The organism is Kocuria salsicia (assembly GCF_039532055.1).
In the GTDB taxonomy this organism is placed as follows: domain Bacteria; phylum Actinomycetota; class Actinomycetes; order Actinomycetales; family Micrococcaceae; genus Kocuria; species Kocuria salsicia.
The window spans coordinates 1-87,615 of sequence record NZ_BAAARF010000013.1; the positions used below are offsets into that span (position 1 = coordinate 1).

The 87,615-nt window shown below is 70.4% G+C and carries 79 protein-coding genes and 1 pseudogene; 39 read left to right on the forward strand and 41 right to left on the reverse strand.

Translation table 11 applies throughout. The features are described 5' to 3' along the window. Positions 1–426 precede the first annotated feature (426 nt). Genes ABD264_RS11065 through ABD264_RS11075 form a run of 3 tightly spaced genes read right to left on the reverse strand, consistent with a single transcriptional unit; the run spans position 427 to position 5,836 of the window. On the reverse strand, positions 427–2,382 hold the full coding sequence (locus ABD264_RS11065) for an AMP-binding protein (protein WP_344206061.1): 1,956 nt from the start codon (positions 2,380–2,382) through the stop codon (positions 427–429). 60 nt (positions 2,383–2,442) lie between these two features. Then, positions 2,443–3,684 carry an acyl-CoA dehydrogenase family protein gene (locus ABD264_RS11070; RefSeq protein WP_290498908.1) on the reverse strand — a complete coding sequence of 414 codons (1,242 nt, stop codon included), beginning with the start codon at positions 3,682–3,684 and terminating at the stop codon, positions 2,443–2,445. Between the two features lie 52 nt (positions 3,685–3,736). Further along, positions 3,737–5,836 (reverse strand): 3-hydroxyacyl-CoA dehydrogenase NAD-binding domain-containing protein, encoded by a 2,100-nt coding sequence (locus tag ABD264_RS11075; RefSeq protein WP_344206063.1) that lies wholly within the window; start codon positions 5,834–5,836, stop codon positions 3,737–3,739. Between the two features lie 141 nt (positions 5,837–5,977). On the opposite strand from ABD264_RS11075, the gene ABD264_RS11080 reads away from it, so the two are divergent. Continuing rightward, positions 5,978–6,550: a GNAT family N-acetyltransferase gene (locus ABD264_RS11080; protein WP_303106604.1), complete on the forward strand. Its 573-nt coding sequence runs from the start codon at positions 5,978–5,980 to the stop codon at positions 6,548–6,550. Here the strand turns inward: ABD264_RS11080 and ABD264_RS11085 are convergent. Continuing rightward, a complete protein-coding gene (locus ABD264_RS11085; protein ID WP_295108169.1) occupies positions 6,547–7,320 on the reverse strand; it encodes a TetR/AcrR family transcriptional regulator in 774 nt (257 codons plus the stop codon). The genes ABD264_RS11080 and ABD264_RS11085 overlap by 4 nt on opposite strands. 275 nt (positions 7,321–7,595) lie before the next feature. Between ABD264_RS11085 and ABD264_RS11090 the strand changes: the two genes are divergently transcribed. The 4 genes from ABD264_RS11090 to ABD264_RS11105 all read left to right on the forward strand — a co-directional run bounded on the left by ABD264_RS11090 (position 7,596) and on the right by ABD264_RS11105 (position 13,033). Then, on the forward strand, positions 7,596–9,230 hold the full coding sequence (locus tag ABD264_RS11090) for a peptide ABC transporter substrate-binding protein (protein ID WP_344206067.1): 1,635 nt from the start codon (positions 7,596–7,598) through the stop codon (positions 9,228–9,230). Between the two features lie 89 nt (positions 9,231–9,319). Continuing rightward, positions 9,320–10,246, forward strand: coding sequence for an ABC transporter permease (locus tag ABD264_RS11095; RefSeq protein ID WP_145011786.1), 927 nt, complete (start codon positions 9,320–9,322; stop codon positions 10,244–10,246). Beyond that, the gene (locus tag ABD264_RS11100; RefSeq protein WP_145011783.1) at positions 10,239–11,339 is read left to right on the forward strand and encodes an ABC transporter permease; all 1,101 of its coding nucleotides are present in this window, start codon (positions 10,239–10,241) and stop codon (positions 11,337–11,339) included. Before ABD264_RS11095 ends, ABD264_RS11100 begins: the two co-directional genes overlap by 8 nt. Continuing rightward, entirely contained in the window at positions 11,339–13,033 is a 1,695-nt protein-coding gene (locus tag ABD264_RS11105; RefSeq protein WP_144943245.1) for a dipeptide ABC transporter ATP-binding protein, read from the forward strand. The genes ABD264_RS11100 and ABD264_RS11105 overlap by 1 nt, the downstream gene beginning before the upstream one ends. A gap of 219 nt (positions 13,034–13,252) precedes the next feature. On the opposite strand, the gene ABD264_RS11110 is transcribed toward ABD264_RS11105, so the two are convergent. Continuing rightward, a complete protein-coding gene (locus ABD264_RS11110; protein WP_145011781.1) occupies positions 13,253–14,167 on the reverse strand; it encodes an SMP-30/gluconolactonase/LRE family protein in 915 nt (304 codons plus the stop codon). Continuing rightward, complete coding sequence (locus ABD264_RS11115) at positions 14,164–14,598, reverse strand: acyl-CoA thioesterase (RefSeq protein WP_144943243.1); 435 nt, start codon at positions 14,596–14,598, stop codon at positions 14,164–14,166. The genes ABD264_RS11110 and ABD264_RS11115 overlap by 4 nt, the downstream gene beginning before the upstream one ends. A 220-nt stretch (positions 14,599–14,818) precedes the next feature. On the opposite strand from ABD264_RS11115, the gene ABD264_RS11120 reads away from it, so the two are divergent. After that, entirely contained in the window at positions 14,819–15,145 is a 327-nt protein-coding gene (locus tag ABD264_RS11120; protein WP_344206072.1) for a hypothetical protein, read from the forward strand. A gap of 72 nt (positions 15,146–15,217) precedes the next feature. Here ABD264_RS11120 and ABD264_RS11125 read toward each other — a convergent pair whose 3' ends face one another. Then, on the reverse strand, positions 15,218–16,783 hold the full coding sequence (locus ABD264_RS11125) for an amino acid permease (RefSeq protein WP_260983418.1): 1,566 nt from the start codon (positions 16,781–16,783) through the stop codon (positions 15,218–15,220). A gap of 221 nt (positions 16,784–17,004) precedes the next feature. Further along, on the reverse strand, positions 17,005–17,340 hold the full coding sequence (locus tag ABD264_RS11130; protein WP_344206076.1) for a YdeI/OmpD-associated family protein: 336 nt from the start codon (positions 17,338–17,340) through the stop codon (positions 17,005–17,007). Between the two features lie 104 nt (positions 17,341–17,444). Here ABD264_RS11130 and ABD264_RS11135 point away from each other — a divergent pair, with 104 nt between their 5' ends. Next, positions 17,445–17,942, forward strand: a complete 498-nt coding sequence (locus ABD264_RS11135) for a GNAT family N-acetyltransferase (RefSeq protein WP_303106596.1) — start codon at positions 17,445–17,447, stop codon at positions 17,940–17,942. 118 nt (positions 17,943–18,060) lie between these two features. Here ABD264_RS11135 and ABD264_RS11140 read toward each other — a convergent pair whose 3' ends face one another. The 3 genes from ABD264_RS11140 to ABD264_RS11150 are packed head-to-tail and all read right to left on the reverse strand — an operon-like array spanning position 18,061 to position 20,537. Then, on the reverse strand, positions 18,061–18,567 hold the full coding sequence (locus ABD264_RS11140) for a MarR family winged helix-turn-helix transcriptional regulator (RefSeq protein ID WP_244944888.1): 507 nt from the start codon (positions 18,565–18,567) through the stop codon (positions 18,061–18,063). A gap of 5 nt (positions 18,568–18,572) precedes the next feature. Then, positions 18,573–19,319 carry a CE1759 family FMN reductase gene (locus ABD264_RS11145; RefSeq protein WP_144943239.1) on the reverse strand — a complete coding sequence of 249 codons (747 nt, stop codon included), beginning with the start codon at positions 19,317–19,319 and terminating at the stop codon, positions 18,573–18,575. A 36-nt stretch (positions 19,320–19,355) separates the two neighbouring features. Beyond that, positions 19,356–20,537 carry an LLM class flavin-dependent oxidoreductase gene (locus ABD264_RS11150; protein WP_126874595.1) on the reverse strand — a complete coding sequence of 394 codons (1,182 nt, stop codon included), beginning with the start codon at positions 20,535–20,537 and terminating at the stop codon, positions 19,356–19,358. A gap of 159 nt (positions 20,538–20,696) precedes the next feature. Here ABD264_RS11150 and ABD264_RS11155 point away from each other — a divergent pair, with 159 nt between their 5' ends. The 4 genes from ABD264_RS11155 (at position 20,697) to ABD264_RS11170 (ending at position 25,694) form a co-directional block, all read left to right on the forward strand. Continuing rightward, complete coding sequence (locus tag ABD264_RS11155) at positions 20,697–21,455, forward strand: LamB/YcsF family protein (protein ID WP_344206080.1); 759 nt, start codon at positions 20,697–20,699, stop codon at positions 21,453–21,455. Beyond that, positions 21,452–23,251, forward strand: coding sequence for a 5-oxoprolinase subunit B/C family protein (locus ABD264_RS11160; protein WP_344206082.1), 1,800 nt, complete (start codon positions 21,452–21,454; stop codon positions 23,249–23,251). The genes ABD264_RS11155 and ABD264_RS11160 overlap by 4 nt, the downstream gene beginning before the upstream one ends. After that, positions 23,248–24,993 carry an acetyl/propionyl/methylcrotonyl-CoA carboxylase subunit alpha gene (locus tag ABD264_RS11165; RefSeq protein WP_344206084.1) on the forward strand — a complete coding sequence of 582 codons (1,746 nt, stop codon included), beginning with the start codon at positions 23,248–23,250 and terminating at the stop codon, positions 24,991–24,993. The genes ABD264_RS11160 and ABD264_RS11165 overlap by 4 nt, the downstream gene beginning before the upstream one ends. A 77-nt stretch (positions 24,994–25,070) precedes the next feature. Beyond that, complete coding sequence (locus ABD264_RS11170) at positions 25,071–25,694, forward strand: GntR family transcriptional regulator (protein ID WP_303106587.1); 624 nt, start codon at positions 25,071–25,073, stop codon at positions 25,692–25,694. A gap of 20 nt (positions 25,695–25,714) precedes the next feature. Here ABD264_RS11170 and ABD264_RS11175 read toward each other — a convergent pair whose 3' ends face one another. The 4 genes from ABD264_RS11175 to ABD264_RS11190 form a co-directional block, all read right to left on the reverse strand. Beyond that, positions 25,715–26,527: a putative hydro-lyase gene (locus ABD264_RS11175; protein WP_425554329.1), complete on the reverse strand. Its 813-nt coding sequence runs from the start codon at positions 26,525–26,527 to the stop codon at positions 25,715–25,717. Beyond that, the gene (locus ABD264_RS11180; RefSeq protein ID WP_425554331.1) at positions 26,518–27,669 is read right to left on the reverse strand and encodes an NRAMP family divalent metal transporter; all 1,152 of its coding nucleotides are present in this window, start codon (positions 27,667–27,669) and stop codon (positions 26,518–26,520) included. Before ABD264_RS11180 ends, ABD264_RS11175 begins: the two co-directional genes overlap by 10 nt. 367 nt (positions 27,670–28,036) lie before the next feature. After that, positions 28,037–28,513 carry a DUF4870 domain-containing protein gene (locus ABD264_RS11185; RefSeq protein WP_144943233.1) on the reverse strand — a complete coding sequence of 159 codons (477 nt, stop codon included), beginning with the start codon at positions 28,511–28,513 and terminating at the stop codon, positions 28,037–28,039. Positions 28,514–28,583: 70 nt separating this feature from the next. Next, positions 28,584–30,164 (reverse strand): DUF3533 domain-containing protein, encoded by a 1,581-nt coding sequence (locus tag ABD264_RS11190; protein ID WP_344206091.1) that lies wholly within the window; start codon positions 30,162–30,164, stop codon positions 28,584–28,586. 94 nt (positions 30,165–30,258) lie between these two features. Here ABD264_RS11190 and ABD264_RS11195 point away from each other — a divergent pair, with 94 nt between their 5' ends. Further along, positions 30,259–30,939, forward strand: a complete 681-nt coding sequence (locus ABD264_RS11195; protein ID WP_344206093.1) for a TetR/AcrR family transcriptional regulator — start codon at positions 30,259–30,261, stop codon at positions 30,937–30,939. 16 nt (positions 30,940–30,955) lie between these two features. Here ABD264_RS11195 and ABD264_RS11200 read toward each other — a convergent pair whose 3' ends face one another. Next, complete coding sequence (locus ABD264_RS11200; RefSeq protein WP_238693968.1) at positions 30,956–31,549, reverse strand: CPBP family intramembrane glutamic endopeptidase; 594 nt, start codon at positions 31,547–31,549, stop codon at positions 30,956–30,958. Between the two features lie 34 nt (positions 31,550–31,583). Between ABD264_RS11200 and ABD264_RS11205 the strand changes: the two genes are divergently transcribed. From ABD264_RS11205 to ABD264_RS11215, 3 genes are all read left to right on the forward strand, one after another. After that, positions 31,584–31,712: a TMEM175 family protein gene (locus ABD264_RS11205; protein ID WP_186366759.1), complete on the forward strand. Its 129-nt coding sequence runs from the start codon at positions 31,584–31,586 to the stop codon at positions 31,710–31,712. 30 nt (positions 31,713–31,742) lie between these two features. Continuing rightward, on the forward strand, positions 31,743–32,072 hold the full coding sequence (locus ABD264_RS11210; protein ID WP_344206096.1) for a hypothetical protein: 330 nt from the start codon (positions 31,743–31,745) through the stop codon (positions 32,070–32,072). Positions 32,073–32,307: 235 nt separating this feature from the next. Continuing rightward, positions 32,308–34,239 carry a potassium transporter Kup gene (locus ABD264_RS11215; protein WP_344206098.1) on the forward strand — a complete coding sequence of 644 codons (1,932 nt, stop codon included), beginning with the start codon at positions 32,308–32,310 and terminating at the stop codon, positions 34,237–34,239. 153 nt (positions 34,240–34,392) lie between these two features. Here the strand turns inward: ABD264_RS11215 and ABD264_RS11220 are convergent, their stop codons facing one another. The 3 genes from ABD264_RS11220 to ABD264_RS11230 form a co-directional block, all read right to left on the reverse strand. Continuing rightward, positions 34,393–35,055 (reverse strand): CPBP family intramembrane glutamic endopeptidase, encoded by a 663-nt coding sequence (locus ABD264_RS11220; RefSeq protein ID WP_144943228.1) that lies wholly within the window; start codon positions 35,053–35,055, stop codon positions 34,393–34,395. 4 nt (positions 35,056–35,059) lie between these two features. Next, positions 35,060–36,517 (reverse strand): tryptophan-rich sensory protein, encoded by a 1,458-nt coding sequence (locus ABD264_RS11225; protein WP_145011759.1) that lies wholly within the window; start codon positions 36,515–36,517, stop codon positions 35,060–35,062. 364 nt (positions 36,518–36,881) lie between these two features. Next, complete coding sequence (locus ABD264_RS11230; protein ID WP_344206102.1) at positions 36,882–37,337, reverse strand: Lrp/AsnC family transcriptional regulator; 456 nt, start codon at positions 37,335–37,337, stop codon at positions 36,882–36,884. Between the two features lie 357 nt (positions 37,338–37,694). Between ABD264_RS11230 and ABD264_RS11235 the strand changes: the two genes are divergently transcribed. The 3 genes from ABD264_RS11235 to ABD264_RS11245 are packed head-to-tail and all read left to right on the forward strand — an operon-like array spanning position 37,695 to position 41,500. Continuing rightward, a complete protein-coding gene (locus ABD264_RS11235) occupies positions 37,695–38,891 on the forward strand; it encodes a thiamine pyrophosphate-dependent dehydrogenase E1 component subunit alpha (protein WP_144943225.1) in 1,197 nt (398 codons plus the stop codon). Further along, complete coding sequence (locus tag ABD264_RS11240; protein ID WP_344206105.1) at positions 38,891–39,901, forward strand: alpha-ketoacid dehydrogenase subunit beta; 1,011 nt, start codon at positions 38,891–38,893, stop codon at positions 39,899–39,901. The genes ABD264_RS11235 and ABD264_RS11240 overlap by 1 nt, the downstream gene beginning before the upstream one ends. A 3-nt stretch (positions 39,902–39,904) precedes the next feature. Then, entirely contained in the window at positions 39,905–41,500 is a 1,596-nt protein-coding gene (locus ABD264_RS11245; RefSeq protein ID WP_290498930.1) for a dihydrolipoamide acetyltransferase family protein, read from the forward strand. Between the two features lie 1,232 nt (positions 41,501–42,732). On the opposite strand, the gene ABD264_RS11255 is transcribed toward ABD264_RS11245, so the two are convergent. Then, positions 42,733–43,344 carry a LysE/ArgO family amino acid transporter gene (locus ABD264_RS11255; RefSeq protein ID WP_486327058.1) on the reverse strand — a complete coding sequence of 204 codons (612 nt, stop codon included), beginning with the start codon at positions 43,342–43,344 and terminating at the stop codon, positions 42,733–42,735. Between the two features lie 121 nt (positions 43,345–43,465). On the opposite strand from ABD264_RS11255, the gene ABD264_RS11260 reads away from it, so the two are divergent. Next, positions 43,466–44,080 (forward strand): malonic semialdehyde reductase, encoded by a 615-nt coding sequence (locus ABD264_RS11260; protein ID WP_094393379.1) that lies wholly within the window; start codon positions 43,466–43,468, stop codon positions 44,078–44,080. 135 nt (positions 44,081–44,215) lie between these two features. Here ABD264_RS11260 and ABD264_RS11265 read toward each other — a convergent pair whose 3' ends face one another. After that, a complete protein-coding gene (locus ABD264_RS11265; protein ID WP_344206113.1) occupies positions 44,216–44,698 on the reverse strand; it encodes a MarR family winged helix-turn-helix transcriptional regulator in 483 nt (160 codons plus the stop codon). 65 nt (positions 44,699–44,763) lie between these two features. Here ABD264_RS11265 and ABD264_RS11270 point away from each other — a divergent pair, with 65 nt between their 5' ends. Then, a complete protein-coding gene (locus ABD264_RS11270; protein WP_344206115.1) occupies positions 44,764–46,128 on the forward strand; it encodes a CoA transferase in 1,365 nt (454 codons plus the stop codon). Positions 46,129–46,138: 10 nt separating this feature from the next. Here ABD264_RS11270 and ABD264_RS11275 read toward each other — a convergent pair whose 3' ends face one another. Together ABD264_RS11275 and speB are read right to left on the reverse strand one after the other, a co-directional pair. Next, entirely contained in the window at positions 46,139–47,323 is a 1,185-nt protein-coding gene (locus tag ABD264_RS11275; RefSeq protein ID WP_144943219.1) for an aminotransferase-like domain-containing protein, read from the reverse strand. Next, complete coding sequence (gene speB / locus ABD264_RS11280; protein WP_144943218.1) at positions 47,320–48,357, reverse strand: agmatinase; 1,038 nt, start codon at positions 48,355–48,357, stop codon at positions 47,320–47,322. Before speB ends, ABD264_RS11275 begins: the two co-directional genes overlap by 4 nt. 212 nt (positions 48,358–48,569) lie before the next feature. Here speB and ABD264_RS11285 point away from each other — a divergent pair, with 212 nt between their 5' ends. Together ABD264_RS11285 and ABD264_RS11290 are read left to right on the forward strand one after the other, a co-directional pair. After that, the gene (locus ABD264_RS11285) at positions 48,570–50,015 is read left to right on the forward strand and encodes a sodium:solute symporter family protein (protein WP_145011743.1); all 1,446 of its coding nucleotides are present in this window, start codon (positions 48,570–48,572) and stop codon (positions 50,013–50,015) included. Beyond that, complete coding sequence (locus tag ABD264_RS11290) at positions 50,012–51,667, forward strand: thiamine pyrophosphate-binding protein (RefSeq protein WP_144943216.1); 1,656 nt, start codon at positions 50,012–50,014, stop codon at positions 51,665–51,667. Before ABD264_RS11285 ends, ABD264_RS11290 begins: the two co-directional genes overlap by 4 nt. 113 nt (positions 51,668–51,780) lie before the next feature. Here ABD264_RS11290 and ABD264_RS11295 read toward each other — a convergent pair whose 3' ends face one another. After that, positions 51,781–52,356 (reverse strand): P-loop NTPase family protein, encoded by a 576-nt coding sequence (locus ABD264_RS11295; RefSeq protein WP_344206117.1) that lies wholly within the window; start codon positions 52,354–52,356, stop codon positions 51,781–51,783. A 9-nt stretch (positions 52,357–52,365) separates the two neighbouring features. Beyond that, positions 52,366–52,668 carry a hypothetical protein gene (locus ABD264_RS11300; protein ID WP_186366758.1) on the reverse strand — a complete coding sequence of 101 codons (303 nt, stop codon included), beginning with the start codon at positions 52,666–52,668 and terminating at the stop codon, positions 52,366–52,368. Positions 52,669–53,150: 482 nt separating this feature from the next. Between ABD264_RS11300 and ABD264_RS11305 the strand changes: the two genes are divergently transcribed. The 10 genes and pseudogenes from ABD264_RS11305 (at position 53,151) to ABD264_RS11350 (ending at position 63,023) form a co-directional block, all read left to right on the forward strand. Continuing rightward, positions 53,151–54,275 carry a YkvI family membrane protein gene (locus tag ABD264_RS11305; RefSeq protein ID WP_144943213.1) on the forward strand — a complete coding sequence of 375 codons (1,125 nt, stop codon included), beginning with the start codon at positions 53,151–53,153 and terminating at the stop codon, positions 54,273–54,275. Positions 54,276–54,358: 83 nt separating this feature from the next. Continuing rightward, positions 54,359–55,576 carry a sarcosine oxidase subunit beta family protein gene (locus ABD264_RS11310; RefSeq protein ID WP_144943212.1) on the forward strand — a complete coding sequence of 406 codons (1,218 nt, stop codon included), beginning with the start codon at positions 54,359–54,361 and terminating at the stop codon, positions 55,574–55,576. Between the two features lie 40 nt (positions 55,577–55,616). Beyond that, positions 55,617–55,898 carry a sarcosine oxidase subunit delta gene (locus ABD264_RS11315; RefSeq protein ID WP_055085251.1) on the forward strand — a complete coding sequence of 94 codons (282 nt, stop codon included), beginning with the start codon at positions 55,617–55,619 and terminating at the stop codon, positions 55,896–55,898. Beyond that, positions 55,895–58,807, forward strand: coding sequence for a sarcosine oxidase subunit alpha family protein (locus ABD264_RS11320; protein ID WP_344206121.1), 2,913 nt, complete (start codon positions 55,895–55,897; stop codon positions 58,805–58,807). Before ABD264_RS11315 ends, ABD264_RS11320 begins: the two co-directional genes overlap by 4 nt. Beyond that, the gene (locus ABD264_RS11325; RefSeq protein ID WP_303106558.1) at positions 58,800–59,543 is read left to right on the forward strand and encodes a sarcosine oxidase subunit gamma; all 744 of its coding nucleotides are present in this window, start codon (positions 58,800–58,802) and stop codon (positions 59,541–59,543) included. Before ABD264_RS11320 ends, ABD264_RS11325 begins: the two co-directional genes overlap by 8 nt. Positions 59,544–59,770: 227 nt before the next feature. Beyond that, positions 59,771–60,697 (forward strand): formyltetrahydrofolate deformylase, encoded by a 927-nt coding sequence (gene purU, locus ABD264_RS11330; RefSeq protein WP_344206124.1) that lies wholly within the window; start codon positions 59,771–59,773, stop codon positions 60,695–60,697. 262 nt (positions 60,698–60,959) lie between these two features. Then, a complete protein-coding gene (locus ABD264_RS11335) occupies positions 60,960–61,634 on the forward strand; it encodes a GntR family transcriptional regulator (protein ID WP_094393366.1) in 675 nt (224 codons plus the stop codon). Positions 61,635–61,682: 48 nt separating this feature from the next. Then, positions 61,683–62,624, forward strand: coding sequence for an alpha/beta fold hydrolase (locus ABD264_RS11340; RefSeq protein WP_344206126.1), 942 nt, complete (start codon positions 61,683–61,685; stop codon positions 62,622–62,624). 65 nt (positions 62,625–62,689) lie between these two features. Continuing rightward, a pseudogene (locus tag ABD264_RS11345) lies at positions 62,690–62,737 on the forward strand (hypothetical protein); the annotation flags it as partial. Positions 62,738–62,849: 112 nt separating this feature from the next. After that, a complete protein-coding gene (locus ABD264_RS11350) occupies positions 62,850–63,023 on the forward strand; it encodes a hypothetical protein (protein ID WP_232300159.1) in 174 nt (57 codons plus the stop codon). A gap of 45 nt (positions 63,024–63,068) precedes the next feature. On the opposite strand, the gene hchA is transcribed toward ABD264_RS11350, so the two are convergent. Continuing rightward, the gene (gene hchA, locus ABD264_RS11355; protein ID WP_094393364.1) at positions 63,069–63,929 is read right to left on the reverse strand and encodes a glyoxalase III HchA; all 861 of its coding nucleotides are present in this window, start codon (positions 63,927–63,929) and stop codon (positions 63,069–63,071) included. Positions 63,930–64,033: 104 nt separating this feature from the next. Next, positions 64,034–65,392 carry an acyltransferase family protein gene (locus ABD264_RS11360; protein WP_344206129.1) on the reverse strand — a complete coding sequence of 453 codons (1,359 nt, stop codon included), beginning with the start codon at positions 65,390–65,392 and terminating at the stop codon, positions 64,034–64,036. 148 nt (positions 65,393–65,540) lie between these two features. On the opposite strand from ABD264_RS11360, the gene ABD264_RS11365 reads away from it, so the two are divergent. The 3 genes from ABD264_RS11365 to ABD264_RS11375 are packed head-to-tail and all read left to right on the forward strand — an operon-like array spanning position 65,541 to position 69,263. After that, on the forward strand, positions 65,541–67,283 hold the full coding sequence (locus tag ABD264_RS11365) for a sensor histidine kinase (RefSeq protein ID WP_344206131.1): 1,743 nt from the start codon (positions 65,541–65,543) through the stop codon (positions 67,281–67,283). A gap of 1 nt (position 67,284) precedes the next feature. After that, on the forward strand, positions 67,285–67,941 hold the full coding sequence (locus ABD264_RS11370) for a LuxR C-terminal-related transcriptional regulator (RefSeq protein WP_055082016.1): 657 nt from the start codon (positions 67,285–67,287) through the stop codon (positions 67,939–67,941). A gap of 8 nt (positions 67,942–67,949) precedes the next feature. Then, positions 67,950–69,263, forward strand: coding sequence for a DUF4097 family beta strand repeat-containing protein (locus ABD264_RS11375; RefSeq protein ID WP_344206135.1), 1,314 nt, complete (start codon positions 67,950–67,952; stop codon positions 69,261–69,263). A 347-nt stretch (positions 69,264–69,610) separates the two neighbouring features. Here ABD264_RS11375 and ABD264_RS11380 read toward each other — a convergent pair whose 3' ends face one another. Next, positions 69,611–69,796: a hypothetical protein gene (locus tag ABD264_RS11380; RefSeq protein WP_290498950.1), complete on the reverse strand. Its 186-nt coding sequence runs from the start codon at positions 69,794–69,796 to the stop codon at positions 69,611–69,613. Between the two features lie 90 nt (positions 69,797–69,886). Here ABD264_RS11380 and ABD264_RS11385 point away from each other — a divergent pair, with 90 nt between their 5' ends. Both ABD264_RS11385 and ABD264_RS11390 read left to right on the forward strand, forming a co-directional pair. Next, on the forward strand, positions 69,887–71,110 hold the full coding sequence (locus tag ABD264_RS11385) for an MFS transporter (RefSeq protein ID WP_344206138.1): 1,224 nt from the start codon (positions 69,887–69,889) through the stop codon (positions 71,108–71,110). Between the two features lie 35 nt (positions 71,111–71,145). Further along, complete coding sequence (locus ABD264_RS11390) at positions 71,146–72,429, forward strand: cytochrome P450 (protein WP_344206140.1); 1,284 nt, start codon at positions 71,146–71,148, stop codon at positions 72,427–72,429. A 97-nt stretch (positions 72,430–72,526) separates the two neighbouring features. On the opposite strand, the gene ABD264_RS11395 is transcribed toward ABD264_RS11390, so the two are convergent. The 12 genes from ABD264_RS11395 to ABD264_RS11450 all read right to left on the reverse strand — a co-directional run bounded on the left by ABD264_RS11395 (position 72,527) and on the right by ABD264_RS11450 (position 85,454). Continuing rightward, positions 72,527–74,332 (reverse strand): peptidoglycan DD-metalloendopeptidase family protein, encoded by a 1,806-nt coding sequence (locus ABD264_RS11395; protein WP_344206142.1) that lies wholly within the window; start codon positions 74,330–74,332, stop codon positions 72,527–72,529. A 168-nt stretch (positions 74,333–74,500) separates the two neighbouring features. Then, positions 74,501–75,025 (reverse strand): mycothiol transferase, encoded by a 525-nt coding sequence (locus ABD264_RS11400; RefSeq protein ID WP_144943202.1) that lies wholly within the window; start codon positions 75,023–75,025, stop codon positions 74,501–74,503. 223 nt (positions 75,026–75,248) lie between these two features. Then, positions 75,249–76,619, reverse strand: a complete 1,371-nt coding sequence (locus ABD264_RS11405; RefSeq protein WP_055084029.1) for an NAD-dependent succinate-semialdehyde dehydrogenase — start codon at positions 76,617–76,619, stop codon at positions 75,249–75,251. 229 nt (positions 76,620–76,848) lie between these two features. Beyond that, positions 76,849–77,928 carry a HoxN/HupN/NixA family nickel/cobalt transporter gene (locus ABD264_RS11410; RefSeq protein ID WP_344206144.1) on the reverse strand — a complete coding sequence of 360 codons (1,080 nt, stop codon included), beginning with the start codon at positions 77,926–77,928 and terminating at the stop codon, positions 76,849–76,851. Between the two features lie 25 nt (positions 77,929–77,953). After that, positions 77,954–78,829: an urease accessory protein UreD gene (locus ABD264_RS11415; RefSeq protein ID WP_425554332.1), complete on the reverse strand. Its 876-nt coding sequence runs from the start codon at positions 78,827–78,829 to the stop codon at positions 77,954–77,956. A gap of 97 nt (positions 78,830–78,926) precedes the next feature. Continuing rightward, complete coding sequence (gene ureG / locus ABD264_RS11420) at positions 78,927–79,538, reverse strand: urease accessory protein UreG (RefSeq protein ID WP_055084033.1); 612 nt, start codon at positions 79,536–79,538, stop codon at positions 78,927–78,929. Between the two features lie 149 nt (positions 79,539–79,687). Beyond that, entirely contained in the window at positions 79,688–80,392 is a 705-nt protein-coding gene (locus ABD264_RS11425; protein WP_295108213.1) for an urease accessory protein UreF, read from the reverse strand. 4 nt (positions 80,393–80,396) lie between these two features. Next, the gene (ureE, locus tag ABD264_RS11430) at positions 80,397–81,011 is read right to left on the reverse strand and encodes an urease accessory protein UreE (protein WP_303106545.1); all 615 of its coding nucleotides are present in this window, start codon (positions 81,009–81,011) and stop codon (positions 80,397–80,399) included. 146 nt (positions 81,012–81,157) lie between these two features. Then, positions 81,158–82,873, reverse strand: coding sequence for an urease subunit alpha (ureC, locus tag ABD264_RS11435; protein WP_055084038.1), 1,716 nt, complete (start codon positions 82,871–82,873; stop codon positions 81,158–81,160). A gap of 153 nt (positions 82,874–83,026) precedes the next feature. Further along, positions 83,027–83,458 (reverse strand): urease subunit beta, encoded by a 432-nt coding sequence (locus ABD264_RS11440; protein WP_055084040.1) that lies wholly within the window; start codon positions 83,456–83,458, stop codon positions 83,027–83,029. Positions 83,459–83,521: 63 nt separating this feature from the next. Then, complete coding sequence (locus tag ABD264_RS11445) at positions 83,522–83,824, reverse strand: urease subunit gamma (RefSeq protein WP_094393355.1); 303 nt, start codon at positions 83,822–83,824, stop codon at positions 83,522–83,524. A gap of 115 nt (positions 83,825–83,939) precedes the next feature. After that, positions 83,940–85,454, reverse strand: a complete 1,515-nt coding sequence (locus ABD264_RS11450) for an MFS transporter (RefSeq protein ID WP_055084052.1) — start codon at positions 85,452–85,454, stop codon at positions 83,940–83,942. Between the two features lie 176 nt (positions 85,455–85,630). Between ABD264_RS11450 and ABD264_RS11455 the strand changes: the two genes are divergently transcribed. Continuing rightward, positions 85,631–86,170 (forward strand): TetR/AcrR family transcriptional regulator, encoded by a 540-nt coding sequence (locus tag ABD264_RS11455; protein ID WP_055084044.1) that lies wholly within the window; start codon positions 85,631–85,633, stop codon positions 86,168–86,170. An 868-nt stretch (positions 86,171–87,038) separates the two neighbouring features. Continuing rightward, positions 87,039–87,452, forward strand: a complete 414-nt coding sequence (locus ABD264_RS11460; RefSeq protein WP_179229834.1) for a hypothetical protein — start codon at positions 87,039–87,041, stop codon at positions 87,450–87,452. Here the strand turns inward: ABD264_RS11460 and ABD264_RS11465 are convergent. Then, the coding region (locus ABD264_RS11465; protein ID WP_344206150.1) for a transposase at positions 87,435–87,615 on the reverse strand (181 nt) is incomplete at its 5' end. The genes ABD264_RS11460 and ABD264_RS11465 overlap by 18 nt on opposite strands.

Below are 87,615 nucleotides of genomic sequence, written 5' to 3' on the forward strand. Positions count from 1 at the left end.
CCAGCTGACACCCAACACCCCCAGGAAACGGGAAAACACCCAGAGGACATCAGGCCATCAACCAAAAACAAAAAATTTGGTATCAACAAACTAGACACACTATTGAGTTGACAAACAACACACCACATCAAAGCCTCTGTCGAGGCCATCGATTGGAAGTTTGTGTGCCGCATGCTTGGAAGCGCTTCGCTGTCCTCGCGGCAACTCGACCAGCTTATCCGTTCCTCGTCCGGTTCGCAACCCGGCGTTCACTCGCCGTTTGCGTTCCGTTCTGGAACAGGAAGCTTGTCGACCTGCCCGGCCAGCTCTCGGCTGTCCGTCCTTGCGGCGACTCGGAATACATTACACACGGCTTCAGGCCTGTGCAAAACGGGCGCTCCCGGTCTCCTGGGCCCCCGACCAGCCCCACCCCGGGTCAGCCCTGGATCAGCCCCGGAGGAGGTTCTTCCGCACCTTGCCCGTGGCCGTGCGGGGCAGTTCATCGCTGAAAGTGATGGTGTCCGGGACCTTGAACCCACTGAGCTGTCCTCGGACGTGCTCCCGAAGCTCGTCCTCACTCACCGCGGAACCGCTGGCGCGCACCACATGGGCGACCGGTCGCTCGCCCCACTTCTCGTGGGCGACCCCCACCACGGCGACGTCGATGACGTCCGGGTGCGAGTAGAGCGCCTGCTCCACCTCGATGGAGGAGATGTTCTCACCACCGGAGATGATGATGTCCTTCGCACGGTCCCGCAGCTGGATGTACCCGTTGGGGTGCATCACGCCCAGGTCCCCGGTGTGGAACCAGCCGCCGTCGAAGGCCTTGCGGGTGGCGGGCAGGTCCTTGTAGTAGCCAATCATCACGTTGTTGCCCCGCAGCACGACCTCCCCCAGCATCTCGCCGTCCGCGGGCACGTCTGCGCCCTCCGGGTCGACGACGCGCGCGGACTCCGCCTGGATCATCGCCACGCCCTGCCAGGACATCTGCTGTGCCCGTTCGGCCGGGGCGAGATCCGCCCACTGCTCCTGCGGCTCGCAAATGGTGATGGGACCGAAGACCTCCGTGAGGCCGTACACGTGCACGATGTCGAACCCCGCCGTCTCCAGCCGTTCAATGATGCTGGGGGCGGGAGGGGCACCGGCGGTCGTGATGCGGATGGGTTTCTCCAGGGGGTGTGCCTGTTGCGCGTCCACGATCACCGAGCACACGGCGGGCGCCCCGCACAGGTGCGTGATGCCCTGCTCGTCGAACGCGCGCCAGATCTCGTCCGCCCGCACCGCGCGCAGGCACACGTGAGTGCCGCCCGCCGCGGTGACCGCCCACGTGGTGCACCACCCGTTGCAGTGGAACATGGGCAGCGTCCACAGGTAGCGGGTGTCTCCGCCGAAGCCGTTGTGGAAGACCTCACCCAGGCTGTTGAGGTAGGCCCCGCGGTGCGCGTAGAGCACACCCTTGGGACGCCCCGTGGTCCCGGAGGTGTAGTTCAGCGTGATGGGCGCGTTCTCGTCCGCCACGCCGTAGCCGACGACGCCGCGCGCCGCGTCCCCCACGCCCGCCGCCTCGAGCGGTTCCACGTCCAGGAACTCCTCGAACGTGGGCACCGCGCCCCCCGCGCCCTCGCGGACCGCGGGAAGATCCGCCTGCTCGTCGGGGATCTGGACGAGGGTGACGCCGGGACGGTCACCGAGGGCCTCGGCCACGACGTCGAGCACGGAGACGTCCGCGAGGACCACCCGCGCCTCGCAGTGCCCCAGGATGTAGCCCAGCTCCCGGGCACTCAGGCGGGGGTTCAGCGGAACGAGCACGGCACCCGCGGCGGGCACCGCGTAGTGCGCCATCAGCGCGGCGGGAACATTCGGGGCTATCACGGCCACCGTGGGCCAGGAACGGTCCAGCAGCTCCGCGCCCTGGAATTCCTCGCCCGCTGTGCCGCCGCCGCGTCCACTGCGAGTGCTGGTATCCGTCCCTCCCGATGCCGATGAGGGATCGGACAATGCGGCCGCGCCCGGTGAGTCAGGAGCTGCGACCCCGCTGCTGGAGGCCGCCTGGTCCGTGCCCCGCCCGGGCGCCGAGGTCGAGGAGGGTTCGGCACCCGGGCGCCCGGCGTCGTCGCCGTGACCCGGGGTGGAGGCCGGGACCAGGCCCGACGCTCCGGTCCCCCGGTGGGCGTGCGCCACCCCCGGGCCCGAGGCCTGCGCCTCCTGCTCGCCCTTCGCCGTGGCGGCCACGCCGTCCCGCAGGTGGGGCAGCAGCGCCGTGGCAAAACGCCGGACGTCCCACTCGAACTGCTCCCAGGTCCACTCCTGCGTGCCGTGCACCACGGCGCGACGGCGGGGGAAGACCTCCGCGCTGCGCTCCAGGAAGCGAAGCGGGGTCAGCGGCTCGGAATTGGCAAACATGGTGCTCCCTGCGGGTCGGGCCCCGGAGGGCGCGGTGCTGGCCGCTCAGGTGTAGGCGACTCAGTTGTAGGCGGAGATCCCGGTGATCGACTTGCCGATGATCAGCGCCTGGACCGTCTCGGTCCCCTCGTAGGTGTGGATGGCCTCCACGTCCGCGAAGTGACGTGCGACACGGTTCTCCAACAGAATGCCATTGCCGCCCAGCAGATCACGAGCGTTCGCGGCGATCTGACGCGCCGTGCGCGTGGCCGTGAACTTGGCGAGGGAGGCCTGCGGGCCCGTGAGGGAGCCCGCCTCCTCCTTGCGCGCCATGGCCATCACGAGCGTCTGGATCTGCGTGAGCTCGCTCAGCATCCGGGCCAGGCGCTCCTGCACGATCTGCGAGGCTGCCAGCTGACGGCCGAACTGCTTGCGCTGAGCGGCGTACTGCACGGCGCTCTCGTAGCAGGCCTGGGCGTGACCCACGGCGGCCCAGGCCACGCCGATGCGCGTGGCGAAGAGCACCGCGGAGGTGTCCTTGAAGGACTGCGCCTTGGGCAGCACGTTCTCCGTGGGCACGAAGACGTTCTCCATGCGGATGTGCGCCTGGTGGATGGCGCGCAGGGAGAGCTTGCCGGTGATGGTGGTGGCGGTGTAGCCATCGGAGTCCTGGGGGACCACGAAGCCGAGAACCTTGCCGTCCTGGCTGCTGCGCGCCCACACCACGGTGATCCCACCCATGGACCCGTTGCCGATCCACTTTTTCTCGCCGTTGAGGACGTAGCCGCCCTCCACGGGGACCGCGGAGGTCTCCAGGCCGATGGAGTCCGAGCCGTGCGCGGGCTCGGTCAGTGCGAACGAGCCCAGCAGCTTGCCCGCCGCCATGTCCGGGAGCCAGCGCTGCTTCTGCTCGTCGCTGCCGCACATGGCGATCGAGCGCATGGCCAGACCGCCCTGCACCCCCGCCACCGTGGAGATCGAGCCGTCACCGCGGGAGAGCTCCATGCTGATCAGCCCCGCCGCCATCTTGGACATGGGCGGGTAGCCGGGAACGTCCACGCCGTCGCGCAGCAGGTCCAGCTCACCCATGCGCGCCACCAGGTCCAGGTTGTACTCGCTGTTGTCCCAGTACTCGCCGATCACCGGGAGGACGTCCTCCTGGACGAACGCGCGGGCGCGCATCCAGTGGGCGCGGTCCTCGTCCGAGATCTCGGCGAACGTGCCGGCCTCGTCCGTGTCCAGCGCCTCGTTCAGCGTGTACTCCGGCTCCATGGTGCCCACGGGGAACGTCTGCGTGGCGGATGCCGTGTTGTCGATGGTCATGATCACTCCTTGGTGCTCGAACCAGTGCTCGATGCTCGGTGGTGGAAGGGGACTACTGCTGGGCGGCGTCGAAGCGCTGCCCGCGGACGCGCTCGGAGGCACCCGTGTAGTCGAGGTAGGGCGTAATGCCGCCCATGTGGAACGGGTAGTTGGCACCCAGGATCATGCAGAGGTCCACGTCCCGGGCTGTCGCCACGACGCCCTCGTCCAGCATGTGGCCGATCTCCTCCGCGAGCGCGTCCTGGACGTCGGTCAGCAGGTGGCCATCCGCGCCGTCGTCCGAACGGTCCGGCACCCCCCTCTCCTGGCGGGTGCGCTCCAATGCCTGCTGGGCACCCTCCGCGAGATAGGTCTCAGAGGTCTCCCCGCGCGGCGGCAGGGTGTTGCGCAGGCCGGCGTCCGCGACGGCGTCGAGCCACGGCGAGAGCGTGAAACGGTCCGGGTACGCCGCATTCATGGTGTGCGTGATGTGGACCAGGACCGCAGGGCCCACGAAGTCGAGCAGCTGCAGCGGGGTCATGGGCAGACCCATGGGGTCCAGCGCGTGGTCCACGGCGTGGGGATCCCCGCCGGCGTCCACGGCGCGGCCAATCGAGTCGAACATGCGGGTCAGCACGCGGTTCACCACGAAGCTCGGGGCGTCCTGCACGCGGACGGCAATGCGGCGCATCTTGGCGGCGAGGTCGAACGCGGTGGCCAGGGTGGAGTCGTCCGTCTTCTCGCCCGCGATGATCTCGAGCAGCGGGGTGACCTCCACCGGGTTGAAAACGTGGAAGCCCACGAGGCGCTCCGGGTGCTTGAGATCCCGGCCCATCTCCGTGATGGACAGTGAGGAGGTGTTGGTGGCGAGGATCGCGTCCTCACGGATCACCGGCTCCCACTGGGCGAAGACCTGGCGCTTGACGTCCATCTCCTCGAAGACGGCCTCGATCACGAAGTCCGCGTCCGCGAGGTCCTCAGGGCTCTTCGCGCCGGTGATCAGCGCACCGAGCTGCTGCGCCTTCTCCTCGCTCATGCGCCCCTTCTGGGCCTGGGCGAGGAAACGCTCGCGGGTGCGCTGCACACCGGCCTCGAGACGCTCGTCGTCGAGGTCCGTCATCACCACGGGGATGCCGGCGCCCTGCGCGAGCAGGGACGCGAGCTGGCCCGCCATCAGGCCCGCGCCGATCACGGCGGCCTTCCGAATCTCGCGGACCGGGGCGTCCGGGACGTTGGCGGCCTGCTTGCTGCGGGCGCTCACGAGCTCGAACGCGTACAGGGACGCGCGGGCGGGCTCCGACTGCACGATCTCCTTGAACACCTCGACGGCGGCGGCGCCGTTGGCCTCGCGGGACTCGGTGCGCGCACGGCCCACGAGCTCGATGGCGGCCACCGGCCCGGGAGCCGCACCGTGCCAGGCCTTCTCAGCCTTCGCGGCGGCCTTCTCCACGGCGGCGTCCCAGGTCTGGGCGTCCTCCGCGGTGCGGCGGGGCTCGTGCTTGCCCTCCAGGGCCTCCACGACCCAGTTCTGCCAGGACGTCTCCCACTCCTCGGTGCCGGGAGCGCCGTCCAGCACCGCGTCCACAAGCCCGATCTCCGCGGCCTTGGCGGGGTTGAGGTTCTTGCCCCTCATGGAGTCCGTGACGATCACGTTCAGCGCGGCCTCCGCTCCCACGAGGTGCGGCAGCAGGTAGACGCCACCCCAGCCCGGGAAGAAGCCCAGGTGGCACTCCGGCAGGCCCATGGGGGCCTTGCCCGCGGTGGAGAGGCGGTAGTCCGTGTGCAGCGCCAGCTCCATGCCCCCGCCCAAGGCCACGCCCGTGATGAGCGAGAACGTGGGGACGTCCATCTCCGCGAGGACACCGAAGGCGTCGTGGCCCGAGCCCACGTACTCGTCCGAGGTGCCGCTGAGCTGCGCCGCGCGGATCTCCTTGAGGTTGGCGCCCGCGCCGAAGGACTTGGTGTTGCCCGTGACGACCACGGCCTCCACCTCGGAGGTGTCGATCGCCGAGAGTTCACGCTGCAGGTCCCGCATGGCTGCGGAGCCCCAGATCACGAGGCCGTTGGGGGCGGTGGAGTCCAGGGACACCAGCGCAATGGGCTTCTCCCGGCCGGGCAGCACCGGCCGGGTCACGGTGATGGTCACGGTGGACGGGAAGGACTGTTCGCTCACGCTTGCGCTCCTGTGTCTCAGCAAGGGGGTGGTGTGGACCACATCACTGCGGCTCAGTCTGCCCTGAGACGCAGTCTCACGTCAAGACATGCGGTGTCACCGCGTACCGTCCCCGCAAGGGCCCTGGATAGGCTGGGCGCGATGACTCTCCAGCTGCCGTTGCGTTCCGGCCGCCTGCAGTTGCGGTGGCCCACAGAAGCCGACATCGAACCCATGCACTCCTACCAGTCCCGCGAGGACTACGCGGTCTTCGCCTGGCGAGCGCCGCGGGACCTCGACCACGTGGTGCGCACCGTCGAGGCCCACCGGGGGCCGCGGGACTGGGCCCACGACGGGGACAGCCTGCGGCTCGCGCTCTCACCCCGGGATTCCGAGGAGCTGGTGGGGGAGATCGCGCTGACGCTCGTGGACGCGCAGTCCGCCCAGGTGGAGATCGGCTGGGCCCTGCACCCGGACCACACCGGCCGGGGATACGCGAGCGAGGCGGCCGGCACTGCCGTGGACCTGGCCTTCGAGCAGCTCGGTGCCCACCGCGTCTTCGCCCGCCTGGACAGTCTCAACACGGCCTCGGCCAGGGTCTGCGAACGTCTGGGCATGCGCCACGAGGCCACCCTGCACGAGAGCCACCGGCAGCTGGGCGAGTGGCGCGACGAGCTGCTCTACGCCGTCCTGGAGTCGGAACGGCGCGCGAGCCGTGAGAGGCGCGCGGACTAGGAGCGCAACGCCTCGTACACGGACCGCGCGGCGCGCTCCGCGGCGACCTGCGGGTCCGTGCCCTGCGGGACCACGACGACGATCGGCGCGGGCCCCTCCGAGGCGGCGGCGACGTCGTCACCCCCGGCCTCCCGGGAGATCGTGCCCGACGCGGGCACCGGGCCCACCGGGCCGAGAGCACCTCTCGCCGGTGACCCGACGCCGAAGACCGAGCACAGCCACGCCACCCGCTGGCTGAGCGAGGCAGCGAGCTGCTCACCGCCGGCCGGGCTCGGATCCCGCAGCCACGTGCGCAGGAAGGCATTGTGCACCGCCACCGTGGCCGCCGCGAGCGCGACCGCCGTGACCCTGCGGTCCTCGGAGGGGGCCAGCGCGTCCCGCAGGAACGCCTGGAACACACGCTCGTAGCGCGAGGACATGGCGATCTCGCGGTCCCGCAGCGACTCCACGCCCTGCAGCAGGTCGTGCCGGGCGACGGCACGTTCCGTGTGGTCGAGGTGGTGGCGGAACACGAGCTGCGCGCCCTCCACGAGTCCCCTGCGCGGGGAGAGGCCGGACCGGTGCAGCAGCACCTCGAGGCGCTCCAGCGTGGCGGCGTGGTCCGCGAAGACCATGTCCTCCTTGCTGCCGTACTTGCGGAAGAAGGTGGCGCGGCTGATCCCGGCGGCCTGGGCCAGCTGCTCCACCGTGGTCTCCAGGTACCCGTGGTCGGCGAGCATGCGGACGGAACGCGTCACCACGTCCTCGGACTCGCCGTGCGACTGTCTCACCTGGACCTCCTCGGACCGGCAGCGGGCTCTTGCACCGAGAGTAGCGGCAATGAGACGCAGTCGCACGCGGGTGGAGTTCCGCGCCGGGAGAGGCCCCGCGGTCGACGCGGCGAACACGCCCGATAGCAGTGCCACACGACACATGAGCTGGGATACACTCACGTGTGTTCTGGGCCATAAGCCCAGCACCGATCCCAGGATGTCGTCATATCCATTCGAATTCCCGGACGCTGGCCTCAAGAGCCGCCGGTCCACTTCGCTTTTGAGGAGGCGAGATGCGACTTTCCCGCATTTCCAAGACTCTGGGCATCGCCGCTGTGGCGAGCCTTTCCCTGACCGCCTGCGGTGGCGGCGGTTCCGACGAGGCGGCCGACGGCAGCGCCGTCATCACCGCGGACAGCGTGGAGCCCCAGAACCCACTGGTGCCCACCAACACCACCGAGACCGGTGGCGGCGTGGTCATCCAGCAGATCTTCAACGGCCTGGTGACCTACGACTCCGAGGGCAAGACCCAGAACGACCTCGCGGAGTCCATCGAGTCCAAGGACAAGCAGACCTGGACCATCAAGATCAAGCCGGACATGAAGTTCACCAACGGCGAGGTGATCACCGCCCAGAGTTTCGTGGACTCCTGGAACTACGGCGCCGCAGCCAAGAACGCCCAGGGCGCCGCGAGCTTCTTCGAGCCCATCGAGGGCTACGAGACGGTCTCCGCCGAGGGCAGCACCGAGGACAAGATGTCCGGGCTGAAGGCCGTGGACGACACCACCTTCACCGTCAAGCTGGTCGCCCCGCAGTCGGACTTCGAGCAGCGCCTGGGCTACACCGCGTTCGCGCCGATGCCCTCCTCCGCGTTCAAGGACATGAAGGCGTTCGGCGAGAACCCCGTGGGCTACGGCCCCTACAAGATGGCCAAGGAAGGTGCCTGGCAGCACAACTCCGCCATCGACCTCGTCAAGAACGACGACTACAAGGGCCCGGAGGAAGCCAAGAACGGCGGCATCACCTTCAAGCTGTACCAGAACCCGGACACCGCCTACCAGGATCTGATCTCCAACAACCTGGACGTCCTGCAGCAGGTCCCCACCGGCGCGCTCGGCAACTACAAGTCCGACCTCGGCGACCGCTACTCGGACAAGCCCTACGCCGGCATCCAGACGCTCGCCGTCCCGGAGTACCAGGACAACTGGAAGGGCGAGGCCGGCAAGCTGCGCCGCCAGGCCCTGTCCATGGCCATCGACCGCCAGGAGATCACCAAGGTGATCTTCAATGAGACGCGCTCCCCGGCCACCGACTTCACCGCCCCCACCATCGAGGGCTACGACGAGAACCTCCCGAACTCCGAGAACACAAAGTTCAACAAGGACAAGGCCAAGGAGCTGTGGGACAAGGCTGAGAAGATCCAGCCCTACGACAAGTCCCAGACGCTGACCATCGCCTTCAACGCGGACGCCGGCGGCCACAAGAAGTGGGTGGACGCCGTCGCCAACCAGATCAAGAACAACCTGGGCATCGAGGTCGAGGGCAAGTCCTACTCCACCTTCAAGGAGCTGCGCAGCGAGGCCAAGGCCGGCAAGCTGACCGGCGCCACCCGCTCCGGCTGGCAGGCCGACTACCCCTCCATGTACAACTTCATGGGCCCCACCTTCACCAAGGGCGCCGCCTCCAACGACTCGCGGTACGACAACCCGAAGTTCGAGGACACCCTGAACTCCGGCCTCGAGGCCAAGACCACCGAGGACGGTGTGAAGAAGTTCCAGGAGGCCGACTCCATGCTCCTGGAGGACCTGCCCTCGATCCCGCTCTGGTACAACCAGGCCAACACGGCGTGGTCCGAGAACGTCTCCGGCGTGGACACCGGCTGGGACGGCGTTCCCGAGTACTACAAGGTCGAGAAGACCAAGAGCTGATCCGCTGACCTCCTGACGCACACCACGCAGCGGGGAGACACCGCAACCCGGTGTCTCCCCGTTGCCACTTCTCCCGATAGGAGCGCCCCTTGGCCTGGTACCTGGTCAAAAGACTCCTGCAGCTGATCCCCGTGTTCTTGGGCGCCACGCTGCTGGTCTACTTCCTGGTCTTCATGACCCCCGGTGATCCGCTGGACGCGCTGTGCGGGGACAAGGGCTGCACGCCCGGTGTCGCCGCCGCGCTCACCAAGCAGTACCACCTGGACGACCCCTTCTTCATGCAGTACTTCCACTACATCGGCAACCTGCTCACCGGCGACCTCGGAGTGAACTTCTCTGGGCGCGAGGTCAGCAGCGTCCTCGCGGACGCCTTCCCCGCCACCATCCGCCTCGCAATCATCGCGCTGATCTTCGAGGCGATCTTCGGCATCACCTTCGGCCTGTACGCCGGGCTGAAGAAGGGCGGCTGGTTCGACTCGACCGTCCTGGTGCTGTCCCTGGTGGTCATCGCCGTGCCGATCTTCGTGCTCGGCTTCGTGATGCAGTACTTCGTGGGCGTCAAGTGGGGCCTCGCGAAGCCCACCGTCTCCGGCGCCGCGGACTGGAGCGACCTGATCCTGCCCGGCATCGTGCTGGGACTCGTCTCCTTCGCCCAGGTGCTGCGCCTGACCCGCACCGCCGTGTCGGAGAACGCCAGCGCGGACTACGTCCGCACCGCCACCGCCAAGGGCCTGACCCGTGGACGCGTGGTGCGGGTGCACATCCTGCGCAACTCCATGATCCCCGTGGCGACCTTCCTGGGCATGGACCTGGGCGCCCTGATGGGCGGAGCGATCGTCACCGAGGGCATCTTCAACGTCCCGGGCATCGGCAACCAGCTGTACAAAGCACTGACCCTCGGCGACGCACCCATGGTGGTCTCCGTGGTGTCCGTGATGGTCATCATCTTCTGTGTGGCCAACCTGGTCGTCGATCTCCTGTACGCCTGGCTCGACCCGAGGATCCGTTATGCGTGAGGCCAACATGGAAAACAACGACGCCGCGGACCGGGACCTGGATCCCGAGGCCCGCGCCCACGAAGCGGCCATGCGAGAGATCGCGGACACCGCCGACACCCCGGCCGGATCCCATCAGAAGGACCTGGGCGGGCTGAGCACCGGCATCATGATGGAGCACTTCGTCGCAGACGTGGGGAGCACTCCCGTCACCGCCACGGACTCCCGCTCTGCCGAGGGTGCCCCTGTGAGCCTGTGGCGCGACGCCTGGCGGCAGCTGCGCAAGAAGCCCACGTTCGTCATTGCCGCGCTGCTGATCGTCCTGGTGATCGTGGTGGCGCTGTTCCCGCAGCTGTTCTGGACGGAGAACCCGTCCGCGGCCGCCACCCAGTGCCTGCTGGAGAACTCCAACGGCAAGGCCTCCGCGGGTCACCCCATGGGCTTCACCGCCCAGGGTTGCGATGTGTACTCGCGCGTGATCGCCGGGACCCGGGCCTCGCTGATGGTGGGCCTGTTCACCACCATCGGCGTGGTGGTCATCGGCGGGATCATCGGTGCGCTCGCCGGCTACTTCGGCGGCTGGATCGACGGCGTGCTCGCCCGCCTGGGCGACGTCTTCTTCGCGCTGCCCCTGATCCTGGGCGCCCTAGTGGTCATGCAGCTGCCGTTCTTCAAGGCCCACCGAGGGGTCTGGACCCTGGTGGTGGTGCTCGTGCTCTTCGGCTGGCCACAGATCGCGCGCATCATGCGAGGTGCCGTGGTCGAGGTGCGCAACGCGGACTACGTGGTCAGCGCCCGCTCCCTGGGGGTCTCCTCCCTGGGGATCCTGATGCGCCACATCATCCCCAACGCGATGGCCCCGGTGATCGTGATCGCCACGATCTCCCTGGGCACGTTCATCGTCGCCGAGTCCACTCTGTCCTACCTCGGCATCGGACTGCCGCCCGGCATGATGAGCTGGGGCAACGACATCTCGGACGCGAAGGACGCCTTCCGCTCCAACCCGATGCCCGTATTTTGGCCCGGCCTGGCACTGTCGTTGACCGTCCTGAGCTTCATCATGCTCGGTGACGCGCTGCGTGATGCCCTGGATCCGAAGGCCCGGAAGAAGTGATGAGCATGTCGCAGGAGACCCAGGATAAGAACCGCCCCCTGCTGGAGGTGCGCGATCTCGGGATCGCCTTCACCACCGCCACGGGCGAGGTCCAGGCCGTCAAGAACTCGAACTTCACCGTGATGCCCGGTGAGACCGTGGCGATCGTGGGCGAGTCCGGTTCGGGCAAGTCCACCTCGGCGCTGGCCGCGATCGGGCTGCTGCCCGCCAACGGCCGTGTGAACTCGGGGCAGATCATCTTCGACGGCGAGGACATCACCCACGCCAGCGAGAAGCGCAAGGTGGGGCTGCGCGGCAGCCAGATCGGCATGGTGCCCCAGGACCCGATGTCCAACCTGAACCCGGTGTGGAAGGTGGGCTTCCAGGTTCGGGAGACCCTCAAGGCCAACGGTCTGCCGTCCTCTGACGCGGACGTGGCCCGGGTGCTCAGCCAAGCCGGCCTGCCAGACGCGGAGAAGCGCGCCAAGCAGTACCCGCACGAGTTCTCCGGCGGCATGCGCCAGCGCGCGCTGATCTCCATCGGGCTCTCGTGCCAGCCGCGGCTGCTGATCGCGGACGAGCCCACGTCAGCTCTGGACGTGACCGTGCAGCGCACCATCCTGGACCACCTCCGGAAGATGACCGACGAGCTGGGCACCGCCGTGCTGCTCATCACGCACGACCTCGGTCTGGCGGCCGAGCGGGCCCAGAAGGTCGTGGTGATGTACAAGGGCGAGGTCGTGGAGGCGGGACCGGCGCTGCAGCTGCTGCGCAACCCGCGCCACCCCTACACCCAAAAGCTCGTGGAGTCGGCGCCCTCGCTGGCCTCCCGGCGCATCCAGGTGGCCCGCAGCCGCGGCCAGGAGGCGGAAGACCTCCTGGCCGAGCGCCCCAGGACCTCGATGCAGGCCACACTGAAGCAGGACTTCGTGCGGGTCGAGGACCTCACCAAGGTGTACAAGCTGCGCGGCTCGTGGGGCCGTTCCGAGGACTTCACCGCGGTGGACCACGTGTCCTTCTCCATCCCGCGCGGCACGACCACCGCGGTGGTCGGGGAGTCCGGCTCCGGCAAGTCCACCGTGGCCAAGATGATGCTCGGGCTGGAACCCATCACCTCCGGCACGATCAACTTCGACGGCCAGGACGTGGCCCAGCTGCGTGGGCGCAAGCTGTTCGCGTTCCGCCGGCGGGTGCAGCCCATCTTCCAGGACCCGTACGGCTCCCTGGACCCGATGTACAACATCTACCGCACCATCGAGGAACCGCTGAGGGTCCACGGAGTCGGCTCGGGCAAAGAGCGGGAGAAGAAGGTCCGCGAGCTGATGGACCAGGTCTCCCTGCCCCAGTCGATGCTCGCACGCTACCCGAACGAGCTCTCCGGCGGGCAGCGTCAGCGCGTGGCGATCGCCCGCGCCCTGGCCCTGAACCCGGAGCTCGTGGTGTGCGACGAGGCGGTCTCCGCGCTGGACGTGCTCGTGCAGGCGCAGATCCTCAACCTGCTGGCCGAGCTGCAGCACGAGCTGGGTCTGACGTACCTGTTCATCACCCACGACCTCGCGGTGGTCCGTCAGATAGCGGACAACGTGTGCGTCATGGAGCGGGGCAAGCTGCTCGAGACCGGTTCCACGGACGCCGTGTTCGAGAACCCGCAGACCGAGTACACGCAGAAGCTGCTGGCCGCGATCCCCGGGGCGGGACTGATGAACGCCGTCTGAGCAGGTTCTGCTCCCCGCCGTCGCCCTCCGTGGCACAGCGGGGAGCACGCAGCGCCCGGCGCCACGATCCACGTGGCACCGGGCGCTGCGCTCGTCTGGCTTCGGTGTCTGCCTCGCGGCCGAGGCCCCCACGGGATCTCGACGCCGGGCACACCGCATGCGCGCTTCGTCCATCCCACCGCCGGCCCCCACCCAGAGGCCAGCCCGGGCCTCGAGAGGTCAGCCCGCGAACGCCCTCGTGACCTGCCCGGGCACCGCCACGCGCACCGAGTAGAGGGACCCCGCCGTGGGCTGGACGTCCGCGGGGAGGTTCTCGCGCGACGTCGTGATGTAGAGCGTGCGCAGGTCCTCCCCGCCCAGGGTGCAGGCCGTGACCTGCTTGGCACCCACCGAGACCACCGTGTCCAGGGTGCCGTCCGGCAGGTACCGGTGCACCTGGCCGGAGCCGTTGAGCGCGGTCCACACCGCGCCCTCCGAGTCCACGGTCAGGCCGTCCGGGTTGGCTGTGACGCTGCCCGGCTCGTACTGTTCGCCAGGATCCGTGGCGGCCGCAGCGGCGTCGTCGTCCACCACGGGGCGCACGAAGCTGCGCCGGTTCTGCAGCCCCGCCTCCGGGAACCAGTCGAAGACCACGACCTCGTGCGAGGGTGTGTCGTTGTAGTAGGCGAGTGCGCCGTCCGGGGACCACGCGATGCCGTTGGAGATGGTGACGTTCTCGAGCACCGGCTCCCAGTCCAGGTCCGGGGCCACCCGGTAGAGGGTTGCCTCACCCTCGGCCTGGTCGTAGGCCATGGACCCCACGTAGAACGAGCCGTCCGGGGCCACACCGCCCTCGTTCATCCGCACGTCCGGGGTGTCCCACAGGGTCACCTCGCGCTGGAACGTGCCCTCGCGGTCCGTGAGGACGACGCCGCGCTCCACGGCGATGATCTGGCCTCCGGTCTCGCGCGGGCGCACGCACGCGGCCACCGCCCCGACGTCCTGCCGGCGCGGCTCGTCCAGCGGGCCGAACGTCATGACGTCCCCGGCGAGCATGTCCACCCAGGCCAGTCCGCCCCACTCGGCGCTCCAGCACGGGCCCTCTCCGTGGTAGGTCCAGGACGGTGTGATCCTCTGCGCGGTCAGCTTCTTCACTGCTGTGGCCTCCTCAGGCTGCTGGGGGTGGGAATCCGGTCCCGGTCGTACGTGATCTCCGTGTAACCGTGCGGGGTGGGCTGGCCGTCCTCCCCCAGGTTCACGAACACGATCTTGTCGATGCTCAGGATCAGCTCACCCGTGATGACGTTGCGGACCTGCGCCCGCATGGTCAGGGATGTGCGTCCGAACGCGGTGGCGGTCAGGCCCATCTCGATGATGTCGCCCTGCACCGCGGAGGCCACGAACTCGATCTCCGACATGTACTTGGTGACCGCCCGCCGGTTGCCCAGCTGCACGATCGCGTAGATCGCGGCCTCCTCGTCGATCCACCGCAGCAGCGACCCCCCGAAGAGGGTGCCGTTCGCGTTGAGGTCCTCGGGCTTCACCCATTTGCGGGTCCGGAATGTGATGTCCCCTGGCTGCTCCATGGCTCAACCCTATGCGGGAGCGGGCAGGCGCGGGGAACGACCCGCACGACGTCGTGCGCCATCATGGACGCAAGACCGTCACCTCCCGGGCCGCGTCCGGCGGCCTCCCGGGCCGCGTCCGGCGGCCTCCCGGGCCAGGACGCCGCTGAGCGCCGGCGCGTTCGTCGCGATCCTCAGCGCCGCCGGGATCCTGCTCGGAGCCACCACGAGCATCTTTCCGATGCTGCTCACCGGCATGGGCCTGCTCGGCCAGGGGCTGCTCGCCGCAGCACTGCTGCTCACCGGGTTCGGCGCGGAGCACCACGGCCTCGTGCTGACCGCGCTGGTCCTGCTGGGGCTGGGCTGGTCCGCGTCCAGGGTCTCCAGGACCACCATGGTCACCGAAACCGTGCAGACCCAGGAGCGCCCCGCACTGCAGGGCACCTCCGACCTGGCCATGAACCTGTGCGGGGGCGGCGGGCGGAGCCCTCGCTGGCCCGGTGCTCTCCCTGGTGGGGGTTCGCGGGGCTGGGCGCCGCGGCGCTCGACTTCGTCCCCGTCCTCGTGATCACTACGACGACGCTGCGCGCCCGCTGAGCGCGCAGGCCGGCTCGGTGGGGCCGCCCAGGCAGCGCACGGACTACGGCAGCTCCAGGTCGTCCACGCGCCCGCTGCTGCCGGGGCGCTCGTCGCGACGTCGCCCGCGCTCGGCCACGGACGAGCTCACGACCACGGGGAAAGCACCCGTGAAGCCCTCGCGCTCGGCGGCGATCGCGTGAACGCGGTCCCGCACCAGGAACCAGCCGACGATCAGCACGGGGACCACCACGGCCATCGAGGCCACGGTGAGGGTGCCGAGCGGGTAGTCCAGCGCCACGAGGATCATCACGCCCACCAGGAACGCCATGGTGAGCCAGTTGGTGTACGGCGCGAACGGCGCACGGTACGCGGGGCGCTGGCAGAGGCCCTGTTTGGACAGCCGCACGAACTTCTGGTGCGGCAGGGTGATGGCCGCCCAGCCCACCAGGATGCCGATCGCGGAGATGTTCAGGACAATGCTGAACGCCTCCTCGGGAACGTAGTAGTTGAGCACCACGCCCAGGGCGCCCACGCCCACGGTGAGCACGATACCGCCCGCGGGAACGCCCGAGCGCGTCATCTTCCCGGTGAATCTGGGGGCGGAACCGGCCATGGCCATGGAGTGCACGATCCGGCCCGTGGAGTACAGGCCCGCGTTGAGCGAGGACAGCGCCGCGGTGATCACCACGAGCTGCATGATGGGCCCGATGCCGTCGATCCCGATGGAGCTGAAGAACGTGACGAACGGGGACTCGTCCGCGGAGTACGCCGTGTACGGCAGCAGCAGCGTGAGCAGCAGGATGGAGCCCACGTAGAACAGCGCGATACGCAGGATCACCGTGTTGATGGCCTTGGGGATGGTCTTGCGGGGGTTCTCCGTCTCCCCCGCGGTGATGCCTACGAGCTCGATGCCGGAGTAGGCGAAAACCACGCCCTGGGAGACCACGAGCGCGGGGAGCAGGCCATGGGGCAGGATGCCGCCGTTCTCACTGATCAGGGAGAACCCGGTGGGCGCACCCGTGGGGGTCCCGAAGACCACGAAGAGGATGCCCACGACCAGGAAGACCACGAGCGCGGAGACCTTGACCACGGCGAACCAGAACTCCATCTCCCCGAAGACCTTCACGGAGATGAGGTTGGTGATCATCACGACCACCAGCACCACCGCGGCCAGCAGCCACTGGGGCAGGTCCGCGACGAACTGGCTGTACTGCCCGAACCACTTGACGTAGATGGCCATGGCGGTGGCGTCCACCACCGTGGTGGACGCCCACGAGAGCCAGTACATCCAGCCCACGAAGTACGCGCTCTTCTCGCCGTAGAACTCGCGCGTGTAGGAGACGAAGGAGCCTGAGGACGGCCGGTGCATCACCAGCTCCCCGAGCTGGCGCAGGATCAGGTAGCCGAAGAACCCAGCCACCGCGTACAGCAGGAACAGGGCGGGCCCGGCGTCCGCCAGACCACCACCGGCCCCCAGGAACAGACCCGTGCCGATGGAGCTGCCGATCGCGATCATGTTGATCTGGCGCGCGGTGAGTCCCTTGCTGTACCCCTCCTGCTCGGCGACGTACTGGTTGTTCGACTCGGCGCGGCTCGTGGGCGTCGTGTCGGAGGAGCTCGAGTCCATGCGAGTACACCTTCGGTCGAGACGGGCATCGCGCACCCGCCGTTGACCGGCAGTGTGCACAGAGGAAGCCTAAGCGCTCAGTCAGCTGTTCATCGCCTGCGGCACACCCGCTCTTCGCCCGGACGCGGCTGCCGTGCGGCCCGCTGCCCCCGAGCGGTCCCCCGGGAACCCGTGCGAAGGGACTCCTGGGCACCGCGAGGACGGCGACAGTCCGGTCGGGCTCAGCGGCCCGTGCGCTCGCGGTGTTTGCAGCCGGGCCAGCAGCACGGGCGGCGCTTGCCCTCGTGCATCTCCTCACCCGTGCGGCGGATGCGCCGGGCGCGGGTCTCGGGCTTCTTGGCGTCCTCCACCCAGCACACGAACTCGTTGCGCCCCAGCGGGGTGAGTCCGCGCCACAGCTGCGCGGTCTCCGGCTCGGCCAGCAGCGCGCTCGCGAGGTCGGCGGGCAGCTCGTGGACCACGCCGCCGGGGAGGGCGGGGGCCTGCTCGGGGGACGACGCCGCGGCGCTGGGCGCGCTGCCGGGCGCGGGCGTCGTCGTCTGTGGGGTGCCGCTCACGGTGCTCTCCCTGCCGTGGTGGGGACTGTCGGGGGGATCTCGACACCGGAAGTGTGCCACGTGACGGGGTGAGGCACCACGTGCGAACGTGCCACCATGGGGCCATGACGCTCACGCTGCGACGCCCCACGGCCGAGGACGAGACGGCGGTCCGCGCGCTGCACGAGCAGCTGCTGGCCGACGACTTCTCCTTCGTGCTGGACGAGGGCACGTGGTCCGACGTGCTGGACGCCGTGGAGCACGCGTCCCGGGGAGAGAACCTGGCACCGGGGTTCGTCCGGGCGGACTACCTGCTCGCGGAGGTGGCCGGTGAGGTGGTGGGCAGAAGCTCCATCCGGTACGCCCTCACCGACTACCTCCTCCGCGTGGGCGGCCACGTGGGCTACGCCGTGGGCCCTGCGTTCCGGCGCCGCGGCTACGCCACGGAGATCCTGCGGCAGTCCGTGGCGCGGCTCAACGCAGCGGGGGTCGACCGCGTGCTGGTCGTGTGCGCGGACGACAACGCCGCCTCCGCCGCGACGATCGAGGCCTGTGGCGGGGTGCTGGAGAACGTGGTCCCGGACAGGGACGGCCGCCCGGTCCGCCGCTACTGGATCGGCTGAGGGAACGAGCCCGCGGCGGGCACCCTCCCGCTTCTGCGCGCCACCACCCCGACGGCTGCTGGCGTGCATTCCACCAGCGGCATGGGCTCCCCTGGGCTGCTCGGGCTCCCCCGAGCGGTCAGGCCTCCCCCAGCCCCCGCGCGACCCGGCCCATGAGATCACCGAGCCGGGCGACGTCGTCGTCCGTCAGCGACGCGAAGAACAGCTCCTCCACGTCCCGCGCGTGGGCGGGGCGCAGCCGCCGGAACGCCTGCACTCCCTCCGCGGTGAGCACCGCCTCCCAGCCGCGGCCGTCGCCCTCGGCACGACGCCGCTGCACCCAGCCCCGCTCGCACAGCACCCTGACCTGGTAGTTCAGCCGCGACGGCGAGAAGACCAGGCGCCGCGCCAGCTCGCCCAGGCGCATGCGGCGCCCGGGGGCCTCGTAGAGCAGCAGGAGCAGCTGGTACTCCATGGTCGAGCAGCCCTGCGCCTTGAGCCGCTCCTCGATCCTGGCGGTCAGCCGCGCCGTGGTCTCGAAGTAGAGCCGCCACGTTTCCCAGCGATCGGGCCTCTCCGCGCCGGTGGTCGTCCCCGCGGCGGCCGGCTCAAAACGGTCCTCGGGATGGCGTGCTTCTGTGGGCATGGAGCTCATCCTCGCACCGCCGCCAGCAGGTCCTCGAAGTTCGGCACCGCGGCGAACTCGTCCCGCACGGAGCGATCCGGGCGCGGCGGCGCGTTCCGCCGGGCCCCCACGGGCTCGGTGGAGGCACCGTCCGCGGCGGAGGCGCCGTCCTCCGTGGCCCCCGAACCGGCCCCTGCCGCGTGGCCCGGCCCGGCGACGTCGTGGCCGGGAGTCCCGACCCCGAGCATCCCGGCGAGCGCGGCACCGGACCGCTCGATGCGGGACTGCAGGGAGGCGTCAGCCCAGTCCTCCGTGGCGGCGTACACGCCGATGGGCAGCGTGAGCGCCTTGAGGTAGCTGAACAGCGGGCGCAGGGCGGTGTCCAGGACCAGCGAGTGCCGCGGGGACCCTCCGGTCGCGGCCACGACCGTGGGCAGGTTCTCCAGGGCGCCCTCGTCGAAGAGGTCGAAGAACGCCTTGAACAGCCCCGAGTAGCTCGCCTTGTAGGTGGGCGTGGCCGCCACCAGGGCGTCCGCGGTGAGCACGGCGTCCAGCGCGTCCTGCACGGGGGCCGGAGCCATGCCCGTGAGCATGGCGTCCGTGATCCCGTGGGCGACGTCCCGCAGGTTGACCAGGCGCACCTCGGGCTCGGGGGCGCCGTCACGGCTGACGACGTCGCTCGCGGCCTGCGCGATCGCCCGCGCCAGGCGCGTGGTGGACGCGTCCTCCGACAGTCCCGCGGTCACCACCGCGATGCTCCGACGATCAGTCATGGTGCGCTCTCCTCGTGTCCTGCGTGTCTCGTTCTTCTACTTGCTGCTGTCCTGCTGCGCGTTCGCCGCGGCCTCGGCCTTGGCGGCGCGGTCCTTCGCGGCCTGCGAGTCCGGGCCGCCACCGGGGATCGGGTCCTTGCCCGCCGCGTGCCGCGCAACCAGGGACTCGTGGGTGGGGGCCTCCGGCACGTGCGCGGGACGCAGGGAGTCGAACTCCTTGCGCAGCACCGGGAAGACCTCTTCCCCGAGCATGTCCATCTGCTCCAGGACCATCTTCAGCGGCAGACCGGCGTGGTCCACCAGGAACAGCTGGCGCTGGTAGTCACCGGCGTAGTCCCGGAAGGACAGCGTGCGCTCGATGACCTGCTGGGGCGAGCCCACGGTCAACGGAGTCTGCTCCATGAAGCTCTCGAGCGACGGACCGTGACCGTACACCGGCGCGTTGTCGAAGTACGGGCGGAACTGCCGCACGGCGTCCTGCGAGTTCTTGGCCATGAACGTCTGACCGCCCAGGCCCACGATCGCCTGGTCCGCGGAGCCGTGGCCGTAGTACTCGTAGCGCTGACGGTAGAACGCCACCATCCGCTCGGTGTGCTCCTTGTTCCAGAAGATGTTGTTGTGGAAGAAGCCGTCACCGTAGAACGCGGCCTGCTCCGGGATCTCCGGGGAGCGGATGGAGCCGTGCCACACGAACGGCGGGACGTCGTCCATCGGCCGGGGCGTGGAGGTGAACCCCTGCAGCGGCGTGCGGAAGCGCCCGGAGAAGTTCACGTTCTCCTCGCGCCACAGCTTGTGCAGCAGCTGGTAGTTCTCCACGGCCAGCGGGATGCCCTGGCGGATGTCCTTGCCGAACCACGGGTACACGGGCCCGGTGTTGCCACGGCCCAGGGTCAGGTCCACGCGGCCGTCCGCGAGATGCTGCGCGTAGGCGTAGTCCTCCGCGATCCGCACGGGGTCCGTGGTGGTGATCAGCGTGGTGGCAGTGCTCAGCTGGATCTTCTCCGTCTGGGCGGCGACCGCTCCCATGAGCACCGGCGGGTTGGCGGGAGCGGCGAAGGGCGGGTTGTGGTGCTGGCCCGTGGCGAACACGTCCATGCCCAGCTCCTCGGCCTTCCTGGCCATGGCCACCGTGGCCTTGATGCGCTCGTGCTCCGTGGGGGTCTTGCCCGTGGTGGGGTCGGTGGTCACGTCACCGATGGTGAAAATACCGAGTTGCATTGCCTTCTCCTCCTCGTGACGAGGCCCTCGTCCGTCTACTTCAAATTTGAAGTACCTGTGTAAGGACGGGGCGCGGGGAAATATTCCCCGATGGATTGTTGAACAATTTGTCCTCGGTCAGGCATGCTGGTGGGACACGCAGTGAGACGGAGGTCACGCATGACGGTCATGGATCTGAACAGCGACGTGGGCGAGTCGTTCGGCAGCTGGAGGATGGGGGACGACGCCGCGGTCTTCCGCTCGGTCTCCAGCGCCAACGTAGCGTGCGGCTTCCACGCCGGGGACCCGTCCGTGATGGCGCAGACGTGCCGGGACGCCGTCGCCGCCGGAGTCACCGTGGGCGCGCACGTGGCCTACCGGGACCTCGCGGGCTTCGGCCGTCGCTTCCTGGACTGCTCCCCCACGGAGCTCGCCGACGACGTCCTCTACCAGATGGGCGCGCTGGAGGCCGTGGCCCGCGCCGCGGGGGCCCGCGTGAGCTACGTGAAGCCCCACGGGGCCCTCTACAACACGATCGCCCACCACGAGGTCCACGCCCAGGCCGTGGTCGACGCCGTCCGGGCCTTCGGCGGAGACCTCCCCCTGCTCCTGCTGCCCGGCTCCGTTGCCCTGGCGAAAGCGGAGCGCGCGGGACTGCGCGCGGTCACGGAGGCCTTCGCGGACCGCGGCTACACCCCGGACGGGCGACTGGTCTCCCGGCGCGAGGAGGGTGCAGTGCTGCACGACGCCGCCGAGGTCACCGAGCACATGGTCCGCCTGGCCCAGGACGGCACCCTCACCGCCGTGGACGGCTCCACCGTGCGGATCCACGCCGAGAGCATCTGCGTGCACGGGGACACCCCCGGCGCCGCCGCGATGGCGGCCGAGGTCCGCCGCGGGCTCGAGGACGCCGGCATCACCATCCGGTCCTTCGCATGAGCACCGGGTCGTCGCCGTCGCAGGACCGCCCCGTGCCCGCCGTACGGTGGGCAGGAACCGAGGCGTTCCTGCTGGACTGCGGGAGCCTGCCTGAGGTGGTGCGCTGGCACGCCCACCTCGCGGCCCACCCGTTTCCCGGCCAGGTGGACGTGCTCGCAGCGGCCACCACCGTGCTGGTCTCCTTTGCCTCGGCCCGCACCGCGCGGGCGGGTGCTAGCGCCGTCGGTTCCGTGACCCCCGCCGAGTCCGCCGGGGAGCAGGGCAGGACCGTGGAGATCCCGGTGGTCTACGACGGCGAGGACCTGGCAGAGGTCGCCCGGCTCACCGGACTCGGCGAGCGCGGCGTGGTCGAGGCGCACACCGGCGCGCTGTGGACCGCCGCGTTCGGGGGCTTCGCTCCGGGCTTCGCGTACCTCGTGGCAGACGGCGACCCGCTGGACGTTCCCCGCCGGGACAGCCCGCGCACCGCGGTGCCCGCGGGATCGGTGGCGCTCGCCGGAACCTTCTCCGCCGTCTACCCGCGCAGCTCCCCGGGAGGCTGGCAGCTGATCGGCCGCACGAACGCGGTGCTGTGGGACGAGAAGCGCGAGCCACCCGCGCTGATCCGCCCCGGTGACACGGTGCGCTACCGGGCCGTGCGCGAACTGGTCACGGTGGCCGATGACGACGCCGTCGCCCCGGCCCGACCCTCACCCGCGGTGCACGCCCTGGTGGTCGAGGAGCCCGGGATGCAGACGCTCGTCCAGGACCTCGGCCGCCCCGGGCTCGGGGACCTGGGCGTTCCCTCCTCCGGTGCGGCGGATCGCGCCAGTGCGGCGCAGGCGAACCGGCTCGTGGGCAACGAGGCCTCCGCCGCGGTCCTGGAGGTCACGCTCGGCGGACTCTCCGTCACGGCACGCGGCCACCATGTGCTCGCGCTCGCCGGGGCACCCGTGACGGGAACGATCACCCGGTCGGAGGAGGCTTCCCCGGCACGACCCGGCCCGTCGACGACCGCCGCCGGCACGGCGGGGCCGGGCACCGCTGCGGACGGTGGCCCCGCAACGGTGGAGGAGGCGGCGCAGGAAACCGCGTCGGTCGCGGAGACCGAGCCGACCGGCCACGTCCGGAGCGTCCCGTTCTGTGCACCCTTCGCGCTGTACGACGGTGAACGACTCCGCCTGGACTCCGCATCCCGCGGGCTGCGCTGCTGCGTGGCCGTGCGCGGCGGCCTGGACCTCCCGGAGGTGCTGGGCAGCCGCTCCACAGACGTGCTCTCCGGAACCGGCCCGGACCCCGTGGCCACCGGGGACGTGCTGCCCGTGCGCCCCGCCCCGGAGGGACGCGCCGTCGGCGAGCCCGAGCCACCCGAGGTGGACGTCCCGGCCCGGGGCGAGACGGTCACCCTGCGCGTTGCCCCCGGGCCACGAGACGACTGGTTCACCCCGGAGTCCCTTACCACCCTCACCGCCCGGACGTGGCGCGTGGCCACCAACTCCAACCGCGTGGGCGTGCGCTTCGAAGAGCCGCGGGACGGCCCGGTCCTCGAACGGGCCCGCACCGAGGAGCTGGCGAGCGAGGGCGTGGTCACGGGTTCCTTGCAGGTGCCCCACTCAGGGGTTCCCGTCTTGTTCCTCGCAGACCACCCAGTGACCGGGGGCTACCCGGTGATCGGCGTCGTCGTCCCCCGGGACCTCGCGCTCGCCGCGCAGCTCGCCCCCGGGACGGACGTCCGCTTCGACGTAGCGGGTGCGGGCCGCACCCCACGGTCCCAGGCCACCCCGGACCAGACCACCTCGACAGGAGAATCCGTATGAAAAAGGTTCTGATCGCCAACCGCGGGGAGATCGCCGTGCGGATCGCGCGGGCGTGCGCGGACGAAGGGCTGACGTCCGTGGCCGTCTACTCGGAGCCGGACGCGGAGTCCTTCCACGTGCGCATGGCCGACGAGGCATATGCCCTGCCGGGGTCCTCCTCCGCAGAGACCTACCTGGACATCCCCACCGTGCTCGCGGTCGCGGAGCGCTCCGGGGCGGACGCCGTGCACCCGGGCTACGGGTTCCTGTCCGAGAACGCGGAGTTCGCGCGCGCCGTGGTGGCGGCAGGCCTCACGTGGATCGGCCCGGACGCGGACGTCATCGAGGCCCTCGGCAACAAGGTCACCGCTCGGGAGATCGCCGTGCGCGCGGGGGCCCCCCTCGTCCCGGGCACGGACGGACCCGTCCCGGACGCCGCCGAGGCGCGGGCCTTCGCCGAGGAGCACGGCCTGCCCATCGCCATCAAGGCCGCGTTCGGGGGCGGTGGCCGCGGCATGCGGATCGCCCGCGAGCTGGACGAGGTGGAGGGCGCGTTCGACGCCGCCGTGCGGGAGGCCACCGCCGCGTTCGGCCGGGGCGAGTGCTTCGTGGAGCGGTTCCTGGATCGCCCGCGGCACGTGGAGGCCCAGGTGGTCGCGGACACCCACGGCACCGTGACCGTGGTGGGCACCCGGGACTGCTCCCTGCAGCGCAGGCACCAGAAGCTCGTGGAGGAGGCCCCGGCGCCCTTCCTCACGGACGAGCAGCGCGCCACACTGCACGAGTCCGCCCGCGCGATCTGCCGCGAGGCGGGGTACACCGGCGCCGGAACGGTCGAGTACCTGGTGGCTCCGGACGGGCTGATCTCCTTCCTGGAGGTCAACACCCGCCTGCAGGTGGAGCACCCCGTGAGCGAGCAGACCTCCGGGGTGGACCTCGTGCGCGAACAGTTCCGCGTGGCGCGGGGCCTCCCCCTGAGCATCCCCGAGGACCCGGCGGCGCACGGCCACGCGTTCGAGTTCCGGCTCAACGCGGAGGACCCGGCCCTCGGATTCCTGCCCACCCCGGGCACCGTGGAGGCATTCGAGGCCCCCACGGGTGCGGGCGTGCGCGTGGACACCGGGGTGCGCTCCGGCTCCGTGGTGCCCGCCCAGTACGACTCTCTGCTGGCCAAGCTGATCGTGTGGGGCGAGGACCGTCAGCAGGCCCTCCTCCGCTCCCGCGCGGCGCTGCGCGAGCTCGTGGTCCGCGGGCTGCCCACCGTGATCCCGTTCCACCAGGCCGTGCTGGAGGAGGACGCCTTCACCTCTCAGGAGCGGCTGGGCGTCCACACCACGTGGATCGAGGACGAGTTCGCCCGGGATCTCGCGGCCTCCCCCTACCTGGCGCCGGCGGCCGGGCAGCGCAGCACATTCACCCTCGAGATCGACGGGCGCGCCGTGCGGGTGGGGCTTCCGGAGGAACTCGCGGACGCCCTGCTGCGCTGCGGCGCGAGCCCGGCGGTCGTGGGGCAGGCGGGGGCGGCGGCGTCCCCCGGCACAGGCGAGGACGATGCCGCGCTCACCGCCCCCATGAATGGCACCGTGGTCACGTGGCTGGTTTCCGACGGCGCGCAGGTGGACACCGGGCAGCCCGTGCTGGTGGTGGAGGCGATGAAGATGGAGACCCCGGTGCGCGCCCACCGCGGCGGCACGCTCTCACGCGCCGACGTGGCCGAGGGCGCCTCCGTGACCGCGGGGCAGACGCTCGCAGAGATCTCGTGAACGGCGCCGCGGGGGCCCACGAGGGCGTGGGCGGCACGGGCGGGAAGGGTGGGAGTGCCCCAGCACACTCTGGCGCAGTGCAGGCGAGCGCGCACGCCGCGGACCGGCTGCGCACCATGATCGCGGACGGCGCCCTGGCCCCGGGCGCGAAGCTCTCGGAACAGGCGCTGAGTGGAGAGCTGGGGATCTCGCGCAACACGCTGCGGGAGGCGTTCGCGATGCTGGCCGCGGAGAACCTCGTGGCGCGCCTGCCGAACAGGGGGGGCTTCGTGACCGATCCCACCGCCGACGACGTCCTCGATCTCTACGCCGCACGGCTCGTCCTCGAAACCGGCGCAGTGCTGTGGGGCGAGCTGGACGGGCCCGCCGTGGCAAGGCTGCGCGAGATCGTGGCAGCTGCGCTGACCGCCGAGGAGGCGGGGGACGCCCCCACCATGGCGGACGCGAATCAGCGTTTCCACCGGGAGATCGTGGCGGCGGCCGGCTCCCGCGCGCTGCTCGCGGAGATGGACAGGGCGCTGGCGCGGATGCGACTCGTGTTCCACGCGATGACGGACGAGCCCGGCTTTCACGCGGGCTACGCGCACCGCAACTCGGAGGTCCTCGCGGCACTGGAGGCCGGGGACCGTGCCCGTGCGGTCGAGCTGCTGCGGGACTCCCTGTCTGCGGCGCGGGACGAGATCCTCGCCCGCGTGGGTTGAGAGCCCGTCGTCAGAGCTGCTCAGGGCACCTGGTAGCTGCTGTCCCGGGCGTCCGTGACGAGCATGTGGCCGGGGGCGTGAGAGATCGCGAACGGCGGCCGGGACTCCACCACCGCGGCCTGCGGCGTGACCCCGCACGCCCAGAACACGGGGATCTCGCCGGGAGCGATCCGCACGGCGTCGCCGTAGTCCGGGGCGGTCAGGTCCGCGATGCCGAGCCCCGCCGGGTCCCCCACGTGCACCGGGGCACCGTGGACCACCGGGTAGCGCGAGGTGATGCGCACGGCGTCCGCCACGCGGTCCGCGGGCACCGGGCGCATCGAGACCACCAGCGGCCCCGAGAGCCGTCCGGCAGGTTCGCAGCGCCGGGACGTGCGGTACATGGGGACGTTCACGCCCTGGTCGATGTGCGCCATGCGGATCCCCTCGGCCATCAGGGCGTCCTCGAACGTGAACGAGCAGCCCAGCAGGAACGTCACCAGGTCCTCGCGCCAGTACGGCCTCGCATCCGCAGGCCGGGCCACCTCGCGGCCGTGCTCGTAGACCACGTACTGCGGCACGTCGGTACGGATGTCCCCACCCGGCACCAGCGGACCGGCGGTCTCCCCCGCGTCCAGCACACCGAGCACCGGGCAGGGCTTGGGGTTGCGCTGCGCGAAGAGCAGGACCTCGAAGGCCCAGTCCCGCGGCACGGCGAGCAGGTTGGCCTGCGCACACCCCGCCGCCCACCCGGCTGTGGGGCGCACGACGCCGCCGCGGAACCGCTCACGCGCCTGGGCCGGCGTGAGCGAGGAAACGGACAGTGCGGCGTCGTCCACGGTGATCACGCCCACAGCTTCGCGAGACCGGCCAGCGAGTTCCACGCGAGGTAGACCGTGAGCAGCCACGCGAGCACCCCCACGACCAGCAGCCACACGGGGTAGCGGTAGCCGTGCAGCAGGTCCCGTCGCCGCCAGCCCACCCACAGCAGGATCGCGAAGCCGAACGGGAGGATCAGCCCGTTGAACGCCCCTGCGAAGACGAGCAGGGTCTGCGGCGCCTTGCCGAGCACCAGGTAGAGCACCGCGCAGACCAGGATGAAGCCCACAGTGAGCAGGCTGCGGGTGCGCGTGCTGCCGGTGGAGGAGGTCACAAACGAGATGGACGTGAACGCCGCCCCGATCACGGAGGTCAGCGCGGCGGCCCACAGCACCACCCCGAAGATCCGCACGCCAATCTCCCCGGCGGCCGCGCCAAAAGCCTCGGCGGCCATGTTGTCCCCGGCCAGGGTCACGCCGCCGGCAACCACTCCGAAGATCGCGAGGAACAGCAGCACACGCATCACGCACGTGACCAGAATGCCCAGCACGGAGCTGCGGCTGACGGCGTTGACGTTCTCCACACCGCTCACGCCCGAGTCGATCATCCGGTGCGCACCCGAGTAGGTGATGTAGCCACCCACGGTGCCACCGATCAGTGTGGTGACCACCAGGAAGTCGACCTTCTCCGGCAGCACGGTGTTCTTCAGCGCCTCCCCCACGGGAGGTGCCGCCACGACCGCGACGTAGAGCATGAGCAGGATCATCACCGCGCCCAGCAGCACCACCATCCGGTCCAGCGCCAGGCCCGCGCGCTTGGACAGGAAGATGAGGATGGCCAGCACCACGGACACCGCGCCTCCGATCTTGGGGTCCAGCCCGAGCATTGCGTTCAGACCCAGGCCGGTGCCCGCGATGTTGCCGATGTTGAACACCGCACCGCCCAGGAACACGAGCGCGGCGAGCACGTATCCGGCACCGGGTAGGACGCTGTTGGCAAGCTCCTGCGCGCGAAGGCCCGAGACCCCGATGACCCGCCACACGTTCAGCTGGACCGCGATGTCCACCAGGATGGACAGCAGGATGGCGAATGCAAAGGCTGCACCCAGCTGCACCGTGAACACCGTGGTCTGGGTGATGAAGCCGGGGCCGATGGCGCTCGTGGCCATGAGGAACATCGCGCCCAGGAGCGCGCTGCGGTGGCCCTTAGCTCTCGGCCCAGCGGGCGCGGGCTGCCCCTGGGAGTCTCGGGAGTTCGCGACGTCGCGTGGCTGCCCGACGTCGTTCGGTTGAGGAGCGCCGTGGTGCTGCGGCTGGGACGCGGACGAGGACATCGATCCCTCCAGGGATTCACGTGAGCGGAGTCACACGGCTGCTGACATCAGCACTCTACAGGTTGTTCAACAATCAGCCAATAGATTGTTGAACAATGTCCCCAGCACGAAGAACGCCACCCCGGCGCGGAGGGTTCCGTGCCGGGGTGGCGTTGTCTAGCGCACCGCAGCCGGCGCGCGAGGGCGGCCGGACGGCGTCGTCGTCGTCGGATCAGTGCAGGATGGGCAGCTGCATCGGGTAGCGGTAGACCTCACCGCGGCTGGCCTTCACGGCCGCCATGATGTGACACACGAGCAGCATGATCCAGTACGCGGCGATCAGCACGATGCCCACCGGGATCAGGATGAACGTGAGGATGCAGATCCAGCCCACCACGTTGAGGAGCCAGAGCGTCACGTTGAAGTTGAACGCCCCGGCGGAGGCCGCACGCAGGAACGGGCTCTTGTCCTTGTAGATGAACCACACGATCAGCGGCCCCAGAAAACCGAGCCATCCCACGGACACGATCGCCGCGATGGGCCCCGAGAGGTGGGTCAGGATGGCGACGGTCTTCTCGTCGTCCTGCGGACCCGATGAACCCGTGCGGGGATCCCCCTGGTACTGCGCCGAGCGGGGATCCGGGCGCCCGGACCCATACCCGCCGTCGGAACGGTAGTCGGGGCGCGGTTGCTGCGGTTCGTAGCTCATCTTCTTCTCCCTGGGATCTTCCGCCCCGTCGTGACGTGCCCCGGGGCGGGGTTCGGTGCGTGCCTCCAGCCTAGGCGTGCGCGCCCTTGTGGGCAGGGGGGTTATCCGCACTCTTGCGGTGGTGCCGCTCCCCGGAAGCAGCGTGCGCGTCCTCCTCTGCGCTGTGCTTGCCCGGGCCGTCGCCGCCGCGCAGTCCGGCGAAACGGTCGTACAGCCACCCCCCGAGCAGACCCACCACGAGCGCGACCACCAGCATCACGAACAGGCCCACCAGGCCGGAGGTCAGACCCGCCTGGGGATCGGCGTCGAAGTACAGGGACGCGCGGATCGAGGTGAAGATGTGGTGCAGCGGCTCGACGGGGGCGATGCCGCGGAAGAATTCCGGGACCGCCTGCAGCGGCACCACGGCGCCGGCCGAGGGCAGACCCATGAACACCAGGTAGATCAGGCACAGCAGCATGCCCACGCTGCCGCCCACCGAGATCAGCGCCAGCACGATGGCCGAGACCACAGACATCGCCAGCCACCCGAGCAGGAACACCAGGAAACCGTTCGGAACCGGCATGCCGACCCCGGACGCCACCGTCATCATCAGCGCGGAGGTCGGGGCTGCGGCGACCACGAACGTCAGCCACTTCATGAGGAAGCCCACGGGGCGAGGCAGCACGGCGCGGGGGTAGTCCTTGAAGAAGGGGCCCATCTCGAACGGGGACATGCCCATGCGGCCGTCCATCAGCAGGTTCAGTGCCACGGAGCCGGAGAAGCCGACGACGAGAAGGAGGATCGAGTAGTAGAACGCACCCATACCCAGGGCCGTGCCCTCCTCGAGGTCGTGGTAGGGCTCGGAGACCATCTGCACGGGATCCGCGAGGGTGTCCTTCGCCACCGAGCTGACCGTGGGGGAGAGTTCCTTGGCGATCTGCTCCACGGAAGCCTGCTGGGCCTGCTGGACCTGCTGAGCGAACTGCTGCACGGCGGGACCACCCTGCGCGGCGGAGCGCGAGAGCTGCTGCTGCTGGGCCTGCTGGCTCTCCTGCAGCTGCTGCAGCACCTTGTTGTAGGCCTGCTGCTCGGCGGGTTCGATGGAGGCGGTGAGCTGCTCTCCCACCTTCTTGCTGGCCTGCTGCACCCCGGGCTCGACGGCGCTCGTCGCCAGGCGGGTGCCCAGCGAACCCGCCTGCGGGTCCGTGTAGACGGTGACCTGAGGACGGGCGGCGTTGCCGTTGGTCAGCGAGCCCTCGACCAGTCCCACGGTGTCCTCGGAGAAGCTGTCCGGAATGACGACGGCGGCGTAGAGCTCGCCGCGGCCCAGCTGCTCCTGAGCTTCGTCCCAGGTGAGCTGGCGCAGGTCGATCTTGTCGTCCTCGGCCGCCTTGTCCGCGAACTCGCTGACGAGGTCGGTGCCGAGGTTCTGCTCCTTGGTCTTGCCGTCCGCCTGCGCGACCTCTGCCCCCTTGTCCTGGTTGATGACCGCGATCGGGAAGTCCTTGAAGTGCTTCTCGGGGTTCGACAGACCACCCAGGTACAGGGCGGTGCCGACAACCCCCACCGCGAGGATCGCGAGCATGGGGAGCAGCCAGAAGAGGGGTTGAGCGAAGGGCTTGCCGAGCCGGGCCCGGAAGCTGTTGGCGGGTGCGTGCTTGGGTGACACAGTTTCTCCTGTAAGCGAGGAATGCACGAGTGCATAGAGTTCTGGAGACACGATACACTCATGTATCCAGTAGTCACGACGAGGCGATGGAACCGTGAGCAATCAGACAGAAGCAGAATACGTGGCCGGTGCCGAACCCGGGAGGGGCACCACGCCGCCCGGAGAGGCGTCCTCCCCCGACAGGCGCTCCCGCTCCGCAACCCGCCTGAAACTGATCCGCTCTGCCCCCGCGGTCTTCGCGGAGCAGGGGATCGACGGCGCCTCGATCAGCGACCTGTGCGCCGCTGCCGGTTTCACCCGGGGCGCCTTCTACTCGAACTTCGAGACCAAGCACGAACTCGCCGTCCTCGCGTTCGACGACCTCGCCACTCAGCTGATCGAGACGCTCGACTCCGAACTGGATCAGTGGCTGGACTCCGGTCTGGAGGTGGGTGAGGTGGTCACGCGCATCATCGAGGGCGTCACGGACTCGGTGGCCAACGTGCAGCAGCAGGCCCTGCGCATGGAGCTGTTCCTCGCGGCGTTCCGCTCCCCCGAAGCCCGCGCGGCGGTCGCACCCGTCCGGGAGCGTATCTACGCGGCCATCGAGAACGCGCTGGGCCGCGTAGCGCGCAGCCAGCACCTCACCCTCATGGTCCCGGCCGCCGAGATGGCCCGGATCCTGGTCACCAGCTACTCGGGGCAGCTCACGGACCAGATGGCCATGGGCACCACCGGGCGCGGGGCGCAGCGGGTGATCCCCACCATCTGGCTCGCCTTCACGCGCCCGGCCTGAGCCCGAACGCCCGGGGTCATACCACGGACGGCAGGACGAAGAGCATGGTCAGGGACCAGATCAGGTGCGCGACGACGCACGGCAGGAGTGAGCGCGTTCGCTCGCGCAGCCAGCCCACGAGCGCGCCGAGCGCGGCAGCGGCGAGAGCGAGCAGCAGGATGCCCGCGAGCGAGGTCACGAGGGTGTAGGCCACGGTGGTCACGAGGATCCGCCGACCGCGGGGCAGCACCCGCCACAGGGCGCCGCGGTAGTAGGTCTCCTCCGCCACCCCGTTCACGGTGGTCGTCAGCGCCGTCACCACCAGACTCCCCACGCGGGCGTGGTCGAGCAGCTCGTGCACCGACCCTGCCAGCGTCGGCAGGAAACGGACCATGAACCCGCCCGCCACGAAGAGGACGGCAAGGCCGAGCCCGCCGAGCACGGCGTAGCACAGGCCGCGGGGCGTCACCGCCCAGGGAAGGCGCTCACCGGTCATGCGCACCGCTGTGGAGCTGCCGATGATGTATACCGCGGCGAGTATGAACGTGGCGGGGTAGAACCACTGGTCCCCCGCGGGAATACGCAGGGACCACGCGAGGCATGCGGCGGCCACGACACCGGTGGCCACCACCACCCACACGGTGCGCAGGCGGGTGGCGGCGGTGGTGTCCCCGACTTACGTGCTGAGCTTCGTGTACATCGGGATCTACTGGAACAACCATCACCACATTTTCCAGGCCACCGAAAACATCAACGACGCGGTGCTCTGGGCGAACTTCCACCCGTTGTTCTGACTGTCCCTGCTGCCGTTCAGTACCGCGTGGATGGACGACAGCAGCTTGGCGCGCACTCCCGTAGTGGTCTACGGGATCACTCTGCTGGGCGCGGCGCTCGCGTACGTCGTCGTGCCGGCCGCCATCATCCGGGCCCAGGGGCCGGACTCGACCCTGAAACGGGTGCTGGGCAAGGATCGGAAGGGGAGGATCTCCCTGGTCCTCCATTTCGCCGGGGTGGCCTGCGCACTGCTGGGAGAGAATCACGGCGGGATCCTGATCGACGTGGGTGTCGCGTTCTACGTGATCGTGGCGGTCCTCTGGTTGATCCCCGACCGGCGGATCGAACACGACCTGAACGCCTCGGCTCACGGGAGGTAGGGGCCGTGATCCGGCCGCGGGTCCGGCGCCGCAGGCACCCCTTCATGGTTAGCAGCGCGGCCCGAACCGACCGCATGCACCCCTCGACCACCGCCAGGAATCACACAGGTTCCCACCCTTGACCCCCACCCGGGGCGGGAGCATCATGTACACACCCGCAGCACGGAGTGCGCAGCTCGGTTCCGAGGCGCGCCCGTGCACCCGGACCGGGAACTCGGGATCGAAGGACAGCAGCGTGTCTGGTACGGCAACCACCTCCGTCGCGGAAGCCACGAAGACAGAGACGCAAACCCCGCACAAACGCGGTGCCCTCACACTGGGCGCGTTGGGAGTGGTGTTCGGTGACATCGGCACGAGTCCCCTGTACTCCGTCAAGACCGTGTTCACGGTGGACGGCGGGGTGGTCCAGGCCAATCCCGTGGATGTCTACGGTGTGACTTCGTGCTTCTTCTGGGTGCTCGCCCTGATCGTGACCCTCAAGTACGTCATGGTGGTCATGCAGGCGGACAACGACGGCGAGGGCGGTGTGCTCTCCCTGGCCGCACTGACCCGCAAGGGAGTCCCCACCCGGGCCAAGCGGTGGGGCCTCATCATGATGCTGGGAGTGATCGGTGCAGCCCTGTTCTTCGGGGACAGTGTGATCACCCCGGCGGTGTCCGTGATGTCCGCGGTGGAGGGTCTGGAACTGGTGCATCCCGGCCTGGCAGCGTACGTGGTGCCGCTGGGCGCGGTGATCATCACCACATTGTTCTTGACCCAGCACAAGGGCACGGACCTGGTGGGCAAGGCGTTCGGCCCGGTCATGGTCGTGTGGTTCGTGATGATCGCGGTATTGGGCGCGATCCAGGTGGTGCGGGATCCCCACATCCTCAAGGCGGTGTCCCCCACATACGCCGTGGCGTTCATCGTGGAACACCCCGGGATCGCGTTCGTGGCCGGCGGCGCGGTGGTCCTGTGCGTGACCGGTGCGGAAGCGCTCTACGCGGATATGGGCCACTTCGGCCGCAAACCCATCAACCAGGCGTGGTTCTTCCTGGTCTTCCCGAGCCTGCTGCTCAACTACATGGGTCAGGGCTCGCTCATCCTGGGCCACCCCGAGACGGTGAACGACTCCTTCTACCTGCTGGCCCCGGGGTGGGCGCGCCTGCCCCTGGTCATACTGGCCACCATGGCCACCGTGATCGCCTCCCAGTCCGTGATCTCCGGGGCGTTCTCCGCCGCACGGCAGGCCGAGCGGCTGGGCTACCTCCCCCACATGACCGTGCGTCACACGGGTCAGCACGAGGAAGGGCAGATCTACATCCCCAGCGTGAACTGGGCCCTGTTCATCGGGGTGCTCGTCCTGCTGGTGGTCTTCCGCAGCTCCGAGCGGCTTGCGATCGCCTACGGGTTGGCCGTGACGGGCACGTTCTTGCTGACCACCACGCTGTTCCTGGTCTATGCACACACCAAACTGCGCTGGCCCCTGTGGCGGCTGATCGCGCTCGGCACGGTGCTCTACGTGGTCGAGGGGCTGCTCTTCGCCGCCAACACCGTGAAGCTCTTCCACGGCGGCTGGCTCCCCCTTGCGATCGCGGGGATCATGGGCGCGAGCATGCTCACGTGGCGCAAGGGCCGCCGGATCGTGATGGCCTACCAGAGTGACGTGGAAGGCCCGCTCACCGACTTCATCCGCCGCGCCCGCAACGGCCACCTCAACGAGGTCCCCGGGACCGCGGTCTACCTGCACCCCAACACGGTCTCCACCCCCCTCGCGCTGAGCGAGAACGCGCGGTTCAACCGGGTCATCCACGAAAAGGTGTTCATCGTGCGCACGGTTCCCGCCTACGTCCCGCACGTGGCACCGCAGGACACGGTCACGGTGGACCGTACGGGCGCGGACTCCGATCACATCACCCAGTTGACCCTGCACTTCGGATTCCTGGACGACCCGGACGTCCCCGCCGGCCTGCGGATCGCCCGCGATCACGGGGTGGACATCGACCCGGACACCGCCCGCTACTTCGTCTCCGAGCTCACCCTCCTGGACGCGGGCCGCTACCGGGGCATGCGCAAACCGTTCAAGCTGCTGTTCATGGCCATGAGCCACAACGCCGCGGTCCCCGCCGACTACTACCGCCTCCCGCGCGAGCGCACGGTGATGATCGGGGCGCAGTTGGAGCTATGAGACGGACGGCGACGCTGCAGGCCCGCAGCGTCGTCGTCACGTGGTTGCCGCGCACGCGCCGTCGACCGCGAGAGCCCCACAGCGACGTCGCCCCCGCAAGCTCCGCAGCAGCGGGACGACCGTGGGCGAGCGAACGCGAGACGGACGGACCGGTCACACCACGAACGGCAACACGAACAACATGGTGAGCGACCAGATCAGGTGGGTCACGATCCCGGGGACCAGGGAGCGCGTGCGCTCGCGCAGGTACCCCACGAATGCTCCGAGCGCGGCGGCCGCGAGCGCAAGCAGGGGGATGCCGGCCAGGGAGGTGACCGCGGTGTAGGCGATCGTGGTCACAAGGATCCGGCAGCCCCGCGGGAGCACGCGCCACAGCGCGCCGCGGTAGTAGGTCTCCTCCGCGACGCCGTTGACGGCGGTGGTCAGGGCCACCATGAACAAGCTCCCCACGCGGGCGTGGTTGAGCAGTTCGTGGACGGGCCCGGCCAGGAACGGCACGAACCGCACCATGAAACCGCCCGCGATGAAAAGGGCGGCCAGCAGCAGACCTCCGATCACCGCGTCCCGCAAACCGTTGGGGGTGACCTTCCAGGGCAGGCGCTCCCCCGTCATCCGCACGGCGATCGAACTGCCCATGATGTACACCCCCGCGAGGATGAAGGTCGCGGGGGTGAACCACGGGTCCCCGGCGGGGATGCGCAGGGACCACGCGAGACCCGCGGCGGCCAGGAGGCCCGTGATGATCACGACCCACACGGTGCGCTTACGCGTGGCCTGGGTGGCGTCCCCGTAGGGGCTGACCCGGTACTCGCTCACATCATCACTTCCTGCGCCGATTGAGTGCTCGGAGGGTGTTGGTCAGGACGGCGGCGAACGCGGTCCAGCCCGCGTACGGGCTGAGCACAGCGCCCTTCTCGGGGGACACCTTTGCACTACGGCGCACGAGGTCCGCGCTGCTGAGTGTCAACAGGACAGACTCCACGGAGGACGCGGTGAGCTGCTTGCGGTGGAAGAATAGGATGCTCCACCCGGCGTTGAGCACCAGGTTGGTCGCGAGCGCGGCGATGTAGGCGCGCTTCTTCTTCTCCTCCTTCCTCTCCCCGAGGTCCGCGATGGACAGGGCCCCCACCGCGGCGATGTCCGCGTACAGAACCGTCCATGCCACGGGGAACAGCCAGGCCGGGGGCTGGAACGAGGGCTTGCGCAGCGTCTTGTACCAGCGCGAATTGGGATCGGTCGCCAGGGAACCGACCACCGCCGTGGCCGTCACGGCCCCCGCCGTGGTCAGGAAGACGCGGCGCCACCGGCCGAGGTCCTCGTTCTTCACGGCGGTGCGCACGGCATCCGCGAAGGGGGTGTGACCACCCTTCGGGGCGCCGATGTAGTCGTCCAGGTCCCGTTCGTGCAGCACTGTGTCGTGCTGGAGGCTGCCGATCAGCGGCCGCACGAGCTTGGTCTTGACGGGGGTCATGAGCCCGATCCAGCGCGCCGCGAGGTTCGCGGTGGTTACGGGCGCGGTGAGCATGAACCGCCCACCCTTGCCCACGGCCCGGGCGTACTGGTCCAGCATGTCCGCGTACTCGATGGCGTCCGGACCGCCCACGTCGAACGTGCGGTTCACGTCCGACGGCAGGTCCGCCGCCCCCGCGAGGTAGTGCACCACATCCGCCACGGCGATCGGCTGGATCCGGTTGCGCACCCACTTGGGGGCGATCGCACCCGGCAGTCGCTCGGAGAGGTGACGGATCATGATGAAGGACGAGGACTCGTCCCCGATCACCACACCCGTCTGCAGCGCCGCAGTGGGCACCCCGGAGTCCATGAGCGCCTGCCCCACCTCCACGCGCGAACGCAGGTGATCGGACAGTTGCTCGACCGGCTCGTCCGTGGGGTGCAGTCCCCCCAGGTAGACGATCCGCTGCACATGGGCGTCGTGGGCGGCCCGCGCGAACGTCTCCGCCATCTCCACTTCTTCCTGTACGAAGTTCTCGGAGTCGCCCATGGAGTGCAGCAGGTACCACGCAACGTCCACGTCCTTCAGTGCGCGGGCGACGTCGCTCGCGTCCGAGGCGTCCCCCTCCACCACTTCCGCGCGGCCGGGTTCGGCGCTCTGCCCATCGGGGACAACGGCGTCCCCCCAGGGGAGGTCTCGCACCTTCTCCGCGCTGCGGCTGAGCAGGCGCACCCGCCACCCCCGCTGCAACAGTTCCTGGGCCACCTGGCCGCCGATGTATCCCGTGGCTCCCGTGACCAGGGCGAGCCGTGCGATCTCAGTCATGCGAACTCCCAACCGTGAACGATCCGTGGATGACCGCGGCGGCCACCCCATCCATGTCGATCGTATGCTGAGCATCCGACGCCGCGAGAGGGGTGGGCGCGGACCGCGACGAGTCCGGACCGCGCAGCCTGCGGTGGGGTGAGTTCCGGTCACCCGGTCGGTGCAGGCTCGGGCGACTTCAGTCCACCGGCTACGCATTGAGGCACGTTCCGGCCACCGGATGCATTCCGAGGCACGCGGAAGCCACACATCACCCCTGAAAGTGGCTCGGAGATGACTCAGAGTGCGCCGTGTGGCTTCACCGTGCCTCGATGTTCAGCACACGGCCGGAACTCACCACCCCGGACACCCAGTGCCGGGCCCGTCACCCGCGGACGTCCACGTCCTCGAAGATCAGGAACGTCTGGGTGTCGACGACTTCCGGCATGGGTTGGATCCGCTCGAAGATCACGTCCCGCAGCTCCGCGTTGCCGCGAGCCCGCACGAGCAGCATCACGTCGAATGTCCCGCCCACCAGGGCGATGTGCTGGACTTGGGGGATCTCGCGCAGCTTGGCCTCCAGGGTGGCCCACGTGTTCTGCTTCAGTCGCAGGGTCACGTACGCGGACGCCTCAAGCCCCGCCCTGGCCGGGTCGATCACGGCGGTGTAGCGCAGAATCACACCCTGCTCGTGGAGCCGGCGGATCCGGTCGTAGGCGTGCGCGCGGGAGATGTGGACGGTCGCGGCGAGCGCCGTGACGGACTGCCGGGCGTCCCGGGTCAGCTCACCCAGGATCCGTCGGTCCGTCTCGTCCAGCACCGGGCGCCTGGTCTCGGGCATGTGGACTCCTCCTGGCTGTGGGGTCGGGCAGGGACGACGACGCCACGGCGCCCGTTCGTGCCGCCGCGTGCAGGGTTTCGGGACGCCGGATCGCCCCTCCCCCGCCACAGTGCTGTGATGTACCGGACAAAGCAGCATGACGTGGCTCACGTCACCACACATTGTCCACGATTGAGGCTCGACGGAGCAATTTGTCCACAGTTTCCCCCTGCCGTGGAGACGGAGCGCTCCGATTGCCCATACTGGCCGGACGACGTGCCCGGCCCGAACCCGGTACCGCCGCCCCACCAGAGCCCTGCGGTGCCCGGTCCGCCGTGGACACCACCGAGTTCCAGCCAGAGAAGAAAGGGACGCACCATGAGCGAGCCCACCCCCGCCGGCGAACCCGCCGTCCGGGAGAAGTCCCCCGTGAACCCCGCGGTGGAGGCCTCGAAGAACTTCGGGATCACCCCCGAGCAGTACATGCTCCCCGCGAGCAGCGAGATCCGGCTGCTGAACCCCGACGGCAGCGCGGTCCCGGAGTCCGAGCAGGGTCAGGAGCCCGGCCACGAGTACCCCATGCCGGAGGACTCCCGCCTGCTGGACGCCTACGAGAAGCTCGTGGTGGGCCGGCGCATCAACGACCAGAACATGGCGCTCGTACGCCAGGGCCGCATGGCGGTCTACCCGTCCAGCCACGGCCAGGAGGCGTGCCAGGTGGCCGCTGCCCTGTGCCTCGAGGACGACGATTGGCTGTTCCCCACCTACCGCGACTCCGTGGCTGTGATGTCCCGCGGTGTGGATCCACTGGAGGTCATGAGCACCTACCGCGGGGACTGGCACGGCGGTTACGACCCCCGCAAGTACAAGGTCTCCGTCCAGGCCACTCCGCTGACCACACAGCTGCTGCATGCGGTGGGCGTGGCCCACGCCGCCAAGCTGCGCGGTGAAGACACGGTGGCCCTGGCCATGTGCGGTGACGGGGCGACGTCGGAGGGGGACTTCCACGAGGCCCTGAACTTCGCGGCGGTCTTCCAGCTGCCCGTGCTCTTCCTGGTGCAGAACAACGGCTACGCGATCTCCGTACCCCTGTCCTCGCAGACCCGCGCGCCGTCCCTGGCACACAAGGGCGTGGGCTACGGCATGGCGAGCGAGCGCGTGGACGGCAACGACCTCGCCGCGCTGCTCTCCGTGCTGGGACGCGGCATCGAGCTGTGCCGCCAGGGCGGTGGGCCGCTGCTGGTGGAGGCCATGACCTACCGCATGCAGGCGCACACCAACGCGGACGACGACACGCGCTACCGCGAGCGCGACGAGGTCGCCGAGTGGGTGGCCAAGGACCCGATCACCCGCATGCAGCACTACCTCACGGGCCAGGGCGCACTGGACGATGCCGCCTCCGAGCGGATCTCCGAGCACGCCGAGGCGATGGCCAAGCGGCTGCGCGAGGCCATGGCCCACAAACCGGAGCTGGACCCCCAGGACCTGTTCCGTTTCGTCTACCACGAGCCCACGCCGCAGCTGCGTGAGCAGGCTGAGCAGCTCGCGGACGAGCTCTCGCGAGAGGAGGCGTGATGAGCGCTTCGAAGGTCAGTTTCGCCAAGGCCCTGAACACCGCACTCGCGGACGCCATGGAGGCCTCTCGTGAGGTCGTGGTCTTCGGTGAGGACGTGGGGACGCTTGGCGGCGTCTTCCGCATCACCGACGGCCTGACCGCCCGCTTCGGCCGTGAGCGGTGCTTCGACACACCCCTCGCGGAGTCCGGGATCATCGGCACCGCGGTGGGCATGGCCATGAACGGCATGCGCACGGTCGCGGAGATGCAGTTCGACGCGTTCGCGTACCCCGCGTTCGAGCAGGTGGCCTCCCACGTGGCCAAGATGCACAACCGTACCCGTGGCAGGCTCACCATGCCCCTGGTCATCCGCATCCCCTACGGAGGCGGCGTGGGCGGCGTGGAGCACCACTGCGACTCCTCCGAGTCCTACTACGCGCACACCCCGGGCCTGAAGGTTTTCACCCCCGCCTCCGTGCGGGACGCCTACGTGATGCTGCGCGAGGCCATCGACTCCCCGGATCCCGTGGTGTTCTTCGAGCCCAAGCGGTTGTACTGGTCCACCGCGCAGGTGGACCTGGACGAGCTGCGCGAGCAGTACGAGAACGGGAGCCTGCCGCGGCGCGAGGGCCACGCCGTCGTCGCCCGTGAGGGATCCGACGCGACCCTGATTTCTTACGGCCCGTCCGTGCCGGTGTGCCTGGCCGCGGCCGAGGAGGCCGCGAAGGACGGCATGTCCGTGGAGGTCATCGACCTCGGTTCCGTGGTTCCCTACGACGACGGGACCGTGGCCGCGTCCGTGCGCCGCACCGGGCGGGCCGTGGTGGTGGCCGAGTCCCAGGGCTTCGCATCCGTGGCGTCGGAGATCGCCGCGCGCACCCAGGAGCGCTGCTTCCACTCGCTCGCCGCGCCGGTGCTGCGGGTGACGGGATTCGACATCCCCTACCCCTCGCCGTCCTTCGAGCACCACCACATCCCGAGTTCCGAGCGCATCCTGGATGCCCTGGACGACCTGCAGTGGGAGGACTGACCCGTGAGCATCAATGTGTTCAACCTGCCCGATCTGGGCGAAGGGCTCACCGAGGCGGACATTCTCCGCTGGCTCGTGGCCGAGGGTGACACCGTCACCATGGACCAGCCCATCGTGGAGGTGGAGACCGCCAAGTCCGCCGTGGAGGTGCCCACCCCGTTCGAGGGCGTGGTCCACACGCTGCACGGCGCCGAGGGCGACACCATGCTCGTGGGTCAGCCGCTGATCTCCGTCTCCGACGGCGTGGAGGCCCCCGATTCCTCCGCCGGGACCGGATCCGACGCGGATGCCCCGGGTGCCGAGCACGCCGCGAGCTACCGCGAGGAAGAGCTCGCCGGAACCACACCCTCCGCCGAGGAGGCCGTGGACGAGGCCGAGGAGTCCTCCGGGAACGTGCTGATCGGCTACGGCACCTCCGCAGCGTCCGCATCCCGACGACGCCGCCGCAGGCACGGTGCCGTCGCCGGGACCACCGGCGCCGCTCCCACGGGGGCCGCCGCGCACACCCACGACACGCTCACCGAGTCCCGCCGGCTCGCGCCGTCCGTGATCTCGCCGCTCGTGCGCAAGCTCGCGCGCGAGCACGGCGTGGACGTCGCCACCGTCCAGGGCAGCGGCCCGGGTGGGCTCATCATGCGCCGGGACGTCCTCGCCGCGATCGAGCAGGTTGAGGACCAGCGGATGCGCGCCGACGCCGCCGGGCCGGCTCCCACGGGTCTGGCTACCCCCGGCCCGGTAGCCCCGGGCCCCGCCGCAACGGGTGCGCCCGTGCTGCCTATGCAGGGTGCTCCGGGCCAGGGTGGCCCCGCGCAGGATGGACCCACCCGCGGTGGGTCGAGCGCGGGAGCCGGTGCCGCGGCGTCATCCCAGGGTGTGGACGCACGCACCGGGCTGCCTCTGGCCGCCCGCGAACCTGTCAAGGGCGTGCGCAAGCACATCGCGGATGCCATGACCCGCTCGCGCACGGAGATCCCCGAGGCCACCGTGTGGGTGGACGTGGACGCCACCGAGCTGCTGAGCCTGCGCGCGGAGCTGAAGGCGAAGGATCCGCAGAACACGCCGAGCTTGCTAGCGCTGATCGCCCGGTTCACCCTCGCCGGGCTGCGCAAGTACCCGCAGCTGAACACCCGCCTGGACACCGCCGAGGACGGCTCGCGGAGCATCGCGCGCTTCGACGGCGTGAACCTGGGGCTCGCGGTGGAGTCCGAGCGTGGGCTCATGGTTCCCAACCTGCGCAACGCGGACCGGCTCAGCGCCGTGGAGCTCACCACCGCCATGCGCGAAGTGATCGACGTGGCCCGCTGCGGAAAGGCCAGTCCGGCCCAGCTGAGCGGTTCCACGTTCACGCTGAACAACTACGGCGTCTTCGGCACGGACGGGGCCACCCCGATCATCAACCACCCGGAGTCCGCGATCCTTGGCATCGGGCGGATCATCGACAAGCCATGGGTCGTGAACGGTGAACTCGCGGTCCGCAAGGTCACGACCATCACCATCGCGTTCGACCACCGCGTGTGCGACGGCGGCGCGGCTGGCGGCTTCATCCGCTTCGTGGCCGACTGCATCGAGAACCCCGTGGGGGCGCTCACGCAGATTTGACGCCCTTACGGTGTTTGCCGGTGAGAATCACGACGGAGGCCGGGCTTCGGCCCGGGCNCTCTGCGCCAGGGCGGGCGGCAGGTCCGTGGCGGCCATGGTGTCCTTTGCACGGCGGACGGCGGTGTCCACCATGCGGGCCACCGAGCGGGCCGCACCGGAGCGGTCGAGGAGGTCGCGGGCATGGGCGACGTCGTCGTCCCCCAGCGGCTGCCGCACCGCCCGCTCTCGCAGCGCCTGCCACTCCGCAGCATAGTCACCCGCCTCCACGAGGACCCCCGCAACCGTGCAGCGGTCCGGGGTCAGCACGGGGGACGCGCCCGCGGAGCCCGCTTCACCCGCAGCGTCAGGGGAGCCGGCGGCCGCGCGCAGCTCACCGGTGAGCTGGTGGGCCACACCCAGGGAGCGCCCGATGGTCGCCAGGGCGGTGACGTGCGCGGTGGGGGCCCCACCCAGGACGGCGCCCGCGCGGAGGGGCGCCTCGTAGCAGGGCACCGCGATGGCCAGCCGGATGGCGTCCAGGGCCTTGTCGTGCGGAACGGGCTGGGTGCGCCGGGCCACCTGAGCCACGAGCCGCTCGCCCGCCGCGGCGTGGAACACGGACTCGTCGAGGATTTCGAGCAGACGCAGCATGCGCGTCTCCGGCGCCCGGGAGGTGGCGATGAGCCGGTAGGCGCCCGTGAGCGCGAGGTCACCGGCCGCCGATGTGAGGTCCGCGCGGGAACCGTCACGGTCTGCCCACCCAGCAGGGTCGCTCCCGGCGGCCCCCTCCGCGGCCCCCAGGGCGGAGTTCGTGTGCCCCTGCGCCGCGGCGTCGTCGTCCTGCCACGCGGAGCCCGACGTCGCGCCGTCGGCTGCCTGCGCCGCGCGGGCCATTCCGCGAAGGCCGCCAGCGTCGGCGCGCAGCACGATGGCGGTGTGCAGCAGCTCGAAGGAGGCGGCCACGGCGTTGAGCACGGGGCGGGTGGGGCGCGCGGGGTAGGCCTCCACAGAGGTCATGACCAGCTCCTGCTGCAGCCCCCGGCCCGCATCCGTGATCTGGGCGATGTGCTCCCACACGCGCTCATAGCCGGGGCTCAGCTCGGCGGCCTTGCGGCCCGAGTGCGAGAGGAACCCTCGCAGGGCCGTGGCCGGTGTGAACTCCTGGGACCTGCGCCCGGTGCCGCTGCTGGTGTAGGAGGAGGTGGGAGTCATGCCTCCATTCCAGCACACCAGCCGCCGGGGCGGTGCCCGGATCAGACGGCGGGCATCAGCGCCAGCTGGATCGCGATGAACACCATCACCACGCCCACCAGGGCGTCCACGATGCGCCAGGTGAGCGGGGTGTTCAGCACGTGCGACAGCGCCCGGGCCCCCGCGCCCAGTGCGGTGAACCAGATGACCGAGCCGGCGAACGCGCCCCCGGCGAAGATCCAGCGCTGCTCACCGTGCTGGTTGGCCAGGTTCCCCAGGATCAGCACCGCGTCCAGGTAGGCGTGCGGGTTGAGCCACGTGAACGCCAGGGTGGCGAGGACTGCGCGACGCAACGACCCGGCGTCGTCGCCCGAGACGTCCATGGCCTGCGGCTTGAGAGCCGAGCGGAAGGAGGTGACCGCGAAGACCAGGAGGTAGACCACCCCGGCCCAGCGGAAGATGTTCAGCAGCCAGGGCACGCGGTCGATGAGGAAGCCGATCCCGGCGGTCCCCAGACCGATCAGGAAGATGTCCGAGACGATGCAGATGCCCACCACCACGCCCAGGTGCTCGCGGCGGATCCCCTGGCGCAGCACGAACGCGTTCTGGGCGCCGATCGCCACGATGAGGGCGAGCCCGGTCACCAGTCCGGGAAGGAACGCAGAAGTCACCAGAGCAATGTACAGGTGGGCGTGACATTGCCGACATTCGGCCCCTCACATGGCGCGACGTGGGTATAGTTTCCGGCGAAATGATTTCGGGTGGCCTGTCCACCCGCCTGATGGAAGGACCCCCATGACGACCGTGACCACCGAGGAACTGCCCCTCGCCATCTCCTCCGAGGACGCCGAGCGCCTGTTCATCGACGCCCGCACCGCGAGCCACTTCACCGAGGATCCGGTGACCGAGGATGAGAAGCGGGCGATCTACGACCTCACCAAGATGGGCCCCACGGCGTTCAACTCGCAGCCCCTGCGCATCACCTGGGTGGAGACCCCCGAGGCCCGTGAGCGCCTGGTGCAGCACATGAGCGGCGGCAACCAGGAGAAGACCCGCCAGGCGCCGCTGACGGCGATCCTGTCCTACGACGAGAACTGGCACCAGCGCTTCCCCCAGTTCCTCCCCGCCGCCCCGCACCTGCAGGGCATGTACGACGAGAACGAGGACCTGCGCCTGACCAGCGGCAAGGCCAACTCCCACATCCAGGTGGGCTACTTCATCGTGGCCGCCCGCGCCGTGGGCCTGGCCGCCGGGCCCATGACCGGCTTCGATCCGATGGCTGTGGACGCCGAGTTCTTCGCCGGCACGGGCAAGCGCTCCATCGTGGTGGTCAACCTGGGTCACCCCGTCGCACCGGAGTACGATCGCAGCCCCCGTTTCGACATGGAGGACGTGGCCGAGACCCTCTGAGCCGAGGTCTCGCGAGGCACTGACACGACGCACCGTGGCCGGGGCCCGGTGGTGAGCCGAGGGGTTCGCCACCGGGCCCCGTTGCACATCCGGCCCCGCACGCCTGCTCACCCGCACCGCTCGGAACCCCGCGGACTACCGCGACGTCTCACCACCCGCACCCTGAGTCCTCGCCAGTTTCGCGAGCACCGGCAGGGCAGCGTCCAGCGAGTCCAGCTCGCGCGGGGAGAGTACGCACAGTGCGTCCGCCACCCTGTCGCTGCGCTGCTGGTCCTCGAGCGCGAGCTCCGTGAGCCCGTAGGGGGTGAGGCACACGAGGACGGCGCGGGCGTCCGTGGGGTCCGGGTCCCGGCGCACGTAGCCCGCCCTGCTCAGCCGGTCCACGCTCTGAGTCGCCGTGGAGACCCGCACGCCCATGTTCGCGGCGATGGTCGTGATCCGCAGGCCCCCGGGGCGCAGCATGGTCAGGAGGCTAATCTGCTGGCTCGTCAGCTCCCGGGTCCCTTCCATGCGCCGCAGGAAATACACGCTGTAGCGCATCACCTCCCGCAGCCGGTGTGCGCGCAGCACGGCCCGGGCGCGGTCGTCGTCGGGAGCGGGTCCGGGGGAAGCCATCATGGCTCCGTATTTTATCCTCGACGGGTGCGGACCTCCGTGCGAGAACCGACCGGGAGACGAGAGCCGTGGACGAGATCCTGACAGCACTCGACGGCGTGGTGGACGGTCTCCACGAGCGCGCCGGCGCCGTGGTGACGGGCCGGGCAGACTTCTGGCCCGGACCCATGGACGTCCAGGGGCTGGCGACGTCGAGCGTGGGCCTGGCCGCCGCCTCCGCCCAGGAGTTCGCGCGGGCCACCGGCCGAGAGACGTTCCATATCGGCGCGCGTCTGCCCGAGGTGGTTGCCGCGTTCGGGTCGATCACCCACCTGCGCATCGATGGCCGCCCGGTCCCCGGTTTCGCGCCCGCATCGGGGTTCTTCCCCACCGCGGACGGCTGGCTGCGCACGCACGCCAACTACCCGCACCACCGGTCGCGTCTGTTCCGCGCCCTCCGGATCGACGACGACGACGCCCTCCCGGGCGCCCTCGCCCGTCTCACCTCCCGGGACGCGGAGGCCCGGGTCGTCGCGGCCGAGGGCGTCGCAGCGGCCGTGGTCGACGAGGAGACGTGGCGGCGCGGGGCCACGAGCGCCCCGGGGCCGTGGCTCGCAATCTCCCCCGGCGACGTCGACGTCACCGGGGGACCGCGTGCAGCGCGCCCCGCAGCGGGGCCGTGGGCTGCGACGTCGGCCCCCGACGCCGCGGAAGGTCCCCTGAACGGGGTGCGCGTGGTCTCCCTGACGCGCGTGATCGCCGGGCCCACGGGCGCGAAGTTCCTCGCGGCGCTCGGCGCGGACGTGCTGCGCATCGACCCGCCGGTCATGCCCGAATCGACAGGTCAGCACCTGGACACGGACCTCGGCGTGCGCTGCGCCGCCCGCGACCTCAGCGATCCGCGGCAGGCCGCCGAGCTGACCGAGGTCCTGGCGGGCGCGGACGTCCTGTTCACCGGCTACCGCCCCGGCTCCCTGACCGCCCTGGGACTCGACGCCGCCACGGTCCGTGAGCGTTTCCCACACCTCGTGCACGTGGAGCTGAGCGCGTGGGAGTCGGCCGGTCCGCGCGGCGGGCGGCGCGGTTTCGACAGCATCGTGCAGGCGGCCAGCGGGATCGCCGTGCGCTGCGGCCGCACCGGGGACGACGGTGTGTGGCGCCCGGGTGCGCTGCCCGTCCAGGCGCTGGACCACGCCACGGGCTATGGCATGGCCGCCGCGGCATGTGCGCTGCTCGCGGCAGGAACCGCGGGCCACGCCCACCTGTCCCTGGAGCGCACCGCACGGGTGCTCCTGGGCGCCCCGGTGCCCTCAACACACCGGGGTTCGGAGGATGCAGTGGGTGAGGCCCAGACGGTTCTCCTGCGCACCGGGGAGGGGACGGTGCGGTGCGTCCCCTCCCCGGTGCGGGTGGACGGGCGGAGACCACCCGTCCACCCGCCGCTGACGTGGTGACGCGGCGGACTCAGTCCCCGCGCAGCGCCTCCGCGAAGCGCCTGACGCCCTCGCGGATCCGGGCCGGGGCCACGCCGGAGAAGGCGAGGCGCACGGCGTCGGAGTCCCGACCGTCCATGTAGGACGCGGAGCCCGGCACGAGCACCACCCCGTGGGCCACGGCCTCGGCCAGGATGTCCCTGCCCCGCAGCTCCTCCGCGGTGACCCACGTGAAGAACCCGCCGCTCGGCGTCGTCCAGGATGCTGTCTGCGGCATGTACTCGGTGAGGGCCTCGTTCATGGCCTCCCAGCGCTCCCGGTAGAGGGCCACGGCGCTGTCGAGCGCGGGTTCCCAGTGCTCCGAGCCCACCCACGAGGTCACGAGGGACTGCGCCAGGTTGGACGGGTGGATCACCACGGACTCCCCGGCGATCTGCAGCCGCCCGCGCACCTCCGGGGGTGCGGCCATCCACCCGACCCGCAGGCCCGGGGCGAAGATCTTGGAGAAGCTGCCCAGGTGGATCACGTGCTCCGGGTCCATCCCGTGCATCGACGGCACCGGCTCACTGCGGTCGAAGGCGAGCAGCGCGTACGGATCGTCCTCCACGATCATCACGTCCCGCTGCGCGCACACCGCCACGAGCTCGCGACGGCGCTCCTCCGGCATGGTCACGCCGGTGGGGTTCTGGAAGCTCGGGATGACGTACACGAACGGCACCCGCCTGCCCTGGGCGGCGAGCGCGTCGAGGGCTTCCGCCACGGCGTCGGGAACGATCCCGTCCTCGTCCATGGCCACGTGCTGCACCTCGGCCTCGTACGCCCCGAACACGCCCAGCGCACCCACGTAGGTGGGGCCCTCCGCCAGGATCACGTCCCCGGGGTTGCAGTAGAGCTTGGTCACGAGGTCCAGCCCGGCCTGTGATCCGGTGGTGGGCAGGATGTCTGCACCGGTGACCGTGGAGCCACCGCGCGCCATGAGCTTCACCACGAGCTCGCGCAGCCCGTCCATGCCGGCGCCGGATCCGTACTGCAGGATCTCCCCGGCGCGCCCGCGCAGCAGGAGGGACGCGATGTCCCCCACGGCGTCCGCGGGCAGCACGGAGAGGTCCGGGTTGCCGCCGGCCAGCGAGACCACGGACGGGTCCCGTGCCACCTCGAAGACGGCGCGGACCGGGGAGGGCCGGAACTCGTCCGCGCGGGACGCGAACCCCGTCACTTCGCGTCCCCGTAGCGCGCGCCCGAGATGCCGTACGCGGGGCCGTCCGGCGCGGCATCGGCGCCCAGGCTGATCAGGGAGAGCAGCTCGTAGACCACGTGCGCGGCGGCGATGCCCGTGAGCTCGGCGTGGTCGTAGGCGGGAGCCACCTCCACAACGTCGCACGCCACCACGTCCAGGCCCCGCAGCCCACGCAGGATCTCCAGCACCTCGCGGCTCGTGATGCCACCGGCCTCGGGCGTGCCCGTGCCGGGGGCGTGGGCGGGGTCCAGGACGTCGATGTCCAGGGAGATGTAGAGGGGGCGGTCGCCCACGCGCTCGCGCAGGGCCTCGACGACGGCGTCCACGCCGGAGCGCAGCACGTCCGCGGAGGAGACGATCTCGAAACCGAACCGGGAGTCGTCCTCGAGGTCCTGGGTGCCGTAGAGGGGCCCGCGGGTGCCCACGTGCATCACGGCGTCGGTGTCGATGATGCCCTCCTCGAACGCCCGCCGGAACGGGGTGCCGTGGGTGTACTCGGCCCCGAAGTAGGTGTCCCACGTGTCCAGGTGGGCGTCGAAGTGCAGCAGCGCCACCTTCCCGTGGCGCGAGTGCGCCGCGCGCAGCAGGGGCAGGGCGATGGTGTGGTCACCGCCGATCGCCACGATCTTGGTGTCCTCCCCCATCAGCTCCCTGGCGCCCTTCTCGATGGAGTCGATGGCCTCGCGGATGTCGAACGGGTTGCCCACGAGGTCCCCGGCGTCCGCGACCTGCAGGTTCGCGAACGGCGAGTGGTTCTGCGCGGGGTTGTAGGGGCGCAGCAGCCGCGAGGACTCGCGCACGTGGTTCGGCCCGAACCTCGCGCCCGGGCGGTAGGAGACCCCCGAGTCGAAGGGCACGCCCACCACGGCCACGTCCGTGTGCTCCACCTGGTCCGTGCGGGGCAGCCGTGCGAACGTGGCGGGCCCGGCCCACCGGGGTGTCAGCGCCGCGTCCACGGGCCCCACCCGCTCCTCGCCCGCCGCGTTCGTCTCGACAATGCGTTCCGGTTCCACCGTGTCTCCTTCCGCCCCGAGGATCGCCCGGGAAGCCCTTCCGCGGCCGACGGCGGGCCGTACGTCCCGCCGCACGGTGTCCGGCGCCGCCCGGCCGGGCCAGGGTGATATTTTTTGTGACCTGGTGCAAACCCTAGCGCCACATCTGCGTGCGCGGGCGATCCTGCCCGCCAGGCGAGCAGAGCCTCGCCGCGGCTCCGAGGAGATCCCCTGTGAACGTGTTCGTGATCGTGCTCTACCTGGCCGTGATGGTGGTGGTCGGGCTGTGGGCGGCACGCCGTGCACGCACCGCCACCGACTACCGCGTGGCCGGACGCCGCCTCGGAGCGGGGCTCTACACCTCCACGATGGCGGCGGTGGTCCTCGGTGGCGCCTCCACCGTGGGCGGAGTGGGGCTCGGCTACCAGTACGGCATCTCGGGGATGTGGCTCGTGGTCGCGATCGCAGTGGGGCTCGCCGTGCTGAGCCTGTTCTTCGCCGCGCGCATCCAGTCCCTGAAGGTCTTCACCGTCTCCCAGATGCTGCAGCTGCGCTACGGCGCGAAGGGCGGCGCCACGGCGTCGTCGTTCGTGATGCTCGCCTACACGCTCATGATCGCGGTGACCTCCACGGCCGCCTACGCGGCGATCTTCTCCGTGCTGTTCCCCATCTCGCGGCCCTGGGCCATCCTGCTGGGCGGTGCGGTGGTGATCGCCTACTCGGTGCTCGGCGGAATGTGGTCCATCACCCTGACGGACCTGATGCAGTTCCTCTTCATGACGGTGGGCATCTTCGCGATCCTCCTGCCCTTCTCGCTGGCCGCCGGCGGCGGCTGGTCCGGGATCCGCGAGCGGCTGGACGCCTCCTACTTCGCCGTCAGCTCCATGGGCTTCCAGGCGATCCTCACGCAGTTCGTGGTCTACGGCTTCGGCATGCTGATCGGGCAGGACATCTGGCAGCGCGTGTTCACGGCCCGCTCGCCCGGCGTCGCCCGCTGGGGTGGGCTCGTCTCCGCCACGTACGTGGCGCTCTACGGCGTCGCCGGCGCACTGATCGGCACCGCCGCGGCCGCCGTGCTGCCGAACCTCGCCGTCCCCGAGGAGGCGTTCGCCACCATGGCCCAGGAGCACGTGCCGGCGGGTCTCGGCGGGATCGTCCTCGCGGCCGGTGTGGCCGCCATGATGTCCACGGCCTCCGGGGCCACGATCGCCGCAGCCACGGTGGCGCGCGTGGACGTGGTCCCCACCCTCCTAGGCCTGTTCGGAGCCCCCGACGACGACATCGCCCGCGCCCGCTCCGAGGACGCGTCCGTCCTCAAGGACCGCGTCTACGTGGTGGTGGTCGGCCTGGTCATCACGGTGATGTCCATGCTGGTCAGCTCCACGGTCACGGCCCTGACCATCGCGTACGACCTGCTGGTGGGCGGCCTGCTCGTCGCCGTGCTGGGCGGTCTGCTGTGGAAGCGGGGCACCGCGGCGGGTGCCATGTGGTCGATGGCCGCGGGCGTCGTCGCCACCGTGGTGGGCATGGTGGTCTACGGCGTGCTCGCCAACGCACCCATCTACATGGGACTGCTCGCCTCTGCCGTCGTCTTCGTGGCCGTCTCGCTCGCCACGAAGCCCACCACGCCGGAGATCAGTCAGGAATGGAACCGTCGGATTCAGGAGTCCAAGGCATGAGCACCGAAAGCACCATCACCACGGCACCCGAGACCCCCGGGGCCGGCGCGGACGTCACACGCCCGGAGCGCACCGTGGCCACCGCGGTGCTGGAGACGCTGCGCGGCTACGGGATTGACACCGTGTTCGGCATCCCCGGCACCCACTCGCTCGAGTTCTACCGGCCGCTGCGCTCGCTGGGAATCCGTGCGATCACCACACGCCACGAGCAGGGCGCGTCCTACGGCGCGGACGGCTGGTCCCAGGTGCGCGGGCTGCCTGGGGTGGTCATCACCACGTCCGGACCCGGCCTGCTCAACTCCCTGTCCGGCGCGGCGACCGCCTACGCAGAGTCCCGGCCCATGATCCTGCTCTCCCCCGGGCGCCCCGTGGGCCACGACTTCCGGGACATCGGCTCCTTGCACGAGACCAAGAATCCCTCCGCCGCCGTGAACGCGATCGTAGGCGTCTCTCGGCGCGTGACCTCGGGGGCCGAGGCCGTGACCATGATCCACGACGCCATGCGGGACTTCGCACACTCGCGCCCGCGGCCCATCCACATCGAGATCCCGCTGGACATCCTCGAGACCGCGGCGGACGTCCCCGAGTCGGCCACCGCACCGCGCCCCCTCGGTGAGCCCACGCCCGCCCCGGAGCACGACATCGCCGCGGCCGTCGAGGCGCTGGCGGCCAGTGAGCGCCCGGTCATCCTGGCCGGCGGAGGCTCGCTCGCTGCCGGACCGCGGCTGCTGGAGCTGGCCGAGCTGCTCGAGGCCCCGGTGATCACCACTACCAACGGCAAGGGCGCGATCCCGGAGAAGCACCGGCTGTCCCTGGGCGCGGACCTGCGGCTGAGCACCGCCCACGAGTTCATGCGCTCAGCGGACGCACTGCTCGTGATCGGATCCAAGGTGGGCGAGGCCGAGCTGTGGGGCGGGGACATCACCCCGCAGGGCCCGATCGTTCGCGTGGACATCATGCGCGACCAGATGCTGTGCAATCTTTCCCCGGACGTGGAGGTCCCCGGCAACGCCGCCGCCGTCGTCCCCCAGCTGCTGGACGGGCTACGCGCCGCGGCTGCCGACGCCGCACCGCGCCCGGAGCGGGACCTGCGCTCGGTGTTCGAGGCGATGGACGAGGAGGGCCGGCGTTGGGCCCCGGACCTCGCGGCGCTCAACGAGACGATCATGGAGGTGGTCCCGGACGACACCATCCTGGCCGGGGACTCCTCGCAGGTGACGTACATGGGCTCCACCACGTTCTTCCGCGCACCCCAGCCGCACTCGCTGCTGTACATGGGCACGTACGCCACGCTCGGCTACGGGCTGCCCGCGGCGGTGGGTGCCAAGCTCGCCGCGCCCGAGCGCCCGGTGGTGTGCCTGGTGGGGGACGGCGCCCTCATGTTCTCCATCCAGGAGCTCATGACCGCCGTGGAGCTGAACCTGGACCTGCCCGTGATCTGCGTGGACAACGGCGGCTACGGGGAGATCCGGCAGAACATGCTGGACCGGGACATCGACCCCCTGGCCGTTGACCTCGCGCAGCCGGACTGGGTGAAGCTCGCGGAGGGTTTCGGCGCCACCGGGTTCCCCGCCACCATGGACACCCTCGCGGAGACCGTGCAGAAGGCCCTCGCCACGAAGGGCCCGAGCCTGGTGCACCTGAAGATCTGAGAGCTGGCGCTGCCCCGTGCCCACCTCCCGCCCCGGGCGGGTTTGCTGGGTGGCGGACATGTCGCGCCCCAAATGTTGTCCCCGGATGGGGTGGGTGATCGGGCGGGCCGAGCTCACCTGCGGGGTCCATCCTTGGTGTCCGTCCCCGCGGGCCAGACGGTGGAGACCCATGCCCGCGCCTCCCGGGAGTGACGCAGGCGCAGCACGCGCAGGTGCGGGGCCGTCTCCGCCAGGGTGGGAATGCGCTCCCGGTAGCTGTGACGGCTCGCGACCGCCCAGCGGATGATGTGCTCCGGATCCGTGAAGAGAGTACGGAGCGACCCCTCCGTGTTGCCGTTCCACAGCTTCTGGCGGCTCAGGCTGCGCCGCACGGTCCGCCGGACGACGCGTGGGAAGGTCACGGTCCAGAACGGGAAGTCGAGCCACAGCAGGGTGTCGGCGCGTTCGGCGAGAACCGGCCGTGCGGCGTCGTACTGCCACTCGGTGACCCACGAACCGCCCGCCGCCAGGCGCGCGACGTCCGCCGAGAACTCGGGGCGCGGAATCCAGCCGGGGCCGTGGAACAGGGCGTCGATCTCGGTGTGCGGGATGCCGGAGCACCGCTCGATCTCACGGCACAGGGTGGTCTTGCCGACGCCGCTCACCCCGGCCACGAGGATCCGGCATGGTGAGGGCGGGGCGGCGGTCATGGGGCGAGCCTATGCCGTTGCGAACATACTGCGCAGCCCACGGGGCTCAGCGGATCGACCACGCAGGCCGACCCGCCGAGGGGATCGCTGGGGTGCGTCCAGGAAGAGGTGCCAGGTGATCTCCAGCTCGTCGTACTCGCTGGGGCGCAGAACCCACTCGCCGAGCTCGTAGTTGCGTGCCTCAGGCAGGGCGGCGAGGACCGGCGAGTGCGTGCAGAGAACCACCCCGCGCACGAGCTGCGGACGGTCGCCGGGTCCAGACTCGGTCACCCGGGTCCGGTGCAGCACCTGGTCCCGCGCGCCGCCGTCCACGCTGAGACCGAACTGCCGCCACGGCCTCCACCAGGGTGGGCGTCCCCGCCCCGTTCTCACCCACCCAGACGGTCAGCGGCCCGAGGTTGAGGCCCTCGTCCAGCACCTGCCGCACCGCGGGAACAGTGGCCGGCCTCTCTGCGCGCGGCAGCGAGTTCAGGCCGTGCTCCTCGATCCGGCCGCACGGGCAGGCATGAGAACGAGCGGCTGTTCATGTCCCCAGGCCAACGACGCCCGCAGGACCCCCCGCCGTTGAACATCTGGGGCAGGACATGCCCGCCCCGCGGCGCGTTCCCTGGGCAAGTTGTGCCTCAGATGTTCTGCGCACCCGTGCGGGGCGCCTGCTCCTGACCTCGGGGCATTGACGGGGTGGGCCGCATCACATACCGTACTCAGAACACAGATATATCAGTGATCGACAAAACCCTTCGCCACCACCGGAACCGTCCGGCCAGCACCCCCCTTCGGGAAAGAACGTCACCATGGCACAGACCGCGTCACCCTCCACGCAGCTGGACACCGTCGAGACCAGGAGCTCGTTGCGCATCCTCACGTACGCCGGAGCGATCGTCGCGTTCCTGATCGGGTCCGGCTTCGCAACCGGCCAGGAGATCCTGCAGTACTTCACCTCCTACGGCTACTGGGGCGTCTTCGGCACGGGCCTGGTAGTCCTGGTGCTGATCACCTACGTGGCCGTGGAGTTCCTGACCACAGGCCACCGCGAGAAGTTCGACCGGCCGTCGCTGATCTTCCGCTACTACTGCGGCCGCCACCTGGGAGTGTTCTTCGACTACTTCTCCGTTCTGTTCGTATTCCTGAGCTTCACTGTCATGGTGGCCGGGGCGGGCGCTGTGTTCCAGGAGCACTACGGACTGTCCAAGTACGTGGGCGGGATCGGGCTTGCCGCCGTGGTGGGACTGACCGTGTGGTTCGGCCTGGACCGGCTGGTGGACGTGATCGGCAAGATCGGCCCGCTGATCGTCGTGATAGCGATCGTCCTGGGGATCCTGGGCATCATTCGCAACCCGGGCGGGATCGCCGACGGCAACGCGTTGCTGCCGGAACTGGACCTCACCCGCGCGTCGAGCAACTGGGTGCTGGCGGGGCTGTCCTATGTGGGCTTCTGCATGCTGTGGCTCGCCGCGTTCCTCACCGCACTGGGCAGGACCGCACACAGCCGCGGCGAGGCCCACTCCGGTGCGGTGCTCGGCGGGGTCTCCTTCTCCGTGGCCTGCATGGTCGTGGGCCTGGGCCTGCTGGCGAACATCGAGGCGGTCAACGGCACCGAGATTCCCATGCTCGTGCTCGCCTCGGATCTCGGTCCGGTGGTCGCCTCGTGCTTCTCACTCATCATCCTCGCAGGCATCTACACCACGGCGGTGCCGTTGCTGTGGACCGTCTCCTCCCGGTTCTTCCCAGAGAAGTCCCTGCCCTTCAAGTACCTCACCCTCGCACTCGCAGCGATCGGCACCCTGGTGGGTCTCGTGCTGCCGTTCTCGCTGATGGTCAACATCGTCTACGTGGTCAACGGCTACGTGGGCATCCTGCTGCTGACCCTGATGCTCGTGAAGTCCCTGACCCGCACCGCGCGCACCCGCCGCGCCTGACCCAACCGCAGGACGTCCACGACGTCGTCCACCCCCATCCCGGGGAACCGCACCCGACCCTCAACACCGAAACGGAGCACCACATGGCCGATCTGCTCCCGGAGCACCCGGACTTCCTCTGGCACAACCCGGACCCGAAGCCGTCCTACGACGCTGTCATCGTGGGTGGCGGCGGGCACGGGCTGGCCACCGCGTACTACCTGGCGAAGAACCACGGCATGACCAACATCGCGGTGCTCGAGCGGGGGTGGCTCGCGGGCGGGAACATGGCGCGCAACACCACGATCATCCGCTCGAACTACCTGTGGGACGAGTCCGCGGCCATGTACGAGCACTCTCTGAAGCTGTGGGAGGGGCTGCCGGAAGAGCTGGAGTACGACTTCCTGTTCTCCCAGCGCGGCGTCATGAACCTGGCTCACACCCTGCAGGACGTCCGCGAGTCGGTGCGCCGGGTCAACGCGAACAAGCTCAACGGGATCGACGCCGAGTGGATCACACCGGAACAGGTCAAGGAGCTCTGCCCGATCATCAACACGTCGGACGAGCTGCGCTATCCGGTCATGGGCGCCACGTACCAGCCGCGCGCGGGGATCGCCAAGCACGACCACGTGGCGTGGGCGTTCGCGCGAAAGTGCGACCAGATGGGTGTGGACATCATCCAGAACTGCGAGGTCACCGGCTTCGTCAAGGACGGCGAGCGCGTGGTGGCGGTGGAGACCTCCCGCGGTCGGATCAACGCCGGCAAGGTGGGGCTGTGCGGGGCGGGGCACTCCTCGGTGCTCGCGGAGCTCGCGGGCTTCCGCCTGCCGATCCAGTCCCACCCGCTGCAGGCGCTCGTCTCGGAGCTCCACGAGCCTGTCCACCCCACGGTGGTGATGTCCAACCACGTGCACGTGTACGTCTCCCAGGCGCACAAGGGCGAGCTGGTGATGGGTGCGGGCGTGGACGCCTACAACGGCTACGGCCAGCGCGGGGCGTTCCACGTGGTGGAGGAGCAGATGGCAGCGGCCGTGGAGCTGTTCCCGATCTTCGCCCGGGCGCACGTGCTGCGCACGTGGGGCGGGATCGTGGACGTCACCTTGGACGCCTCCCCGATCGTGTCCAAGACACCGGTGGACCAGATGTACGTGAACTGCGGCTGGGGCACGGGCGGCTTCAAGGGCACCCCGGGGGCAGGCTTCGCCTTCGCGCACACGATCGCCACCGACGAGCCCCACCCTCTCAACGAGCCGTTCTGCCTGGAACGCTTCGAGACGGGTGTCCTGATCGACGAGCACGGCGCCGCCGCCGTGGCCCACTGACCGTGCACACGCCGCTGTCACCCGGAGGAGACGACCCACGATGCTGCTGATCGAATGCCCCTACTGCGGCCCACGCGACGAGACCGAGTACCACTACGGCGGGGAGGCCCACGTGCCGTACCCCGAGGATCCGTTCGAACTGACGGACCGCCAGTGGGCGGAGTACCTCTTCTACCGCAGCAACCCCAAGGGTCTGCTCAAGGAGCGGTGGGTCCACACGGTGGGCTGCCGCCGCTGGTTCAACGCGGTGCGTGACACCGCAACGTACGAGATCACCGCCGTCTACCGCATGGGCGAGACCGCTCCCGGAGGTTCCCGATGAACGCCCCCTTCCGCCTTCCCACCGACCGATGGACCGCCACGGGTGTGAACCGCGACGCCGCTCTCACCGTCCGCCTGGACGACCGGGAGGTCCCGGCGCACCCCGGTGACACGGTGGCCTCCGCGCTGCTCGCCCAGGGCCGGATCCGCTGCGGGGACTCGATGTACCTGGGTCGCCCGCGTGGGGTCCTCACGGCGGGGGTAGAGGAGCCCAACGCCCTGGTGAAGGTGGCCCCGCGCACCGCAGCCGACGTTGCCGAGTCCATGCTCCCGGCCACCACGGTGGAGCTCACGGACGGGCTGCGCGCCGAGTACCTGCGCGGACTCGGCCAGCTGGACCCGGCCAGGGACGAGGCCTGCTACGACGCGAAGTACGTACACACGGACGTGCTCGTGGTTGGTGCCGGGCCTGCAGGGCTGGCCGCGGCGCGCCAGGCCGCGGAGTCCGGGGCCCGGGTGGTGCTCATGGACGAGCAGACGCTGCCCGGCGGCGCGCTGCTCTCCGGTCGTGAGGAGACCGTGGACGGGGTGCCGGGGTGGCAGTGGGCCGCCCGGGTCGAGGCGGAGCTGCTGGAGAACCCCGAGGTCACGGTGCTGCGGCGCACCACCGCGTTCGGCAACTACGACAGCAACTACGTGGTGGCCGTCCAGCGCCGCACGGACCACCTCGCCGAACCCGCCGGCTCGGGCGTCTCCCGGGAGCGGATCTGGCACGTCCGTGCCCGCCAGGTGGTCCTGGCCACCGGCGCCCACGAGCGCCCGGTGGTCTTCGCGAACAACGACCGCCCCGGGATCATGCTCGCCGGCGCGGTGCGCACCTACCTCAACCGCTTCGCCGTGGCGGCCGGCCGAGGTGTGGTCGTGGCCACCACGAACGACTCCGCCTATGCGCTCGTGGAGGACCTGCACGCGGCGGGGATCGATGTCGCCGCCGTGGCGGACAGCCGTCCCGAACCGGGCGACGCCGCCGCGCGCACCGCGCAGGCCACGGGCGTGCGGGTGCTGGCGGGCAGCACCGTCGTGGACACCCTCGGTGAGGGCGAGGACGGGCGGGTGAGCGGCGTCGTCGTCAGCCCGATCGACGAGGACGCCCGGCCCACCGGCCCCTACGAGACCCTGGACGCGGACCTGCTCGCCGTGGCCGGCGGGTGGAGCCCCGTGGTGCACCTGCACAGCCAGCGCCAGGGCAGGCTGGAGTGGAGCGAGGAGATCGCCGGTTTCGTGCCAGTGCCCAGTGTCCGGAACCAGCAGTGCGCCGGTGCCCTGACGGGGACCCTGGACCTGCTCGGCTGCCTGACCGAGGGTGCGACCGCCGGTGCGCAGGCCGCGCAGAGCGCCGGCTTCGACGCCGCGGTGCACGTGCCCGCGGCCACGCCCGAGCGGATCGCCCCGGCCCGCCCCCTGTGGCTCGTGCCGCGCACCGCGGACGCGGAGCAGGATTGGGACCGCCACTTCGTGGACCTGCAACGGGACCAGACCGTCGCGGACGTGCTGCGCTCGGTGGGCGCGGGCATGCGCTCGGTGGAGCACATCAAGCGCTACACCTCCATCTCCACCGCCAACGACCAGGGCAAGACGTCCGCGGTCAACGCCATCGGTGTGATCGCCCAGGCGCTGAGGACGGGTGACGTGGCAGGGATCGGAACCACCACCTACCGCGCCCCGTACACGCCCGTGGCGTTCGCCGCGCTGGCCGGGCGCCGCCAGGGCGAGCTGTTCGATCCCGCCCGGCTGACCTCGATCCACCCGTGGCACGTGGCCCACGGCGCACTGTTCGAGGACGTGGGCCAGTGGAAGCGCCCGTGGTACTACCCGGAGCCCGGGGAGGACATGGACACCGCCGTGCTGCGCGAGTGCGCCGCCGTGCGCACCGGGGTGGGGTTCATGGACGCCACCACGCTCGGCAAGATCGAGATCCGGGGCAGGGACGCCGGTGAGTTCCTCAACCGCGTGTACACCAACGCGTTCAAGAAGCTGAAGCCCGGCATGGGCCGCTACGGCGTGATGTGCACCCCGGACGGGATGGTTTTCGACGACGGTGTGACCCTGCGCCTGGACGAGGAGCGCTACCTGATGACCACCACCACGGGCGGGGCCGCAAAGGTCCTGGAGTGGCTCGAGGAGTGGTCGCAGACCGAGTGGCCCGAGCTGGACGTGCTCTTCACCTCCGTGACCGAACAGTGGACCACGGTGGCCGTGGCCGGCCCGAAGTCCCGGGATGTCATCGCAAAACTGGCCCCGGATCTGGACGTCTCCCAGGACGCGTTCCCGTTCATGGCGTTCCGCGAGACGGTGCTCGCCTCCGGGATCCCCGCACGAATCTGCCGGATCTCGTTCTCCGGGGAACTGGCCTTCGAGGTCAACGTGGCCGGGTGGTACGGGCTCTGCGTGTGGGAGCAGGTCTTCGAGGCCGGCCAGGAGTTCGGGGTCACCCCGTACGGCACGGAGACCATGCACGTGCTGCGCGCGGAGAAAGCGTTCCCCATCGTCGGCCAGGACACGGACGGCACCGTGACCCCGCAGGACCTCGGCATGGAGTGGGTGGTGTCCAAGACCAAGGACTTCATCGGCAAGCGCTCCTACGCCCGCGCCGACACCAGCCGCGAGGACCGCAAGCAGCTCGTGGGGGTGCTGCCCGTGGATCCCTCGTTCCGGTTGCCGGAGGGTGCCCAACTGATTACTGCGGGCACGCCCGTGACCCCCGAGCAGGGCCCCGTGCCCATGGAGGGCCACGTGACCTCCAGCTACCGCAGCGCCGCACTCGAGCGCACGTTCGGCCTCGCGCTGGTCAGGAACGGCCGGCAGCGCATCGGGGAGACACTCCAGGCACCGCTGGACGGGCGGCTCGTGGACGTTGTGCTCGCCGACCCCGTCCTCTACGACCCCGAAGGGAACCGCCGAGATGGCTGAGACCGAGACGACCAGCACCCGTACCCCGGGCATCACTGCCCTGCGGCACAGCTCTCTGGAGCAGTGGGCCGGCGCGATGCGCGAGGGCTCCGTAGCCGGGCCCAGGGGCGTGTCCCTGCGCGAGATCCCGTTCCTGACCATGGTCGGGCTCCGGGCAGCACCCGGCGGCGCCGACGCCGAGGCGCTGTGCGACGTCGTGGGACGCCCCCTACCCTCGCGCGCGGGGGCTGTGAGCGGGGACCCCGCGGACATCGCGGTGCTGTGGCAGGGACCGGACGAGTTCCTGGTGGTGGGGTCGGACGAGACCGTGGTCCCGCCCGCCCTCACCGCAGATACCACGACGACGTCGCCGTCCCCGACCGCCGACGCACCGGAACCGGACCGCTCGGCTCTTCCCACGCTGTCCACGAGCCCGCTGGCCCAGCGCCTTGCGGACGCCCTCGTGGCGTCGGGCGGGCCCGGACAGGTGGTGGACCTCTCGGCCAACCGCACCACTCTCGAGCTGAGCGGGCCCTCCGCGCGGGCCGTGCTCGAGAAGGGCTGCCCGGTGGACCTTCACCCGCGGGCCTTCCCCGTGGGTTCGGCGGTGTCCACAACCCTCGCCCTGGTCCAGGTGCTGCTGTGGCGCACCGGGGAGCAGACGTGGCGGATCATGCCGCGCGCTTCGTTCGCGCAGTTCACCGCCCAGTGGCTGCTGGACGCCATGACCGAGTTCGCCTCACCCGAGGTCGCCTGAGCGGACTTGCCAGCCCGGGGGCCGCCCGGAGGGGCGCGCCCGGGTCGGCGTTGCGGACCCCACGCACAGGGACTCCGCCCGCCAGAACCCGCGCCGCTTCCCTGCAGGACAGACCACCACCGCCCCGGCACCCGGCCACCCCGTCGGGTGCCGGAACCGACCGACGGCACGGACGCCGTCGGGCCAGGACACCGCGCCACCCCCGCGCCACCCCGAGGAGACCCACCATGGTTGCCCAGCCCACGTCCTCCACGCCCGGACCCGCACCGGCACCGGGCAGCGCCGAGCCCGCCGCGAACGGCCCGGAACTCGTGCTGACCCTCAACTGCCCCGAGCAGCTGGGGATCGTGCACGCGGTCAGCGGTGTGCTGCTGGAGCACGGCGCCAACATCGTGGAGCTCGCCCAGTTCGACGACCGACGCGTGGGCCGCTTCTTCATGCGCGTCCACGTGGCGCCAGGCGCGGACCGGCCCCTGGACGAGACCGCCCTGCGCACGGATCTGGCACCGGTGGCCGAACGCTTCGACATGCGCTGGGAGCTGCACCGCCACAAGAAGAAGCGGCGGGTGCTCGTGATGGTCTCCAGGTTCGGCCACTGCCTCAACGATCTGCTGTTCCGGGCGCGCACTGGAGAGCTGCCGGTGGAGATCGTGGCGGTGGTCTCCAACCACCTCGACCACCAACGGCTCGTGGAGTGGCACGGCATCCCGTTCTTCCACGTGCCCGTCACCAAGGACACCAAACCGGAAGCCGAGACCCGGCTGCTGGACCTCGTGGACCGTTTCGAGGTGGACCTGGTGGTGCTGGCCCGGTACATGCAGGTGCTCAGCGACTCCCTGGCCACCCGCATGGAGGGCCGGGTCATCAACATCCACCACTCGTTCCTGCCGTCCTTCAAGGGCGCCAAGCCGTACCACCAGGCGTACGAGCGTGGTGTGAAGACCGTGGGTGCCACCGCCCACTACGTGAACGCGGAGCTGGACGAGGGCCCGATCATCACCCAGCAGGTGGTGGAGGTGAACCACGCCTACGGGCCCGAGGACCTGGTGGCTGCCGGACGTGACACCGAGTGCAAGGCCCTCTCGGACGCCGTCCGCTGGCACTGCGAGGGGCGTGTGATCCTGCACGGTGCCAAGACAGTGGTGCTGCGCTGAGGCGCCGCCGCGGCGTCGGCCCGCACGCGGTGGGGCGCGGGGTCGTGGGGCCCGGCGCGTTGGGCACGGGCCCCCGGGCCGACGATGTCGCCCCCGCGCCTGCCCCGCGCGCCGGCAGCGAGTGCCGCGTCCCTCGAGACCATCCCAGCGCGGGTGCTGCCCCCACACTCCGCAGGCCCGTGCGACGCCGTTCAGTAGAGTGTCTCGCGGGCCGGCGCCTTTCGGCCCCGCCCGTTCGACCCGAAAGCACGGTGTTTCCCGCATGACCGCGACCCCCTCCGCCTCCCCCGCCGCGGACGACAACCAGCTCTCCCTGGCCGACCGTGCTTTCCTTCGACTGCGGGACCGGTTGATCTTCCTGGACATCGTGCCGGGGATGCCGCTGAACGAGGCGCGGCTCTCGGTGGAGCTGGGTGTGGGGCGCACCCCGCTGCGAGAGGCCATTAAGCGGCTGGACTCCGAGCACCTGGTGGTCACCTATCCCCGCCGGGGGACGTTCGCCACCACCGTGGACATCACCGCGCTCTCGGAGATCTCGCAGGTGCGCGAGGTGCTGGAGCCACTCGCTGCGAAGCTCGCCGCGCAGCGCCGGGGCGGCCGGGAGCGTGACGAGCTTGAGACCCTCGCGCGGGAACTGGACGCGCTGGGTGCGGACGAGCTGGAGCGGGACGGCGCCCTGCGCTGGGACAACCGCGTCCACCGGGCGGTGTACACCGCGGCCGGCAACGCCCACCTGCAGGACACCCTCGAACGCTACAGCAACCTGGCCACCCGCATCTGGTGCGTGGCTGCGGACCGGATGCCGCAGCTGCAGGGCCACGTGGAGGAGCACGCCACCCTGCTGCGCGCGGTCCTGGACGGGGACCCGGACACCGCGCAGGCGGTCATGCTGCACCACGTGCGGGACTTCGAGGAGCACATCCGCCAGGTGCTCTGAGCGGGCCCGTCCTGTGGTGACGGGCGTGGGGCTCCGTAGAATCGAGGCATGACCTCGCGCCCCGGTCTCCCCGCCCCGGGTCACTGCGACGCCCCGGGAAACCTCGCCGGCGAGGAGCACGTAGTGCCCCTGTCAGCCGACCGCTTCATCTGCATCCGGGAGGACGGCCCGGCACAGGGCTCACCCCTGGTCCTCATCACCGGCCTGGGCTTCGACCTCACCACCTGGCCCGAATCCCTCGTGCAGGGCCTGATGGAGCGGGGCCACCGGGTGATCCGCCTCGACAACCGGGACGAGGGCCGGTCCTTCCGCGCGAGCGCTCCCCCTCCCACCGCCCGGCAGCTGCTGACGGGGGCCCTGCCCGCCGGGCAGTACACGGTGGAGGACATGGCCCAGGACGTGGCGGACGCTCTCCACACACTGGGCATCGACCGCGCGGACGTGCTGGGCTTCTCGCTGGGCGGGATGGTCGCGCAGTCCCTGGCCGCCCACCACCCGGGGCGGGTGCGGCGGCTGGTCTCGCTGTGCTCCACCACGGGGGACCCGTCCGTGGGCACGGTGGCCACCTCCACCGCCGCGATGCTCGCCATGCCGGGAGCGAGGACCCGCCGAACGTACGTGCGTGCGCGCATGGTCATGTCCCGCCACCTCGCAGGCCCGGGGTTCCCTGTGGACCCTGCCCACGAACGTCGGCTCGCCGAGATCCACTGGGACCGCAACCTGGACCCTCGCCACGGGGCCGCCGGGATGCGCCGCCAGATCGGTGCGATCCGCGCCTCCGGGGACCGGACCGAGGCGCTGGGCGAGATCACCGCGCCCACGCTCGTGCTCCACGGGGACAGAGACAGAATTGTGCGCCCGGACGGCGGCCCCGCAACGGCCCGGGCCATCCCGGGAGCCCGGTTCGTGACGGTCCCCGGCATGGGCCACCAGGTGCACCCCCTGGCCGTACCACGGCTGCTCCCCCTGGTCCTGGACCACCTGGGCTGAACATCCCTGCCCGCACGCGCCACGGGGCCCTGCGCAGGACCCTTTTCACGCTCCTGGCCGGTCTGCTGGTGGTCTTCGTATTCGTCGTCGGGCTCTCCTGGCTCATGCCGAGCCACCTCCACGGCGTGGAGCACCTCTGGTTCTCGTTCCGCAGCGTCACAGGCCTCTCCCTGCCCCACGGCCTCTCCGACAGCCCCCCGGCCCCACTGGCTCGCGACCCTCGGCGTGCTGGGCTCCGTCGTCTTCCACTCCGTGCGGCAGTTCACGCGGTCCGCGCAGCGCTGCCAGGTGATCGGCTCGGCGTGTGTCGTCTCCGCATCCGAGGCAGGCGCCCGGGCGGACGTGGACGCCGGCCTGCGGGCCCGGCCGCTGGGCGACGAGGCCGCCCGGCACCCGTGAGCGGGGGGGGGCGGGCGGCGTCGTCGTTCTGGAGAGCACCGGACCTCAGTCCGCGGCGTACTCCTGGCCCGTGAGCGTCTCCACGGCCAGGCGACCCAGCGCGTTGGAGGCGAGCGGGCTGTCGCCGGTGAGCAGGCCGCGGTCGCGGTGGACCTGCCCTGTCATGTCGTCGTTGACCACGGTGAGCCCGGCGCGGGTGAGCTCCTCGGCGACGAGCCACTTCATGCGGCCCGGGAGGTAGCCGATCTCGATGTTGGGCCCGGAGTCCAGGGCATCGGGGAACACGGTCACGGCGTAGCCGTCGAAGAGATTCCTGCCGTCCTCGCCCACGGCCGAGAGCAGCGCGGCGGGTCCGTGACACAGGGTGATCACGGGGCGGTCGTTCTCCAGTGCCCAGGCGAGCACACGGCCCACCTCGGGGCTGTCCGCGAGGTTGATCGTGGCACCGTGGCCGCCGGGGATGAACACGGCGGCGTAGTCGCTGTCCCCGTCCAGCCCGTCGGCGATCTCCGGCAGGGCCCGGGGACGCTCGAACTGCGGCCGCAGCTCCTCCCACGCCTGCTGCACGGCGTCGTCCTTCTCGGGCATGGCCCACAGCTCGAACTTGGCAAGGTTCCCGGAGAGGGTGGCCACGTCCACGTCGTACCCGGCGGCGCGCAGGTGCATGAGCGGCAGCAGGGTCTCCACCGGGTGGTTGCCCGTGGAGAAGTAGATGTCGTCCTGCAGCGGCAGGTAGCGCTCGTCCGTGAGGACGGTCAGGACCTTGTGCGGACCGGACGGGGCGGCGGGAACACCTGCGGCGCCGTCGAAGTTCGTGGTGGGTGCCACGTACTGACCCAGCGAGTACTCGGACGGGAAGTAGGCGTTGTGCTCGGCGCTGTCGCGTACCGGTTTCTTGGAAGCCATGCGATCACCTCTCGGTCGCGGGGGCGGTGCCCCGGCAACGGCGTCACGCCGGGTGCGTACGCGAATGGGTCGCGGGGCACTGCGTGACGAGGACGCCACCGAGCCTACGCCGGGACCCCGCGGCCCCCGGTAACCCGCTGACCGCCCACGGCCCCGTCCGCGGGGCCCGGTCCCTGCCGCACCCGCCCGCTGCGCAGGACGACGACGGCGAGCACCGAGCCTGCCGCGCCCACCACCACGAGCGGGACAGTGAGCAGCGTGACGATCTCGATCAACGGTGGGGCCGCCGCGCAGACCAGCGCGACCAGCACCAGTGCGCTCGGCAGGCTGCGCTCCCGCCCGCCCCACGGCTCCACCGAAGCCGTCTCCGCGCGCCGTAGCACCGCCGCGACGAGCATCACGGCCACCCAGCACACCACCGCCAGCGGGATCCGCAGCAGCCACCACCCAGCGGAACCGGGTGCGGGGTCCCAGCCGCCAGCGAAGAACCACACGGCCATGACCGCCACGACCACGGGCAGGTGCCACAGGTAGACGGTCATGGCGCGGGTGCCGTTCAGGTGCGCGACCACCCGGGCCGGACGCCGGGTCATCAGCCGCCGCAGCGCCGGGGAGAACACCTCCAGCAGGCACGCCTGAGCGAAGCCCAGGACCACCATGCAGACCGTGGGCGGGTTGAGATCGGTGAGCATGTCCGGCGCGTAGGGGCCCGCCGCCACGCACACCCCGAGCAGCGCGAACGACGCCGCAGCGAGCGCCACGAGCAGCCCCCGAGAGCGTGCCGCGAACCAGCCGTCCGCGCGGAAGAAGCCGAACTGCTGCACGAGCGGCCACACGAACACCATGTTCAGCAGCCTCCACCACTGCTCCCCGCTGGCCGCGCTGAGCAGGTCCACGATCACGGCACAGCACAGCAGGAACCAGCACCACACCCACCCCATACGCTCGTGCAGTGCCAGGAACGTGGGAGTGAGCGCCTGGCAGATCAGGTACGCGGCGAGGAACCACAGCGCCATGCCCACCCCGGACAGCGCGAAGGTCACCAGTTCGTACGGCGCTCCCGCCGCGAGCGCGGCCCCGGCCACCAGGGCCAGCGCGCACCACAGCACGGCGGCCGGCTGCACGAGCCGCAGGGCACGCTCGCGCACGTACTCCGCGGGGTCCATGCCCTGCGCCCGACGACGCCGCCACGCCCCGGCCGCTGCCGTTCCGCCCACAACGAAGAACAGGGGCATGATCTGGAAGATCCAGGTGGCCCACCAGTACCAGGGCTGCTGGGTGGGCACGAGCACGGAGCGGATCTCCCCGGTGGCGGGGTCTGCGGTGAGGGTGACCATGAGGATGTGGATGCACACCACGGCGATCACGCAGCCCACGCGGGCGGCGTCCACGGCGGGGTCGCGCTCGACGGCGGGCGCTCCCGGCTGCCGGGGCGTCCCGGCAGCGGTGAGATCGTGCTGCATGAGGCTCACTCTAGGGCGGGAGCGCGCTGGCGCCGGGGCGGCACGCGCGGCTCTGGAGCGGGGATGGGCAGGGGTGGGGAAAACCCCACTGCAACCCGGTGGCTGGCTCTGGCGCGAGAGCCGGCGGGGTGTCCGTAGCGTGGAGGCCATGAGCACACCAGCCTCGCGACCCACTCCGCCGTGGGACGCCACCGAACCTCTTCCCCCGGCCTCGGGCTGCACCCGGCCGCTGCCGCCGGTGGGCGCCACCCGCGTGCTGCCCCGCGAGGACGCCGCAGCGCACCGCGCGCTGCCTCCCGTGGGCCGCCCGGAAGGTCTGGAAGACCGGTACGGCGCCCGCTCCGCCAACCAAGCGAACCGCCCCCTGGCCGGGGACGACGACGTCGACGGCGGTCCCGGTCAGGCGCCGCCCGGAGGCCACGTGCCGCCCGGCCCGTCGGTGCCCGCGATCCGCGAGTGGCGCATGCTCTCCCCCAGGACCCTGTTCTTCGGCGGCCTGGACCTGGTGGTGGACGCGGCGCTCAACACGGCGCTGCTGTGCCTGATCGGTGCACTGCTCGTGACCGGTGTGGCCGCCATCCCCGCGCTCGGGCTGGGAGCGCTGGTGCTGGCCGCCACGGTCTACGTGATGATGGCGGCGGTGTGGTTGGAACGGCGGCGCTCGGCGTCGTCGTTCGGTCTGGACATCCGCGACCCCCAGCGGCGCCGCACACCACGCACGGACTGGGTGCGGATCCCCCACCAGATCTGGCTGGACACCAGCGACGGCTCCCTGTGGCTGGGGATGCTGCACCTGGCGATCACGTGTCTGCTCGGCTGGCTCATGCTGGTGCCGTTCGTGGTGGCCGGAGCCGGGATCGCCGCGGCCACCACGCCGCTGTACATGCCCGCCGACTCCGTGGTGCGCACCGGGCTGCGCTCCGTCGGGGACGTGCCGGAGTGGGCCCTGATCGCGGGCTCGCTGCTCGGGGTGGTGCTCGGGATCCTGCTGGGCGTGCTGCTGACGCTGGCCCACCGCGGGCTCTCCGCGGGGTTGCTGCGCCAGAGCGAGGCCGCCCGGCTGCGCCGCGAGGCCATGGAGTCCGAGCGCCGCGCGGAGTACGAGTCCGCGGCGAAGGAGTCCGCGGTCCGCGGCGCGGAGACCGAGCGCTCCCGCATCGAACGGGACCTGCACGACGGCGTGCAGCCCCAGCTGGTCTCGGTGGCCATGAACCTCTCGATGGCAAAGTCCAGGATCGACACGGACCCCGCGGCCGCGAAGGAGCTCGTCGCGGAGGCCCACGGCACCACCAAGGCCGCGATCACCGAGCTGCGCAGGCTCGCCCGCGGCTTCCACCCCGCGGTGCTGGAGGACCGGGGGCTCGACGCAGCCCTGTCTGCCATCGCTGCGCAGGTCCCGTTCCCCGTGGACGTTGCCGTGAACGTGCCGCGCCTGGAGCCGCGCACGGAGGCCGCCGTCTACTTCGCAGTCTCGGAGAGCCTCACCAACGCGGTCAAGCACTCCGGCGCCCGCTCCGCGGACGTGGCCGTGTCCGTGCAGGACGGCCCCGCCCCCGGGACGAGCGTGGTGGTGGCGGGGGTCCGCGACTCCGGCCGCGGCGGCGCCCAGGTGGTTCCCGGTGGTGGCCTCTCCGGCATCCGGGACCGGATCCGCTCGGCCGGGGGACGGTTCTTCCTGAACTCTCCCGCGGGCGGGCCCACCGAGGTGGTCGTGGAGCTGCCGCTCGGCAGCACCCGCCAGGACACCCCGGCCGCGGCACCCGGCCACCACGGGGAGACCCAGCACGGGACTCCGCGCGAGCCCCAGTGTCAGGCCCCCGAAGGGGATCCGGGAACGGGCGGCGCGGCGTCGTCGTCATCGTCGCGGACCAGCACCGGAGAGGGAAACTGAGATGCGCATCGTGATCGCCGAGGACGCCGTCCTGCTGCGCGCCGGACTGGTGCGCCTGCTCACGGACGCGGGGCACGACGTCGTCGCGGAGACTGACACCGCCGAAGGGCTCGTGAAGGCCGTGGAGGAGCACCGACCGGACTTTGCCCTGGTGGACGTGCGGTTGCCGCCCTCCTTCAGCGACGAGGGGATCCGTGCCGCCGTGCTGATCCGTTCCGCCCACCCGGACGTGGCCGTACTCGTGCTCTCGCAGTACGTGGAGGAGCGCTACGCGTCCGAGCTGATCGCCTCGCGCCGCGAGGGCCTGGGCTACCTGCTCAAGGACCGCGTGGCGGACGTGGAGCAGTTCCTCGAGTCCGTGCAGACCGTGGGCTCCGGCGGCACCGTGCTGGACCCGGAGGTGCTCACGCAGATCCTGGTGCGCTCGCGGCGTCGTGAGGACCTGGAGCTGCTGACCCCGCGTGAGCGCGAGGTGCTGGGGCTCATGGCGCAGGGGCTGTCCAACGCGTCCATCGCCGCGAACCTGTACCTCACAGAGTCGGCCGTGGAAAAGCACATCGGCGCGATCTTCGCCAAGCTCGGCGTCACCTCGGAGACCGGCAACCGCAGGGTTCTGGCCGTTCTCAAGTACCTCGGCTATTCGGACCACTCCCGCTAGGACACGTCATGAGCACACACACTCCCTCCCCGGCCACGCCGGACCCCGGTTCCCATCCCGCGCAGGACCCCCGTCAGAACCGGCCCCTCCCCTGCGGCGAGCGCCGGGCGTGGAACACCGCCACCGCCGTGGTGGGCGGGGTGGTCGCGATCGGCCTGCTGGTCGGCGGCGCGGGCGTCACCGGGGCGCTCGCGCTGACGCAGGAGCACAACGGGTCCTGGACCGCGCCCGCCACCGTCAAGACCATCCACGTGGACGCGGCCGACGCCGCTGTCTACGTCCACACCAGCTCCACCGCGGACCGCGTGCAGGTGCTGTGGTCCGAGGCCGGAATCAACATCCCGGACCGTGCCCCTTCCCCCGCCCTGCACGACGGCGCCCTGTCCCTGGACCTCGGCGCCACCGCCACCGGCTGGGGCCTGGGAGGGTCCTCGAACCGCAGCGTCTCCGTCACCGTTCCCGAGGACTCCGCACCGGTCTCCCTGGACCTGCAGGGCACCACGAATGCCCTGTTCGTGGAGGGCACCTTCAAGGACGTCCTCGCGAAGACCGACACCGGTTCGGTGGAGGCCAACGATCTGGAGGCCGCCACGGTGGACGCCCGCTCGACGAACGGGCGGGTGCTGCTGGACGGCGCGCACGTGAGTGACCGGCTGGACGCCCACACGGACACCGGCATGGTGCTCGTTGACACCCAGGGCACCTCCCCGAAGCGTGCCTCGGTCACGGCGGGCTCCGGCTCCTACGGCGTGACCATGCCCACCGCGGATTACTGGTACCCGCAGGGCAGCCAGAAGGACTTCACCGACCCGCGCCACCCGGTGACCACGGACCCGGCGGGGTCGGACCCGGCGGACCCCACGGACGATTCGTCCCTGGAGTACTACGGGACGTACGACGACAGCCCCCTGCCCTCCGAGGTCAGCACCCCGTCCCTGTTCGCGACGGCAGAGCCGTCCTCCTCGGCCACACCCCGGGTGGCGCCGAGCGGCGGTTCGCCCGCGAGCCCCGGCACGGTGTCGAGTCCCGTTGCGTCGGAGAGTCCGCGGGCGACGTCGTCGGCTGCTTCCGGGGCGTCGACGGCACCCGGGGCCGAGAGCGCGACCGGGCACGGTCACGACGCGGACACCGTGTGCAAGACGGCCCCGAACGGCACGCCCTGCCTCTACCTCCAGGGCACGCCCATGGGCGTGAAGGACTCCGGGTGGATGCACGCCTGGCACGACGGCTGGCGCTCCTCCGGCACCCGGCAGGACCGCGACGACCAGCCGGAGCAGGACACCACAGAGTCCGACTCCGACTCACCGGCTCGCGAGAACTAGAACTCCCGGCCGGTGCGTCCGGCCAGGTGTCCATACGGGTGCACCCGATCCGTCGGAGGGCGGGGTAATACATCTCCCGCGTTCCGGTGGCAGGAGCGCTGCCCACGAGCACACGGTCCACGTGGGGGGATCTGAGGCCAGCGGCGGAATCTCGGTGGCGACCACGTGGTGCCGCTTGCCGGAGGCCCCACGTAGGGCTCCCGGTCGAGGGGCTGCTCGTGTTCCCGGCGAACTCCAGGTAGCCCGCGGTGTCGTGCATGCACGCCGTAGCCGTGTTCCCGGACGTCACGTTGGAGGAGGCGGTGGTGCTGATGCTGCCGTCCACCAGAGTCGCGGACCTCGTGTCGTCAAATGGGTAGGCGAAGACCCGCCCCGGCGCTGTTGGTGGTGGATGCGGTGTACGCACCGATCGATCCGGTGACCATGCTCAGGGCCTGGGCGCCGGCGCCCAGGGTTGCCGGCACGAGCCATGCGATGGATTTCTTGCGCGTGGGGGCAGTCTCAGCCGTGGTGTCCCCGGGTCCTTCTCTCATGATTTTTGCAAAAATTATCAGGTGAATCGTGGGCCCCGTACTGCGACCAGCAGTGTGCGTCACACCACTGCCTGCCCGTAGCCTGGTCCGGTGAGAGCTCCCCAGCCTGCCGCCCCCATGGACCGCGCCCGCATCAGCAGGGCACGGATCGCCGTGTCCCTGCTGTTCCTCACGAACGGCGCGATCTTCTCCAACCTGCTGCCCCGGCTGCCCGAGATCAAGGACACGTTCGAACTGTCCAACGCGATGTACGGCTTCGCCCTGATCGCGTTCCCCATCGGCGGCGTGGTGGCAGGTCCGCTGCCCGCTCCGATCCTGCGGCGCTTTGGAACGGCCCGCGTGGCCGTGGTGGGCACCGTGCTGCTGGCCACCGCCGTGTTCGTCGCGGGATCGGTCCCGCTCGTGGCCGTGTTCTGGGTGGGGCTGCTGATCGCCGGCATGCTCGACGCCGTGGTGGACACCGCCCAGAATGCCCAGGGCCTTCGCGTCCAGCGGCTCGCGGGGAACTCGATCATCAACTCCATGCACGCACTGTGGAGCGTGGGAGCGGGTATCGGCGGGCTCATGGGCACCGCCGCGGCGGCCACGGGCCTGCCCCTGGTGTGGCACTTCATGATCAGCGGTGCGATCTTTGCCGCCACGGCCGCGGTGGCCATGCGCTGGGCCGTCCCGGACGACCCCGAGGAGCACGCCGCCATCCAGGCCGAGCACGTCTCCGTGGACACCGCAGGTCTCCCCAAACTGCCCCGCGGCACGGGCTGGGCGCTGCTCGCCCTGCTGCCCATCGCCGTCGTCGCCATGTCCGGGGTGCTCGTGGAGGACGTCGGCTCCAACTGGTCCGCCGTCTACCTCAGGGACGTGCTCGGCGCCCCCGTGAGCATGGTGGGCCTGGGCTACGTGAGCCTGGTGGGCGCGCAGTTCGTGGGGCGCATCCTGGGCGACCGGCTCATCGACGCGCTCGGCGCGGTGCTCGTGACACGGCTGGGCGGCGTGCTGATCTTCGTGGGCCTCGGCGCCGTCGCCCTGGCGCCGGCACCGTGGGTGGCCCTGGTGGGCTTCGCGCTGGCGGGCTTCGGCTGCGCCACCATGGTCCCGAACGCCTACGCCGCCGCGGACCGCGCGCCCGGCCTGAAACCGGGTACGGGGCTCACTCTGGTCAGCTGGTGCATGCGCATCGTCTTCATGGTCTCGCCCCCGCTCGTGGGGATGCTCGCGGACGCCGCCGGACTGCGCACCGCCCTGTTCGTCTTCCCGGTCATGGGTGTCTTCGCGTTCCTCTTCGCCGGTGCCCTGCGGGTGCACCCTCGCGCGTGAACGGGACGGTCAGCCAGACCTCCCATACTGGTGGGATGACTTCACAGTTCGCCCAGACACGTTCCGAGCAGGGTCTCTCGCTGCTGCGCTCCGGCTACCTCTTCGCCTCCCGCGTCCGACGCCGCGCGGGCCTCTCCTCGGACTCGGGCTGCCCCGTCCGCATGCCGCTGCTGGGCAAGCAGACCGTGCTGGTCCGCGGGGAGGAGGGCGTCCAGCTCTTCTACGACACGTCCCGCGTGCGGCGCGACGGCGCGATGCCCGGCGTCGTGAAGGGGCCCCTCTTCGGGGCGGGGGCCGTCCACGGTCTCGACGGCGAGGCCCACTCCGTGCGCAAGAACCAGCTCGCGGACATGGCCTACGAGGACGAGCGGGTGGCCGCGTACAAGCCGTTCGTGGCCGAGGAGCTCGAGGCCCTGGTGACCCGGTGGCGGAAGGGTGACAACGTCTACGACAGCACCGCCACCGCCTTCGGCCGCGCCTCCTTCCGCTGGGCGGGGATCCCCTGGAGCACGCGGGAGATGGACCGCTGGTCGCACCGCATGAGCCGCCTGCTGGACACCTTCGGCCGTCCCGCCGTGCACCTGGTCTCCCGCCTGGACCGGATCGCCCTGGACCGCCGGTTCGCGGCGCTGATCCGGGACGTGCGCGCCGGGAAGGTCGCCGCGCCCGAGGACTCGGTGCTGGCCCACATGGCCCGGCTCATGGACGAGAACGGTGCGCTCGTGGACGCTAGGACCGCGGGCATCGAGCTGCAGAACCTGACCCGGCCCAACGTGGCGGTGGCGCGCTTCGCGGCGTTCGCGGCCACCGCGCTGGCGGAGCACCCCGAGTGGGTCGAGCGCATCCGCAGGGCGTCGGAGGAGCACGACGGCGCACTGGTGGACGTCCCGGAGGCCGTCGCCTTCGCGCAGGAGGTCCGCCGCGTCTACCCGTTCGTGCCGATGCTCCCGGCGGAGGCCACCCAGGACACCGAGATCCAGGGGTGCCCCGTGCACAAGGGCCAGCGGGTGCTCCTGGACATCCTGGGCACCAACACCGATCCGGCCTCGTGGGACCGCGCCGCGACGTTCGACCCCGAGCGCTTCCTGGGCGTGGAGGACGCCGAGGCGATCACCACGTTCATCCCCCAGGGCGGGGCGGACGTCCGCACGGGCCACCGCTGCCCCGGGGAGAAGATCGCGGTCACCTCGCTCTCCGCGGCCGTGGTGGCACTGTGCCGCCCGGAGGTGCAGCTGCCCAGCGACCAGGACGACCTCACCTTCTCCTGGACCCACATGCTGACCCGCCCCGTCACCGGGGTGCGCGTGCGCGCCGCCTGACCCTCGCTCCCGCGACCCCTCGTTCTCACGACAACGGGCCCCGCACGGCGACAACTCGCTGCGCGGGGCCCGCTGCTCTGGCAGATTCGTGCGGGGGCTACTTCCCGGGCACCGCGGGCACGCCAGCGCCGGGGGCTGCACCCGCCTGGTACGGCTTCACCGCGGCGAGCAGCTGCTGAAGCACCTTCAGGTCGGTCGTGGCCGCTGCGGTGAGCTTCGTGTTCGTGGGCGTCTTGGAGGCCGCCGCGACCGAGAGCTGGGTCTTGTGCAGCTGAGCCGCGAAGTCCGGGCTCTGCTTGTCGAGGCCGAGTTCGATCAGCCGCGCATCGACCGCCGTCAGGTTCGAGTTCAGCACCGTCTGGGGCCCGAACTGCTCCGCCGGGGTCAGCACCATCTGCGACGTGAGCACCCACTGGGTGCGCTGCTGCAGCTGCTGCAGCGTGGTCAGCTCGGTGACGTTCGCGGTCAGCGGGTTGACCTCGCCCGTCGGCTGCCCGGTGACGCCCGGGGTGGGCACGGGATCCGTCGTGGGCTTCGGATCGGGCGTTTTGGTGGGCACCGGGGTCTTGGTGGGCGCAGGCGTCTGCGACGGCGCGGGGGTGGTGGTGGGTGCCGGGGTGACCGCAGGTTTGACGGTCTTGGTCGGAGCCGGGGTCGAGGTGGCCGCGGCAGTCGGCTTCGACGTCTCCCGGTGCTTGTTCCCGTCGGAGTCCCCGGTCCCCGTCGAGGGCGTCGTCGCCCCGGAACCGCCACCGGGCGCAGTGGTCTTTCCCTTGCCCGTGGACTGTGTGCCCGTCTGCCCACCGGACGCGTTGATCTTCCCCTTCTCCGTCGTCTGCTTGCCCTGCTGTCCGCCGGACGTGGACGTGGTGTTCTTGCCGCTCTGGCCCTGCCCCTTGCCCGCGCCGCCGGTCTTCTGGTCGGCGGGCTTCTTGTTCCGCAGCGCGGTGACGCGCTCCTTGTCCGCGGCCGGCAGGCCAGCAGTGTCCGGGAGGGGGCCGAGGTCCGTGCCGGGCTTGGCGTTCGGATCGGTCTTGGGCTGGACGGAGTTCTCGTCCTGCGTGGAGTACGGCGCACGGGACGCCTTGATGATGCCCTTGCCGGTCTCCCAGTCGAAGGACTGGGCGTCCACCACCTTGCCGTCCACCCACGTCTCGAAGTGCAGGTGCGGACCGGTCACACGCAGGCCGGTCTGACCCACCTCACCCAGTTGCTCGGATGCTTTCAGGGAGTCGCCCACGCGCACCATGACCTTGCTCAGGTGGTTGTAGGTGGTCTTCATGCCGTTCGCGTGGGAGACCTCCACACGGTTGCCGCCCCACACGTCCCAGAAGACGGCGGTGACGGTGCCGTCCAGCGCGGCGACGACGGGGGTGCCCTCGGGCGCGGAGATGTCCGTGCCGTTGTGGAGCTCGTACTGCCCGGTGTCCGGGGCGGTGCGCCACCCGAACTCGCCGCCCTTCAGAACGGTCACCGGCTGGGCCGGGGCGATCAGCGTATTGACCGGGAGCTTGCCCTCGAACGTCGCGGGAGCGTGCGTGGAGGGCGCCAGAGACGAGACTCCGTTGCCCCCGCCCGTGGAGCCGGTGGACGACGCCGGAGAGGATGCCGCCCCGCCCTCCGCGTTCGGGGCGGCGCTGCCCGCCACCGAGAACGACGCCGGGACAACCTTGGACTCGTCGATCGCGGCCTGGTCCGCCACGGAGGCGAACAGGGACGCGCGAACCGGCTGCGCGGCGGCGTCGTCCCCCGCGCCCCCGGGCTCACCGGAGGTTCCCACCTGCTGCGGCCCCTGCGCGTCGTGCGCCATGGCCGGCTGCCAGGGAGCCGTGGCGGTGCCGTTGCTCACGGCAACGCTCACGGCCACGAGCAGTGAGAAAGAGGTGAAGACGGTCAGCGCCATCGAGGGCTTCTTGACCGCAGAGGAACGTGCGCGTGAACGAGCCATAAGTGTGATCGAGTCTCCCGGGAGGAACCCCGGCGCTGTGAGCCCGCGGGCCGGTGGTCAGTGGCGCCAGTCTAGGCGAGGTCCAGGTCTATATGTAGTTGCATCTACAGATGACATCTCGTGTCAGTACTTACCGGACCAGTCCTCGTCCACGAGCCCGCGGACGTAGGCCGCCTGGCCCACATGCTCGGCGGCGTCGATCACGGTGGAGACAATGCGCATTCCCCGGGTCACGGGCGGATCCCACGACTCGTCGATCACCTCGTCCAGATCCTCCTGGGAGAGGCCACGCACGTACGTGGCCGTCCCGCAGCACACGGCCCGCAGGTAGCCGAGCAGCAGCCCGGGGTCCGAGACCCGCACCTTCGCCACGTCCTCGGGGGTGTCTCCGAAGCCGGAGTCCGCGCTGGAACGGTCCAGGTCGAAGGAGTTGTTCCAGCCCTCCGCCGTCCAGACCTGCTCCGAGCCGCACAGCTGCGCGACCTGCACGTCCTGCTGCCGCGCCGCGTGCCACACGAGCCACGCGATCGAGTTGTGGGTCTTCTCCGGCATCGTGTTCAGCACGGTCGAGGAGATCCCCTCCAGAGCCGCCTCCGCGGCGTCCACCGGGCGCCTCGCGGCATCGGCCATCAGGTCCTGGGCGCTCATGGTCCTCCGTTCCGCGCCGGGTCCCGGCGCCGTGTGTTCTACGTCGTGCGTCCTGCACCCCACTGTACGGTCGCGGCGCCGCGGGCGGGAGGGGTGCCGGAGATGAGAGGGCGCCGCGGGACCGCAGGACGCCGGGAGCGTAAGGGGCGACAACGCCGCATAGCAACGGCCGGCCCCGGACACACCGGGGCCGGCCGCAGGACCGTTCACTGAGAGTCGGGGGTCAGCCCGCCACGCGCACCAGCTTGGTGTTCGCGAACTCGCCGAAGCCCCAGCGGCCCAGCTCGCGGCCGTAGCCGGAGCGGCGCACGCCGCCGAAGGGCAGCCCGGCCTTGGTGGTGCCGTGCTCGTTGACGTAGGTCATGCCCACCTCGAGCTGGCGGGCGATCTCCTCGGCCTTCGCGACGTCGGAGCTCCACACGGAACCGGAGAGCCCGAAGGACGAGTCGTTGGCGAGCTCCACGGCCTCGTCCACGGAGTCGTAGGAGTAGACGACGGCCACGGGGCCGAAGATCTCCTCCTTGAAGGCGTCCATCTCGCGGGTCACGCCGGTGAGGACGGCCGGGGACATCCAGGCGCCGTCCTTGTCAAGGGCCTTGCCACCGGTGTGCAGAGTGGCGCCCTGTTCCACGGCGCGCTCCACCTGGGCCACGGCGTCGTCGCGACCCTGGACCGAGGACAGCGGGCCGACGTCGGTCCCGTCCTCGAGGGGGTTGCCCACCGTCATGGCCTCGACGGTCTCCACGACCACCTTCACGAACTCGTCGAACATGCCCGCGGGCACGAAGATCCGCTTGGGCGAGTTGCAGGCCTGGCCCGCGTTGCTCATGCGGGCGGTGGCCACGGTCTTCGCGGTCTTCGAGACGTCCACGTCGTCGAGCACGACCAGCGGGTCCGAGCCGCCCAGCTCGAGCACGCTCTTCTTGAGGTTCTGCGCGGCGGTGGTCGCCACGGCCTTGCCAGCACCCTCGCTGCCCGTGAGGGAGACGCCGCGAACGCGCGGGTCCGCCACGACGTCCGTGATCTGGTCCGTGCTCACGAACAGGTTGATGTAGGCGTCCTCGGGGATGCCCGCGGCGTGCAGGATCTCCTCGATGAGCTCCGCCGTGCGGGCACAGATGGACGCGTGCTTGAGCAGGATGGTGTTGCCCAGCATGAGGTTCGGGGCCGCGAAACGGGCCACCTGGTACTGCGGGAAGTTCCAGGGCATGACACCCATGAGCACACCCACGGGATCGGTGACGACCACGGACTTCGCGCTGTCGCCCACGTCCAGGGTCTCCTCCTGCAGCAGCGCGGGCCCGTGGTCCGCGTACCAGCGGTAGATCGAGGAAGACAGTGCCACCTCGCCCTGGGCCTGCGCGAACGGCTTGCCCATCTCGGTGCTGATCACGCGGGCCAGCTCGTCCCCGCGCTCCTGGAACGCGTCCGCCACAGCGGCCAGTGCCGCCGCGCGCTGTTCCGCGGGGGTCTTGCGCCACGACGTGAATGCGGCGTCCGCGCGCTCGACGGCGCGGGCGACATCCGCGTCCGTGAGAGAGGTGAACTCCTGCTCGACGACGCCGGTGGCGGGGTTCTCTGTGCGGTAAGCCATGAGGTCTCCTTCTGTCGCGGATTCTCTTCGGGGGTCGTCGCGCGACCCCTTCACCGGTTTCAACACCGGCCCCCGGGGGAAAGATTCCCGGCGCGCGGGCCGCGCCCGGAGCAGCCGGACGACGCCGCCCCGTAGCGCTGGAAGGGTGCCCGTGCCCTCCGCGTGCGCGTACCTGGGGCTGCACGCGGCGGTGTCCCGCGCCTGACGCGGCTGGCGGGAGACGCCGGAACTACGTCGACGACGCCGTCCCGGGCTCCCGGCGCCCCACCCACCAGAAGCGCAGCCACACGAGCGCGAAGACGGCGATGAGCGCGAGCCCGGCCTGGCCGAGGTCGATCTCCGCGAGCGCCGTCGTCGCCGGGTCCTCCAGCCCCAGGAGGTCGTGAAAGAAGCCACCCAGGGTGATCGTGGCGACGAACAGCGCGGAGACCGCGGAGATCACGGTGACGGTGGCGTTGAAGCGGCGCCGGGTGCCCGCCTGCGTGAGGGCGTTGGAGTAGAGCTTCATCATGCCCAGCCCGTTGAGGGTGTCGCACAGGGTCATCGCGGCGGTGAAGGCCACGGGCAGACCCAGCAGCGCGAGTGCCGGCACTCCGGCCAGGGACGCGGAGACGGTGAGCAGCAGCAGGCCGATCGTGGTGGCGGTGTCGAACCCGAGGCCGAAGAGGAAGCCCAGCACGAAGATGTCCCGCGGGCGGCGCACCCGCTGCAGCGGCTTGCGCAGCAGGCGGGAGACGAGCCCCCAGCCGCCGTCATCCGCTGCGCCGTCGCCCCGCGCGCCCACGGCAGAGTGCTGGTGCGCGGTGGACCGGCCCCGGGCCAACCCCACCGAGATGCTCGCGTTGTAGAGCCCCAGCACCAGCAGGTACACCCCGGAGACACCCGCGCCGATCAGCCCGAGCACGTGGTTGGCGGAGCTGCCGTCCTCGAACGCCCCGCTCACGAACTGCGCCCCCGCCACCACCATGGTCCCGGCGAGTGTCACGACCAGGGAGTGCCCCAGACTGAACGCGAAGCCCACGCTCGCCGGGTTCATGCCCTCGGAGACGAATTTGCGGGTGGTGTTGTCGATCGCGGAGATGTGGTCCCAGTCGTAGCTGTGCTTCATGCCCGCTGCGTACGCGGTGAGCACCACGCCCAGGGCCAGCGGCTGCGCACCGGGAGCGAGTGCCGTCGCCAGCAGCGCGAACGCGAGCAGGTGCAGGGCGGCCACCGCGGCGAGCGTGAACCCCACCCGCGCGCGCAGCGGCAGGGTGTGCCGGTCCGTGACATAGCGACGGTAGAACGTGGGGTGGAACGTGGTGGACACTGTTCTCCTCGGTGGGTGGTGCTGGTCAGTACTTGCGCAGCCGCAGCGGTGCCTGCCCGCGCCAGCGCTCATGGAGCTCGTCCACCACGGCTCGGTGCAGCGCCGCGACGGCCTCCGTGGAGTCCGCGAGCGAGCGAACGCACACGCACCGCACACCGTACGGCTCCCCGGCGCCCGCGCGCGTGATCCCGGAGTGGGTGTCGGACGCATCCACGAGCTCGGTGAGGCGCTCGCAGAGGTCATCGTCCAGGCGCGCGTCCGCGAGCAGCAGCTGCCCCGTGTGGCTGCGGCCCTCCATGAACCCCACGCCGGTCAGGTCCCCGTGCGCGTCCGGGCGGATCCGCAGCTGGTCGACGACCAGGCGCCGCGGGCGGGCGGCGGGATCCGGCGGCAGCACCCGCACCTCGGTGCGCATCCGCAGCTCGTCGTACGCGAAGGACTCCCCGGACGGTGACCACCCGGGCGTGACGATCTCCGCCAGCACCAGGGATGCCGTGGGATCCATGTCCACACGCGTGCGCTGGATGTAGGACCCGCCGCGGTAGACGATCAGCTGGTCCGGCACGTAATCCAGCACGCTGCCGGGGCCCAGCCGCACGGTCATCTCCTGCGTGGCGGGGCCCTGCGGAGTGCGGTAGACCTTGGTCGCGGACTGGGTGGTCAGCGCCAGGGACGCGCCCCGCTCCACGACGACGTCCAGCAGGTAGGCGTCCGCCCCGAAGTACGCGCCCCCGGGATTGATCACCGTGTAGGTCACCTGCCCGGAGTGGTCCAGGTAGTGCGGACGCAGCACCCGCAGAGCGCCCTCGTGGAACTGCCGGGCCGCGTAGGACCGGCCGTCCCGCTCGGCGACGCCCAGCCGCAGCTGCCCCGTCCACTCGGTCTCGGCCAGGCTCCGTATCCGGGACGACCGCGCTCCCGCGCTCCCAGCCCCGTGCACCGGCGCGGACGGGGCATGCTGCCCGAGCGGCGTCGTCGTGCCCGGAGCCTCGGAGGGCTCAGGCAAGATCGAGCATCAGGACGTCGTTGCGGAGCCACTCCTGGACGCGCTCGAGCCCCTCGTCCGTCTTGAGGTTGGTGAACGCGAACGGCTTGTCCTTGCGGAAGACCTTGGAGTCCTCCTCCATCACGCCCAGGTCCGCACCCACGTGGGGGGCAAGGTCCGTCTTGTTGATGATGAACAGGTCAGACTTGATCATCCCCTGCCCGGCCTTGCGCGGGATCTTCTCCCCCTGCGCCACGTCGATCACGTAGATCGAGAAGTCCACGAGCTCCGGGCTGAACGTCGCGGAGAGGTTGTCCCCGCCGGACTCCACGAAGATCACCTGCAGGTCAGGGAATCGCTTCTTCAGCTGCTCGATCGCGGCCTCGTTCATGGAAGTGTCCTCGCGGATCGCTGTGTGCGGACAGCCACCGGTCTCCAGGCCGATGATCCGCTCCTCCGGAAGCACCGAGTTGCGCGCGAGGATCTTGGCGTCCTCGATCGTGTAGATGTCGTTGGTGATCGCGGCCATGGAGATCTCCTGGCTCATGGCTCGCGTGATGCGCTCCACGAGCTGCGTCTTGCCCGCTCCCACGGGGCCTCCCACACCGATGATGACGGGGTCCATGCTGTTCCTCCTGCTGCTCGTCGTGCTTCTGGTTCCCATGACGTGTCGTGCGTTCCGCCGGTTCATGCGGCCGTGCGGTTCGTGCGTTGCTGCCGGTCCCGGGTGAACCGGCCCGGGGCGCCCCTCCCGGCCGCGCGTCGTCGTCGGCCTCAGCTCATGAAGAGCCTGGCCCGCTGCCGCTCGTGGTTCATCTGCGCGATCTCCAGCCCGGGGGCCACAGCGCCGAGCACCTCCTCGGCGATCCCCTGCGCCACGAGGTCCCGGGAGACGGCGACGGCGCGCCCCACCCAGTCCTGCGCGTCACGGATCACCGCCTGGCCGGTGTTCTGCCCCAGAGGGATGCCGCGCACCGCGTTCTGCGTCAGGGAGATCACCGTGGCGTACACGTGCGAGGCCACGGCCGTGTCCTCGGGAACGCCGAGCTCCCGGGCGAGCACGCCCCACACCGTGGCCTGGTGACCGTGCAGCCGCTCCTCCACAACCCCCTGCTCGTAGCGCTGAACCCACTCGCCAGGGTAGCTGCGGGCCCCGATGCTCAGCAGCCGCCCGCCCATGGTCATCCCGCCCTCGCGGATCTGCCGGGGCAGGGCCTGGACGGTCACGAGGTCGTCCAGATCCTCGACCCGCTCGAAGTCCTCGGCCGCGTAGACCAGCCGGACGGCGAGCGCGTCCGTGTGCGTGAGCTGCTGGTCCACGAACATCTCCAGCCACGCGGAGAACGACTCCCGGTCCTCCAGCTGCTCCGCGTGCATGTACGTCTCAAAGCCCAGCGAGTGGCTGAACGCCCCGGTGGGCAGCGCAGAGTCCGTGAGCTGCATCAGCCCCAGGACACCGCTCAGACTCGGCTCCACCACGGTCTCAGTGCGTGTGCTCGGCGTGGCGGAAGGGCACCGGCATGACCCGTTCCTGGCGGGAGTACGGGACACCGTGGTGCTCCAGGAAGTCCTGGACGGTGTGGTCGTACTGCACCACCATCACCTGCGCCCCGTACTCGCTGTCCTCGTCGAAGAACTGCGCCTGCAGGTGCCGGTTGCCCAGGCTGTGCGCCACGAACGCCATCTCCGTGATGGACCGCGCCCCGATCACCAGCACGTCCGTGGGCAGCACCTGGACCACGATGGCGTTGCCCCGCCCGGACCCCGCGTGGCTGTGGTGCCCGGCGGTGTCCGCGACGTCGGTGCCGTCCGCGGCGTCGTGGCCTCGCCCGTCCACGGCCGCGTACCCGTGGCCCTCCCCGGCGCCGACCTCCGCAACCTCCGTCGCATCCTCGACGGCGACGACGTCCCCGTCCTTCAGATCCGGTGCGCCGGTGGGCAGGCGGAGACCGATCTCGCGGTCGTGGTCGGTGCTCAGCCGCTGGATGCGCTTCACCAGCTCGGTGCTGGGCAGCACCACCTTCTCGACGTGTCTGCCGACCACCAGCTCGCGGCCGCTCTCCTCATGGATGTTGCCCAGGATCTCGGTGACGATCACGGGTGCTCTCCCTTCGCTGTCGAATGTCGTGGTGCGGGGCTGCGTGGCCGAAGCCGCCGGCCGCGGCCGGAACGACCGCGAACGGGACGGGCGTGCGGACCGGGCCGTGCGGCGTCGTCGTCGTCGTGACCGGAGCCGGTGTGGCGTCAGAACAGGAAGTAGCGCTGCGCCATGGGCAGCTCGTCCCGGGGCTCGCAGCTCACGGGAGTTCCCTCCACGCGCACCTCGTAGGTCTCCGGGTCCACGCGCAGCTGCGGGGTCTCGCCGTTGAACTTCATGTCCGCCTTGGTCAGGGTGCGGATGTCGCGGCACTCGCGCACCACCTTCTCCAGCCCGAGCGAGCGTGGCACGCCCGCCCGGATGGATGCCTGGGACATGAACGTGATGGACGAGCGCGCGGCGGCCTTGCCGTACGCCCCGAACGCCTTGCGGTACCAGCGGGGCTGCGGGGTGGGGATGGACGCGTTCGGATCGCCCATCACGCCGTGCACCATCTGCCCTCCCTTGATGACCAGGTCCGGCTTCACCCCGAAGAACTTGGGCTCCCACAGCACCAGGTCCGCGAACTTGCCCTCCTCCACGGAGCCCACCGCGTGCGAGATGCCGTGGGCGATCGCCGGGTTGATCGTGTACTTGGAGATGAACCGCTTGATCCGGTGGTTGTCCGCGCCCGTGCCCTCGTCCTGCGGCAGGGGCCCGCGCTGACGCTTCATGGAGTCCGCGACCTGCCACGAGCGCAGCACCACCTCCCCCACACGACCCATGGCCTGTGAGTCCGAGGAGGTCATCGAGAAGATCCCCATGTCCTGCAGCACGTCCTCCGCCGCGATGGTCTCCTTGCGGATGCGCGAGTCCGCGAACGCCACGTCCTCGGGGATGTCCGGGTTGAGGTGGTGGCACACCATGAGCATGTCCAGGTGCTCCTCGATGGTGTTGCGCGTGTACGGCAGCGTGGGGTTCGTGGACGCCGGCAGGATGTTCGGGTCCTGCGCGAGCTCGATGATGTCCGGCGCGTGCCCACCGCCCGCGCCCTCCGTGTGGAACGTGTGGATCACGCGCCCCGCGATGGCCGCGCGGGTGTCCTCCACGAAACCCGCCTCGTTGAGGGTGTCCGTGTGGATGGCCACCTGGACGTCGTACTCGTCCGCCACCTGCAGGGACGTGTTGATGGACGACGGCGTGGCGCCCCAGTCCTCGTGGACCTTCAGCCCGATCGCCCCGGCCCGGATCTGCTCCGCCATGGGCGAGATGGACGAGCCGTGGCCCTTGCCCAGGATCCCGAAGTTCATGGGGAACTCCTCGAACGAGCGCAGCATGTTGTGGATGTTCCACTCGCCCGGGGTGATCGTGGTGGCCTTGGAGGACTCGCTCGGTCCCGTGCCGCCTCCGATCATCGTGGTGATCCCCGAGACCAGCGCCGTCTCGATCTGGTCCGGGCTGATGAAGTGGATGTGGGAGTCGATCCCGCCCGCCGTGAGGATCTTGCCCTCACCGGCGATCACGTCCGTGGCCACGCCGATCACGATGTCCACACCGTTCATCACGTGGGGGTTGCCGGCTTTGCCGATCTTCAGGACGTGACCGTCGCGCACGGCCACGTCCGCCTTGTAGATCCCCGTCCAGTCGATCACCACCACGTTCGTGATCACCAGGTCCGGGATCCCGACGTCCCGCACGAGCTGCCCGTTCTGGCCCATCCCGTCCCGGACCACCTTGCCGCCACCGAACACGGCCTCCTCCCCGGGGGTCGTGAGGTCCCTCTCGATCCGTGCGAAGAGTTCGGTGTCCGCCAGGCGCACGGCGTCCCCGGTAGTGGGCCCGTACAGGCTCGCGTACTGCTCCCTGCTCATCTCAAAGCTCATGGTCGGCCTTCTCGTTCGGGGTGGGCGGGTGGTCTCGGGGTGCTGGTGGTCACAGCGCTCGCAGGCCCCTGCGGTTCCGCGGCGGTGGTCCCGCTGCGGTGCTGTCTGTCCGGCGGGCGCCCGTCCGGGCACGACGCCGCGCGGCGGCCCGGCTCAGCGGGTCTCGTTGGAGAAGCCCTTGCGTTCGCGCAGCGGCTGCGGTGCGTCCCCCGCCGCGGAACGGTGCCGGGCGGGGGTGACGGGCGCTGTGTCGTCGTCGAGGGACGCCGGCTCGTGGGCGTCCAGTGGGCCGTCCATCAGGTCCCGGAACCCGTAGACGATGCGGTCCCCGCCGAGCGGGATCAGCCGCACCGTGGTGGAGTCCCCTGGCTCGAGGCGCACCGCGGTGCCAGCGGGGATGTCCAGGCGGCGGCCCACGGCCCGGTTCCGGTCGAAATCCAGGGCCCGGTTGGCCTCGGCGAAGTGGAAGTGCGAACCCACCTGCACGGGGCGGTCCCCGCGGTTAAGGACTTCCAGTGTGATGGCCTCGCGGCCCTCGTTGCAGACCACGGGGGTCTCGGCCAGGACGTACTCACCGGGTGTCACGGGCGCTCCTCGCGGGGGTTGCGGTGGGTGGTGCGATCGGTGCGGCGCAGTGCACGGCGGGTCTCACCGGATGGGCTCGTGGACGGTCACGAGCTTGGTGCCGTCCGGGAACGTGGCCTCCACCTGGACGTCCGGGATCATCTCCGGGATGCCCTCCATGACGTCGTCACGGGTGAGAATGGTGCTGCCCCAGCTCATCAGGTCCGCCACGGTGCGGCCGTCGCGGGCGCCCTCGAGCAGCTCGTAGGTGATGATCGCGATGGCTTCCGGGTAGTTGAGCTTCAGCCCCCGCGCCTGACGCCTGCGCGCGAGGTCCGCGGCGACCACCACCAGAAGCTTCTCCTGGTCCTTGGGCTGCAGGTGCATGCGGGATCCCCTCCGGTCGGCCGGCTCGTGCGGTGCGCCGCTCGCGTCGAGGGCTGGCTACCCCGCGATACACGAGCGAGGTCAGCGTACCTCCACACCCGGGGCGCCCCCGGGATCAGACGGCCCGGCGCACCCTGCGGTCCGCCCGGAGGACCCGGAACAGGGCCAGCGCCACCCCTGCGACCAGAATCCCCCCGAACACCGAGGTCCACTGCATGCCCGCGGAGAAGGCGGCCACGGCGGCGTCGGCGACCGCGGATCCCAGCGGGGACTCGGCGGCCACGTCCAGGGCTCCGCCCAGCGTCTCGTGCGCGGCCTGCGCGCTGTCTGCACCCACGGCGGCGGGCAGGTCCAGGTGCGCCTGGTAGAACGCGGTGGTCAGGCCGCCCAGCACGGCGGTGCCGAGGACGGCCCCCACCTCGTACCCGGTCTCGGACACGGCCGACGCCGCACCCGCCTTGGACTCGGGGACGGATGAGACCACGAGGTCCGTGGACAGCGTCGTCGCCAGACCGGTGCCGGCGCTCATGACAGTGAACGCCACGAGGATCGGCGCGGAGGACTGCATCTGGTCCGTGAAGGCGACCACGAAGAAGCCCGCGGCCACGAGCAGCAGGCCCAGCACCACCGCGGAGCGCACCCCCACCACGCGCGCGATCCGCTCGGCGCCCAGGCCGGTGAGGATGGACAGCAGCAGGCCCGGGATCATGAGCAGCCCGGAGGTCATGGGGTCCATGCCGTTGACCAGCTGCAGGTACTGGGTGAAGAAGAACAGGAAGCCGAACAGCGCCACGTTGGAAACCATGTTCACGGACAGGCCCCCGGAGAAGCGGGCGCTGCGGAAGAAGCGCAGGTCCAGCATCGGGTAGTTCTTGACCACCTGGCGGCGCGCGAAGAGCAGCCCGCACAGTGCACCCACCGCGATGAACAGGACGCCGTGCAGAGGCGAGCCGCCGATGGCGAGGGACTTGATGCCGTAGACCACGGGGGCCATGGTGGCGACGGCCAGCACGATGGACGCCGGATCCACCGGTCCCGGGTTCGGGTCCCTGGACTCGGGCAGCAGCAGGGGCGCGGCAATCAGGAACGCCACCAGCGCCGGGACGGCCAGCAGGAACACGGAGCCCCACCAGAAGTGGTTGAGCAGGAACCCGCCCGCAATGGGCCCGAGCCCGGCACCCGCGCTGAACCCGGCGGTCCAGATGGCGATGGCCAGGCTGCGCTGGCGGTCGTCACGGAAGACCGTGCGCAGCAGGGACAGCGTGGTGGGCAGCAGCATGGACCCGAAGATCGCGGTGCCCACGCGTGCGGCCAGCAGGAACTCGGCGCTCGGGGCGAAGGCGGCGAGCAGCGAGACGGCTCCGAAGCCGGAGGAGCCGATGATGAGCATCTTCCGCCGCCCGATCCGGTCCCCCAGGCTGCCCATGGGGATCAGCAGCGCCGCAAGGATCAGGGGGTAGACGTCCACGATCCACAGCAGCTGGGCCCCGGTGGGTCGCAGCCCCTGGGAGATCGCGGGCAGCGCGAAGCTCAGGGCCGTGTTGTTCACGGACACCAGAAGCACGGGGAGCATCAGAACAGCCAGTGCGCCCCACTCGCGGGCACCTGCCTTGCGCTGTTCCTCGACCATCACGGACACCTCGGGACCTCCTGGGATTCGGGTTGCGGCACGGGACGGCGGGAGCCGTACACCCTTGTACCGACCCGGCGGACGGGGCACCTCACCAGCCTTTACCGTCCAGACGGTACAGTTAACCTCGCACGGCCCGCAAGCATTCCCATCACACCGTGAGGTCCGCCACCGCCATGCCCCGCAAACCCGAAGCCCGCCAGAAGCTGCTCGCCGCGTTCGAGCACCTCGTTCTCACCGAGGGCGAGCGCGCCGCGACCCTCGACGCCGTGGCCGCCCAGGCCGGCGTCTCCAAGGGCGGGCTGCTCTACCACTTCCCACATCGCCAGGCGCTCGTGGACGCCGCGCTGGCCCGCTGCGAGGAGCTGGCCGCGGAGGACCTCTCCCGGCTCACTGCCTCCCCCAGGGGTGCCGCCCGCGAGTTCCTCGCCACGTCGGTCTACGAGGACAGCCCGCTGGACCGCAGCCTGGGCGTCGCGTTCCGCCTGGTCCAGGCCCGCGAGCCCGGCGCCCGGGAGACGTGCGCGCGCGTGGAGCGGCACTGGTACCACGCGGTGCTGGAGGACGTGGGGGATCCCGTGGTCGCCACCGCCGTCCAGGCCATGGGCGACGGCCTCTACCAGCAGGCGTCCATGGGCCTGCTGCCGGAGAGCAGCGCGGAGAAGCGGCAGATCCTGGAGCGCCTCCTGGAGTCGCTGGAGCGCCTTGCCCCCTAGGGCACGTCCCGCCCGACGCACCGGTAGTCGCGCTGAGGACGACGCCGCCGCACCACCACTCCCCCGCACACGAGGAAGGGGCCTTGACGCCCGCACGCGACCACGCCCCTGGTTCACCGGTCCCCCGGCCACGTGACGGGCCGGAGGACCGGGCAGGGTGATGCCTTAGATACTCCCGGTGCGCACCTTCGTGAGGAAGGGTGGGGTGGGGAGCGTCTAAGCCATCTTGAACACGTGCGGATCAGCCCGGTCGGTCGATCGGTCGCATCGGTTGACCACCTCATGGGTGGTTGAAGAAGGCCCACGGCATTACTCGTGGACAGTGGCGGCATGTGCGCACAGCTCCGGTACTCGCCTCGTGGCAGGGCTGCTGTCCACGAGCGGCACTGTAGGGCTTGGCACTCCTTCGCTGCCCAGGTCTTGCGATCCCTGGTGACGGCCCCCGGCTGTGCGCTCGGCAAAAAGAACCGGTTCTAACCCGGGGAGCACCGCGTGTGAGGCGGCTGGTGATGTTGATGCGGGACCGCGTCTCAGGCCCCACCCAGGTCTTCCATCGCTGGGCGCTCCATTGCACCTGTTGGCGCAGGCGCTAGAATGGACTCAGTTGTTCGTTCCAGAACCCAGGATAGGGCACCGTTGGCGCGGTGCCCTTCCGCATGTCTAGGGCGTGTCGCTAGGCACGGCTCGGTTGCAGGTCATGCGCTTGGGTCCAGGATGAATCCGCCTCCCATACGCTTCGAGGCCCGCCGGGTGCATGCTTTGCTCACCGTCTCAAGACATCCCACGGAAATGACCAACTCAAGCGCAACGCTCCCCTGACGGATGGTGCTTCCTAGGGATCCTGCCTGATCACAGGTAGCGTCTAGGCATGCCCAAAGAGTCATACGACGTGCGCATCCTTCGTGCTAAAGCTGTTGCCTCCTTACGTACGGGAGTTGTGGCTTTCAATGGCCTGGACGATGATGCGCGTATAACTCGCGTACTCCTTCATCTTCAGCATGCTTTTGAAATGTTGTTGAAATCTGCCTTACTTACCAGTGGAGATAAGACTGTTTTTGACGAGAAAAAGCGCATGGCTATTGGCATGGAGGCTTCTATCAAGCGGTGCATACAGAACAGCTCAATCAAACTAACAAATGAAGAAGCGGGGACGATCCGAGTACTTGACAACCTCCGCGACGGAGAGCAGCACTGGCATCAGATAGTCGAAGAGGGAATGCTATACCTTCATGCACGAGCGGCCGTCACTCTATTTGACGGCTCTTCAGGATCCAGGGTGTAGTCGCGGCCTGAACCCGCCGGTCTCCAGGAGCGATCTGGCGATGTAGTTGGTGAGGTTGCGGAAGCCGAGGGCCAGGCCACGCAGGTGCTCGAGGCGACCGTTCACGGCTTCGGTAGGTCCGTTGCTCGTGCGCGGCCGGTCGAAGTAGGCCAGGACGTCGCAG

Bases quoted from the DNA above. Each gene is read 5' to 3' on its own strand.
- ABD264_RS11065 (WP_344206061.1), bottom strand. From the start codon at position 2,382: ATGTTTGCCAATTCCGAGCCGCTGACCCCGCTTCGCTTCCTGGAGCGC.
- ABD264_RS11070 (WP_290498908.1), bottom strand. From the start codon at position 3,684: ATGACCATCGACAACACGGCATCCGCCACGCAGACGTTCCCCGTGGGC.
- ABD264_RS11080 (WP_303106604.1), top strand. From the start codon at position 5,978: ATGACTCTCCAGCTGCCGTTGCGTTCCGGCCGCCTGCAGTTGCGGTGG.
- ABD264_RS11090 (WP_344206067.1), top strand. From the start codon at position 7,596: ATGCGACTTTCCCGCATTTCCAAGACTCTGGGCATCGCCGCTGTGGCG.
- ABD264_RS11100 (WP_145011783.1), top strand. From the start codon at position 10,239: ATGCGTGAGGCCAACATGGAAAACAACGACGCCGCGGACCGGGACCTG.
- ABD264_RS11105 (WP_144943245.1), top strand. From the start codon at position 11,339: ATGAGCATGTCGCAGGAGACCCAGGATAAGAACCGCCCCCTGCTGGAG.
- ABD264_RS11115 (WP_144943243.1), bottom strand. From the start codon at position 14,598: ATGGAGCAGCCAGGGGACATCACATTCCGGACCCGCAAATGGGTGAAG.
- ABD264_RS11120 (WP_344206072.1), top strand. From the start codon at position 14,819: ATGCTGCTCACCGGCATGGGCCTGCTCGGCCAGGGGCTGCTCGCCGCA.
- ABD264_RS11125 (WP_260983418.1), bottom strand. From the start codon at position 16,783: ATGGACTCGAGCTCCTCCGACACGACGCCCACGAGCCGCGCCGAGTCG.
- ABD264_RS11135 (WP_303106596.1), top strand. From the start codon at position 17,445: ATGACGCTCACGCTGCGACGCCCCACGGCCGAGGACGAGACGGCGGTC.
- ABD264_RS11140 (WP_244944888.1), bottom strand. From the start codon at position 18,567: ATGCCCACAGAAGCACGCCATCCCGAGGACCGTTTTGAGCCGGCCGCC.
- ABD264_RS11145 (WP_144943239.1), bottom strand. From the start codon at position 19,319: ATGACTGATCGTCGGAGCATCGCGGTGGTGACCGCGGGACTGTCGGAG.
- ABD264_RS11150 (WP_126874595.1), bottom strand. From the start codon at position 20,537: ATGCAACTCGGTATTTTCACCATCGGTGACGTGACCACCGACCCCACC.
- ABD264_RS11155 (WP_344206080.1), top strand. From the start codon at position 20,697: ATGACGGTCATGGATCTGAACAGCGACGTGGGCGAGTCGTTCGGCAGC.
- ABD264_RS11160 (WP_344206082.1), top strand. From the start codon at position 21,452: ATGAGCACCGGGTCGTCGCCGTCGCAGGACCGCCCCGTGCCCGCCGTA.
- ABD264_RS11165 (WP_344206084.1), top strand. From the start codon at position 23,248: ATGAAAAAGGTTCTGATCGCCAACCGCGGGGAGATCGCCGTGCGGATC.
- ABD264_RS11180 (WP_425554331.1), bottom strand. From the start codon at position 27,669: ATGTTCCTCATGGCCACGAGCGCCATCGGCCCCGGCTTCATCACCCAG.
- ABD264_RS11185 (WP_144943233.1), bottom strand. From the start codon at position 28,513: ATGAGCTACGAACCGCAGCAACCGCGCCCCGACTACCGTTCCGACGGC.
- ABD264_RS11210 (WP_344206096.1), top strand. From the start codon at position 31,743: ATGGACGACAGCAGCTTGGCGCGCACTCCCGTAGTGGTCTACGGGATC.
- ABD264_RS11225 (WP_145011759.1), bottom strand. From the start codon at position 36,517: ATGACTGAGATCGCACGGCTCGCCCTGGTCACGGGAGCCACGGGATAC.
- ABD264_RS11230 (WP_344206102.1), bottom strand. From the start codon at position 37,337: ATGCCCGAGACCAGGCGCCCGGTGCTGGACGAGACGGACCGACGGATC.
- ABD264_RS11235 (WP_144943225.1), top strand. From the start codon at position 37,695: ATGAGCGAGCCCACCCCCGCCGGCGAACCCGCCGTCCGGGAGAAGTCC.
- ABD264_RS11240 (WP_344206105.1), top strand. From the start codon at position 38,891: ATGAGCGCTTCGAAGGTCAGTTTCGCCAAGGCCCTGAACACCGCACTC.
- ABD264_RS11260 (WP_094393379.1), top strand. From the start codon at position 43,466: ATGACGACCGTGACCACCGAGGAACTGCCCCTCGCCATCTCCTCCGAG.
- ABD264_RS11265 (WP_344206113.1), bottom strand. From the start codon at position 44,698: ATGATGGCTTCCCCCGGACCCGCTCCCGACGACGACCGCGCCCGGGCC.
- ABD264_RS11290 (WP_144943216.1), top strand. From the start codon at position 50,012: ATGAGCACCGAAAGCACCATCACCACGGCACCCGAGACCCCCGGGGCC.
- ABD264_RS11295 (WP_344206117.1), bottom strand. From the start codon at position 52,356: ATGACCGCCGCCCCGCCCTCACCATGCCGGATCCTCGTGGCCGGGGTG.
- ABD264_RS11305 (WP_144943213.1), top strand. From the start codon at position 53,151: ATGGCACAGACCGCGTCACCCTCCACGCAGCTGGACACCGTCGAGACC.
- ABD264_RS11310 (WP_144943212.1), top strand. From the start codon at position 54,359: ATGGCCGATCTGCTCCCGGAGCACCCGGACTTCCTCTGGCACAACCCG.
- ABD264_RS11315 (WP_055085251.1), top strand. From the start codon at position 55,617: ATGCTGCTGATCGAATGCCCCTACTGCGGCCCACGCGACGAGACCGAG.
- ABD264_RS11320 (WP_344206121.1), top strand. From the start codon at position 55,895: ATGAACGCCCCCTTCCGCCTTCCCACCGACCGATGGACCGCCACGGGT.
- ABD264_RS11325 (WP_303106558.1), top strand. From the start codon at position 58,800: ATGGCTGAGACCGAGACGACCAGCACCCGTACCCCGGGCATCACTGCC.
- purU (WP_344206124.1), top strand. From the start codon at position 59,771: ATGGTTGCCCAGCCCACGTCCTCCACGCCCGGACCCGCACCGGCACCG.
- ABD264_RS11335 (WP_094393366.1), top strand. From the start codon at position 60,960: ATGACCGCGACCCCCTCCGCCTCCCCCGCCGCGGACGACAACCAGCTC.
- ABD264_RS11340 (WP_344206126.1), top strand. From the start codon at position 61,683: ATGACCTCGCGCCCCGGTCTCCCCGCCCCGGGTCACTGCGACGCCCCG.
- hchA (WP_094393364.1), bottom strand. From the start codon at position 63,929: ATGGCTTCCAAGAAACCGGTACGCGACAGCGCCGAGCACAACGCCTAC.
- ABD264_RS11360 (WP_344206129.1), bottom strand. From the start codon at position 65,392: ATGCAGCACGATCTCACCGCTGCCGGGACGCCCCGGCAGCCGGGAGCG.
- ABD264_RS11365 (WP_344206131.1), top strand. From the start codon at position 65,541: ATGAGCACACCAGCCTCGCGACCCACTCCGCCGTGGGACGCCACCGAA.
- ABD264_RS11370 (WP_055082016.1), top strand. From the start codon at position 67,285: ATGCGCATCGTGATCGCCGAGGACGCCGTCCTGCTGCGCGCCGGACTG.
- ABD264_RS11375 (WP_344206135.1), top strand. From the start codon at position 67,950: ATGAGCACACACACTCCCTCCCCGGCCACGCCGGACCCCGGTTCCCAT.
- ABD264_RS11380 (WP_290498950.1), bottom strand. From the start codon at position 69,796: ATGAGAGAAGGACCCGGGGACACCACGGCTGAGACTGCCCCCACGCGC.
- ABD264_RS11390 (WP_344206140.1), top strand. From the start codon at position 71,146: ATGACTTCACAGTTCGCCCAGACACGTTCCGAGCAGGGTCTCTCGCTG.
- ABD264_RS11395 (WP_344206142.1), bottom strand. From the start codon at position 74,332: ATGGCGCTGACCGTCTTCACCTCTTTCTCACTGCTCGTGGCCGTGAGC.
- ABD264_RS11400 (WP_144943202.1), bottom strand. From the start codon at position 75,025: ATGAGCGCCCAGGACCTGATGGCCGATGCCGCGAGGCGCCCGGTGGAC.
- ABD264_RS11405 (WP_055084029.1), bottom strand. From the start codon at position 76,619: ATGGCTTACCGCACAGAGAACCCCGCCACCGGCGTCGTCGAGCAGGAG.
- ureG (WP_055084033.1), bottom strand. From the start codon at position 79,538: ATGGACCCCGTCATCATCGGTGTGGGAGGCCCCGTGGGAGCGGGCAAG.
- ureC (WP_055084038.1), bottom strand. From the start codon at position 82,873: ATGAGCTTTGAGATGAGCAGGGAGCAGTACGCGAGCCTGTACGGGCCC.
- ABD264_RS11445 (WP_094393355.1), bottom strand. From the start codon at position 83,824: ATGCACCTGCAGCCCAAGGACCAGGAGAAGCTTCTGGTGGTGGTCGCC.
- ABD264_RS11450 (WP_055084052.1), bottom strand. From the start codon at position 85,454: ATGGTCGAGGAACAGCGCAAGGCAGGTGCCCGCGAGTGGGGCGCACTG.
- ABD264_RS11455 (WP_055084044.1), top strand. From the start codon at position 85,631: ATGCCCCGCAAACCCGAAGCCCGCCAGAAGCTGCTCGCCGCGTTCGAG.
- ABD264_RS11460 (WP_179229834.1), top strand. From the start codon at position 87,039: ATGCCCAAAGAGTCATACGACGTGCGCATCCTTCGTGCTAAAGCTGTT.